Annotated in this window: 88 protein-coding genes (1 of these 88 running past the window's edge); 10 read left to right on the top strand and 78 right to left on the bottom strand. The window is 69.5% G+C overall.

Annotated features, from left to right (window positions below):
• Positions 1-344: 344 nt before the first annotated feature.
• The 53 genes from argF to WC326_11530 form a co-directional block, all read right to left on the bottom strand.
• Positions 345-1274, bottom strand: a complete 930-nt coding sequence (gene argF, locus WC326_11270) for an ornithine carbamoyltransferase (GenBank protein MFA7331639.1) — start codon at positions 1272-1274, stop codon at positions 345-347.
• A gap of 291 nt (positions 1275-1565) precedes the next feature.
• The gene (locus WC326_11275) at positions 1566-2390 is read right to left on the bottom strand and encodes a hypothetical protein (GenBank protein ID MFA7331640.1); all 825 of its coding nucleotides are present in this window, start codon (positions 2388-2390) and stop codon (positions 1566-1568) included.
• A 199-nt stretch (positions 2391-2589) separates the two neighbouring features.
• Positions 2590-7449, bottom strand: a complete 4860-nt coding sequence (locus tag WC326_11280) for a hypothetical protein (protein ID MFA7331641.1) — start codon at positions 7447-7449, stop codon at positions 2590-2592.
• A 412-nt stretch (positions 7450-7861) separates the two neighbouring features.
• Positions 7862-11167 (bottom strand): hypothetical protein, encoded by a 3306-nt coding sequence (locus WC326_11285; protein ID MFA7331642.1) that lies wholly within the window; start codon positions 11165-11167, stop codon positions 7862-7864.
• 518 nt (positions 11168-11685) lie between these two features.
• The gene (locus WC326_11290; protein MFA7331643.1) at positions 11686-14622 is read right to left on the bottom strand and encodes a hypothetical protein; all 2937 of its coding nucleotides are present in this window, start codon (positions 14620-14622) and stop codon (positions 11686-11688) included.
• A gap of 380 nt (positions 14623-15002) precedes the next feature.
• Positions 15003-16787 (bottom strand): hypothetical protein, encoded by a 1785-nt coding sequence (locus WC326_11295; protein MFA7331644.1) that lies wholly within the window; start codon positions 16785-16787, stop codon positions 15003-15005.
• Positions 16788-17022: 235 nt separating this feature from the next.
• Positions 17023-18654, bottom strand: a complete 1632-nt coding sequence (gene pruA, locus WC326_11300; protein ID MFA7331645.1) for an L-glutamate gamma-semialdehyde dehydrogenase — start codon at positions 18652-18654, stop codon at positions 17023-17025.
• Positions 18655-19870: 1216 nt separating this feature from the next.
• A complete protein-coding gene (rfaE2, locus tag WC326_11305) occupies positions 19871-20389 on the bottom strand; it encodes a D-glycero-beta-D-manno-heptose 1-phosphate adenylyltransferase (protein MFA7331646.1) in 519 nt (172 codons plus the stop codon).
• Positions 20373-21887, bottom strand: coding sequence for a DUF3108 domain-containing protein (locus WC326_11310; GenBank protein ID MFA7331647.1), 1515 nt, complete (start codon positions 21885-21887; stop codon positions 20373-20375). Before WC326_11310 ends, rfaE2 begins: the two co-directional genes overlap by 17 nt.
• Positions 21884-23140, bottom strand: coding sequence for a TRAP transporter large permease subunit (locus tag WC326_11315; GenBank protein MFA7331648.1), 1257 nt, complete (start codon positions 23138-23140; stop codon positions 21884-21886). The genes WC326_11310 and WC326_11315 overlap by 4 nt, the downstream gene beginning before the upstream one ends.
• Complete coding sequence (locus WC326_11320; protein MFA7331649.1) at positions 23137-23673, bottom strand: TRAP transporter small permease subunit; 537 nt, start codon at positions 23671-23673, stop codon at positions 23137-23139. The genes WC326_11315 and WC326_11320 overlap by 4 nt, the downstream gene beginning before the upstream one ends.
• Complete coding sequence (gene dctP, locus WC326_11325; protein ID MFA7331650.1) at positions 23670-24671, bottom strand: TRAP transporter substrate-binding protein DctP; 1002 nt, start codon at positions 24669-24671, stop codon at positions 23670-23672. The genes WC326_11320 and dctP overlap by 4 nt, the downstream gene beginning before the upstream one ends.
• Before the next feature lie 90 nt (positions 24672-24761).
• Positions 24762-25616 (bottom strand): TRAP transporter TatT component family protein, encoded by an 855-nt coding sequence (locus WC326_11330; GenBank protein MFA7331651.1) that lies wholly within the window; start codon positions 25614-25616, stop codon positions 24762-24764.
• Complete coding sequence (locus WC326_11335; GenBank protein ID MFA7331652.1) at positions 25613-26296, bottom strand: hypothetical protein; 684 nt, start codon at positions 26294-26296, stop codon at positions 25613-25615. Before WC326_11335 ends, WC326_11330 begins: the two co-directional genes overlap by 4 nt.
• 190 nt (positions 26297-26486) lie before the next feature.
• Positions 26487-27845 (bottom strand): hypothetical protein, encoded by a 1359-nt coding sequence (locus tag WC326_11340; GenBank protein ID MFA7331653.1) that lies wholly within the window; start codon positions 27843-27845, stop codon positions 26487-26489.
• A gap of 12 nt (positions 27846-27857) precedes the next feature.
• Positions 27858-28844 carry a PorV/PorQ family protein gene (locus tag WC326_11345; GenBank protein MFA7331654.1) on the bottom strand — a complete coding sequence of 329 codons (987 nt, stop codon included), beginning with the start codon at positions 28842-28844 and terminating at the stop codon, positions 27858-27860.
• Positions 28845-28879: 35 nt separating this feature from the next.
• Positions 28880-31678: a TonB-dependent receptor gene (locus tag WC326_11350; protein MFA7331655.1), complete on the bottom strand. Its 2799-nt coding sequence runs from the start codon at positions 31676-31678 to the stop codon at positions 28880-28882.
• 25 nt (positions 31679-31703) lie between these two features.
• Positions 31704-33167 (bottom strand): hypothetical protein, encoded by a 1464-nt coding sequence (locus WC326_11355; protein MFA7331656.1) that lies wholly within the window; start codon positions 33165-33167, stop codon positions 31704-31706.
• A gap of 66 nt (positions 33168-33233) precedes the next feature.
• Complete coding sequence (locus tag WC326_11360; GenBank protein ID MFA7331657.1) at positions 33234-35198, bottom strand: T9SS type A sorting domain-containing protein; 1965 nt, start codon at positions 35196-35198, stop codon at positions 33234-33236.
• A gap of 76 nt (positions 35199-35274) precedes the next feature.
• Positions 35275-37446: a hypothetical protein gene (locus WC326_11365; GenBank protein ID MFA7331658.1), complete on the bottom strand. Its 2172-nt coding sequence runs from the start codon at positions 37444-37446 to the stop codon at positions 35275-35277.
• Positions 37447-37659: 213 nt separating this feature from the next.
• The gene (locus WC326_11370) at positions 37660-38931 is read right to left on the bottom strand and encodes a chorismate-binding protein (protein ID MFA7331659.1); all 1272 of its coding nucleotides are present in this window, start codon (positions 38929-38931) and stop codon (positions 37660-37662) included.
• A 3-nt stretch (positions 38932-38934) separates the two neighbouring features.
• Positions 38935-39924, bottom strand: a complete 990-nt coding sequence (locus WC326_11375) for a D-alanine--D-alanine ligase (GenBank protein ID MFA7331660.1) — start codon at positions 39922-39924, stop codon at positions 38935-38937.
• Positions 39921-40814, bottom strand: coding sequence for a bifunctional methylenetetrahydrofolate dehydrogenase/methenyltetrahydrofolate cyclohydrolase FolD (gene folD / locus WC326_11380; GenBank protein MFA7331661.1), 894 nt, complete (start codon positions 40812-40814; stop codon positions 39921-39923). The genes WC326_11375 and folD overlap by 4 nt, the downstream gene beginning before the upstream one ends.
• Before the next feature lie 31 nt (positions 40815-40845).
• Positions 40846-41916 carry a glycosyltransferase gene (locus tag WC326_11385; GenBank protein ID MFA7331662.1) on the bottom strand — a complete coding sequence of 357 codons (1071 nt, stop codon included), beginning with the start codon at positions 41914-41916 and terminating at the stop codon, positions 40846-40848.
• A gap of 283 nt (positions 41917-42199) precedes the next feature.
• Positions 42200-43354 (bottom strand): glycosyltransferase, encoded by a 1155-nt coding sequence (locus WC326_11390; GenBank protein ID MFA7331663.1) that lies wholly within the window; start codon positions 43352-43354, stop codon positions 42200-42202.
• Positions 43342-44913, bottom strand: a complete 1572-nt coding sequence (locus WC326_11395) for a polysaccharide deacetylase family protein (GenBank protein ID MFA7331664.1) — start codon at positions 44911-44913, stop codon at positions 43342-43344. Before WC326_11395 ends, WC326_11390 begins: the two co-directional genes overlap by 13 nt.
• 92 nt (positions 44914-45005) lie before the next feature.
• Positions 45006-45734, bottom strand: a complete 729-nt coding sequence (locus WC326_11400) for an alpha/beta hydrolase (GenBank protein MFA7331665.1) — start codon at positions 45732-45734, stop codon at positions 45006-45008.
• 73 nt (positions 45735-45807) lie between these two features.
• A complete protein-coding gene (locus tag WC326_11405) occupies positions 45808-48240 on the bottom strand; it encodes a hypothetical protein (GenBank protein MFA7331666.1) in 2433 nt (810 codons plus the stop codon).
• Between the two features lie 84 nt (positions 48241-48324).
• Positions 48325-49017, bottom strand: a complete 693-nt coding sequence (locus tag WC326_11410) for a FecR family protein (protein ID MFA7331667.1) — start codon at positions 49015-49017, stop codon at positions 48325-48327.
• A gap of 10 nt (positions 49018-49027) precedes the next feature.
• Positions 49028-50047 (bottom strand): hypothetical protein, encoded by a 1020-nt coding sequence (locus WC326_11415; GenBank protein ID MFA7331668.1) that lies wholly within the window; start codon positions 50045-50047, stop codon positions 49028-49030.
• Positions 50048-50203: 156 nt separating this feature from the next.
• On the bottom strand, positions 50204-50719 hold the full coding sequence (locus tag WC326_11420) for a flagellar basal body-associated FliL family protein (protein ID MFA7331669.1): 516 nt from the start codon (positions 50717-50719) through the stop codon (positions 50204-50206).
• 260 nt (positions 50720-50979) lie between these two features.
• Complete coding sequence (locus tag WC326_11425; GenBank protein MFA7331670.1) at positions 50980-52419, bottom strand: TldD/PmbA family protein; 1440 nt, start codon at positions 52417-52419, stop codon at positions 50980-50982.
• 1 nt (position 52420) lies between these two features.
• Positions 52421-53770, bottom strand: a complete 1350-nt coding sequence (locus WC326_11430) for a TldD/PmbA family protein (GenBank protein ID MFA7331671.1) — start codon at positions 53768-53770, stop codon at positions 52421-52423.
• A gap of 755 nt (positions 53771-54525) precedes the next feature.
• Complete coding sequence (locus tag WC326_11435; protein MFA7331672.1) at positions 54526-55974, bottom strand: tetratricopeptide repeat protein; 1449 nt, start codon at positions 55972-55974, stop codon at positions 54526-54528.
• Complete coding sequence (rseP, locus tag WC326_11440; protein ID MFA7331673.1) at positions 55974-57095, bottom strand: RIP metalloprotease RseP; 1122 nt, start codon at positions 57093-57095, stop codon at positions 55974-55976. The genes WC326_11435 and rseP overlap by 1 nt, the downstream gene beginning before the upstream one ends.
• On the bottom strand, positions 57086-58270 hold the full coding sequence (gene dxr / locus WC326_11445) for a 1-deoxy-D-xylulose-5-phosphate reductoisomerase (protein ID MFA7331674.1): 1185 nt from the start codon (positions 58268-58270) through the stop codon (positions 57086-57088). Before dxr ends, rseP begins: the two co-directional genes overlap by 10 nt.
• Positions 58271-58672: 402 nt before the next feature.
• Positions 58673-59467, bottom strand: coding sequence for a DUF6588 family protein (locus tag WC326_11450; GenBank protein MFA7331675.1), 795 nt, complete (start codon positions 59465-59467; stop codon positions 58673-58675).
• Positions 59464-60423, bottom strand: coding sequence for a methionyl-tRNA formyltransferase (gene fmt, locus WC326_11455; GenBank protein ID MFA7331676.1), 960 nt, complete (start codon positions 60421-60423; stop codon positions 59464-59466). The genes WC326_11450 and fmt overlap by 4 nt, the downstream gene beginning before the upstream one ends.
• 4 nt (positions 60424-60427) lie before the next feature.
• On the bottom strand, positions 60428-60955 hold the full coding sequence (def, locus tag WC326_11460; GenBank protein ID MFA7331677.1) for a peptide deformylase: 528 nt from the start codon (positions 60953-60955) through the stop codon (positions 60428-60430).
• 23 nt (positions 60956-60978) lie between these two features.
• Positions 60979-61275, bottom strand: coding sequence for a preprotein translocase subunit YajC (gene yajC / locus WC326_11465; GenBank protein MFA7331678.1), 297 nt, complete (start codon positions 61273-61275; stop codon positions 60979-60981).
• A gap of 137 nt (positions 61276-61412) precedes the next feature.
• Positions 61413-61967, bottom strand: a complete 555-nt coding sequence (locus WC326_11470; GenBank protein ID MFA7331679.1) for a cysteine hydrolase family protein — start codon at positions 61965-61967, stop codon at positions 61413-61415.
• Positions 61968-61981: 14 nt separating this feature from the next.
• Positions 61982-62875 (bottom strand): alpha/beta hydrolase-fold protein, encoded by an 894-nt coding sequence (locus WC326_11475; protein MFA7331680.1) that lies wholly within the window; start codon positions 62873-62875, stop codon positions 61982-61984.
• 35 nt (positions 62876-62910) lie between these two features.
• Complete coding sequence (locus tag WC326_11480; GenBank protein ID MFA7331681.1) at positions 62911-63090, bottom strand: Trm112 family protein; 180 nt, start codon at positions 63088-63090, stop codon at positions 62911-62913.
• Positions 63087-63548, bottom strand: a complete 462-nt coding sequence (locus WC326_11485; GenBank protein MFA7331682.1) for a thioesterase family protein — start codon at positions 63546-63548, stop codon at positions 63087-63089. The genes WC326_11480 and WC326_11485 overlap by 4 nt, the downstream gene beginning before the upstream one ends.
• Positions 63541-64500 (bottom strand): acetyl-CoA carboxylase carboxyltransferase subunit alpha, encoded by a 960-nt coding sequence (locus tag WC326_11490; GenBank protein MFA7331683.1) that lies wholly within the window; start codon positions 64498-64500, stop codon positions 63541-63543. Before WC326_11490 ends, WC326_11485 begins: the two co-directional genes overlap by 8 nt.
• 7 nt (positions 64501-64507) lie before the next feature.
• Positions 64508-65230 (bottom strand): polyprenol monophosphomannose synthase, encoded by a 723-nt coding sequence (locus WC326_11495; protein ID MFA7331684.1) that lies wholly within the window; start codon positions 65228-65230, stop codon positions 64508-64510.
• Positions 65227-66210: an SDR family oxidoreductase gene (locus WC326_11500; GenBank protein MFA7331685.1), complete on the bottom strand. Its 984-nt coding sequence runs from the start codon at positions 66208-66210 to the stop codon at positions 65227-65229. The genes WC326_11495 and WC326_11500 overlap by 4 nt, the downstream gene beginning before the upstream one ends.
• Positions 66207-66671: a 5-(carboxyamino)imidazole ribonucleotide mutase gene (purE, locus tag WC326_11505; protein ID MFA7331686.1), complete on the bottom strand. Its 465-nt coding sequence runs from the start codon at positions 66669-66671 to the stop codon at positions 66207-66209. The genes WC326_11500 and purE overlap by 4 nt, the downstream gene beginning before the upstream one ends.
• The gene (locus WC326_11510) at positions 66671-67750 is read right to left on the bottom strand and encodes a DUF4837 family protein (protein ID MFA7331687.1); all 1080 of its coding nucleotides are present in this window, start codon (positions 67748-67750) and stop codon (positions 66671-66673) included. Before WC326_11510 ends, purE begins: the two co-directional genes overlap by 1 nt.
• 1 nt (position 67751) lies before the next feature.
• Positions 67752-70067, bottom strand: coding sequence for a phospholipid carrier-dependent glycosyltransferase (locus WC326_11515; protein MFA7331688.1), 2316 nt, complete (start codon positions 70065-70067; stop codon positions 67752-67754).
• A 278-nt stretch (positions 70068-70345) separates the two neighbouring features.
• Complete coding sequence (locus tag WC326_11520; protein MFA7331689.1) at positions 70346-71089, bottom strand: dolichyl-phosphate beta-glucosyltransferase; 744 nt, start codon at positions 71087-71089, stop codon at positions 70346-70348.
• Entirely contained in the window at positions 71082-72209 is a 1128-nt protein-coding gene (locus WC326_11525; protein ID MFA7331690.1) for a glycosyltransferase family 2 protein, read from the bottom strand. Before WC326_11525 ends, WC326_11520 begins: the two co-directional genes overlap by 8 nt.
• On the bottom strand, positions 72206-75061 hold the full coding sequence (locus tag WC326_11530) for a DUF2723 domain-containing protein (protein MFA7331691.1): 2856 nt from the start codon (positions 75059-75061) through the stop codon (positions 72206-72208). Before WC326_11530 ends, WC326_11525 begins: the two co-directional genes overlap by 4 nt.
• A 573-nt stretch (positions 75062-75634) precedes the next feature.
• Here WC326_11530 and WC326_11535 point away from each other — a divergent pair.
• From WC326_11535 to WC326_11555, 5 genes are read left to right on the top strand one after another with little or no spacing between them, the layout of a single operon-like run.
• Positions 75635-76789: a porin gene (locus tag WC326_11535; GenBank protein MFA7331692.1), complete on the top strand. Its 1155-nt coding sequence runs from the start codon at positions 75635-75637 to the stop codon at positions 76787-76789.
• Positions 76786-77772, top strand: coding sequence for a lamin tail domain-containing protein (locus WC326_11540; GenBank protein ID MFA7331693.1), 987 nt, complete (start codon positions 76786-76788; stop codon positions 77770-77772). Before WC326_11535 ends, WC326_11540 begins: the two co-directional genes overlap by 4 nt.
• Before the next feature lie 19 nt (positions 77773-77791).
• Positions 77792-78514 (top strand): SdiA-regulated domain-containing protein, encoded by a 723-nt coding sequence (locus WC326_11545; GenBank protein ID MFA7331694.1) that lies wholly within the window; start codon positions 77792-77794, stop codon positions 78512-78514.
• 46 nt (positions 78515-78560) lie between these two features.
• Positions 78561-79349: a lamin tail domain-containing protein gene (locus WC326_11550; GenBank protein MFA7331695.1), complete on the top strand. Its 789-nt coding sequence runs from the start codon at positions 78561-78563 to the stop codon at positions 79347-79349.
• A 21-nt stretch (positions 79350-79370) separates the two neighbouring features.
• Entirely contained in the window at positions 79371-81665 is a 2295-nt protein-coding gene (locus WC326_11555; protein MFA7331696.1) for a lamin tail domain-containing protein, read from the top strand.
• 83 nt (positions 81666-81748) lie between these two features.
• Here WC326_11555 and WC326_11560 read toward each other — a convergent pair whose 3' ends face one another.
• From WC326_11560 to WC326_11610, 11 genes are all read right to left on the bottom strand, one after another.
• Complete coding sequence (locus WC326_11560) at positions 81749-82519, bottom strand: tetratricopeptide repeat protein (GenBank protein MFA7331697.1); 771 nt, start codon at positions 82517-82519, stop codon at positions 81749-81751.
• 191 nt (positions 82520-82710) lie between these two features.
• Positions 82711-84063: a hypothetical protein gene (locus tag WC326_11565; protein MFA7331698.1), complete on the bottom strand. Its 1353-nt coding sequence runs from the start codon at positions 84061-84063 to the stop codon at positions 82711-82713.
• The gene (locus WC326_11570) at positions 84050-84808 is read right to left on the bottom strand and encodes a TonB C-terminal domain-containing protein (GenBank protein MFA7331699.1); all 759 of its coding nucleotides are present in this window, start codon (positions 84806-84808) and stop codon (positions 84050-84052) included. Before WC326_11570 ends, WC326_11565 begins: the two co-directional genes overlap by 14 nt.
• Complete coding sequence (locus WC326_11575; GenBank protein ID MFA7331700.1) at positions 84805-85245, bottom strand: biopolymer transporter ExbD; 441 nt, start codon at positions 85243-85245, stop codon at positions 84805-84807. The genes WC326_11570 and WC326_11575 overlap by 4 nt, the downstream gene beginning before the upstream one ends.
• Positions 85242-85907 (bottom strand): MotA/TolQ/ExbB proton channel family protein, encoded by a 666-nt coding sequence (locus WC326_11580; protein ID MFA7331701.1) that lies wholly within the window; start codon positions 85905-85907, stop codon positions 85242-85244. Before WC326_11580 ends, WC326_11575 begins: the two co-directional genes overlap by 4 nt.
• Positions 85904-86515 carry an OmpA family protein gene (locus WC326_11585; protein ID MFA7331702.1) on the bottom strand — a complete coding sequence of 204 codons (612 nt, stop codon included), beginning with the start codon at positions 86513-86515 and terminating at the stop codon, positions 85904-85906. The genes WC326_11580 and WC326_11585 overlap by 4 nt, the downstream gene beginning before the upstream one ends.
• Complete coding sequence (locus WC326_11590) at positions 86512-87912, bottom strand: FAD-linked oxidase C-terminal domain-containing protein (GenBank protein MFA7331703.1); 1401 nt, start codon at positions 87910-87912, stop codon at positions 86512-86514. Before WC326_11590 ends, WC326_11585 begins: the two co-directional genes overlap by 4 nt.
• 402 nt (positions 87913-88314) lie before the next feature.
• Positions 88315-89613, bottom strand: coding sequence for a putative sugar nucleotidyl transferase (locus tag WC326_11595; GenBank protein ID MFA7331704.1), 1299 nt, complete (start codon positions 89611-89613; stop codon positions 88315-88317).
• Positions 89610-90491, bottom strand: coding sequence for a ParB/RepB/Spo0J family partition protein (locus WC326_11600; GenBank protein ID MFA7331705.1), 882 nt, complete (start codon positions 90489-90491; stop codon positions 89610-89612). Before WC326_11600 ends, WC326_11595 begins: the two co-directional genes overlap by 4 nt.
• Complete coding sequence (locus WC326_11605) at positions 90466-91242, bottom strand: AAA family ATPase (GenBank protein ID MFA7331706.1); 777 nt, start codon at positions 91240-91242, stop codon at positions 90466-90468. Before WC326_11605 ends, WC326_11600 begins: the two co-directional genes overlap by 26 nt.
• A gap of 62 nt (positions 91243-91304) precedes the next feature.
• Positions 91305-92294, bottom strand: coding sequence for a hypothetical protein (locus tag WC326_11610; GenBank protein MFA7331707.1), 990 nt, complete (start codon positions 92292-92294; stop codon positions 91305-91307).
• A gap of 335 nt (positions 92295-92629) precedes the next feature.
• Here WC326_11610 and WC326_11615 point away from each other — a divergent pair, with 335 nt between their 5' ends.
• The 3 genes from WC326_11615 (at position 92630) to WC326_11625 (ending at position 97103) form a co-directional block, all read left to right on the top strand.
• Positions 92630-94087: a T9SS type A sorting domain-containing protein gene (locus WC326_11615; GenBank protein MFA7331708.1), complete on the top strand. Its 1458-nt coding sequence runs from the start codon at positions 92630-92632 to the stop codon at positions 94085-94087.
• Between the two features lie 291 nt (positions 94088-94378).
• The gene (locus tag WC326_11620) at positions 94379-95296 is read left to right on the top strand and encodes a T9SS type A sorting domain-containing protein (GenBank protein ID MFA7331709.1); all 918 of its coding nucleotides are present in this window, start codon (positions 94379-94381) and stop codon (positions 95294-95296) included.
• A gap of 313 nt (positions 95297-95609) precedes the next feature.
• The gene (locus WC326_11625; protein MFA7331710.1) at positions 95610-97103 is read left to right on the top strand and encodes a T9SS type A sorting domain-containing protein; all 1494 of its coding nucleotides are present in this window, start codon (positions 95610-95612) and stop codon (positions 97101-97103) included.
• A gap of 83 nt (positions 97104-97186) precedes the next feature.
• Here WC326_11625 and WC326_11630 read toward each other — a convergent pair whose 3' ends face one another.
• Both WC326_11630 and WC326_11635 read right to left on the bottom strand, forming a co-directional pair.
• Complete coding sequence (locus tag WC326_11630; GenBank protein MFA7331711.1) at positions 97187-98182, bottom strand: HD domain-containing phosphohydrolase; 996 nt, start codon at positions 98180-98182, stop codon at positions 97187-97189.
• Positions 98183-98273: 91 nt separating this feature from the next.
• Complete coding sequence (locus WC326_11635) at positions 98274-98786, bottom strand: hypothetical protein (protein MFA7331712.1); 513 nt, start codon at positions 98784-98786, stop codon at positions 98274-98276.
• 105 nt (positions 98787-98891) lie between these two features.
• Between WC326_11635 and dmeF the strand changes: the two genes are divergently transcribed.
• Positions 98892-99869, top strand: coding sequence for a CDF family Co(II)/Ni(II) efflux transporter DmeF (dmeF, locus tag WC326_11640; protein MFA7331713.1), 978 nt, complete (start codon positions 98892-98894; stop codon positions 99867-99869).
• Between the two features lie 367 nt (positions 99870-100236).
• Here dmeF and WC326_11645 read toward each other — a convergent pair whose 3' ends face one another.
• The 4 genes from WC326_11645 to WC326_11660 are packed head-to-tail and all read right to left on the bottom strand — an operon-like array spanning position 100237 to position 103847.
• Entirely contained in the window at positions 100237-101367 is a 1131-nt protein-coding gene (locus WC326_11645; protein MFA7331714.1) for a sodium ion-translocating decarboxylase subunit beta, read from the bottom strand.
• Between the two features lie 27 nt (positions 101368-101394).
• Positions 101395-101841, bottom strand: a complete 447-nt coding sequence (locus WC326_11650) for a biotin/lipoyl-containing protein (protein ID MFA7331715.1) — start codon at positions 101839-101841, stop codon at positions 101395-101397.
• A 9-nt stretch (positions 101842-101850) separates the two neighbouring features.
• Positions 101851-102294, bottom strand: a complete 444-nt coding sequence (locus WC326_11655; GenBank protein ID MFA7331716.1) for an OadG family protein — start codon at positions 102292-102294, stop codon at positions 101851-101853.
• 8 nt (positions 102295-102302) lie between these two features.
• Complete coding sequence (locus WC326_11660; protein ID MFA7331717.1) at positions 102303-103847, bottom strand: acyl-CoA carboxylase subunit beta; 1545 nt, start codon at positions 103845-103847, stop codon at positions 102303-102305.
• Between the two features lie 287 nt (positions 103848-104134).
• On the opposite strand from WC326_11660, the gene WC326_11665 reads away from it, so the two are divergent.
• A complete protein-coding gene (locus WC326_11665; GenBank protein MFA7331718.1) occupies positions 104135-104626 on the top strand; it encodes a hypothetical protein in 492 nt (163 codons plus the stop codon).
• A gap of 19 nt (positions 104627-104645) precedes the next feature.
• On the opposite strand, the gene WC326_11670 is transcribed toward WC326_11665, so the two are convergent.
• From WC326_11670 to trkA, 8 genes are all read right to left on the bottom strand, one after another.
• The gene (locus tag WC326_11670) at positions 104646-105134 is read right to left on the bottom strand and encodes a CYTH domain-containing protein (GenBank protein MFA7331719.1); all 489 of its coding nucleotides are present in this window, start codon (positions 105132-105134) and stop codon (positions 104646-104648) included.
• 276 nt (positions 105135-105410) lie between these two features.
• Positions 105411-107747, bottom strand: coding sequence for a transglutaminase-like domain-containing protein (locus WC326_11675; GenBank protein MFA7331720.1), 2337 nt, complete (start codon positions 107745-107747; stop codon positions 105411-105413).
• A 104-nt stretch (positions 107748-107851) separates the two neighbouring features.
• Positions 107852-109003 (bottom strand): chromate efflux transporter, encoded by a 1152-nt coding sequence (gene chrA / locus WC326_11680; GenBank protein MFA7331721.1) that lies wholly within the window; start codon positions 109001-109003, stop codon positions 107852-107854.
• A gap of 79 nt (positions 109004-109082) precedes the next feature.
• Positions 109083-111200, bottom strand: coding sequence for a hypothetical protein (locus tag WC326_11685; protein MFA7331722.1), 2118 nt, complete (start codon positions 111198-111200; stop codon positions 109083-109085).
• Positions 111197-112231 carry a tRNA (adenosine(37)-N6)-threonylcarbamoyltransferase complex transferase subunit TsaD gene (gene tsaD / locus WC326_11690; GenBank protein MFA7331723.1) on the bottom strand — a complete coding sequence of 345 codons (1035 nt, stop codon included), beginning with the start codon at positions 112229-112231 and terminating at the stop codon, positions 111197-111199. The genes WC326_11685 and tsaD overlap by 4 nt, the downstream gene beginning before the upstream one ends.
• Positions 112228-113229, bottom strand: coding sequence for a YbbR-like domain-containing protein (locus WC326_11695; GenBank protein ID MFA7331724.1), 1002 nt, complete (start codon positions 113227-113229; stop codon positions 112228-112230). Before WC326_11695 ends, tsaD begins: the two co-directional genes overlap by 4 nt.
• Before the next feature lie 51 nt (positions 113230-113280).
• Complete coding sequence (locus WC326_11700; protein MFA7331725.1) at positions 113281-114735, bottom strand: TrkH family potassium uptake protein; 1455 nt, start codon at positions 114733-114735, stop codon at positions 113281-113283.
• A gap of 51 nt (positions 114736-114786) precedes the next feature.
• On the bottom strand, positions 114787-115343 hold the end of the coding sequence (gene trkA, locus WC326_11705; protein MFA7331726.1) for a Trk system potassium transporter TrkA. Its footprint extends 790 nt past the window's final position; only the last 557 of its 1347 coding nucleotides appear in the window; its start codon lies beyond the right edge, outside the window; the stop codon is at positions 114787-114789.

The raw sequence follows: 115343 nt of genomic DNA on the forward strand, positions 1-115343 counted from the left end.
CCCCGGCTTGACCGGGGGATCCCATCACAGGGCTGCCATCCGGCCGCTAATGCGCAGATGTAAACCCCGCTTGACAGTGCTCTGGCACCGGCCTGGCACCGGTCTGGCACCGACCTGGCACCGACCTGGCACCGACCTGGCACCGACCTGGCACCGACCTGGCACCGACCTGGCACCGGTCTGGCACCGACCTGGCACCGGCCTGGCACCGGCCTGGCACCGGCCTGGCACCGGCCTGGCACCGGCCTGGCACCGGCCTGGCACCGGCCTGGCACCGGCCTGGCACCTTGCTGGAAACAGCAACGGCCCCTCGCGGGGCCGTTGTGGAATCCTGGGCGGAACGCTCAGGCCAACGGATTGCTCCATTCCAGCAGGCGCACCATCAGGGCCTTTTGGGCGTGCATGCGATTCTCGGCTTCGTCGAAGACCACGCTGCGCGGACCGTCCATCACTTCGTCGGTGATCTCCTTGCCGCGCTCGGCGGGCAGACAGTGCATCACCAAGCAGTCCTTCTTCGCCAGATTCACCAGTCCCTGGTTGATCTGGTAGGCCTTGAGCAGGCCGGCCTTGGCTTCCGCCTGATCCTTCTGTCCCATGCTGGCCCAGACGTCCGTGTAGAGGACGTCCGCCCCCTCGGCCGCGGCGCGTGGATCATCGGTCACCACGATCTTGGACAGCCCTTCCGCCTGGGCCGCCTTGAGGATGCCCGGATCCGGCAGACAGTCCGGGCTGGTGGCGATGCGCAATTCCATCGGAATGCGCCGGGCCAAGTTCAGCCAAGAGTTGGTCATGTTGTTGCCATCACCCAGGTAGGTCACCACCAGATCGTCCACCGTGCCCTTGTGTTCCCAGACCGTGAAGATGTCCGCCAGCACTTGGCAAGGATGGGTCAGGTCGGTCAACATGTTCACCACGGGCACGGGCGCATGCAGCGCCAATTCCTCGACGGAGCAGTGGCTGAAGGTGCGGATCAGGATGGCGTCCACGTAGCGGCCCAGGACCTTGGCCACGTCGTGGATGGACTCGCGCTTGCCGAGTTCGATCTCCTTCTCCGTGATGTAGAGCGTGCTGCCGCCCAGCTGGGCCAGGCCCACCTCGAAGGAAATCCGCGTGCGCAGCGAGGGCTTGTGGAAGATGCAGGCAAAGGACTTGTTGGCAAAGGGCTTCCGGTAATGGCCCCGCCGCACTTCCGCCTTCATCTCCGCGGCCAGGGCCAGCATGCCCCGCAGTTCCTCCGCCGTGAAGTCGATGAGCTGCAGACAATCGCGCTTCATGTATCCTCCAGAATTGCTCGGTTGATCCACCTGATTCCGTCTCGTGCCGCTTCGCGCGGGTCGCCGCCGCCCCTTCCCCCTGTTCCAGCCACAGCGCGCTGCGCGCGGCCAGGTGTCCCGTACTCCGCCGCCTTGGCCGCGCCGACTGGAGCGCGGCCGCGGAACCGTGCAGGCGCCGGACCTGGCCCGCCGTCGGGCCGCCGATGGGGATAGATGAAGGCAGGTCTCCCGCTGGCCGGGGCCAATATAGCACGGAAGGGGCTCCGTGCCCGAACCCCGCCGGCGCGGGAATCAGGGATTGAGGGCGGTGACCCGGTAGCGTGACACAAGCGGGCCGAGAGCTTCGGGCTCGTCCCAGCTGGTCGTCGTGACGGGCGGGCCCAGTGGCAGAAACTCCCCTTCGCCCTGCGCGCGCCAGACCTGATAGCGCTGGGCCTGGGAGACGGGCTTCCAACCCAGATGGATCTGCTCCCCCACCAGGCTGATGCTCAACTCGGGCTTGTCCAGCGCCAGCCAATCCACGCACAGGCCCAGATCATAGGCCGCCAGTTCCCAGCCCGTGCCGCGGTTCAGGGCGGAAACCCCGTCCCCGGCGGACGAACTCCCCCAAAGCAGCTGGCAGCCGTTGGTGGCGATGCCCAGCACGGAGACCCAGCCCGCCTGCAAATCCAGCGCCGGATCCAGCGGCAGGACCAGGGTCTTCAGTTCGGCCCCGTTGCCGTAGAACTGGCCGGTGGATTGGGGAATCACGGCCAGGCTCTGCTCGAACAGAAGCGCGCCGGGCCGTCCGTCGGCGTCCGCATGGATGCGCAGCCGCACCCGCACCCGGAGATCCAGGCAGGGAGCCCAGCCGCCATCGGCATAGCGCAGTTGCAGGCAGGGCACGCGCAGCCCGGTGGCCGGGCTGTCGCCCTGAAACCACTCGGCGCGCTCGAAGGCGCGGCTTTGATCACTGGTGCCGAACACCCAGCCCGCGTCGGGCGCCACCACCGGTTGACAGGTGGAGTCCGCCCGGACGGCACCGGCCAGAACCAGACCCAGGGCGGCCGAACCCAGGATCCCGTTCCAACCGGACAAAGCTGAGCGATCCAGGCGCAATCCGTCTAGCAGGGTCATGTGTGTGAGTCCTGACGGTTGGGCGAATCGTTCCTCGTCCGCTTCGAAACTAGCATGGTGACCGGGCCGGAAAAAGGACCACCCTCGTTCAGATTCCAGTCCTCGCGCGAGTGGAACGGGCATCCACCGGATTTGGCCCAAAAAAGCCCCCGTCCACGGGGACGGGGGCTTGGTCGGTCGGTTGGGACCGGGAGGGCTGCTACTCGCAGACCGCCACGATCTGGTAGAACTTGTGGCCAGCGGCCTGGGCACCGAGATCGGTGTAGGACGTGGTGGCCGAAGTGCCGATCTGGCTGAACGGACCGTAGCCGTAGGAGGCCGCGAAGACCTTGTAGCTCGCGGCGCCATCCACGGCGTCCCAGCTCAGGTTCGCGTTGCCGCTGGCGATGGTCACGTTCGCGTTGTACGGGATGCCGCAGGGAATGAGCGGCTTGATCCGCAGGGCCAGCAAGTCGCCGATCCGGCCACCCACATCGTCGAAGTTGACCTGCAGGCCCACGGAGGCGTCGGCGTTCTCAATGCCGACGGTGGCATCCGCGTCCTGGGTCTCGGCCACGACCTGATAGTAGATGTCGATGGTGCCGTCCACCTTCAGGACAGCCTGGAAGGTGAAGCGGTCGGCACTGCTGCTCAGCGGGTGCACGTTGTTCCACTGGAAGATCACGCGGTTGTTGGCCACGTCGTTGTACTGGTACACGGCGCCGGTCGGGGCCGCCGTGGGCACGTACATGTCATCCCAGAACACGGCCACGGTGGCATCGGGCAGGCCCGCGGTGGGCAGGGCCGTGTTGCTGTAGGCCGTGGCCGACGCGCCGAAGTTCAACCAGCCGTTGGTGCAGACGTTGGCCGTCGTGTAGTTCGTCCCGTAGAAGGGGAAGGCGAAGGGCAGGGTCACCGCCACGACATCGTCGTCCCCCTGGATGTCCAGGGAATCGCCGATGGCGCTAATGTCGGTCCAGCTGTAGGTCACGTTGCCACTGGGATCGTCGCTGTTCATCCACGTGTAGCCGGCGGCATCCGGGCCACCGCTGGTGGGACGGGAAACGAAGAAACCCGTTTCCGTGTTGGAAGCGGCGGACTCGCCCGCGTCGAACTGGGCCGTCACGTGGTAGGTGTAGACCTGGCTCTCAACCGGCGGGATGTCCGTGTAGTTGGTGACGGCGCTGGTGCCGATGAGGCCGCCGTCGCGGTACACGTTGTAGGTCAGGAAGCTGCGCTGCGCGCCCTGGGCCAGCCAGGCCGCGTGGGCCGTCTGGAAGGCGGCAACGGCTTCGCTCTTGCTACCGAACAGGGGCAGGAAATCCTCCACGCGCGGCTCGGGGCTGCTGAAGGCCACGGCCCAGGCCGGAGCCGTCCAGGTCAGGAGCACGTCGCCGTAGCCGCCGTCGGAGGCGGCCAGGCCGGTCGGGGCCAGCGTGTAGTCCACCACGGAGAAGCTCCAGGTGGGGCTGGTGGTGGTGTTGCTGTTCACCGAGTTGTCAACGGCCACGATGTAGTACATGACGTCGCTGCCGCCCGCCTGGGCCGGAATCTGGGCCGTGTAAAGCGGCGGGGTGCCGGCGCTCATGGCCACAGACTGGTACCCGCCGCCGTTGACCTGATAATACAGGGTGGCGGAGGCGACCTGGTTGTCGGCGTCCGTGATGTCGGCGTTCACCGTGTAGGGGTTGGTGGCGTCTTCGGTGTTGGTCAGCGGCGTGTGCGCGATGGCCGGGCCCACCCAGTCACCCAGCGGGGCGACGAAGAAGGTGGTCACGCCATCCGCCAGCCGGCTGCCGGCGCCGTTGTAGTTCGCCGCCAGACCCACCGTGCCCGTGCTGTTCTCGATGCCCAGCGTGGCTTCGGAGACGTCCGTCTCGATCAGGTTGGAGTAGTTGACCTTGATGTCGCCGTTCGCGTACAGCACCACCTGGTAGTCCAGGAAGGTGTAGGGGGACGCGGCGCCGTAGGGCGGCACGTGCCACTGCACGATGAAGCGGCCGTTGGCCACGTCGGACAGGTAGTGGATGGTCGAACCCACGTAGTGAGCCCCCATGTCATCCCAGAAGGGGGCGACGACGCTGTTGGGCGTGGCGGCGTCGGGCAGGTTCGTATTGGACAGCGAGCCGTTGCCCGTGCCGAAGGTCAGGAAGCCGTTGGAGGCCACGAACACGTCGGTCTGGTTCACCCCGTAGTAGGGCATGGTGAAGCCCAGCGCGTAGGGACCCGTGAAGCCGTCGTCCGTCAGGCCGGCGATGGGCGTGCCCGTGCCGCTGATGTCGATCCACTCGTAGTCGGGGCCGGCGTCGTCCACGCTGTTGATCCAGCTGTAGCCGGAAACGTCCGGGCCGCCCGAGGTGGGACGCAGGGTCTTGAAGCCCGTGTCCGTGTTGGAGGCGTTGGACTCGCCGCCGTTGAAGAGCGCCGTCACGTGGTAGGTGTAGACGTCTGCGGTGGGCGCATAGTCGATGTAGGTGGTGGTGGCGCTGGTGCCGATGAGGCCGCCGTCACGATAGATGTTGTAGTTCAGGAAGGAGCGCTCCGCGCCCTGGGCCAGCCAGGCGGCGTGGGCCGTCTGGAAGGCGGCGAAGGCCGCGTCCTTGCTCTGATGCAGGGGCAGGAAATCCTCGAAGCGCGGCTCGGGAGCCGGCTCGCCGAACATGGCCACGGCCCAGGCCGGCGCCGTCCAGGCCAGGTTCACCTGGTCCAGCAGGCCGTCGGACGCCGTCAGGCCGGTGGGGGCCAGGCTGATGTCCACCACGCTGAAGGCCCAGGTGGCGCTGGTGCCGGAGTTGGCCGGAACCGCCGTGTCCGTGGCCGTGATGTAGTACTGCACGTCGCTGCCCGCGGCCTGGGCCGGAATCTGGCCCGACCAGGCGGGCGGCATGCCGGCCGTCATGGGCACGGACAGGTAGCCGCCACCGTTGACCTGATAGTACAGGGTGGCGCTGGCGACGTTGCTCTCGGAATCGGTGATGTCAGCCGTGACGGTGTAGGGGTTGACCGTGTCTTCGGTGTTGCCCAGCGGGGTGTGCGCGATGCTCGGGGCCACCACATCGCCGGCGGGCCGATCGATGAAGACCGTCATGTTGTCCTGCAGGCTGCCGCCCAGGGTGTTGTAGCGGACCCGCAGACCCACCGCGCCCGTGCTGTTCTCGATCCCGATGGTCTGGTCGTTCATCGCGGCTGCCGTCTCGTCCACATTGAGATACTGCAGGAGGATGTCGCCGGACTCATACAAGATCGCCTGAACAGAGATGATCGGGGAATAGGCGCTGTACTTGCGCACGTTGGTCAACTGGAAGATGAACCTGTCGTTTGCCGGGTCCGCCAGATAATAGGCATGGCTGGTGCCGGCCGTGTACGCCAGGTCGTCCCAATACAACGCGATGAGGTTGTTGGGCACGGCCGCTGTCGGAATCTCCACGTTGAACGCATAGGACGTGGTCAACGCGTTGAAGGTGAGCACGCCGTTGGAGGTGGCGTACACCTGGGTCTGCACGGCGTCGTAGAAGGGGAAGTTGATCCCCAGGGGCAGGGCGGCCGTGTAGTTGTCATCAGTGAAGGTCGTGATCTCCGTCCCCGTGGTGGAGATGTCCACCCAGTTGATGGGCGTGCCGGAGGGGTCCAGGCTGTTGATCCAGGTATACCCGAAGGCGTCCGGACCACCCGTGGTGGGCCGCGGCTGGGCCACGCCCGAGTCGGTGGCCATGCTGGACTCGTTGGCCGTGAAGGCCGCCGTGACGCCGTAGGTGTAGGTGGTGCCCACCACGGCAGTCAGGTCCGTGTAGGTGAGCGACGTGGTGGTGGTGAGCAGGACCGCGTCCCGATAGATCTTGTAGTTGACGAAGGCGCGGTCGGAGCCCTGCAACTCGCCCTGCCACTGGGCCAGCGCCGCCTGCCAGGCCTGGTAGGCCTCGTCCTTGCTGCCGCTCAGGGGCAGGAAGTCCTCGAAGCGCGGCTCGTCAGAGGGCGCGCCCAGGGCCAGGGTGTGCACCCAGGCCGGAGCCGTCCAGGCCAGCACCACGCGCTCGGTCTGGTCGTCGGAGGCGGTAAAGGTCTGCGGAGGCTGGGTGTAGTCCTGCACCGCGAAGGTCCAGGTGCTGCTGGTGCTGGTATTGGGCACCGGGTCCGCCGCCGTCAGATAGTACTCAACCGTGGCGCCCAGGGGCTGGGCGGGGATGCTGGCGCTGAAGGCCGGCGGGGTGCCGGGGGTCATGGCCACGCTGGTCCAGGCGCCGCCGTTGGCGCGATAATAGAGATCGGCGCTCACCACTCCGGTGGCGTCGCTGATGTTCGCGTTGACCGTGAAGGGGCCGGCGTTCTCGCTGGTGGTCAGCGGCGTGTGGGTGAAGGTCGGGCCCAGTTCGTCGCCGGTCTGGATCCAGTACTTGATGGCCGTGTTGCTCTGCACCGGCCGTCCCGTGGCGTTGTAGGTCACCGCCAGGGCGGTGCCCGCCGTGCCGGCGCCTTCGATGCCCACGGTGGCACTGTTCAGCGTGCCGGCCATGGTGCCGTACTGCATGACCACGTAATCGTCGGTGGTGATGCCCAGATCGCCCGGGTAGAGGATGACTTCAAAGGTCTTGAAAAAGCCGTTGGGCGTGTCGGTCGTCTTGCCGATCTCGAACCACTCGATGATGAACCGGTTGTTGTCCACATCATGGTAGGTCCAGACCGAGCCGTGACCCGGAGTCGTGGCCGCCGTGCTCAGATCGTCCCAGAAGGGGTAAATGGCGAAGTTGGGCGCGCCGCTGGCCGGCAGGTTGGCGTTGCTGTACGCCGTGCTGGCCGCCGCGAAATTCAGATGGCCGTTGTTGCAGACATACATCGTCGTGCGGGGGGCGCCGTAGTAGTTGAAGCTCCACGGCAGGGTGATGGCCGGCGAGCCGGCGTCGTCAGACACCAGGCCCAGGTTGGTTCCCACCGTGGTGATGTCGACGAAGCTCACGGCGGGCCCGCCGGATTCGACGTTGTCCTTCCAGATGTAACCGCCGGAGTCCGGACCGCCCGAGGCGGCGCCGGCTGTGAGGGCCGCAGCAAGAACCACGCTGCCAGCCAAGGTCAACCATCGCTTCATAAATCCTCCGAAAAAGGGGTGTCGAGGTTCCGCAGGTGACAACTGGACCGGGACGCTTCCTGGTCATCTATTGAAAGGGGCTTCGGGCCGGCGGCGCGGTGCGCGCACATCGGACCCCGAATCTCCTGCAAACTTGGCTCCACATGGGGTTAAGGCCATTTGCCAACACAACTTGCGTCCGCCCTCGGACTTCCTTCGCGCTTTATTCCAAAAAGGAGGGCAGACCCGCTCCCAGCCAGTGTCCCAAGTGACGGAAGTTGGACAGCCGAACCCAGATTCAGCTTTGGATGGGGCCAAGGACTTGTAGTTGATCGGCCGAAAGGCCACTGAGATTCAGTTTGGCTGAAAAAAGGCCAGCCCCCGTTCCGAAGAACGAGGGCTGGCGAATGGGACAAGAATCGGGGCGGGGCGACTAGTCGCAGACGCTCACGATCTGATAGAACGTGCGGCCCGCGGCCTGGGCGCCGCTGTCCACGAAGGCCGAATCCACCACGGTGCCCAGCAGGGTGAAGGGACCGTAGCCATCCGTCGCGCCGTAGACCTTGTACCCGGAGGCGCCGCCCACGGCGTCCCAATCCAGGTTGGCGTCGCCGGCGGACATGGTGATCACCAGGCCCGTGGCCACGTCGCAGGGCTGAACCGGGCTGAAGCGCACGCTCAGCAGGTCACCCAGCCGGCCGCCGCTGCCATTGTAGTTCACCTGCAGGCCGATGGTGCCGTCGGCGTTCTCGATGCCGGTGGTGGCTTCCGCAACATCCGTCTCCACCAGGTTCAGGTAGTTGACGCGGATGCTGTTGTCGGCGTAGAGCACCACCTGGAAGTCCAGGAAGGTGTATGGCTCGATGCTGCCGTAGGCCGGCACGTGATACTGCACGATGAAGCGGCCGTTGGCCACGTCGGACAGGTAATGCACGGTGGAGCCCACGTAGTGCGGGGCCAGATCGTCCCAGAAGGCGGCGATCAGGTTGTTGGGCGTAAAGCCGTCCGGCAGGATCGTGTTGCTCAGGCTGCTGACGCCGGCGCCGAAGCTCACGGCGCCGTTGCTGCCGATGTAGAGGTCGGTCTGGGCCACACCGTAGAAGCTGAAGGGGATGCCCAGGGCGAAGGGTCCGACGGAATTGTCATCCGACAGGGTGACCGCCGTGCCTGTGGCGCTGATGTCCGTGAAGGAATAGCTCACCTGGCCGCTGGGGTCGTCGCTGTTCATCCAGCGATAGCCGAAGGCGTCCGGGCCACCCTGGGTGGGCGTAGGCAGCATCATGCCCGAGTCCACGTTGGAGGAAAGGGATTCGCCACTGGTCCAGAGGGCCGTCACGCGGTAGTCATAGGCCGTGTTGAAGGCCGGCGGGACATCGATGTAGGTCAGCGTGTAGAAGCTGGCCACCGTGCCCACCAGGACGTCGTCGCGGTACACGTTGTAGCCCGCGAACACGCGCTCGGCATCCACCCGGGCCAGCTCGGCCAGGGCCTCTTCCTTGCTCAGGCCGGAGGCCACCAGCGCCTCGAAAGCCGGCGGGGCCGCGGGATAGCCCCAGGTCAGGGTCACGTTGCCGAAGTTGGCATCCGTCGCCACCAAAGTCTGGGGAGCCAGGGTCCAGTCCACCACGTCGAAGTAGCACGTGCTGGTGGTGACGGTGTTCACGCCGTCCACAGCCTGGATGTAATAGCCAACCACCGTGCCGTTCACTTGGGCGGGGATGGCTGCCTCATACACGTCGCCGCCCATGTTGGTCATGGCCACGGTCATGTAGGTGCCGTAGTTCAGCGCGTAATACAGGGTGGCGCCGGTCACGCCGTTGTCATCCGTGATGGTGGCGTTGACGGTCCAGGGACCCTCGTTCTCCTGGTCGCCCAGGCAGGTGTGGGTGATGGCCGGGGGCAGGTCGCAGACCGCACCGCAGGTGAAGGAGGCGCGATAATTCTCTTCCGCGGGCACGCCCGTGAAGCCGCTGGTGGCGACGAAGGCATAGTAGGTGCCGGCGGGCAGGCAGGCCGTGGTGACGCTCAAGTTGCCGACGCCCGTGTCCGAACCGTAGGACGTGAAAGCGTCCACGCAGTCGTAGGTGAAAATGTCGATGTAGGTGTCGACGCAGCAGGAGACGTTGAAGGTGACCGGCTGGCTGTCCGTCAAGGTGAAGGAATACCAGTCCGTGTCCCGGCTGTCCAGGCCGCTGCTGTCACTGACGAAGGTGAAGATGGTGCCGCACCACTCGTCGCCGCAAGCCAGCGGGCTGGTGACGTTGGGCGTGGAATTGCAGCCGCCGTTGGTGACGTCGTTCCCCGTGTAATAGGCTTCGCCTTCCGTGGGCAGGCCCGTGCAGTCCACGGGCGTGCAGAGGCCCACCTGCTCGATGGTGAACAGGCCCGAGCCCGTCAGACCGGCGCTGTAATGCGTGATGATCAGATGGTAGCTGCCCGGAGTCAGCGCCCAGGTCATGTTGGCGTTCCAGCTGCTGCCGCCGCCCGAGCAGCTGCCGTCCACGTAGGCGATCTCCGTGGGCGTGCCCGTGCAGGGATTGGTGCTCAGCAGGTAGAAGTCGGAGTCGAAGGTGGTGGTGGGATAGCAGGTGGAGAAGAAATAGTCCCCGGCCTGGCTGACGGTGAAGTCGAAGCCGATGTCCGGCGACGTGTTGCCGTAGACGTTGCCGCTGCCCACCGTGCTGAAGGTCGAGTTGTAGGTGGTGCCAGAGATGTCGCCCAGGTTGGTCACGACATAGGCGTCACAGGGGCTCTCCTCCATGTTCAGGGAGACCTCGAAGGCGCCCGTGCTGGAGCCGGTGTTGGAGACCAGCAGCTGGTAGGTGCCCGCCTGCAGTTGCATGGCCGGAATCACCGCCGCATCCGTGCTGCCACCCGCTTCGCAGTAGAAGTAGGTGTTCGACGTCACCAGCGTGCCGCCGTCGCAGGGATTGCCGCTGTAGAGGTAAAGGTCCGCCGCGTAGGCCGTCCCCGGATTGCAGGAGCTGAAGGAGTACCAGCCCGCCGGAACCGTGAACTCGTAGCCGGCGTCGCCGCCCGCGCCGCCCACGACGCTGGACAGGCCCGTGTTGTTGCCCGTGACCGTTGTGGGCAGGCTGACCGTGGTGGGGGCATAGGTGTCGCAGGGGTTGCCACCCGAGGAGGTCACGCTCAGCGTGTAGGCGCCGCTGTAGGAGCTGTAGCCTTCCACGATGATGAAGTAGTTGCCCGGGCTCATGACCAGGCTGGCGATTTCGGACAGCACGCCGCACGCGTCATCGCTGCTCGCCACCTGGGTGCCCGGCGCGCCGGCCACGTTGGTGTAGATGCGCAGGTAGGAGTCCCAGGAGGGGTTGGTGGCGCACATGCTGGCGGTGATGGTGGACGTGGAGCCCAGACTCAGCCCATAAAACACGTCCGGGGCCGCATTGCCGATCTCACTGCCGTAGCCCACCGTCGTGCCTGAATCCGTGTACGGCAGGGCGGGAATCGCCAGGGCGTTGGAGGCAAAGTCGCCACCCTGGCGCGAGCCGTCGCCCGCTTGCGGCACGCCGTTGATCCGCAGGTCCAGCCAAGCTGGAATGTGCTGGCCGGCTTGCTTCAATTGCAGGTACAGCTCCTGATCCGACAGACCCGGAGCCACCTTGAGGGGCGCCGTCGCGGAAACAGAAGCACCCGCTTGTGCGGAAACCCCGCCGCCGGCCGCAAAGGCGACCACGACGGTGCTCAAACACAAGCCCAACAAGACAAGCTTCTTCATGCGAATCCTCCGTAAGTGTGGGTTGAAGAAAGCTGAGACAGGTCGTTCAAGTTCAAGTTGGGGCAGCTGTCAGACTCCGCCCGCAGGCCAGCGGGCAACAATTATGCCACTCAAAAGGCCCGCTAATCGCAGTTGATAATTTACTGACAAGGCGGATGTGGGCTGTCCATTCTCTTAACGGAAAGCTCACGTGTCGAGTCTTGGGCGGCGATTGTTCAAAATCCGACAGGCGCCCGCCAGCTTTGGAAACCATAACAGAGCCTGTTCTCCCACGTCGGTTGAGCTTGCCTTCCGCACCTGCCCGCCCTGAAAAAGCAGACACGCCCGCGGCCAGGCCGCGGGCGTGTCGAGGGGTTGTTGGCTGGCAGGCGCGCCCGAACCTCAGGGTTCAGCGGCCTGGTTCCGGTGTTGGCCCGGAGTCCGCGTCGTGTTCAGGATCCGCCGAGCGCGCTTCGTCGCGAGCCGCGCGGAAACCCGCTCCTCCCGTCAGCCGCACCAGACCCGTTGATGACGAGCACCTACTCGGCGCAGGTCGTGGTCACCTGGTAGAACCTGCGGCCCGCGGCCTGGGCGCCGCTGTCCACATAAGCCGACCCCACCACGGTGCCCAACAAGGTGAAGGGGCCGTAGCCATCGGTGGCGCCGTAGACCTTGTACCCGCTGGCGCCGCCCACGTCGTTCCAATTCAGAATGGCGTCGCCGGCCGACACGGAGATCTCCAGGCCCGTGGCCACGTCGCAGGGCGGAACCAGGCTGAAGCGCACGCTCAAGTTGTCACCGATGCGGCCGCCGGAACCGAGGTAGTTCACCTGCAGACCGACGCTGCCGTCGACATTTTCCAGGCCCACCGTGGCGCTGGCCACGCTGCCCTGCATGTCGAAGTAGTTCACGAAGAAGGAACCGTCAGCGTGCAGCACGACCTGGAACGTGTAGGGCGTGACGCTGTCGCTGATGTGGAAAATGCCCGTGTACTGCACGGTCAGCGTGCTGGCGCCGGCGTCCACCAGGGAGTGGATCGTGCCGCCCGTGGGGGGATAGAGGTCATCCCAGAACGCGCAGATCATGTTGTTGGGGGTCGCGGCGTCAGGGAGGGCCGTGTTGGTGTAGGTCGAGACGCCGGCGCCAACTCCCAACACGCCGTTGCTGCCCACGAAGATCTCGGTGTGGTTCACACCATAGAAGGGGAAAGCGAAGGGCAGGCTGACCTGGGCGAAGCTGTCGTCCGTCAAACTGTGCAGGACGGCACCCGGGGCCGCGCTGATGTCCGTGAAGGAGTAGCTCACGTCGCCACTGGGATCGTCGCTGTTCATCCAGCGGTAGCCGAAGGCATCCGGTCCGCCCTGGGTCGGCGGGGCCAGCATGAAGCCCGTGTCCGCGTTGGAGGAATTGGATTCGCCGCTGGTCCAGAGGGCCGTCACGCGGTAGCTGTAGACCGTGCCAAAGGCCGGCGGGACATCGGTGTAGGTCAGGGTGTAGAAGCTGGGCACCGTGCCGATGACGACGTCGTCGCGATACACGTTGTAGCCCGCGAACACGCGCTCGGCATCCACCCGGGCCAGCTCGGCCAGGGCTTCTTCCTTGCTCAGGCCGGATTCCACCAGCGCTTCGAGGGCCGGCGGGGCGGCGGGATAGTCCCAGGTCAGCACCACGCTGCCGAAGAGGCCGTCGCTGGCCGCCAGACTCTGCGGGGCCAGAGTCCAGTCCACCACGTCGAAATAGCAGGTGCCGAAACTGGTCAGGTTGCTGCCCGTGTCCAGGGCCTCGATGTAGTACTCCACGTAGGAGCCGCTGGCCTGGTTGGGGATGGCGGCTTCGTAGACGCCGCCGCCCATGTGGGTCATGGCCACAGTGGAGTAGGCGCCGGAGTTGACGGCGTAGTTCAGTCCGACACTGGTCAACCCGAAGTCGTCGGTCACGGTGGCGCTGACCGTCCACGGACCCGCGTTCTCCTGGTCCTCCAGACACGAGTGCGTGATGTTGGGCGCCAGGTCGCAGACCGTGCCGCAAGTCATGCTCACGTGATAGCCAGTCTCGATCGGCACGTTGGTGTAGCCGGAGGGCGCGATGACGAACAGGTAGTTGCCCACCGGCAGACAGGGCGTGGTCAGGCTAAGATCGCCCGCGGGGCCGGTGGCGAAGCCGTACTGGGTGGCCAGCAGGCAGTTGTCGTCGGCGAACACCCACATGTTGTAGCCATTGGCGCAGCTGTTGGCCGTGAAGGTGACCGGGGCGTTCTGGGTCATGGAGAACTGGAACCAGTCCATGTCCCGGCTGTCCTGCAAATCCACCGAACTATAAAAGGTGTGGAAGTTGCCGCACAGCTCGTCGCCGCAGCTCAGCGTGCCGTATTCCGGCGTGCCCATGTTGCAGCCGCCGTTGGTGACGTCCGTGTCCGTGTAATAAGCCTCGCCCTCCAGCGGCACGTCCGTGCAATCATAGGGCACGCAGGGGGCCTGCTGTTCAACGGTCAGCCGACCCGAGCCGCTGGTGCCGGCGTAGTAGCAGGTCACCACCAGGTGGTAGCTGCCCGGGGTCAGCGTCCAGATGGCGTTGGCGTTGTACGAATCGCCGCCACCCGTGCAGGAGCCATCCACGTATTGCAGCTGAGTGGGAACGGCCGCGCAGGGATTCGTGCTCAGCAGATAGAAATCCGAATCAAACAGCGTGTTGGTGTAGCAGGTGGAGAAGAAATAGTCCCCCGCCTCCGACACGGTGAAATCGTAGCCGATGTCCGGCGCGCTGTTGCCGTAGACGGTGGGGGCGCCCGCCGTGGTGAAGGTGTTGTCATAGTTCGCGGCGGAGATGTCGCCCAGGTTGACGACGGCATAGGTGTCGCAGGGGTTGCCGCCCGCCGAGCTCACGTCCAGCGTGTAGGCACCGGCGTTGGAACCGTAGCCCTCCACAATGATGAAGTAATCGCCCGGGGCCAGCACCTGCCCGGCGATTTCGGGCAGCAGCCCGCAGGCGTCGTCGCTGGAAGCCACCTGGGTGCCGGGCACGCCGGCCACGTTGGTGTAAATGCGCAGGTAGGCGTCCCAGGAAGGAGTGGTGGCGCACAAGCTGGCGGTGACCGTGGTCGTGGCGGCCACGTTCAGGCCGTAGAACACGTCCGGAGCCGTGTTGCCGATCTCGCTGCCGTAGCCCACCGTGGTGCCCGAGTCATTGTAGGGCAGGGAGGGAATCGCCAGGGCGTTGGAGGCGAAATCGCCCCCCTGCCGCGCGCCGTCGGCCGGCGCGGTCGGTCCGTTGACGTTCAGGCTCAGCCAGGCCGGAATGGGCCGACCCGTCCGCTTCAGCTGCAGATAGAGGGCCTCGTCCTCGGTCTGGCCCGGGGCCAGCTTGAGGGGCGCCGCGGCGGCAAGGGAAGCACCGGCCTGTGTCGTGACTCCGCCGTTGGCTGCAAAGGCAACCACGACGGTACTAATACACAAGCCAAGCAATAGAAGCTTCTTCATGCGATTCCTCCGTAAATGTGTGGTGAAGAAAGCTGTGACGAGTCGTTCCAGTTCACTGGCGCAGATTCAAGGATCCCGCCAAACACCGACCGGCAATTCCTATGCCACAGTAGCAGTATCTGAATCAGGAATTCTGCTTATTATAACCGCAATTTTATGACTCTTTATTCACAATAAAAAGTGACGATTGTCGGTTCTTGCGTGCTGGCTGTTCGAAATCCGGCGGGTGTCGCCCGCTGGTGGCGGCCACTTCCGGTCCCTGGGCGGCGGCTGGCCGCGCGGGGCCGAGGTCCCGGCCCAGACCAGAAAGCAGACACGCCCGCAGCCAGGCCGCGGGCGTGTCGAAAGAACGGCTCAGGGACCGGCGAGGGCCCGGTGAATCAGCGGCCGCGCACCGGGAGCTGCCGCTGGGTGCGCTCCGCGGGCAGGATGCGCAGCTCGCGGTCCGCCGAGTGCCGGGCGGGAAGCAGCTCCTCCAGCCGGCGCGAACGGATGCCGTCCGGATGCCCGTCCAGCCGGCGCAGGGCGCTGGCCGGGGCCTCGACCACGGGGACGCAATCGCGCACGGCGCGGTAGAACCACTGGCTGCCCGTGGCGGGCAGGGTCACGTCGCCCACGCTGGAGGACTCGCTGGCCACCACGCTGGCGCCGCTGAAGTCGTAGGCGTCGGCCGAGCGCAGGATGCGCACGGTCTCGCCGGCGAAGGGCTCCCAGCCCACGACCACGTTGCCACCCTGCTGCAGGATGCTGATCTGGATCGGCGTGCAGGAGCGAATCAGCTCCACGTCGTCGATGAACCAGTCGTCGGCATAGCTGCCGCCGTAGTAGAAGCTGACGGCCACCGAGTCGGGCAGGCTGTCCAGCTGGGCCGTCAGGTGGGCCCAGACGGGCGCGCCCTGGGTGTAGGTGCTGACGTCGAAGCCGTAGAGGTAGTTCAGGTTGCCGCCCTCCACGCCGTAGACCAGCAGGGCGTGCTGCACGGTGTCATCCGGATAGTTCTGGGTGTAGGCGTAGCGCAGGGTCAGGTCGTCGCCCAGCGGATTCTCCAGCAGGGTGTAGAGTTCTGACGACGCCGTGTCGCCCTCGGCCGTGTAGCGGTGGCCGGCCAGGGGGAAGCTGCGGTTCAGCCCGCCCGAGAACAGCTGCCAGTAGGCGCCGGCGTAGGACGTGTCGCCGTCGGCGCTGATGAACCAGTCCAGTTCCTCCGGGGCGCCCGACCAGTCGTTGGTCAGCGTGCCCTCGCTGCTGCCTGCGATGGCGAAGAACTGGCTGCTGTGGGCCACGGCGTTGCTCGTCCAGCTGATGTCCACCGAGGTGGTGTCGCGGAAGATCACGTTGGCGCCGGGCTGGAAGCTCAGGCTGAAGTCCACGCTCTGGCCGGGGGCCAGCACCACGGGCAGGCCGGCGATGGTCGCGCTGTAGAGCGCCGGATTGGTCACGCTGATCCCCGTCACCGTGGTGTTCATGCCGCCGGTGTTGGTGGCCGTGAAGGTCTCCGTCAGGGACTGGCCCACTTCCACGCGGCCCATGTCCACGTCCAGGTCCGCCAGCTCCAGGTTGCCGGGAGGCGTCACCGTGTAGCAGAGGCCCACCTGCTGGATCAGGTCGCCGCGACCCGTGAACCACCAACCCCAGGCCGGCGGGACGGCGCCCTGGTTGAACATCTGGTTGCCGAAGGCCGCGCCCGTGCCGGTCACGCCCACGACGGCCAGTTTGTGGCCCGCGGTGGAGGGGATGAATTCCCACACCACGTGGAAGGGCACGCCGCCGGTGAAGCTGTAGCCCAGGCCGGCCAGGTTGACCTGGTCCCAGGTCCCGTAGACGGCGGCGAAGGGGGCGGCGTTGAAGTCCACCGGTCCGGCCACGACGCTGCCGGGCTCGCCGGCGTTGTCGCCGTGGACCCAGACGCGCAGGGTGCCGTTGTGGCCCACGACGGGGGCCAGGTTGTTGTTGTAGAACTGCAGGCGCATGAAGGTCAGCGCGCCGGCGGCGGCCGGATCGATGTAGTAGGCCACCTTGGTGAAGTTGTTGGTGCCGGAAACCAGCGGGAAGGAGGACGTGAAGGTCGCCGCGTAGCCGTCGTGGTAGGCGATGGTGTCGCACTGCTGGGCGCGGGCGCCCAAGCTGGCCACGAGCAGCAGCAGGATCCAGAGGATTCTCTTCATGGAGGGGCTCCTGGTCTTGGGTTGATTTTGATGAACGTACCGTTCCACGCAAAGGCTGTGCCACGGACAGCCAGTGGCGATTCCTTCACGCCAGCGCCTCTTTCTTCGCGTCTGTTCCACCTAGCCCGAAGGAAATGCCGGGGATTGAACAATCCGCCACGAGGGCACTGGACCGCGGCGGACAAACAAAGGGCGCCCGCAGGCGCCCCTTGACGTAGTCGGATCGGCGAAGCGCTCAGGCGTCGGGCCCCAGGAAGGGATAGCCGAAGTGCCGCGGCGCGTCGTAGGTCTCCTTGACCGTGCGCACGCTGGCCCAGCGCAGCAGGTTGAACAAGCTGCCGGCCTTGTCGTTGGTGCCGGACTTGCGCGCCCCGCCAAAGGGCTGCTGGCCCACCACGGCGCCGGTGGGTTTGTCGTTGATGTAGAAGTTGCCCGCGGCGTTGCGCAGGATGTGGTTGGCCAGCTCCACGGCGTCGCGGTCCCGGGCGAACACCGCGCCGGTCAGGGCGTACTCGCTGGTCTGGTCCGCCAGCCGCAGGGTCTCTTCGTACTGGTCGTCCTCGTAGACCAGGAACGTGAAGACCGGCCCGAAGATCTCCTCCTCCAGGCTCTTGAAGTGCGGGTTGGTGGTCTGGATCAGCGTGGGCTCGATGAAGTAGCCTTTCGAATCGTCGCAGCCGCCGCCCCAGATGACCTCCGCGTCGGGCGCGGCCTGGGCGTGGACGATGTAGGCCTTGATGGACTTGTAGGCACCCTTGTCGATCACCGCGCCGACGAAGTTCGTGAAGTCCTCCACGTCGCCCATTTTCACCTGCTTCAGCTGGGCGAACAGCTCGTCCTTCAGGGCCGGCCAGATGCTGCGCGGGAAGTAGCCGCGGCTGGCCGCCGAGCACTTCTGGCCCTGGTACTCAAAAGCGCCGCGCACCACGGCCGTGGCCAGCTGCTTGACGTCCACGCTGGAGTGGGCGAAGATGAAGTCCTTGCCGCCGGTCTCGCCGACGATGCGCGGGTAGCTCTTGTAGGTGTCCATCCGCTCGCCGATCAGGCGCCAGAAGTCGTTGAACACGCCGGTGGAACCCGTGAAGTGAATGCCGGCCAAGTGCTTGCTGTTGAAAATCACGTCGCTGCAGGAACCGCCCGGGAAGGGCAGGAACTGGATCACGCCCGCGGGCAGGCCGGCCTCGCGCAATACCTTCATGATCACCCAGTTGCTGTAAATGGCCGTGGTGGCCGGTTTCCAGATGGCCGAGCAGCCCATCAGCGCCGGACTGGTGGGCAGGTTGCCGCCAATGGAGCTGAAGTTGAAGGGGCTGACGCAGAAGACGAACCCTTCCAGCCCGCGGTACTCGAGCCGGTTCCACATCCCGGGCGAGCTGATGGGCTGGATGTCCTGGATTTGCTGGGCGAAGTAGACGTTGAAGCGCCAGAAGTCCGCCAGCTCGCAGGCGGCGTCGATCTCGGCCTGGTAGACGGTCTTGGACTGGCCCAGCATGGTGGCCGCGTTGACCTCGTCGCGGTACTTGCCGCAGAGCAGGTCGGCGGCGCGCAGAAAGACCGCCGCCCGGGCGCGGAAGGGCAGCTCGGCCCAGGCCACCCGGGCCTGCTCCGCTCCGTCGATGGCCTTCTGCGCCAGCTCGGGATCGGCCAGGCTGCAATGGGCCAGCACGTGGCCGTGCTGGTGCGGCATCACGGCGTCGCGGCGCACGGCCGTGTGGATCTCCTCGCCGTTGATCAGCAAGGGGATGTCGATCACCTGGCTGCGCATTTCTTTCAGCTTGGCCTGGATGGCGGCGCGTTCGGGGCTGCCCGGCGCATAGGCGCGGACGGGTTCGTTATAGGGAATCGGAACGGGATACGAGGCGAGCATGATGGCTCCTATTGGCTGATTGGCCCAGGGCATCCGCCTTTCATCACACGCGCGGACGCAGCCCCAATTTCGGAGCCGCCCCTGCGTGTGTCAAGGGCAGCGCGCCTGCAGCGCCTTTCATCCCGCCATCTCCCGGCTTGACCGGGGGATCCCATGACAATTGCGAGGCGAAGCCACTTCCCTTCCCTCGCGCCCCGCGGGGGAAGGCGCGACCCGGCAACGCCGGGGCGCGATGGGATGGGGGCATGCCACGCCAATTGCACGCCATCGCGGCGGCAGCCGGGAACCGTGTTTTCCACCTTTCTGCTGGCGCCAGAAATGGACACGGCTCTGGCACCGACCTGGCACCGACCTGGCACCGGCCTGGCACCGGCCTGGCACCGGCCTGGCACCGGCCTGGCACTGGCCTGGCACCGGCCTGGCACCGGCCTGGCACCGGCCCGGCACCGGCCTGGCACCGGCCTGGCACCGACCTGGCACCGGCCTGGCACCGCTTGATCCCGGTTTGGCCGGGAACCCTTGTTTTCCACCTTTCTGCTGGCGCCAGAAAGGTGGAGCCAAAGAGGCGCTTTTTCTCAGCGGCCGTAACTAGGCAGCCTCACGGCTGCCGTCGGACAGACGGCCGAGGCAGACTCTTCCTGCCTCCAGGTAGTTGGTTCGCCTGACGGCTTCACCCAGGTTCTGGTTCAGCCCTACCGGGCTTCACCTCAATCTACCTTTGACCCCCAGGTCTCACGATCACACGGTGACTCTGTGACTCTGTGTCGAAGGGCCACGCCAACCGCCCCATCACCCGCTTCGTGCCTTCGAGCCTTAGTGCTCAAACAGACACTCGAACGCGTCACCCCCAACCCAGGCAGTTCAATCTCTGTGCCTCTGTGCCTCTGTGGTGGAGTATCAGCGCGGGGGGCAAAAAGAAAGCCGCCCAAGCAGGCGGCTTTTTGAATTAGCAACCAAGACCGACAACCTTCTCGCATTCAGACCCGTCTTTGGCATTGCACCTGAACGGCCAGCACACCTTTGCGTGGTGCACGGTTGGATGGGCTGGTTCTGAATCAGTTTGATCTTGCTGGCAAGCTGATGAGCGAAGATTGTGCCAGAAGTGAGAAGGTTGTCCATCAACGGTTTGACTAGTGGCCCTGCGTCCAGGGTGCCCGATCCTGCACAAAGCTGTTCAAGATCCGGACTCCGCCGGCCCAAGCTGGACCCGCCGGCCCTATTCCGTCCGTTGGCCGTCCGGGGAACGGCGCAGTTTCTCCAGCAGGGACGTGCTGCTGCGGCCTTCCAGGAACGGAATGCGCTCCACCCGGCCGCCCCGGGACAGCACCTCCGCCGCGCCCACGATCTCCGTCAGGGCGTAGTCCGCGCCCTTGGCCAGCACGTCGGGCTCCAGGGCCTGGATCAGGGTCAGCGGTGTATCCTCGTCGAACAGGACCACGGCGTCCACGGCGCGCAGGGCCAGCAGCAGCGCGGCCCGGTCCGCTTCCGGCATCAGCGGCCGCTCGGGTCCCTTGCCCAGCCGGCGGACGGAGGCGTCGCTGTTGAGCCCCACCAAGAGGGCGTCGCCCTGGGCCCGCGCCTGGGCCAGATAGCGGGCGTGCCCGGCGTGCAGCAGGTCGAAGACCCCGTTGGTGAACACCAGCCGGCCTCCCAGCAGGCGCAGGTCCGCGCGCCAGTCCCGGGCCTCCTCCAGGCTCAGCCAGCGGCCGGAGAACCACTCAACGGGCGACGCCATCGGCCACCTCGTCCAGTTCCATGCTGATCTTCCCCAGCTTGATCTGGAAGCGCGCCGAGAGCGGCAGCGCCTCGCGGTCATCGCTGAACTGCCCCCAGAATTCGCCCGTCAGGCCGGCGATGCCCTGGTAGTCCGCCTTGCCGTGCACATTGACCACCTTGCGCGCCTTGCCCTGGATGCGGGCCTGGCCGCGGCCGTCGTACTGGATGGTGGTGCGGTGGACTTCCTCGTCCACGATGGTCAGCACCGTGCCGTAGCGCCCCTCCCGCACCATGCGCCGCGCGGCGTAGAGCAGGCTGAGCCCGTCGAAGACCTGGCGGGCCAGCGGCAGCTCCTCGCGGAACACGTCGCCGTCGGCGTGGTAGCCCCGCGCCAGGAAGCGCATGTTCTCGTAGTCGAAGGAGTAGACCCGGTCGGAGCGCTGGTTGCCCTCCCGGGCGCGCAGCACGAACTCGGCGCTGTGCAGGCAGTGGGAGGGGATGAGCGCCTCGTACACGTCGTGCAGGTCGATGATCATCCGGTAGGCCGGGTTGCTGTCGATCTTGTAGTAGACGCGCCAGGCCTCCTGCTTGGCGCCGCCGCGCTGGATCTCGTCCCGCCGCCGCACACCCACTTTCAATTGCCCCAGCGGGATGATGCCGTAGCGCACCTTGTAGGTCCACTCGCGACCCACCGGGAAGAACTCGGGGAAGCGGTCGGCGTAGCGCTTGGAGTCCTGCTCCGGCGGCAGGCTGGCCCAGGTGGCCGCCAGACCCAGCGAGTCGCTCCAGGCCGCCAGGGATTTCCCGCTGGAGGCTGTTCCGTAGCGCGTGCGCAGCGTCTCCAGCCAGGCCCGCGCCAGATCCGTCCGGCCCTGCTTGTGGGCCAGGGCGATGGCGGACTCCAGCATGGGCCGCAGGGGAAAGACTTCGATGCCGCGATTCCAGCTCACCAGGGCGCGCTTGGGCATGCCCCCGCGCCGCTCGGCTTCGCCCAGGGCGTACCAGGCGAAGGGATTGTCCGGCCGCAGCTCCACCTGGTGCCCGGCCGTCTCGCGCAGACGGTTCAGATCCTTGCCATTGAGCAGGGCCTGCAGCAGGCGGTTGGCCGGCACCTGGCGCTTGGGCTGCTGGCGGTAGGCCTGCTCCAGCCACTTGAGGCCGCGGGCTGCGTCCCCGCCGGCCAGGGCGAAGCGTCCGGCGTGATACAAGGCGTTGCTCTTCTGCGGACCATTGGCCAGGGCCGCCAGCTCGCCCGCGACCTTGAGCAGCGAGCGCTGCCGGGCCTGGGCATCGCTGCCGCCCAGCGCCTGCTCGCCCTCCAGCACCAGCCGGTTGAGGCGGGCCAGCCCGCTGGCATCCGTGGCCTCCAGGCGTTTGAATTCCGCCAGGGCCTCCCCCGTGCGGCCCGCGGTCCAGAGGTCCAGACCGTGTTGCAGGGGGCCCTGATAGGCCCAGGCCAGCAGGGCCGTCCCCAGCAGCAGCAGGGTCAGCCAGACAGCGCGCCGCTGGATCTTCATGTTCCTCCCACGCCCCAAAGGGACAGCCAGGGAACCCAGGTCACCAGAGCGAGGGCCAGCAGCAGCAGCAGCAGGAACACCAGCGAGGCGCGATACAACTCCAGCACGGGGCGCTGGAAGCGGTAGCTGCCCAGGAAGAGGTTCAGGCCCACGGGGGGCGTCAGGTAGCCGATCTCGAGGTTCGTCATGAAGATCACGCCTAGATGCAGGGGACTCACCCCGAAGCTCTCCGCCACGGGCACGATGAGCGGCACCACCACGATGATGGCGCTGAAGATGTCCATCAGGCAGCCCACCACCAGCAGGAACAGGTTGAGCATGAGCAGGAAGGCCCCGCGCGAGCCCAGCCAGCTCTGCATCCACTCCAGCAGGCGCTGGGGGACTTCCGCGTCCACCAGGAAATTGGTCAGGCCCAGGGCCACGCCCAGAATGGCCAGCACGGCGCCCACCATGGCCATGCTCTCGCCGCCCAGCCGCAGCAGTTTGCGCCAGGGCAGCTCGCGCTGGATCAGGCCCTCCACCACCAGCACCACCACGGCCGTGACGGCCGCCGCCTCGGCGGGCGTGACGAAGCCGCCGTAGATCAAGACCAGCACCAGCGGCGGAATGGGCAGTTCCCAGGCGGCTTCGCGCAGGGCGCCCTTCAGCTCCGCGCCCGAGAAGGGCTGGCGCGGCAACTTGGCCCGCCCCGCCACCCAGACGGCGTAGGCGCCCAGAATCAGCAGGATCAGCAGCCCCGGCAGCAGCGCGGCACGGAACAGGTCGTCCACGCTGACCCCGGCCACCAAGCCGTAGAGGATCAGCGGCAGACTGGGCGGAAAGAGCAGGCCCAGGCTGCCCGAGGTGGTCATCAGGCCCAGCGAGAAGCGCTCGGGGTAGCCCTCCTTCACCAGGATGGGAAAGAGCAGGCCGCCCAAGGCGATGATGGTGACGCCGGAGGCGCCCGTGAAGGCCGTGAACAGCGCGCAGGCCAGCAGGCTCATCAGGGCCAGGCCGCCGGGCAGCCACGAGAGCGCCGCGTGGGAGAGGCGGATGATCCGCCGGGGCAGGCCCGACTCGGCCATGACGAAGCCGGCGAAGGTGAAGAGCGGGATGGCCACCAGCACGGGCTGGGAGGCCATCCGGTAGAGTTCGATGATGATCGCCGAGGCGTCGATCTCCGCGCCCTGGAAGGCGATCAGCGCGATCCAGGCGATCAGCACGAAGAGCGGCAGGCCCAGCAGGGCCACCAGGATCAGGCCCGCGCTGATCATGCGGCGTCCTCACCGATGGTCACAGGCAGGCCCGACTCCGGCGTGTAGGCCGGATCCAGCCGCAGGGGCAGGTTGAGCAGGAAGTGCAGGGCCATCAGCGCGAAGCCGATGGGAATCACCGCCTGGAGCGGCCAAGCGGGCCAGTCCAGCGGCTCGGCCAGGTCGCCGAACTCGCGCGTCATCAGGACGAAGTCCCGGGCGGCCAGGGCCAGGCGCAGGCAAATCCAGGCCGACAGGCCGTCCAGCAGCATGCCCGTCCAGCGGGCGGGCCAGCCCTTGAGCAGGCGGCCCAGTGCGTCGATGCGGATGTGCCGCGAGCGGCTGGCGGCCAGCACGGCGCCCAGCATGCCGATCCAGAGCACCAGGTGGCGGATCAGCACGTCGGCCCAGACCCAGCCGGACTGGGTCTGGCGCAGGATCACCTGCAGAAAGGACAGGCTCAGCAGCAGGGCCAGCAGCAGCAGCAGGGACCCCAGCTCGATGGCCTCCAGCACCCGGCGCAGGGCGGCCAGCGCCTTCAGGAGCGTTTTCATTTGCGCGCGCGCCGGGCTTTGATCAGCTGGCGAGCCTTCTCCAGCAGCTTGGCGTCATAAAGCGAGCCGGCCAGCTTGTCCTGGACGCGGATCCCCAGGGCCTCGAATTTCTGCGCCTCGGCCTCGCTCTGCGGCTTGACCCGCTGGATGCCGGCCTTGGCGAAGGCGGCCAGCGCCGTCTGGTTGTCCTTGCGGCTGGCCTGGGTGAGCTGGCGCAGCTTGCGGCGCGCGATTTCGCGGACCTTGCTCTGCTGGGCGGCGGGGATCTGGTCCCAGATCTTGCGGCTGACCAGCACGGCGCCGGCCGCGCAGGCCATGGGCGGGTCGCTGACGTAGCGCGCGCGGGACTGCCACTGCAGCACGCTGGCGGCGTAGGGCGAGGCGTAGGCCCCGTTGATCAGGCCGGTCTGGAAACTGGTCAGCACGTCGGGCAGGGCCAGCGGAATGGGCTTCAGGCCCAATTCCTGGAAGTAGGCGCCGGCCAGCGGGTCGCCCTCCCAGATCCACAGTTTCTGCTTGGAGAGGTCGGCCAGGCTGCGGACGGGCTCCCGGGTGAAGAAGTGCACGAAGCCCACCTCGGCCCAGCCCAGCAGGACGAAATCCTTCTCCTCGAACAGGGTGGAGAAGGTGCCGAACAGGCCTTCGAGGACCGTGTCCACTTCCGCGGGCGAGCGGAACAGGAAGGGCAGGTCCAGCACGCGGGACTGGGGCTGGATCAGGCCCAGGCCCACGCCCGTGAAGCCGCCGCCGTGGAGCTGGCCGATGCGGATCTTGCGGATGACATCCTTCTCGTCGCCCTGCACGCCCCCGGGATAGAACTTGAACTTGACGGCGCCGGCCGTGGCCTTCTGCACCTCGGCGTCCAGCTGCTCCATGATGTTCATCCAGGTGGAATTGCGCGGAGCCACGGTGGCGAACTTGATGACGGTCTGGGCCCAGCTCTCCGTGCCCAACAGGGTGAGCAGGCAGAGCAGCGCCAGCGCTGCGATACGCGACATGGAAGGTCCTCGACTTGATGGCCCAAGGTAGGAATGTGGCGGGCCTTCCGCGGGGCGGCGGCGGCGACGACAGCCTGTCGGGGACCGGGGTTAGAAGAGGTCTTCCCGGTGGGCGTCCAGCGAGTCCAGCTGGCGCAGGCACCAGGCGTTGAGCAGGGCCTGGGGATGCCGCAGCAGCTCGGCCCGGCGCTCCCGGGCGGCGGTCAGGATTTCGTCGAAACGCGCCTCATCCAGCGTGGCCGGGCAGTAGTGGCGGGCCTCGAAGAGCTTGGGCAACAGGAAATCCGGCCCCGTCAGCCGGGCGGCGGCCTGGAAGCGCTCCAGCCCGGCTTCGGGATCCCCGCCCACGAAGCGCGGCCGCGTGCAGGCCAGGGCCCCCAGGAACAGGTGCCCGGCCCCGAAGAAATAGCTCTCGTCCAGCTCCAGCCCGCGGGTCACCATGGCCTCCACCCGGGGCAGGGTGAAGAGGGCCTCCTGGGAATCCAGGTTGAGATTCATCCAGGCGCCGTAAGGAAAGGCGGTCCAGAACAGGGCGGGCAGATCGGCGGGCTTGCGCTGCGCCAGCCAGCTCTGAAACGTTTCCTCGTCCAGGGCGAACACGTCCTGGCCCAGCAGCTGCAGACCCACGTCCCGGGCCCGCAGGTAGAGCGCGCCGGCGCGTTCGTTGTCCTGCCCTTCCCAGAACACCAGCCCGTAGCCCGTCAGCGCCATGGCCTCCAGCTCGGCCAGCCGCGGCTTGTCGTGCGTGCGGCGCAGCCCCTGCAGCAGGTGCAGGTCGGTCTCGAAGGCGGTGCGGGCCAGGGCGGGATCGGGCTCGGCGTAGAGCGCGTCCACGAACTGGTCCAGCGCGGGGGTGACGCCGTTCACGGCCAGTCGCCGGACGGAGCAGCCGCTGCCGGCCACGCCCGCCAGCAGCAGGGCCAGGATCAACAGGGATCGCTTCATGGGGTGCGCCTCGTGTCCACTTCGCGGGCCAGATCGCGGGCGGCCTTCATCATCAAGCGGCCCGCCCGGTCCATCATGCCGGAGATCCAGGGCGTGTCCGGTTCGCGGCTGACCAGCAGGCGCCGGCCGCTGCCCTCCTCCAGTTCCAGGTCGTAGACCTCGTAGTCCAGCTCCACCCAGCCGAACTCGCGGTCGCTCTCGTCCATCAGGTTGAGCCCGAAGAGCAGGCGCTGGAACCAGTTGCGCGTGACGGCCTGCAGCCGCAGGGACTTCACCTCCAGCACGCGGCTGTCGTCGCCAGGCTCGACGCCGTACAGGCGCCGCCAGGCCGCGGCGTCCAACGGGCAGCGGAAGCTGCTGCGGGCAAGGCTGTCCGTGCGCAGCGGCAGAATGAGGACGAGGCCCCGGCGCTGGCACTCCTCGGCCAGGAAGCTCTGCCAGACGCGCAGATAGTCCTCCGCCTGGCCCCGACTCTTGTCCAGCTTGCGATCCATGCTGAAGTTGCCGCCCTGGCCGGCGGCCACGGGTGAGAGGAACAGGCTGTCCAGCGGATTGGTGAAGGGCAGGCCGCCCGCCGTGCCGGCGGGGAAATGGGACGCGCAGGAGAGCAGGCACAGGGCGCCCAGCAGACTGGCCACGTGGGTCCAGCGGCGCTGGATCAAAGCAAGCATGAGGTGCATGATGTTCCGTTTATTGAAACTGGGTCGTCCCTCCCACCACCCCCCACCCACCCGGGGCACTCGGAGAGTCTTAAAAGGATCCCGTACAAAGGCCGGAACTTGGGGGGTACAGACCCCAGCGTCCGCCCAGCTGGACGGCAGGCTCCCGGACACCCGCCCCGGCCGCACCACTGTCCAAGCGCCCATCCGCCTACTGGGCGGGCAGGGCGTCCGTGGAGACCGAGAGCATGAAGAGCTTGATCCGGTCTCCGTCCGCCACGAAGACGATCTCGTCCTCGTTGCCCGCGCGCTCGCTCCGGTTGCCGTAAACGGCCACGGCCCGCGGATCCTCGAACTGGTCGTAGACCCAGACCTTCTCCTCGGGCGTCACCTGCACTTTGCGCGCCCCCAGGGGCAGCAGGAAATCCCCGCTGCGCTTGAAGACCTGCACGCGGTGCGTGTCCGTGGTGTCCGCACCCGCTCCCGTGGCCGCGCGGCGGTCCAGCACGAACAGGCCCGTGGCCGTGTAGGCCATGTCGCGCGCCTCCTGGAACTGCCCGGGCGCCATCAGGCTGCGGCCCTGCAGGCTGAAGTCGAAGGACCAGTAGTCCAGCCCGGCGAACTCCTCCACGGTCAGGCGCTGGGCCTTCCAGTAGCCCTCACGCGGCGCGGCCTGGGTCAGGTAGAGGCTGCCCGCGGCGTCGGCGTCCAGCGAGAGCACCTGATCCACCGTCCCCACGCCCGTGCCGGAGTAGGCCACCACTTCCAGCGAGCCCGCCTGCACGTCGTAGAGGTAGACCACCGGCACGTCCGGGTTGGCCGTGAACAGCACGGCCGTAGGCTGCAGGCGCAGCCGGTTGATCCGGTTGCCGCCGGAGACGTTGTTGTTGGCCAGGAAGACCTCGCGCTTGCCCGCCCGACCCTTGGCCACGCCGTCCAGGCGCGTGGAGGCGGAGCCGGTCCAGATGACGCGCGGCTGCAACTGGGCCTGGAGCTCGGCGCTCTGCAGGTCGAGGCTGTCCACCCAGCTGAATTCCCAGTCCCGCAGACTGCGGTCGGCGATGGCGGCGGCCAGCTCGTCGGCCTCCAGCGTGTCCGCGGCGCCCGTGCGCTGGTTGACGCCGTAGGCCCGGCGCAGGCCCCACGTCAGGGTCTCGCGCCCGGCTTGCAGGTTCAGCGCCCAGAGGCTGGAGTCCCCGGCCACGGCGAAGAGCAGTTGTTCCGGCCCCACGGCCACGCTCTTCACGCCCGGCAGCTGGAAGCCCTCCAGCCCGGGAGTGTCCAGTTCCGTCAGGGCCTGGTCCCAGACGCTGATCCGTCCGCTGCCCGACTCCGCCACGTAGACGTGGCCGTCGTCGTCGATGAACAGGTCCGCGGGCTCCGCGCCGGCGGGTAGTTCGATCTGGCGGTTGAGGATCAGGTAGCTGGAGTCCCCGGCCCCGAAGCCCGTTTCCGCCACGCCCGCCACGCTGGGCAGGGGGTAGCGGTCCACGCTGCAACCCAGCAGGATCACAGCCAGAATCGTCAAGCCCGCCAAGCGGACGGGGCAACGCATGTGGTCAGCGCTCATGAAAGGCATCCTCTACCAATCGAACTGGGTGGAGAGCCGCCGGCTGTTGTTGAGCAAGCCGAACTCGCTGTAGCTGATGTCCAGGCGCACGCCCAGTCCCCAGTGCTCGAAGGACAGACCCGCGCCCGCGGTCCAACTCTCCTGGCCGCCGTTGAACTTCCAGCCGGCTCGCAGAAAGGTGGCGTGGCGCCAGTCGTACTCGAAGCCCAGGTCGTAGCTCTCGCTGTTGTCCACCGGGTGGTTGATCTGCAAAGCGCCCAGCAGGGAATGGTCCTCGATCTGCAGCAGGTGCATGGAGCTGCCCAGCCGGAAGATCGTGGGCGCCGAGAAGTCCTCGTAGCCCCGGGCGCGCGCATCGGCCTCCGCGGGCGTCCAGCTGCCCTCGGGCGTGAACTGCCCGCCGAAGTTGACCAGCGAGACGGCCACGGCCAGATCCTTCCAGCCCGTGCGGTAGTGCGTGCCCACGTCCAGCAGCAGGCCGTCCATGGTCACTTCGGCGATGTCCTCGCGCACGTAGCGCACGCTGACGCCGCAGCTGAACTGGTTGGTCAGCTGGAAGGCCCCGGTGGCCTGGAGGAACTGGTCGGTGAAGTAGAAACTGCGGCCGTCTCCGTCGGGGTGATCTTCCGTGGTGACGGCCATCTCGTCGGTGGCCAGCTGACCGTAGGCCAGGCCCACATGCAAGTTGGGGTTGAGTTCGCGCGTGTAGCCGAGCCAGGTGTAGTCGATATCCGCGGGCCACTCCAGGTGGTGCAGGGCCACGTGGTTGCCCTTGAGCGAACTGATGCCCGCCGGGTTCCAGTAGAGCGCGCTGGCGTCGTCCGCCACGCCCACGAAGGCCTGGGCCATCCCCTCGGCCCGCGCGCCCACGCCGATCTTGAGGAAGTTGAGCACGGTGGTGGCGGCCCGTTCCTCGCCGAAGTTGTGCACCAGCTCCTGGGCCCGCAGGGCGGGCGCCAGCAGGGGCAGCAGGCCCAGCATCACAAAGGCGACTTTCATGGGTGTCCCGTCTTGCTTGGGATTCCGGGCCTTCATCAGAACTGCACCGACACGCCGAACATCACCTGGCGCGGCTCCTTGTAGCGCGCCGGTGTGCCCGGCGGGCGCACGCGGTCGCGGGTCAGCTCGCTGGACCACGCGTAGTAGACGCGGTTGTTGGCCACGAAGGGATCCCCGTCTTCCCAGACCTCGCCGGTGAGCGGATTGATCCAGCTCGAGGAGGCCGGGCTCTTGAAGTTGAACAGGTTCTCCACCTCGCAGAACACGCGCAGGCTGCGGCCGCCCAGCTTGAAGTCCTTCCAGAGGCGGCCGTCCACCAGCGTGGTCATGGGGGTCAGCTCGGTGTTGGGTTTGGCCTCGCGGTCGCGGGGTTCGTCGTCCTGCGGGTTGTTCACGTCGCCCACGTCGATGTACTGCGGCGTGTAGCGCTGGCCGCTCTCGAGCTCGAGGCGCAGGTTGGCGCCCCAGCGATCGGGCAGTTGGAAATTGCCCAGCCGCGGGCCCTGGCCCTTGTCCACGTAGAGGCTTAGGTCGAAACTGGTGGCCAGCGGCTTGTCCCAGCGCAGGTAGCTCTCGCTCAGGTCCTCGTCGCGGCTGCCCGCCCGGGCCTCGTTCAGCAGGTTCTCCGCCGGCGAGCTGCTCTTGCCGGTCAGCACACTGTAGGAGAGGTTCCAGTTGAAGCTCCAGTACTCCTCGAAGCGGTGCCGCCAGGAGAGCTCCAGCCCGCGGCTGCGCGCGTAGTCGATGTTCCAGTACTGCGTGTAGCTGATGCTCCCGTAGCGCGGGTGGTTGCTGTTCACCGAGAAGGCCGTCACGTAGTTGAACATGTCCTTGTAGAACGCCGTCACCTGCAGCACGCTGTTGGAGTTGAACTTGTGCTTCAGCCCCACCTCGTAGGCCACCGTGGTGGTGGGGTTGAGGTTGGGGTTGCCGTAGAGCGAGGACTTGGACTTGTCCGTGGTCTTCAGCTTGGCGTAGACGTAGGCGTACTTGGGCCGCTGGCTGAAGTGCCCGTAGCTGAAGAACAGCATGTCGTTGTCGGTGACCGGGTGGCTGATGCCCAGGCGCGGGCTGAGCTGGGCCTTCCAGCGCCCGCCCAGGAAGCCGAAGGTCTCGTCGTGGAAGAGCTCGCGGCCGGCCTTGGTCATGACGGCGGTGGCCGAATCTTCCACGGCCCGCTCCACGTAGCTGCCCGGGCGCCAGAAGTCCAGCCGCAGGCCCAGGTTCGCGTTCATGCCCTTGTAGGTGATCTTGTCCTGGGCGTAGAGCGCGCCCGCCGTGGTCCAGGCGTGATACAAATCGAAGGCGCCGCCGGGGGCGTCCGCGGTGCCCAGCCAGGGATCCACCACGTGCAGCAGCTGCATCTCGCTGTTCTCGATCTCGAAACCCGACTTCAGCTCGTGGTCGCCCAGGTTGCTGGTGAGCGCGCCCTTGAGGGAGTGGGTCAGCACGCTATGGTCGTGCCAGTAGTCCGTGTCGCCCGAATCCCAGAAACCGTCGCCCTGGTAGATGGTGATCGAGCCGTCGGGGTTCTGCAGGTACCAGGTGGGATCGATGTCCAGCGGGCGCTCGTACTCGGTCCAGTGCTTGCCCGCGTCGGAGTGCTGGTTGATGAACACGAAGCCGTAGTAGAGGTCGAAGAAGGAGCGCTCGCTCAGGGTCTCCTTCCAGTTCAGCCCGCCCTGGCGCGACTCCTGGCTGAAGGTGTTGTAGCGGTCCAGGTTCTGCTGGTACTCGTAGGGATAGAAGCGCTTGTCCTCCACCAGCGTGGTGAAGTAGCCCTGGTTGAGCTGGAGGCTGCGCCCCAGCGAGCCCGTCAGTTTGCGCGTGGGCTTGGGCCGCCAGGTGAGCTTGCCCAGCGCCGAGACGTTGTTGTCCTCACGCAGGGCGAAGCGCTCCATCCAGTCCTGGTAGGGCTGCAGCTCGCGGGCGTGGGGCAGGTGCGTGTCGCCGAAGGAGCCGTAGCCGTTGAAGAACCAGGCCAGGCTGCCGGGCAGGCCCAAGGAGGGCAGCGGTCCGCCCATGCTGGCCTCAATGACGTCCTGGTTCTGGTTGTCCGTGGGCAGATCGAGGCCCAGGTTGTCGCGCTTCCAGGACATGGAGCCGAAGAACTCGTCGTCGCCCTCGCGCGTCTCCACGTTGATCACGCCACTCATGGCCTCGCCGTACTCGGCGTTGAAGCCGCCCGTGATCACTTCCACGTTCTTGACCGCCTCGGCGGAGAGGAAGACGCCCGTGCCCTGGCCGGAGACGGGGTCCTTCACCGACAGCCCGTCGATGATGTAGAGGTTCTCGTCGGCGCGCCCGCCGCGGATATGGACCTCGTTGTCGGACTTTGAGACGCCCGCCTGCTGGCTGACCACGTCCACGATGGTTTCCACCACCTGCGTCTGGATGGCCTCCAGGTCCACGTTGCTGGACGAGGAGGTGTTGTCCACCGCGTAGAGCGGCTTCTTGCCGATGATCACCACGTCCTCGCCCTTGAGGAAGCTCCTCTCCAGGGCGACGTTCTGCTCCTTGACCAGGCCGTCCACCACCATCACGCCGGTGGTCAGCACGGTCTTGTAGCCCACGCTGCTGAACTCCAGGTCCACCATCCCGGGCTTGATCCCCATGATGACGAACTGGCCCTCCAGGTCCGTGGCCGCGCCGCGGTAGGTGCCCTGCACGAGCACGTTGACGCCCGCCAGCGGCTCGCCCGTGTCCTTGTCCGACACCCGGCCGCGCACGCGGCCTTCCGCCCAGGCGGAGGCCGTGACACAGAGCAGCAGCAGGAGGCAGAGGAGCGGGGCCCCCCAGCCGGTCCGGCGTCGGGCGGTGCGATCGGGCTGCATGCGGTGCTCCAGGTTCATCGCGGGCCTACCAGTTGAATTCTTCATCGATCACCACCCGGAAGAGGCTGTCCAGGTTGTCCGCCTTGTGCAGCGGCACGCTGAAGTAGAGTTGCTTGGCCTTCTCCGGCCGGCCGTCGGCGGCTTGGCGGGCCGCCAGCGCGGCGCGCGGGCGCAGGGGCGGGCCGGCGGTCTCCGGCACGTAGTAGGATTCCACCGCCGAACTGTCGGGCCGGAAGCCGAAGCGCGGATATTCGCTTCCCGGGCTCATGAAGGAGACCGCCTCGCGCATGTGCAGCACCGGGTAGTGCTCGAAGCCCGGCGAGGGCAGCAGGGGGTGGCTGGGCAGGATGCGGTCGCGCTCGTCGGTCAAGCTGTCCACGGGCACGCAGATCCCGTCGAACAGGTAGGTGCCCCCCGAACTGGAGCGGCGCCCCAGGTCCGACGTGCTCATCAGCACGCGGCCGCCCCGGGCCATGAAGAGGTTCAGGTTGTCGCAGGCAGTCTCGTTCTGGGTGTTCTTCCAGCTGAACCAGAAGACCATCGAGAAGTCCTCGATGATCGACTGGAAGTCCTGCTCGTCGTAGGGCAGCCAGTCCGTGGCCAGCCAGAAGGTGTAGTCCTCGTGCTCCTGGAAGCCCATCCCCGCCAGCCCGGTCTTGATGTCCGGCACGCCGAGGGCTTCCTCGGCCGGGTCGTCGAAGACCACCAGCAGGCTGCCCACGGTGGGCTTGACGGCCCAGACCTGGGCGCGCCCGTCAGAAAGCGTGTCCTGGGGCCGCGGATAACTGAGGGTCTGGCTCCAGGCCTGGGCGATGTCCTGGGCCTTGACGAAGACCTTGTGCCCGCCGGGGGTGAGCTGCTCGGGGGTCAGCGGGATGCTGTTCAGGCCCAGGGGCAGCTCGGTCCAGCTGCTGGTGTCGTCCAGGGCCCAGAGGACGCGCGTGATGGTCTCGTTGCCGTCCAGGTCCCACACGTTGAAGTGGAAGGTGTTGTAGCCGAAGGTCCAGCAGGTGTCCAGGGCGGTGCCGGAGAGCAGCTCCTGGCTCATGGCCACCCAGTCCAGCCGCGGCTTCTGGTTGTAGGCCGGGAAGACGGTGACCGCCGGGGTGGGGTCCACGCTGCCCTCGTTGTCCACGGCCACGATCTCGAAGCGCACGGTCATCAGTTCCTGGGTGAGCAGGACGACGAAGGTGTCGCTCTCGGCCTCGGTGCTGTGCCAGACGGGGTTCCCCGCGCTGTCCACCTCCGTGGACCAGCGGTAGAGGTAGTGGTCGATCCAGCCGTCGGCGTCCTCGCCCCACCAGGACAGGCCCACGCGCGAGGTGCTGAGGCCCAGGGTATCCACCTGGGAGGAATCCGCGCGGAAGTAGCCCACGGAGAGGTGGGTCTGGGGCGGACGGTTGTCCAGTCGGCTGTCGTCCCCCTCGCGGGGCTCGCAGCCCAGCCAGACGACCAGGGGGATCAGGAGCAGCAGGGTCCAGCGGGCCATGGAATCCTCGTCAGCAATGAAGGGGGTAGGGACACGATGCATCGTGTCCCTACGCACCCGTTCGAATTACTTCACCAACAGGAGCTTGAGTTCGTCGGAGCGGCCCTCCGCCTCCAGCCGGGCGATGTAGAGTCCGCTGGCCAGGCCCGCGCCATCCAAGAGGGCCGTATGCCGGCCCGCCGCCTGCTGGCCGTCCACCAGCACGGCCACTTCCTGCCCGACCACGTTGTACACGCTCAGGCGCAGGTTGGTGGCCCGACCCAGGCTGTACTCGATGCTCGTGGCAGGGTTGAAGGGATTGGGCACGGCGGCCGTCAGCTGGAAGTCCAGCGGCTGCTCCACCGGCCCCACGCCGTCCAGGTTGACGAAGTCGGCGTTGTCGCGCGGGGCGATCTTCCATGCGCCGAAGTTGTAGGTGATCATGCCGCGCAGGGCGTCCATCTGCGATCCGGCGTGCAGGGCCACGTCCCAGATCCCCAGGTTGTCCAGGATGATCTGATTGCCCTGACCGTCCTGCACCAGCCACTCGCCGAAGCCCACGCTGTCCACCACGGCGATGTCCGCCAATTCCACCAGCACGCTCTCCCAGCCCTCGGGCGCCGCCAGGATGGTGGCCAGGCTGACCTGGGCGAGGGACTCGACGTTGCCCGACGACTCCAGCGTGTAGGCGCTGATGTTGGAGAGCTCCGTCAAGCCGTTGTACTCGGTGATGGTCCCCGTGAGGGTGATCCGGTCCCCGCGCTCCAGCTGGGCCATGAAGACCGGGTGGCTGTTGTTGTTGTAGAGGTACATGGCGTGGTTGACGCCCACATCCTCGGCCAGGATGTAGTTGCGGTAGGTGTCCTCGGGCGTGAAGCCGAAGTCCGTGTAGCCGAAGGTGATGGTACCCGTCAGCGTGGCCTCGTGGCACTGGAAGTGGCTGGCGCCATCGGGATAGGTCTCGCCCTGGACCTGGGCGCAGGTGGTGGGCGCGACGCCCGTCACGTAGATCTGCGGGAAGGCGGCGGCGTCGGGGCCTTCCGCCGGATGCCGGCTCACGTTGCCCTCGTCGTCCAGGGCGTGGTAGTAGACCTCCACCAGCGAGCCTTCGGGCTGGGCGGGCAGGTCGGACGTGAACAGCACGGGGTTGGAGAGGTCGCGCGTCAGCGGATACTCGGTCCAGGCGCCGCCGTTGACGCGGAAGTAGACGAAGGCCTCGTCGATGGCCGTGTCATCCGACAGGTTGGCCGTGATGTGCACCAGGTCGCTGGGCGTGACACCGCAGGGGCCGATGGTCGTGCCGCTGATGATGGGCGGGCCCACGGCCAGGACCAGGTCCGCGATGTCGCGGGGCATGACGTTGTACTGCCCGTAGACGTGGTAGATCACGCCCTTGATCAGCTCGAACGTGGAGCCCAGCGGCGGGCGCCCGTAGTCGCTGAGGCCCGCGGCGGCTGTGCGGATGATCGCCCGGTTGCCCTCGGGATCGGCCACGGTGAACTGGCGGTAGGAAGGCGGCGCGCTGATGTCCACCACCACGGCGTCGTGGATCTCCACCAGCATGCTCTCGTAGATCTCGCCTACGTGTTCGTTGTGCCGAACGCGGTCCAGGTACCACATGTCCACGAAGACCGGCTCCGGCAGCGCGTGCTCGTACCCCAGCACCTCCACGTAGACGGAGGGATCCAGCGGGATGAGTTCGGTCATGTTGGCCACGCCGTTGGCGTCGGTGGTGCGGTACTCGCTCACCACGCCCGTGATGCGCAGCAGGTCGCCCACGAAGACGTCGAACATGTCGGGGTCGGGGTGATAGACCAGCACGCCGCCGTACTCCACGCCCAGCGTGTCGATCAGGTAGAAGCTGGAGTGGCTGCCCGAATAGAAGTGTTCGGACGAGGAGAGCGCCACGCCCACCACCGTCACCGTGTCCCCGCAATGGCCCGAGCTGTCGGGGCCGAAGGCACCGGGCATCTGCAGCTGGCTGATGCTCAGCTCCTCGTAGGCGAACACCGAGCCCGCCAGCAACAGGAGCGCGAAAATCCAGGACTTCATCTGGTCCTCCTTGGGATAGGCCGCTTCGGGCGGCTCTTTTGTTTCAGGGCAGGCGTCGACCGACAGGGTCGTCGCGCTATTTGATCACGGCGAACTTGCCGATCTCAGTTTTTCCCGTGGCCTTGTCCTCCACCGAGAACAGGTAGAGGCCGGTGGCGATGGCCTGGTCGTGGCGGCTCACCAGGTCCCAGGCGTGCTCGCCGCCGCTGAACACGAAGGGCGCGTCCGCGCCGCTGGCGCCGTTCACCTGCTGGAGCACGTTGCGGATCAGCTCCACATCCTCACCCTGGTAGGTGGCGGCGTCATGTTCGAAGGAGTCCACGAAGTCCCCGGCCAGGGTGAAGATGCTCACCGTGCAGCGCGCCGGCAGGTGCGTGAACCAGAGCACGCGCTCGTAGGGACCACTGCCGTCCCAGCTGGCGCGGCCGCGGTAGGGATTGGGATAGACGCCGGGCTTCAGGTCCACGCCGTCGCCGGGCAGGTCCGCCAGGCCGCCCGGAAAGACGAAGGACCAGTTCTCCTTGACGTCCGATTCCAGGCTGGGCAGGTTGTTCTCCGGCAGGCCGTGGTCGTAGGAGGAGACCGCCACCCAGTTGCCCTCGGGCCGTCCGCTGGGCAGGTTCTCCAGCCGGAAGGCGTAGTGGTACCAGCGCCCCTCCACCTCGACGGAATCCGCGTCCACGCCCAGCGCGTGGCGCACGCCGATGTCCGCCAGCCCCGTGTTGGGCCAGATCTCGTTCTCGATGTCGAACTGGGCCACCAGCGTGCGCGTGCCGCCGGCTCCCGGGGTGCGCAGGCTGCTGTAGATGCGGTAGCCCTCGAAGTCCGCCACGCCCAGGATCGGGTCCACGAAGTGCTCGGGATCATTGCGCCAGTAGAGGGTCATCTCCCGCTCGCCGGCCACCACGGCCAGGGCCGGGCCGGGAGGCGGATTGGGCAGCAGGTAGCGGTCCAGCACGCCGTCGGCGTCCAGGTCCTCTTCCCCGTCCAGTTGGCCGTTGCGGTTCTTGTCCTCGCCGTCCCAGGCGATGCGCGCCCAGGTGGTGTTGGCCACCAGCGGCTGGGCCATGGTCTGCAGGTTCTTCAGGCCGCTCAGCGGATCGTCGGGGCTCACCGGGCTGGCCAGGAAGTCCCGGCTGCCGCAGGCGATGGCGAACACGGCGTTGCAGCTCTCCCCCGGCAACAGGTGGCCGAAGCTCCCGGCGCCGGCGAGCATCATCCAGCTGCCTGTGTTCTCCGTGCCGTAGGGAAAGCTGGCGTCGGCCAGATTCGCCCGCTCCTGCAGGGCCTGGAAGCGTTCGGCGTCGTTGGCCGGCGTGTTGAGCGGCCAGTCGGGGTTGCCCGAAGTGTTCCACTCCCAGCTGGTGGCCGCGGGCCGGATGGTGCGGGGGTCCGCCACGTGGGGGCCGGAGCCGCCCAGGAAGCGGCAGCCCAGGATGCTCTCGCTGTAGCCGTTGTCGCCGTCGGCGTCGTAGCCCACGGCCATCCAGATGCTGTCGCCCTGGGCCGGACTGGGCTCGTCGGTCAGCACCACGCCCGCCAGGTTGTCGTACCAGGACCAGCCGCCCCGGCCGGGCGCGTAGTAGTTGGTCAGGTTGAAGTTGCCTACCGCCTCGTCGATCCAGTAGCCCACGCGCAGGCTGTCGATGGTCCAGCCCGTCCCGGCGGGGTCCATCTCCCCGCTGATGTTGGTGATGGTCAGGTCGAGGATGACGAAGGCGTCGGCGTAGCTGTAGTTCCAGGCGTGGGTGTTCAGGTCCACGCGCAGGCCCAGCGGGTTGTGGTTGGTGATCTCCTCGCCCGTGGACGGCACCACACGGCTGGTGTCCGTGAAGCTGATCAGGAAGTCCTGGTGGCTGATGGCCTGACCGCTGAAGTACTCGCTGTCGGTGAAGGTCGAACGGATCCGCACCGTGTCGCCCGTGGCCGTCGTGTTGTTCCACTCCCAGCCTTCGCCGCCGAAGGTGCCGTCCATCACCGAGGTGGAGACGCGGGCCTCCCCGTCCACTTTGCCGCCCACCCAAAGGCCGCCGTAGGAGAAGTGCTCCACCTGTTCGAAATCCAAGCTGGAGTACTGTTTGTAGAGGCAGGAGGGCTGGCCCTCGATGTTGTAGCCGTGGCCGATCACGCCGAAGTTGGTGATGGTCAGGCCCAACTCGCCCACGGACGTGTACTTGGTGTAGTCGTCCGCGCCGTGAATGACCAGGGCGCAACCCAGGATGCCCAGTAGAGCGAGGCTTCTCTTCATGTGCGGCGTCAGTCCCCAAAGGGTGGAGCAGCGGCCCGGGCGACCCTCGTCCGGGGGGCGTGGCCTTCCACTTGTTAAAACAGGGTGCGAAAGGGTCATGAATGTAGCATGAGGAGTCCCGCGGAGCGAGGCGCCGGGTGGCGCCATTGGGGCTCCCAGCCGCGGAATCCGCCGCGCCGAACCCGACCGCTCCGCGCAGATCGGCGGTTCGGCTCAGCCCGGACCGGCCAACACCTGGCGGAAGCGTTCGGCCTTGAGCCGGCTCTCCGCCTCCTCGGCGGCTGGCCGGGAATCGCACGTGATCCCGCCGCCGGCCAGCAGGCGCAGCTGCCCGCCCTCCAGCAGAGCCGTCCGGATGGCCACGTTGAACAGGAAATCCCCGGTCGGCTCCACGCGCCCCAACGCCCCCAGGCAGGGTCCGCGGGGCGCAGATTCCAATTGGGTGATGCGCTCCATGGCCCGCAGGCGCGGGCAGCCCGTGATGCTGCCGCTGGGAAAGGCGGCGCGGAAGATCTGCGCCAGCCCCTGGCCGGGCCGCAGCCGGCCGCGGATCCGCGCGCAGGTGTGGAGCAGGCTGGGCAGGGCCAGGATCGCGGGCCAGGGGCCCACCTGCACGCTGCCCGGCCGGCAGACCCGGCTCAGGTCGTTGCGCAGCAGGTCCACGATCATCGCCAGTTCGGCCCGATCCTTCTCCGAGGCCAGCAGCCAGGCGGCCGCCCGGCGCCGGGCCTCGCGCAGCGGACCCGCGGGCAGGGCGACGGTGCCCTTGATGGGCTGGGCCCGCAGGTGCTCGCCCTGACGTTCCAGAAACAGTTCGGGGGAATCGCAGACCAGGGCCCGCCCACGCTCCTCGAACAAGGCCTGGTAGCCCGCAACCCCGGCGTCGCCAGCCCGCAGCCGGGCGAAGAGCCAGGGCGCGTCCCGCGTGGCCAGCGGCGCGTGGAAGGCCTGCACGAGGTTGACCTGGTAACAGTCGCCGGCCTCGATCCAGCGCCGGATGCGCGCCACGCCCCGCCGGAACTCCGCCGGCGGGCGCTCGGCCTCCAGCCCGCGGCTCCGCGTCCGGGCCGGCGCGACGGGCGCCCTCCACTCCGCCGGCGGCAGGCCTGCCAGGGGCAGGTCCTCCTGCTCCTGGAAAAAGGTGAAGGCCAGCAGGGGCCAGCGGGACGGCGCCCCCGCGACGGCGGGGAAGTCCTCCAGCAAGTGGGCGTATTCGTAGGCCACCCAGCCCAGGCCCGGCAGGCCCAGGGCGCGGGCCCGTTCCTCCACCAGGTCCAGGGGATCCGCCGTCCTAAGCTTCCAACGGCCCTGGGCCCAGTGTCGCAGGCGGGGCGCCCCAGGCGGGCCGTCCAGCAGCACGCGCTCCAGGGGCCGGCAGGCGCGCCGGGCGAATCCGCCGAAGGGTCCCAGCCAGGCGCGCGGCAGGGGCGAAGCCAGGTGCCGGGCCCAGAGGGCGCCGAGCAGATCGGGCCGTGCGCGGGTCATGGGCTAGCGCAGAGCCGCGGCGACCATGCGCGTCAGCAATTCGGGAAAGTCCCAGCCCCGTGCGGCGGCGGCCTTGGGTACCAGGCTCTTGTCCGTCATGCCCGGCGTGATGTTGATCTCCAGGCAGAAGGCCTCGCCCGCCGGATCGAGGCGCCAGTCCGTGCGCGTGGCGCCCCGGCAGCCCAGGCTGGCGTTGAGGCGCCGGGTCCAGTCCGCCAGCCGGGTGACCAGCCGGGGATCCAGCTCCGCCGGGCAGAGGTAGTCCGTGCCGCCCGAATACTTGCGCCGGTAGTCGTACCAGCCGCCGTCCCGGGGCCGGATCTCCACCGGGGGCAGGGCTTCGCCGTCCAGCCAGGCGACGGTGAGTTCCCGGCCGGGGATGTAGGCTTCCACCAACGCGTCGTCGCCCAGCTCGAACACCTGCTCCAGCGCCCGCTTCAGCTCCGCGCGCTCTTCGACGATGCTGACGCCCACGCTGGAACCCATCCGGTTGGGTTTCACCACCAGGACGCCTGCGGGCAGATCCGCCGGGTTTGCGCCCCGCGGCACCAGCCGGCCCGCCGCCACGGGAATCCCCAGGGCCGACAGCCAGAAGCGCGTGCGCTCCTTGTCCATGGCCAGGGCCGAGGCCAGGCTGGGGCTGGATGTCAGGGGAATCTCCAGCAGCTCGCAGAGCCCGGCCAGCCGGCCGTCCTCGCCGAAGCCGCCGTGCAGGCAGTTGAAGACCAGCTCCGGGGCCTCGGCGCGCAGGCTGGCCACCAGCGCGGCCACGCGCGCGGCACCCAGCGAATTCAGATCCGGGCTCTCCTCCCCCGGACCCGCGCCGAAGGGGAAGTCCTCCAGCGCGTGCACGGCCCCAGGGAAGAGGGGATCCAGCAAGCGCAGGGGATGGCCCAATTCCGCCAGGGCCCGGGCACAGGCCCGGCCGCTGGCCAGAGAGACGTCGCGCTCGCCGGACTCGCCGCCCAGCAGCAGCAGGAGGCGCGGCTTCATCGCGGGCCCTCCAGCCGGCGCCGGGCGCTTTCCACGGTGTTCTTCAAGAGCATGGCGATGGTCATGGGACCCACGCCGCCCGGCACGGGCGTGATGGCCCGGCAGCGCGGCGCCACGGCGTCGAAATCCACGTCCCCCACCAGCCGGCTGCCCTTGGGCGCGGCGGGATCCTCGATGCGGTTGATGCCCACGTCCACCACCACGGCCCCCTCTTTCACCATGTCCGCGCTGACGAAGCGCGCGCGGCCGATGGCCGCCACCAGGATGTCCGCGCGCCGGCAGTGCTCGGCCAGGTCCCGGCTGCGGCTGTGGCAGACCGTGACCGTGGCGTCGGCGCCCTCGCCCTTCTGCATCATCAGGCTGGCCAGCGGCTTGCCCACGATGTTGGAGCGCCCCAGCACCACCACGTGCGCGCCCGCCGTGGAAATGCCCGAGCGTCGCAGCAGCTCCACGATGCCCGCGGGCGTGGCCGGGGCGAAGGCTCCGGGCAGCCCGGCCAGCACGCGGCCGACGTTGATGGGATGGAAGCCGTCCACGTCCTTGTCCGGGCGGATGCGCTCCAACACCTCCTGCTCGTTCAAGTGGCTGGGCAGCGGCAGCTGCACGAGGATGCCGTCAAAGGCCGGATCGGCGTTGAGCAGGTCCACCAGCGCCAACAGGCGCTCGCGCGGGCAATCGCCGGGCAGGCGGAAGACCTCGCTGTGCAGGCCGGCCACTTGGCAGGCCTTGTGCTTGCTGCGCACGTAGACCTGGCTGGCCGCGTCCTCGCCCACCAGCACGGCGGCCAGTCCCGGGGCCCGGCCGTGACGCTGCGACAGGGCGGCGGCCTCCAGGCCGACCTCGCCGCGCAACTCCTCCGCCAGGGCCTTGCCGTCGATCAGGGTGATCATGGTTCTCTCCCGCTGCTTGTTGCCCGCAAGATCATGAAGTCGACAGTGGAAGCCGAGTCCGCCCCAGCGCGCGCTCCCGGTACCCGCCCGCGTAGTGCAGGAAGACCGTCAGGTCGTAAAGGCGCTCGGGAAAGGGCAGGCCCAGCGCCTCCAGCCACACCAGCAGGCGCTGCAGGCCCAGGGCCCGGGCGAGGATCAGCGCGGGCAGCGGCCGCCCGCCCAGCCGCGCGGGCAGCAGTCGATCCAGCTGCAGCAGTCCCAGCAAGGCGGGATGGCGCTCCACCAGCAGGGCCAGCCCCTCCCGGCCCAGGCTCTCCAGATTTTGGCAGTGGCGGGCGAAGGAGCGCTCCTGGGCGTGCAAGGCGCGGGCCCGGCGGCAGTAGACCAGCCGGCCGCCGGCGGCCTCCAGCTTCAGGCCCATGTCGATGTCCTCGCCGCCCCAGCCGCGCAGGCGCTCGTCGAAGGGACCCGCGGCTTCCAGCAGGCTCCGGTGGACACAGGAGTTGCAGGTGTAGAAGTAGCGCGCCGGCATGGCCGCCTGCTCGCGGTACTTCCAGGGACCGCGGGTCTCCAGGTAGCGCTGGTAGCGTCGCAGGGCGGCCCGCCGCTCGGCCTCCGCGCCGGGCTCGCCCGCCAGCAGGGCCGCGCCGGGCTCCTCGTCGGGCCGGGCCTCGTAGACCATCTCGCCCACCGCCACCACCTCCGGATCCCTGGCGCAGTCGGCCAGAGCGCGCAGCCAGTCCGGGGCCACGCGCAGGTCGGCGTCCAGGAAGCAGAGCCAGCGGCCGGTGGCCACGGCCAGCGCCGCGTTGCGCGCTGCGCTGCGCCCGCGGTTCTCCGGCAGATCCACCACGCGCAGGGGCAGGGCGCTCCAGGCGCCGGCGGCCACGAGGGAGTCCAGCCCGCCCGCCAGGCCGGTGGCGCCGCCCGCGTCGCAGCGTCGGCCGCGCTCCAGCAGTTCGCGGCTGCCGTCGGTGGAGCCGTCCAGGGCCACCACCACCTCCCAGGATCCGGCGGGCGCCGTCAGGCGGCACAGGGAATCCAGACAGCGCGCCAGGCGCGGCCCGTCGTTGTAGGAGGGGATGATGACGCTGTAGTCCACGGGCAGCGGTTCCTGAAGCGGGCGCTCGTCGGCAGGCCGGGCCCGGCGCGGATCGCCAGTTTCCCGGGCGGCGCAGGCGCGGACGGCGCAGTTGTTCTGATTGCTGAAAATGGACAGTGGGCCCTCCCACCGCCCCCCACCCGCCCGGGGAACCTCGCCCCCGCCGGATTGATCCCCGTATCCCCCCGCCAACTGCCGGTCCCCCGCGCGACCGTCCACCCCGTCTGGCTTCTCGCCGGCTCGCCGGCGCCGCGGGCCCACCCTGTCCAGCCCTTGGGGCGCCTCAGCCGCGCGTCACGCCGCTCCGGACCTCCCGGCCTTCCACCAGTGCCAGGAAGCGCGCCTCCTCCCGTTCCCAGCAGAGTTCCGCCGCCGCCGCGCCCAGCGCCACCTGCCAGCCCACCGCGCGCTCCGGATCCAGCAGCTCCGCCAGGCGCGTGGCGATGGCCTGCGGATCCGCGGGATCGGCGCAGCGCCCCACGCCGCGCCCCAGCACCACCGCGGCCAGCTCGGGCAAGGGCGAGGCCAGCACCGGCAGGCCGGCCTGGATGTACTCGAACAATTTGTTGGGCAGCAGGTAGCGGTAGGAGAGCCCCAGATCCGGCACCAGCACCACGCCCGCGTCCGCTCCGCGCAACAGGGCGTCCAGCCGCTCCGGCGCGACCTTGCCGGGAAAGTGCAGGCGGCCGCCCCAGGCCAGCCCGGCCGCGTGCCGCCGGTGCGTCTCCAGCTCCGGGCCCTCGCCCAGCAGGACCAGTTGCACCCCGGGCAGGCGGCCCAGCGCCTCCTGCAGGGGACGGAAGTCATAGCCGGGCCAGAAGCCCCCGGCGTAAACCACCACGGGCCCTGCGTCCAAGCCGGGCAGCAGCGCGCGCAGGGCGTCCCGCCGCTCGGGGGCGCGCGGCTGGAAACTGCGAACGGGCAGGTTGCGCACCACGCCCACGCCCGCCACGCGGTGGTCGTGTTCCAGGGCCCGGGCGATGCTCCCGCAGACGGCCCACGAGGCGTCGGCGCGCCGCATGCCCCAGCCCTCGGCGGCGTTCCAGAAGGCGCGCACGGCCGGACGCTCGCGGATGGTGGGCAGCTCGCAGTAGTACTCGCGGGCGTCGTAGAGCAGGCGGAACTCGCGCCGCAGCCGGGCCAGGCGCGCGGGCAGCAGGGCGGGCGGATCCACCGCCAGCACGCAGTCCGGGCGCTCGCGCAGGATCAGCCCGTGGAACCAGTGCATGAAGCGCAGGAAGTAGGCCTTGCGCCGGCCGGCGCGTGGATTCTCCAGCCGGTGCAGGGTCCGGTCCCGCCAGAAGGCCGAGCGCGGCGAACTGCCGTTGTCCACCCAGGTGACGGCGACCTGGTGGCCGGCCCGCTCCAGCGCGTCCACCATGCGCTCCTGACGCCGCTCGTGGCTGAGTTCGGAGAGCAGGCCGATCAGCACACGCACGGCTGGCTCTCCCGTCCGGCCGGCCGCTCCCGGGGCGCGTCGGCTCTTCCCGCCAGGCCCCGGGCCGCCAGCCGGGCCTCGCGCTCCAGCCAGTAGGCGGACACATCGCCCAGCGAGGCCGTCCAGCAGTCCCGGCGCGCCAGCACGCCCAGCAGCTCCTCGAAGAGCTCGCGCCGCCCGGGGAAATCCGCCCGGCAAAGGGTGTGCGGATGCCAGTTGAGGGTGAGCAGACCGCGCACCCGGCGCACCTGCTCGAGCGCGTCCTGGGCCAGGCGCGCGGCGGCGGGAAGCTCCAGTCCCTGCTCGTCGAAGAGCTGGCTGTCCATCAGGACCAGCGGCAGCTCCAGGAGGCGCCGCGGGGCGCCGTCGGCCGCCGTGGGATGGAAGGGCAGGCTGGTGCCCGCGCGGAAGCCCGGCCGGTCGTTGAAGCCCAGGCTGCTGTCCACGAGGAAGCCGGCGCGCTCCTGGGCCTCCCAGGTCCGCTCCACGTCGAAACGCAACCAGTGCTGGCGTGTGACAGGCGAACTCTGGCCGCTCAGGCTTTCCAGACGCTGGCGCTGGACGCGCAGGCGCTCAGCGGAGCGGTGGCTGCTCCAGCCGCCGTGCAGGGCAGTCTCGAATCCGCGTTGGCGCAGGCGCAGCAGCAGTCCGCGCACCTGGGCACGGTCCAGATGGTAGCGGAAGGTCTGGTGGTCGCGGGGTTCGGCCAGGAAGAGCAGGGTGGAGTGCAGGCCGCGGCGCTCCTCCAGGTCCAGCAGTTCGTCCACCAGGAACCAGGGGTCGCGCCCCCCGCGCAGGCGCTGCAGCAGCTCGCGCCAGCGCCGGGCCAGGCCTGGCAGGTCGCCGCCCAACGCCCGGGGCGGCGTCTCCAGCAACAGGCGCAGGACGCTGCGGAAGCGCCACTTGAAGAGCATGTCCACGTCGTGGCTGAGGGCCACGGCCCAGCGCGCGCCGCCCGGCCAGCGCTCCTCGGCGACGGGGCCGCCGGCGCGCTCCTCCAGGTCCAGCAGCCGGGCCAGCAGCAGCACCAGCCGGTCCACCCAGGGCGTCAGCGCCAGGGCCTTCTCCTCGGAGGGCAACTCGTCCACCCGCGCGTTGCGCCAGGCCGCGGCGGCCGGGCCGCGCTCCGCGGCGCGGGCCAGGCTCCAGCCGAGCGGACCCAGCACGTCGAAACCCAGCCGGAACAGGGTCTGGCGGCCCCGGCTGGCCCAGCTGACGGGCGTGCCGCCGCCCAGGTAGTGCCAGGGCAGGTCGTCGCTGTCCGGATAGCGTTCCAGTTCGCCAAAGACAGGGAGCGGCCCGGGCTCGATCCACTCCCGACGCGGTTGCGGGAGGGCGGCGGGCCGGGGCGCGTGCAGCACCAGCCGGACCTCGGTCAGGTCCAGGCCGCAGGGAACAGGCCCCAGCACCAGCAGACGCTCGGACAGCGGCTCGTCCGGCGCCAGGATCCGCACGGGCACGCCCAGGGCGGATTCCAGGAAGGTGAGCCCGGCGCGGAGCTCCGGCGGCAGGGGACCGCTGGTCAGGACTCCGACACTGGCTGGACGTGGTTCGAGCATGGCGAAAAGTAGGATTCGGCAGGCGCCGATGGCGCCGCTGCCGGGTCGCGCCCTGGGGGCCGGGCAGAACCGGCGGCGCAGCGGGCGGACCGTCAGTCCGCCAGGAAGGTCTCGATCTCGCGCAGGGCGGCCTGGGGGGCCTCCAGGGTGGAGAGGTGGCCCACGTTGCCCGGGATCACGCCCCACTGTCCGCGCGGGGCCAGGGCCGCCATCCGGCGTTGGAGATCCGGCGGGGTCAGGCTGTCCTGGGCGCCCGTGAGACAGAGCAGGGGCCCCTGGAAGGCGGCCAGCGTCCCGCTCTGATCGCGGCGCGTGAGCAGGGTGCGCAGTTGCCGGGCGTAGAGGGCCGGGCCCAGCCGGCGGAACATGTGGCGCACGCGTTCGCCGTGGTCGCGCCGGCTCTGTTCGCTGAGCAGGCTGGGCAGGAAGCTCTCCAGCACCTGCTCCATCCGGCCCTCCTCCAGTTGGCGGATCGTCTCCAGGCGCGCGGCGCGTCCGTCCTCGTCGTCGGCCGTGTGCCGCGTGCCCAGCAGCAGCAGGCGCCGGACCGCGCTGGGGCAGCGGCTCGCCGCCTCCAGGGCGACGGCACCGCCCATGGACAGGCCGCCCAGGTCCACGCTGCGCAGGCCCAGCGCGCCCACCATGGACAGCAGCTCCACGGCGGCGTCGCGCAGGCTCTCTTCGCCCTCGGACTGGAAGATCATCACCCGGCGGCGGCGCGAGAGCCGGTCCGCCTGGCCGGCGAACAGCTCCTCGTCGCACATCAGGGCGCAGACCAGCACCAGCGGCGTCCCGCTCCCGCGATCACTCAACAGCTTCATGCCGCCGTCCTTTCCACGGAAGCGCCGCCCGGGGGGACGGCGCATTCCCGCTCCAGCTTGACGTTGGTCCGGTCTAGAAGTCCTGGCTCAGCCGCAGCACGACCTTGAGGAAGCTGTCCTCCCGGTCGCCCGCCCAGCTCTGCCAGTCCACGCGGCCGGCCAGCCCCAGGCCCTGGCGCAGGGTCCAGTCCAGCTCGCCGCCCAGGTCCAGGCGCGTGAAGGCGCCGCTCACTCCGCCCGTCTCGCTGCTGACGTCCTGGAACTGGGCGCGCAGTGCGCTCTTCAGCCGGCCCGCCAGCCAGTCGCGACCCAGGGCGCCGCGCAGGTTCCAGTAGCTGTAGTCCGTCATGCCGCGGTCATCGTAGTCGCTGCCGTAGATGGAGAAGCCGGCGTCCAGGCGCCAGCGCGGATCCAGGTTCACCTGCCAGCCCAGGCCCAGCTGGTTCGACGAGTAGCTGCGATCCAGCCGCAGCACGGCGTTCAGCGTGTCCCGCACTTGGCCCACGTCGTCGCCGTAGCCCTGGTTCAGCAGGCTCAGCGACCACTGGTGGCGCCGGTTCAGCCAGTCCAGCGAGCCCGACAGCCCCAGGCGAATCTGCTGCAGGCCGCCCTCGATGTGCTGGCTGGCGGCGTTGAGCTCGCTGGCCGGATCCGCGTCGTCCGCCAGGATCTCCAGCGCCTCGTTGGCCTCCTGCTGCTGCTCGAATCCCAGCCGCAGCTGGAGGTCGCGGCCCCGGGGATACCAGCCCAGACCCAGGTTGAACAGGCTGCGGGCCGTGGTGCCCACGGTCTCGTCGTACTGGCCGTCCAGGTTGTCCGAGGTCAGGCCGCCGCCCAGGTCCACGTAGAGCTGGTTCTGCAGCAGGCGCACGCGCTCGGTGACCCGCAGCTCCTGCTGGTCGGGGGTGAGGAAGCTGTTGCCCAGGCTGCGGTAAGCGCCGCCGATGCGCCGGAAGTCCAGCAGCAGGTCGTTGGGACCCGCGTTCCACTGCCAGTTGGAGGTCAGCGCCGTGGCCGTCAGCACGTCGCCGTCCGCCAGGTCCAGCGGCGAGAAGTACTGGTTGATGACGATGAGGTCCTCAAAGGAGCTGGGATCCGGCAGGTCGCCGGCGCCCAGGGTCTCCAGATCGTCCTTCGTCCAGGAGCCGCTGGAGATGTCCGTGTTGTGCAGGGCGAAGGCCACCTGGTTGCGGCCCGAGAAATGGCCGCGGAAGGCGTTGAAGTCCAGGCGCGCGCCCAGGCCCAGGTTGTCCTCGGGGCTCACCCGGGCCAGGCTGTCGCTGCCCCAGCTGCTGGGGGGCGTGGCGCGGATGCTGGCCTCGTCGTCCTTGACCTTGAGCAGGGTCAGGCCGCCTTCCAGCAGGCCGCCCCGGCGGCCCATCCGCAGGTCCAGGCTGTAGAGGTTGCGGGCGAAGGAGCCGGCGAATTCCACCGTGCCCGGCGCGCCGAAGAGCGGATCCCGGGCCTCCCGGGCGCGGCCGCCCACCACCCGCAGCCCGAACTGGCGGAACTCCAGCCCCAGCTCGCCGCCGCGCACGCGCGTGCCGGAGAGCAGCAGCGGGCTGTACTCGGGCTGGCGGTCGCCCACTCCCAGCAGCAGGCCCTTGTGGGTCAGGTCCAGGTTGAGGCGCGACTGGGGCTGCAGCTCGTCGGACTCCAGGTCCTGGCCGGAGAGCAGCACGCGGCCCTTCAGGTTCCAAGCCTCCTCGCCCCGCCCGCGCCAGGCGCGGAAGCGCAGCTGGCCGGCGTGGTAGCGCTGCCACTGCCCAGCCCCGCGCGAATCCAGGAAGTCCATGTTGAACTCTTCCCAAGCCGAGGCCTCGTAGCCCATCGCCACGGACTCGGCGCCCAGCACGGTCAGGTTCAGGCGCTGGGGCTGCAGTTCGCGGCCCTGCCGATCCTTCAGGCGCAGCTCCACGGCGTGGGGCCCGGCGGGAAGCTGGCCGCGCCAGGTGACCAGCCAGGGGTCGGCCTCCAGGTCGCCCGGGGCGGGCTGGCCGTCGATCCAGAGCGTGGAGGCGGCCAGGTCGACGGACTCGTCGGCGGCGGAAAAGGCCAGCAGGGTCTCCTCCCCCGGCGGCACGTCCAGGTCGCTCAGCAGGTTCACCAGCGCCAGTTCGGACTCTGGCGCCAGGGTCACGCGCCACTGGCCGCTGCCCGGCAGCTGGGTGTTCTCCTCGCCCGAGCGGATCTCGGCCCGGTAGGTCAGTTCCTGGCCTTCCAGCAAGTTGGCCGGCACCTCGAAGACCACGCGCCCGGCCCCCAGTTCGCTGGCGGCCAGCGTGCCCACGGAGCGCCCGTCCAGCTCCAGGTAGAGCAGGGCCGAGCCCGGCGTCACCAGGCCCTCGGGGTCGAGGAACTCCAGCCGCAGGGAGCGCGTCATGGGCGCCTGCACCGGTGCGAAGTGCGACCAGCGGGCCAGGGCCGGCTGGGCCGCGCCCAGCCACAGCAGGCCCAGGGTCAGGACCAGGCCGGCGGGACGGGAAAGGTTGGAGCGGAGACTCATGGTTCCCCTTTCACGTGTGAACCCGCAGCGCCTTGCGACGCCGCGGGTGATGGTGCGATGGTGTGCTGCGGCCGTCCGGGACGGCTACTCGTAGTACTCGATGATCAGCTCGCGCGTCTGGTCGCCGTCGGTGATGGGCATGACGATGCGCCTGAGCTCGCCGCGCTCCAGGCCCTGCTGGTCGTCGGGCGTGGTCTCGCGCACGTTGGAGTGGTCGCCGTCGGAAGAACCCGTGCGGCCCATCACGACGTCCACGCTCTCCCCCGTGCGCCGGGAGAGCAGCGCGACGATCCCCTCCTCGGTGATGATCTCTGTCAGCGCCGGATTGGTGCGCGTCCACCAGGCCGTGCCCTTGACCGAGGCCACGGAGGTGGGCGTGGCGATGCGGAACTCGCCCTGCTGGCGCGTCACCTTGCTCCAGAGGGTGCCCGTGCTCAACTCCACTTCCTTGTCCGTCCGGTTGCCCGCCCGCTTGGCGTGCAGGACCAGGTCGGTCTGGGGCGTGAGCTTGAGCTGGCTCTTGTCGTCGGTGAAGACCAGCACGGCCCGGCCGTCGGCCCCGGTGCGCACCCGGTCGCCGTCGTTCAGGCGGTCGCCCGTCTTCAGCGCCTTCTCGGTTTTGCCGCCGCCGGCGGCCAGGAAGACCTCGCCCGTGGCCTTCACCGTCACGGCCACGCTCTTGGCGGCCTCCGCGGCCCACGCGCCCGGACCCGCGCCCAGCAGCAGGGCCAGGGCCAGCACCCACGCGGCCAGCCGGCCGCCCTTGGTCGTCCTCATGCCGCGCCTCCTACTCGATGCGGATGGATGAAATGTTCAGCTCGCCGGAGGCGATGCGCTGCAGGATGCCCTCGAACTCCGCCAGGCTCACCGGCCGCCCGTCCACCAGGATGGTCCCGTTCAGCCGGTAATTCTCCAGCAGGTTGGCCAGGCCGGCCAGCTGGCTCGGGCTGAGGCCGCCCAGCAGGTTGTTCAGGCCCTGCTCCGGCGCGTCCCCGCCCTGGCTGAAGGTGAAGGTGCGGATGGCGCTGGCGAACTGCCGGCGACCCGAGGTCGTGTTCAGCACGGCCTCCACGTTCCAGACGTACTGCCGGCCGGTCTGCAGCGGCCGCGCAGAACCCAGCTCGCCGTAGATCACGCTGGTCTGGCCCGGCACCGTCGCCTGCCACATGGCCTCGCCCTCCAGGGCCTCCTGGGGGCTGCCGTGGCGCTCGCGGTCGAATTCGCAGACCTTGATCAAGTAGGTGGAGGCCCGGCCGCTCCAGCTGAAGACCGGCTCCGCCATGGACTGCACCGCGCCGTCCCAGGGCGATTGCAGGTCCACGCGGCGCGGGTCGTTGATGATGAAGGAGGACGAGGTGCTGACCGGGGGCAGCGCCGGCAGGACGGAGGTCACCGTCGCCGCCACCGTGTAGACGCCCGAGGGCAGCGCGTTGCCCGAGATCTGCTCCAGGAAGGCGTCGTTGAAGTCGCCCGAGCCGTTGAAGCCGGGCACCTGGTCGGCGCGGATCTGCGCCAGACTCCAGGGTCCCAGCTGGGACTCGCTCACCAGGATGTTGTTCACGTGGCCCTGGGCCAGCCAGGTGCCGCCGTAGCTCAGTTCGACGTCCAGGTTGTAGGTGCCCAGGGCCAGGTTGCTCACCTGCACGGTGATCTCCTGCCCCACGCCGCTCAAGTCGCCGCGGGGATCCAGGTCGCCCACGAAGTAGAGGTCGTAGGCCACGGGCAGGTTGATCTGGATCAGGGGTTGGGCCTGGGCCAGGCCGGCGGCTGCCAGCAGCAGTCCCAGCCAGAGCGCACGGGTGTTCATGTGTGGAATCTCCCGATTTGGACCGGCCGGGCGGGGCCTCCGCCACCGGAACACGGCCGACAGGATAACGAACTGCCGGCGGGCCCATGTGACGGCGCGCATCCGGCGCACGTGAGACAGCGGGCCGCCCGGCAGACGTCGGCAACCGGATCGGGGCTACTGGCGGATGAAGTCCTGGAAGAGGACCCGGTCCACCCCGCCGTCGCTCAGGAAGCGGTTCAAGGCGATGCTCAAGCTGTCCCGAATGGTCTCACGATAGGAAATGTCCGAGAGAGAATCTTCGTTCATGGAGCCCAGGTAACTGATCAGGTAATCGCGCATGAAGGGCGTGCGCTCCTCCAGTTCCTTGGCCAGTTCGGGGTTGTTGGGGTCGTACTCCAGCGACAGGCTGATCTTGAAGACGCGCCGGCCGGCGGAGCCCTTGGGGTTGATGATCAGGTCGGGAATGGCGTGCACGGCGCCGAACTCGTAGTTCTTCTCCTTCTTCTCGCCGTCCTCGCCCTTGCCGGACTCCTTCCCGTGGCCGGCCTTCTCGTCCTTGCCGTGCCCCTCCTCCACCTGCTCCGTGCCCGGGGCGGGAGTCGGGCTGGAGCCCAGCCACTGGATCAGGAAATAGACCAGGGCCCCCTGGATCACCAGCATGCCCAGGACCAGACCCACCTTCTTGACCATGATACACCTCTGCAAAGGACTGCGACCCGTCCCTCATCGGCAGCTTTGCCGGGAACTTGACCCGGGCTGGACTCTCGGTCGGCGCTCTCAACACGGAGGCACAGGGACACAGAGACACGGACAGGCTTTTAGCATTGTCTTGTCGAACGAAGTCGTGCAATCGGACCGCCAGCTCACTACCCGGCGCAAATCCAATTCCACTTCTCTCTCTGGGTCTCTGTGTCTCTGTGCCTCTGTGGTCAACTGGTCCCAAGGGCCTGTCACACCCCGAGCTGGATCCCCCGGAAGCGCGCCGGGCTGGAGCCGTGGCTCATCTCGGCGGTCTGGCCGGGCTGGCCCTTGCCGCAGTTGGCCACGCCCACCAGTTTCCATTCATCCGGCCCGCAGATGGCGTCGCAGGCGCCCCAGAAGACGGGCGTCATGCTCTGGTAGGTGGGGTTCTTCACCAGCCCCGTCACCTTGCCCTGCTTGACACGCCAGCCGATCTCGCAGCCGAACTGGAAGTTGAGACGCTGCTGGTCGATGCTCCAGCACTTGTTGGCGTCCATGATCACGCCGTCCTCCACCTCGCCCACCAGCTGCTCCCAGCTGTGGGTGCCGGGCATCAGCGAGAGGTTGTTGATGCGCGTGATCGGCAGGTGGAACCAGCCCTCGGCGCGGTTGCAGCCGCGGCTGCGCTCCTCGCCGATGCGCTGGGCCAGCTCGCGGTTGGTCATGTAGCCCTTGAGGATGCCCTCCTGGACGATGGGCCAGCGCTGCTGGCGCACGCCGTCGTCGTCGTAACCCTGGGTGGCCAGTCCGCCGGGCACGGTGCCGTCGGCGATCAGGTTGACGATGGGCGAGCCGTAGCGGAAGGTGCCCAGCTTGTCCGTGGTGGCGAAGCTGGTGCCCGCGTAGTTGGCCTCGTAGCCCAGCACGCGGTCCAGTTCGCTGGCGTGGCCCACGCTCTCGTGGATCTGCAGCACCAACTGCTGGGGCTTGAGGATCAGATCGAATACGCCGCTCGGGCACTGGGGCGCGGACAGGAGGGCGATGGCCTCCTCGCGCACGCGCTCGGCGTTGCCCACCAGGTCCAGGGCCAGGATCAGCTCCCAGCCCAGGCCCATGTACTGGCCGCCGTGGCTCATGGGATAGCTGCGCTCCTGGGCCTCGCCGTTCTCCACGGCCGTGGCCGTGTAGCCCGCGCCGCTGCGGATCAGGATCTGCTCGATGCGCGCGCCCTCCGAGGACGCGTAGTACTGGTGCTCGCGCAGGAAACTCATGGAGGCCGCGGCCTCCTTGATCCGCGGATCGGCGCGCAGCACGCGGTCGCAGGCCAGCAGCAGGCCCAGCTTGTCCTGCAGGCTGACGGTGAAGGGGTCGATCTGGATCGGCGTCTGCCAGAAGTCCTGCCAGGCCGGCTCCGGCGCCAGCTGGACGGATTCCCGGTTGAGCGTGGCGCTGGCCCGGGCGATGCGCACGGCCTCCACGGCCTTGCTGCGCAGCTCGGCGGGCTCCAGGCGGTTGGAGGAGGCGAAGCCCCAGGCGCCGCCGGCCAGCACGCGCACGCCGAAGCCCAGATCCTCGCTGTCCGTCAGGCCGGCCAGTTCGCCGTTGCGGGTCTGCACGACCTGACGGCGGGTGTTGACGATGCGGATGTCCGCGAAATCCGCGCCGGCGCCCTTGGCGGCGTCCAGCGCCAGGTTCAGCATGTCCTTCATATCAGAATCCGCTTTCGCTGGTGAAGTGGAAGTCCCGGATCTTCATGCCGGGAAGCACGAAACCGCCGCCGAAGAAGCCGCCGTGCAGGGCCTGGTCGCGGGTCACCGCCTCCACGTTGGAGAAGGCGTGGAACAGGCTCTCGGTGAAGCGCATGTTGCGCACCGGGTGGCTGATCTTCCCGTTCTCGATCAGGAACAGGCCGTCGCGCGTCATCCCGGTCAGCAGCATCTCGTTGCGGTCCTGGACGTTGGTGTAGTGCAGGTGCGTGACGAACAGGCCGCGCTCCGTGCCCGCCACCAGTTCGTCCAGGCTGGACTCGCCGGGCGCCACGATCAGGTTGCCCGGGAAGGGGCCGTGGGGATTGGGCCGCGGCAGGGCGTGGCCCGTGCTCACTTTGCCGGCCTGCTTGGCGGTCACGCGGTCGTGGACCGTGCCCTGGAACACGCCCTGCTCCACCAGCGGCACGCGCTGCCGCTCCAGGCCGTCGTAGTCGAAGGGCAGGCCGTCGGCCAGCGGGTGGCCGGCGTCGTCGGTCACGCTGAACAGGGGCGAGAACAGGCGCTGCCCGGCCTTGCCCGCCAGCGGGCTGGTGCCGGCCAGATCGTCCTGGGCGCCGAAGCCCAGCCAGTTGAGGAACATCACCAGGTCCGCCACCGCGGCGGGGGGCAGGATCACGGTCCAGGGGCCGGGCTGGGCGGGCTGCGGCGCCTGGGCGGCCCGGGCGATGCGGCAGGCCTCGCGGCTCAGGGCCTCGATGTCCAGCCCGCGGAAGGAGCGGGCCTGGCCCTCCGTCCAGCCCGAGGCGTCGGCGCCGTGGAAGGTGGTGGAGAAGCGCGCGCGGCTGCTCTGGTAGTGGCAGCGCAGCCCCTCGCTGTTGGCGATGGCCAGCTGGGTCCAGGCGTTGGTGAGGATGCCGCTGGCCTCGAAGCCCTCGGCGCGGGCCAGCTCGAAGGTGGCGGCCAGGCCCTGGGCCTTCTCCTCGGGACCCCAGGCGGCGGTCTCCGCATCCAGCACGTCACGCTCGGGCGTGGGGCAGGAGCCCACCAGGGGCAGCAGGTCCTTGGCGGGATCCTGCAGCGCGGCCACGCGCCGGGCGCTCTCCACCACGGCGCCCACTCCGGCGGCGTCCAGGCGGTTGGTCTGGGCCAGCCCCAGTCGGCCGCGCTCCACGAGGGTGACGTGCAGCAGGGCGTCCTGCTGGCTCAAGTTCTGTTGGATGCCGTTGTTGGCGAAGCGGGATAGTGCTTCGCCGCTGATCTCCAGGCGCAATTCGGCGCGATCCAGTCCCCGGCACTCGTCCAGGGTCCGCTCCAGGATCTCGTCGAGCTGCCGCTTTGTGTAGACACTCATGCGGTCCTCACAGGCTGTCACGTGAAGCGTCGGTCGGCTCCCCAGAGCCGGCGGCGGCGCGGAATATCCGTTGACCCGTTCTCGTCCGCCAGCGCGACCCCTTCCCTTGCGATAGGGAACTGCACGGGTTGCGCGTGACACGCTCGTCATCCCTCGGCTTGAGCGAGGCGAAGCCGATTCCCTTCCCTCGCGCCCCGCGGGGGAAGGCGCGACCCGGCAACGCCGGGGCGCGATGGGATGGGGGCGTGCCCATCACTCACTCCGGAGATCTCCGGGCTGGCATGTTTTCCACCTTTCTGCTTGCGCCAGAAAGGTGGAGCCAAAGAGGCGCTTTTTCTCAGCGGCCAGAGTCAGGCCACCTCACGGTGGCCTTCCGCTGGCCGGCGTTTGGGCTTCCTGTCTCCGTGCAGTTGGTTCCGCCTGACGGCGTCACCACCTGGTTTTGGTTCAGGCCTAAAGGCCTTCACCTCACACATCCGTGTCACATCACACATCCGTGTCACATCCGTCCGTGCGACCCCTTCCCCCGCGAAGTGGGGGAAGGACGGGATGGGGGGGAGAGCCTGAGGTTCGGCCATTCGTCACAATCCATCATCAAGGCGCCGAGTTGGTGATGCCCATCTCTTGTCACACGCCACTTCGAGCCTTGGCGTCTTCGTGCTGCACGTGCGCGCGGCCTCGCGTTGGAGTCCACCGCGGCAACACAATCGCCCTCTGTGCCTCTGTGCCTCTGTGGTGAAAGAGCCTATCCGTCGCTAAGGCCTAGCCACGGGTCCCGGGGCGGCCTCGGGCGCGGGCGCCCCCAGTTCCAGCGCCTTCTGCCAGAGCGCGTCGGCCTCCGCCTGGCGGCCCTGGCGCTGCCGCAGGTGCCCCAGGTGCTCCAGGATCTCCGGATCCAGCTGGCCGCGGCACAAGTCGTAGGCCCGCTGCAACTCCTCCTCCGCCGCCGCGTACTGACCGGCCTGGAACAGCAGCCAGCCCAGCGTGTCCCGGAAGGCCGGATTGCCCGGCTCCTCCGCCACCGCCTGGCGGGCCAGGTCCTGGGCCAGCCCGGGCTCGCGCCCTTCCAGCGCCAGCAGATAGGCGTAATTGTTCTTCAGCAGAGCGCCGGCCCCTTCGTCGCCCAGGGTTTCCAGGGCGCGGGCGTAGACGGCCAGGGATTCGTCGCGCCGCTCCTGGTTCTCCAGCAGAGCGGCCAGCCGCATCCAGACGGCGGGGTCCTCGGGCGTCACCTTCACCAGCAGGCGCAGGGTGGATTCGGCCTCGTCCAGCCGGCCGTTCTCCTCCAGGGCCACCTCCAGCAGGCTAAGCACGCCGGGATCCTCGGGGTCCAGCCGCCGGGCCTCGCGCAGCTGTCTGAGGGCCTCCTCGGGCAGTCCGTCCGCCAGGGCCAGGCGGCCCTCCATCAGCGGATAGAAGGCCTCCAGCGAATCCAGCGCCCGGCCGCGGCCGAGGGCGCGCCGCAGGCTCACCAGATCCTCCTGAAAGGCGGCCAGGCGGCAGCGGGCCAGCCAGGCGGCGGGCTCGCGCTCGGCCAGGCGCGAACTGTCGATCCAGGCCGCCACTGTGGAGGCGCGGCCAAAGCGGAAGGCGAAGGCCAGGGTCTGCTCCCAGAACAGGCGCGGGCGGATCTCGCGCCGCTCCCAGGCCGCGGCGTCCAGGGTCAGCAGCTGGCGGAAGCGCCGCTCCAGCTCCTGCTCGCGTTCCTGGGCCGCGCTGGCGGGCAGGTCCCGGCTGGAGTCCAGCAGCAGCTGGATGCGCAGGGCGGGCCGGATGCTGTCGGGGAGCTGGGCCAGGGCCTGGCGCAATTCGGGCAGACGCTCGGCGGCGTAGAGGCGGTCCAGCCAGAGCCCGCCCTCGGGTGTCGCCGGGGCGTGCTCCAGCAGCCAGTTGCCCGCCTCTTCCAGGGCCGTGCCGTCGGCGGTGAGCAGGGCCAGGCGGAACAGGGAGAGCCCCGCCACGCGCGGGGCCGCGGGCTGTTGCAGGGCGCGCCGGTAGACGGCCACGGCCTGGGGCAGATCCCCGCGCATCTCGGCCAGGCTGCCCTGCAGCACCAGCCGGTCCTGGAGGTTCTCGCCATCCGGCAGGGCCGGCAAGGCGGCGCCCGGCGTCGGGGGCCCGGGCTCGGCGTGCAGACCGGCGCGCAGGCTCGGCGCGCAGGCCTGAAACAGGAGGACCAGGAGCGGCAGGGTGAGCCAGCGCATCAGCGGCCGTCCCCCGTGGAGTCCGGCGCGGCCTGGCTGGCGACGGGCTTGTCCGGCTGGATCAGCCGCAGCACGTCGTTCTTCATCACCAGCACCATCACCAGCAGGAGCAGGATCATTCCCGCCTGCTGGATCCAGAGCTTGAGCTTGACCGGCAGCGGCCGGCGGATCACCGCCTCGATGGCGATGTAGACCAGGTGGCCGCCGTCCAGCACGGGAATGGGCAGGATGTTGAGGAAGCCGATGTTCACCGAGATGAAGGCCAGGAAGCTCAAGAAGACCGCCAAGCCGCCCCGGGCGCTCTGGCCGGACATCTGGGCGATGAGGATTGGTCCGCCCAGGTCCTTGAGGCCCGCCTGGCCCGTGACCAGCGCGGCGATGGTCTGGTAGGCCGTGACACACTCGGCGCCGGTGCGGGCCAGACCCGCCGCCAGGGCGCCCAGCGGACCCACGCGCTCCACCACCACGTCGGGTTCGATGCCGATCAGCCCCACCTTGCCCTTGCCCGGCTGGAGCGACTCCTGCGGCTTGACGAAGATCTGCAGGGTGTCCGGCGTGGAGGCGCGCAGCACGCGCAGCTCCACGCTCCGCCCGGGCCGCGCGTGGATGGCCCCGGCCAGGGACTCCCAGTCGGCCACCGGAGTCCCGTCCACGCTCAGCACGCGATCCCCCCCCTGCAGGCCGGCGGCCAGCGCGGGCATGTCGGGCCGCAGCCCGCCCAGCACGGCCTCCGGCGAGGGCCGGCCCACGCCCCAGAAGGCCGCGATGCAGGTGTAGAGCACGACGGCCAGGATGCCGTTCATCATCACGCCGGCGGAGATCACGAAGGCCTTCTGCCAGGTGCGTTTGGACATGAACTCGTCCGGCGCGCCCGTGATGGCGTCCTCGTCGTCCAGGCTCTCGTCCACCATGCCGGCCATCTTCACGTAGCCGCCCAGCGGGAACCAGGCCAGGCGGTACTCCGTGTCGCCCCGCCGGTGCTTCCAGAGGGCCGGCCCGAAGCCGATGGAAAAGGTGTCCACCCGGATGCCCGTCAGGCGCGCCGCGATGAAGTGGCCCCACTCGTGAACCAGGATGATGACTCCAATCACCACCACGAAGGACAGGGTCGTCAGCAGCACGTCGTATTCCTTGCTTGGGCCAGCGTCCGCGCCAGGGTGCGCGTGCGGCGGCGCGTCTCCGCATCCAGGTCGATCAGTTCATCCAGCCCGCTGTGGCCGCCGGAGTAGGCCGCCAGGGACTCCTCCACCAGGTCCACGATCTGCCCGAAGGCCAGACCGTCCTCGAGAAACAGCTCCACGGCCACCTCGTTGGCGGCGTTGAGCACGCAGGGCCAGCCCTCGCCCAGGCGCAGGGCCTCGCGGGCCAGGCCCAGCGAACGGAAGGTCGCCAGGTCCGGTTCCTCGAACTCCAGCCGGCCCAGCCGCGTCCAGTCGGGGCTCGCCATCTCCAGCCGCTCGTGCCGCGGCCAGCAGAGCGCGTAGAGGATCGGGATGCGCATGTCCGGCAGCCCCAGCTGGGCCTTCACGCTGTGGTCCCGGAACTCCACCATCGAGTGGATGATGGACTGCGGGTGGATCAGCACGCCGATGCGCTCCTCCGGCAGGTCGTAGAGCCAGGCCGCCTCGATGATCTCCAGCGCCTTGTTCATCATGGTGGCGCTGTCGATGGTGATCTTGGCCCCCATGGTCCAGGTGGGGTGGCGCAGGGCCTCCTCCCGGGTGGCGGCCCGGAAGCGCTCGCGGCTCCAGCCCCGGAAGGGCCCGCCGGAGGCGGTGAGCCAGATCCGCTCCAGGTCCTCCGGCTGCTCGCCCTGCAGGCACTGCAGGATGGCGCTGTGCTCGCTGTCCACGGGCAGGAAAACGGCCCCCAGGGCGCGGACTTCGCGCATCACGGCCTGGCCGGCGGTGACCAGCGGTTCCTTGTTGGCGAAGCAGATGCGCCGGCCGGCGCGCAGTCCGCGCATCAGCGGTTCCAGGCCCGCAGTGCCCAACAGGGCTGAGAACAGCGTATCCACGCCCGGCCGCTCGGGCAGTTCCACCAGGGCGGCGCGCCCGCTCAGCACCTCAATCCCCGTCTCCGCCAGCGCCTGGCGCAACAGCCCGGCGTGGGCCTCGTCCACGTGGACGAAGTCGGGCCGGAAGTCGCGGGCCTGCTCGGCCAGCCGCTCCCAGCGCTGTCCGGCGCTCAGGCCCACCACGCGGAAGCGCTCCGGATGCTGCCGGATCACGTCCAGGGTGGATTCACCGATGGAGCCCGTGGACCCCAGCAGCAGGATGCCATCGCGATTGGGCATCGAGCCTTTCTTTCTGGTTCCTGTTCGTTTCGCTCGTCATCCCCCGGCTCGACCGGGGGATCCCGTCATCTCGCCAGTCATCCACCGTCAATGGCCGGGCGCCTTGTTTTCCACCTTTCTGCTGGCGCCAGAAAGGTGGAGCCAAAGAGGCGCTTTTTCTCACCCGCCAGAGTCAGCCCGCCTCCCGGCGGGCTTCCGCTGGCGGCAGTTTGGCCTTCCTGCAACCGCGTAGTTGGTTCCGCTTGAAAGCGTCACCACCTGGTTCTGGTTCAGCCCGTTGGGCTTCACCTCACTCTACCTTGACCCGCAGTGTCTCACGTATTCACTGTGCTCTGTGACTCTGTGACTCTGTGTTACAGTCTTGAGAGGCTCCAAAGAACAGGCCGCCATTCTCTCCCCGGCCTAGAACAGGCTCAGCAGCACGCCCACCGTCATGGTGTTGTAGTCGCCCAGGGCGTACTCGGCGTTGACGCGCAGCAGCGGGAAGGGCGTGATGTTCACGCCGACCGCCAGGCGCGTGGCGTCGGAGTCCAGGCTGGTGCTGATCTTCTGCGGCGGGGCGGGGCTGGCCGGCGTGTAGGTGTACTCCAGGTCCGTGCTGCCCTTGAGCAGGCTGATGCCCGCGTAGGGCTCGAGGAAGATGAAGGACTTGGAGACGATCAGGTCCACGCCCGTGGTCGTGTTGGTCACGGACTCGCCGATCTTCAGTTGATTCCAGTCGCCCTGCACGCCGATGCGCGGCATCAGCAGCGGCACGTGGAAGAGCTCGTTCAATTCGAAGCGCAGGGAGGCCCCCAGCAGGCTGAGCTGGCCCACATCCTTATTGAACTCCAGGCTCATGTAGCGCGCGCCGACCTGCAGGCCCTTGATCAGGCCCTTGTTGGCCACCAGCATGGGCAGGCCTACGGCGCTCACGTCCGTCTGGTCCAGGATGGTGCCGGCGGCCGGATCCCCGCTGCTCACCGGAACCAGCAGCAGCTTGACGCCCAGGTCGAAGCCCGCCACGCCCTTGGAGCGCGCGCCGTGATAGGCGCCGCCGCCCGCCAGCAGCGTGGCCGCGTCGCCCAACGGCTGGGCGTAGTCCTGCACGCCCACGCCCACCGATTCCAGCAGGTCGTCGAAGCTCGTCGCGGCCCGGGCCGGGGCCAGGACCAGAGCGGACAGCAGTCCCGCCACCACGAATCGTGCCATCTTCATGTGTCCTCTCCCGTGCTTGGGGCCGGCGCGGCCACCAGCTTGTCCGTGTCGCCCAGCCGCGCTCCCGCCAGCCAGGCCTGGGCCGCCAGCCGCTTCCGGCCGGCGGGCATCAGTTCCAGAATCTCCAGTTCGCCGTCGCCGCAGGCCAGGTAGAGCCGCTTGGCCCGCACCTGCAGGCGTCCGGGTTCACCGGGCTCGGCCTGCGGCACCCGGCTCGTCCGCAGCACCTGCAGCGGCTGGCCGCGGAACAGGGCCAGGGCGCCGGGCTCGGGCGACAGGGCCCGCACGCGGTTGTGCAGGTGCGCCGCCGGCAGCGTGAAGTTAAGCAGCCGGTCCGCCGGACCCAGTTTGGGCGCCAGGGGAAACTCGCCCTCCGGCTGCCGACGGGGCAGGGCCCGCCGCTCCAGCACGGCGGCGACGCTGGCCGCCAGCAGCGGCGCCCCGGCGCGGCTCATGCGCTCGCGCAGTTCGCCCGCCGTTTCGTCCGGACCGATGCAGAGCTCCGTGGCGCCCAGGATCTCCCCCGTGTCCACGCCCTGTTCCAGCAGGAAGGTGGTCAGGCCCGTGGTGGCCTCGCCGTTCCAGAGCGCGCGTTCCACCGGGGCGGCGCCGCGGTAGGCGGGCAACAGGCTGCCGTGCAGGTTGATGGACCCCAGCCGGGGCACGGCGAGCAGAGAGGGGGGCAGGATGCGGTAGGCCACCACCACGAACAGGTCGGGGCGCAGCTCGGACAAGCGGTCGCGCAGGACCGGATCGCGCAGGCGGGCGGGGGTCTCCAGGGGCAGGCCCCGTGCCCGGGCGAAGGCGCTCACCGCCGTGGGCGTGAGCGTGCGCCCGCGACCGGCGGGCTGGTCCGGCCGCGAGAGCACCAGGACCACCTCGTGCCCCGCGTCCAGCAGGAGCTGCAGGGAGGGCAGCGCAAACTCCGGGCTGCCCATGAAGACCAGTCGTCCCATGTCGTTAGAGCCGGCCGCGTTGCTGGATCAGGGCCAGCCGGCGCTTGAGCGTGGCCTTGCGCGCCGGGCTGATCCGGTCCACGAAGAGCACGCCCTCCAAGTGGTCCAGCTCGTGCTGGATCACCCGCGCCTCGATGTCCTCGAACCACGCGTCCTGGGGGGTGCCGGCGAGATCCTGCCACTGCAGGCGGATGCGCTCCGGGCGCTCCACCTCCTCGCGGATCTCGGGGATGCTCAGGCAGCCTTCCTCCATCAGGCAGACGCCCTCGCTCTCCACGATGCGCGGATTGGCGAAGGCCATCAACTTGAGGGCCTCGCTGTCCTCATCCGGGATGCCCACCACCAGGAAGCGCAGCGAGAGCCCGATCTGCGGCGCCGCCAGGCCGATGCCCACGGCGTCCACCATCGTCTCGTACATCTGGTCGGCCAGCTCTTCGAGAGCCGGGCCGAACTGGGTCACGTCCGCCGCGCGCTTGCGCAACACAGGGTCGCCGATGATGCGGATCTCCAGCTCAGGGGACTCCGGCGTCATGCGGGCTCCTTTCTCCGGGATGGCTATTCGTCCCCGCCCCGGCGGCTGGCCACGGCCCCGCGGCTCAGCTCCACCACGGTGTTCTCCGCGATCTTGACCAGCACCACGTCCTCGCGGACTTCCTTCACCACGCCGTGCAGCCCGCCGCTGCTGATGACGCGGTCACCCTTCTTCAGGGCGTCCAGCATTTTCTGATGGTCCTTCTGACGCTTCTGCTGGGGGCGGATGATCAGGAAGTACATCACGGCGAACATGAGGCCGAAGGTCAGCAACATGCCGCCCATGGATCCACCCGCGGGCGCCTGGGCAAGAATCGGCATGGAAATCTCCGTTTGATTGGGGGTTTGTCCGCTCGGAAGGTAGCATGGGGCGGGCGCTGAGGGGAGCGCGCCCGGCAGTTTCGGCGCGGCCGGCCGGCCGGGGCCCGGACGGGCCGCACCCGCGCCGCCGCCGGAATTCAGGCGCGCAGCAGGTCCAGCAGGGTGGATGTCTCCTCCACCCGGGCAAACAACCCGTGCAGGGCGGCCAGGAAGGCGGCCTGCACCTGGGCCGCGGGCACGCCGCCCACCGGATCGCCCAGCGCCCGCGTGGCGCAGGCCTGTCCGGCCAGCCGCACGGCGAAACCCAGCTCCCAGGCGGCGCGCACGCTGGAATCCACGCACATGTGGGTCATCATGCCCGCCACCAGCAAAGGCGCGTCCGCCCGGGGCCGCAGCAGGGCCTCCAGTCCCGTGTCCCGGAAGCTGTTGGGCTGGTGCTTGACCACCACGGCCTCCCCGGGCCGCGGGGCCAGCGCCGGGTGGATTTCCGCGCCGGGCGTGCCGGGCAGGAAGAAGCCGGCGCCGGGCCTCAGGGAGAGATGCTGCACGTGGACCACGGGCCAACCGGCTTCCCGGGCCGCCGCCAGCAGGCGCCCGGCGTGCCCGAGGGCCGCCTCCGCCCCCTCCAGCTCACAGGCGCCGCCGGGGAAGTAGTCGTTCTGTAGATCGATGAGCAGCAGGGTGCCGGGCATGGAGCCTCCCGTCTTCAGTTCTCAGGGGCTGCGGCGGCGGGTGGCCCCAGCAGCCACTCCAGGGCCGGACCCACCCGCTGGCGCCAGGCGCGTTCGTGGTGTTCGTGGCCGGGGAAGAACAGGCTGAGCCGGCGCTCGGGCACGCTCCAGCCGCGGGCCGCCAGCAGGGAGTCCGCCCGGGCCTGGCCGGGGCCGTAGCCCGCGTCCAGGGTCTGGTCGCCGCGGTCGAAGTAGATCCGCTGCCCGCCGACCGGCGGCAGGAGCGCGGCCAGCCAGTTTTCCAGGTGGCTGCCGGCCAGGGTCCAGTGGGTGGACAGGCAGGCCGCGCCGCCGAAAGCCTCGGGATGGCGGCCCAGGGCTTCCAGGGAGAACAGCGCGCCCCGGCTGGAACCCAGCAGGAAGGTCTGCTCCGGCCCGCCCAGGGTGCGATAGCGCCGGTTCACGCGGGGGATCAGCTCGCCCACCAGCCCCTCCAGGTAGAGGTCGGAGACGGACGGGCCACCCTCCTGGGCGCAGAACTCCGCCTGCTCCGCCGGCGTGGCCAGATCGTAGAGGCTGCGGGGAGTGTACTCGCGGCGGCGCTGGGCCGTGTTGCCCACGGCGACCACGATCACGGGCCGCAGGCGCCCGGACTGGATCCCCGCCGCCAGCGCCTCGTCCAGGCCCCAGTCCACGCCGCTGAAGCTGCGGGCGGGGTCAAACAGGTTCTGCCCGTCCTGGGCGTAAAGCACGGGATAGCGCTCGCTGCTGGCGTCATAACCCGGCGGCAGCCAGACCTCCACCGGCCGGGGCAACAGGCCGGGCAGCCGCAGGCTGTCCAGGGACTCCAGCCGCCCCGAGTCGGCGGCGGGACTCGCCGTCGGCCGGCCGACCAGCAGCAGCAGCAGGATGAGAACGCGGGTGCGCATGGATCTCCCGGCTGGGAAGTGGCGGGGTTCCGGGCCTACTCGGGCGCGGAGTCCCCGTCCACCACGAAATCGGGGATGCCTTCGCGGATGGGGTAGACGCGGCCGCAGGCCGGGCAGCGGATCTCGTCGTCCCGGCTCCAGTCCAACTCTCCCTCGCAGGCCGGGCACTGGAAGAGGCCGCGCAGGTCCTCGGGGACGGGGTGGGGCTCGCTCATGGGCACTCCTCGGAACTTGGCCCGGCGGGACTCAACAGGGGGCGCAGGGCGGCGGGGATCCGCCGCGCACGCCGCCGGCCGTCCGCCGCCTCTTCCATGAAACAGTGGCGCGTCCAGCCCGAGTAGCAGAGCTCGGCGCCCCGCCGGATCTCGTAGACAATCTCGAATTGGATGGGCGAGAGCCGGCCGGCCACCGGGTGAGCGCGGAAGCCCGCCGCCAGCTCCAGCCAGTCGTCGTAGAGCGCGGCCCGGTGGTAGTCCACGTGCAGGGCCAGCACGGGCAGCCAGAGGCCGCCCGCCTCCAGCTCGCGGTAGCACTGGCCGCTCTGGCGCAGCAGCTCGGTGCGGGCCTCGTCGAACCAGACCGCGGCGTGGGCGTGGTAGGCGAAGCGCATCTGGTCCGTCTCGCCGTAGCGCACGCGGACCCGTCCCACCGGCGTCAGGGCCGGTTCAGGCATCGAAGACCCCCATGGCCTCGTACTTGGCCACCCGCTGGTCCACCAGCACGGCGGGGTCCAGGGCCTCCAGCACGTCCAGATGCCGCACGATGGCCTCCTTCAGGCTCATGGCCGCGTTGTCCGGATCGCGGTGCGCTCCGCCCAGGGGCTCGGGGACGATCTCGTCGATCACCTTCAGCTGCAGCAGATTGGGGGCCGTCAACTTCATGGCCTCCGCCGCGTCCTGGGCCCGCCCCGCGTCGCGGAACAGGATGGACGCGCAGCCCTCGGGGCTGATCACCGAGTAGATGGCGTGCTCGAGCATCAGGATCCGGTCGCCCACCGCCAGGGCCAGCGCGCCGCCGGAGCCGCCCTCGCCGATGATCACGGTGAGGATGGGCACGCGCAGGCGGGCCATCTCGAAGAGGTTGCGCGCGATGGCCTCGGCCTGGCCGCGGGCCTCGGCGCCCAGGCCCGGGTAGGCGCCCGGCGTGTCCACGAGCGTCACCACCGGACGCCCGAAGCGCTCGGCGGTCTGCATCACGCGCAGGGCCTTGCGGTAGCCCTCAGGTTGCGGCATGCCGAAGTTGCGATAGATGTTGCCCTTGGTGTCGCGGCCCTTCTGGTGGCCGATGATCGCCACGCTGCGCCCGCCCAGCCGGCCGAAACCCGCCACGATGGCGTGGTCGTCGCCGAAGGCCCGGTCGCCGTGCAGCTCCTCGAAGTCGCCGACGATGCGCTCCAGGTAGTCCAGCGTGAAGGGGCGCTGGGGATGCCGGGCCAGCTGGACGGTCTGCCAGCAGCTCAAGTGGCCGTAGACCTCGCCCTTCAGGCGCGCCAGCTTCTCCTCCATCCCGGCGATCTCGCTGCGCATGTCCATGCCCGTGGAGTGGGACAGGCTGCGCATCTCGTCCAGTTGCCGCTCCAGGGCGGCGATGGGCTTCTCGAATTCCAGCGGGATCGGTTGTGCCATGTCGACCTCAAATGCGGCCCAGCAGGGCCCTCAGTTTCAGTTTCCAGACCATCCAGATGGCCTCGCGCACGATGGCCCGGTTCATCTTGCTGGTGCCCTGATGCCGGTCCACGAAGACGATGGGGACCTCCAGCATGGCCAGGCCCTTGCGCCAGACCATGAACTTGACCTCCACCTGGAAGCTGTAGCCGTTGCTGTGAATCCGCTCCAGATCCAGCTGCTGCAGCGTGGAGCGGCGGAAGCACGTGAAGCCCGCGGTGGGGTCGCGCACCGGCATGCCCGTGATCCAGCGCGTGTAGAGGCTGGCGCCATAGCTGAGCAGCAGGCGCGAGAGCGGCCAGTTGACCACGTTGACGCCGGTCTTGTAGCGGCTGCCGATCACCAGGTCGTGGTCCTCGATGGCCGTCAGGAAGACCGGCAGCACGCCGGGATCGTGGGAGAAGTCGGCGTCCATCTCGCAGATGGCGTCGTAGCCGCGCTCGATGGCCCAGCGGAACCCCGTCACGTAGGCCGAACCCAGCCCCAGCTTGCCCGGCCGGTGCAGCACGTGGACGCGCGGCTCCCGGGCCGCCAGGCCGTCGGCCAGCCCGCCGGTGCCGTCGGGACTGCCGTCGTCCACCACCAGGACTTCCAGCCGCGGGTCCTGGACCAGCACCTGGGCCACCAGGGCTTCCAGGTTCTCGGCCTCGTTGTAGGTGGGCACGATGACCAGGGCGCGCTCGGGTCTCATCGGGATTCCTCGTTGGTCCGGCCGGAGCCGGCGCTGCCTGTCGTTCCGCGGACCGTGGGGCTGCCGCCCTGGCGCCACCAGCTCTCCAGCGCCGTCCCGATATCGGGAAAGCGCAGGCCCAGCGCGGCCTCCGTCTCGTCCACCCGTAGGCCGCCGCGCAGGGGCCGCGGCGCGGCCTGGCCCAGCTCGGCGCTTAGGATGGGCCGCACCAGCTGCGCGTCCGCCCCCAGCAGACCGGCCAGCCGCAGGGCCATGGCGTGGCGCGACTCCTGCCCGCGGGCCGCCGCGTGATACAGACCCGTGGCCCGCAGATCCAGCGCCCGGCGCAGGGCCAGGGCCAGGTCGCCGGCCCAGCAGCAGTTGCCCAGCTGGTCGGTGACCACGCGGATCGGCCGCCCAGCCAGCAGTTCGCCCGCGGCCCACTCGAAGAAGTCGGGCTTGAGCCGCTCGCCCCGCCCGAACAGCACGATGGTCCGCACGACGGCGGCGGGCAGGCCCGAGCCGCGCACCAGATTCTCCGCCGCCAGCTTGCTGCGGGCGTAGACGCCCCGGGCGTGGGGCGCGTCCGTCGGCGCGTAGGGTCCGCGCGTGCCGTCGAACACGTAATCCGTCGAGACCTGACCCAGCCAGGCGCCGTGGGCGCGGCAGACGGCCAGCAGGCCGCGCACCAGATCCACGTTGGCCCGCCAGCAGGCCTCGCGCTCGCGCTCCGCCTGATCCACCTGGGTGTAGGCGGCGGCGTTGAGCACGGCCGTGGGGCGAAATCCGGCGGCCAGTTCCAGCCAGGCCGCCGCGCCGCGTCCGGTCAGCCGAACATAGCGCAGGCCCGGCGCCGCGGGCGGGCCCTGCTCTTCCACGCCCACGCCCAGCACGTCGCAGTCCGGCACGAGGAGCGGCAGCAAGTGCTGGCCCAGCCGGCCGTTGCAGCCCGTCAACAGAACGCGCGGCCGGCCACGGCCGGGTGCGGCGGACAGGGTCACGAAAGCCGGGCGCCGGCGGCCATGAACTCGTCCAGGCGGCCGGCCAGGGCGGGATCGCCCAGCGAAAGGATGCGCGCCGCCAGCACGGCGGCGTTGATCGCCCCGGCCTTGCCCACCGCCAGCGTGGCCACGGGAATCCCCGCCGGCATCTGCACGGTGGACAGCAGCGCGTCCAGCCCGCCCAGCGGCGAGGCGTCCAGCGGCACGCCGATCACAGGCAGGCTGCTGCGCGAGGCCACCACGCCCGCCAGGTGGGCGGCCATCCCGGCCCCGCAGACAATGACGGCCACGCCCCGCGCCCGGGCGCCGGCGGCCAGCTGGCCCGTGCGCTCGGGGTTGCGGTGGGCGCTGGAAACTAGGATCTCCACTTCCAGCCCGAAGTGCGCGTAATAGGGCAGGGAGGCCTCGAAGACCGCGCGGTCGCTTTCGGAACCCATCAGGATCAGGACCTGGGCACTCATCATTCTTCCAGTTCTTCGGGTTGCAGGGGTCCGATGGCCTTGCCCTCGGCGTCGGTGCCGGCGAAGGTGGCCACCAGTTGGCTGAGCTGGTGCAGGAAGGGCGACTTGGGACCGCCCGGATTCAGCACCGCCGCGTCAATATAGAATGTCCTCCCTTGGGGCAGACCGGCCGCGCCGGGCACGTGGACGGCGTAGAGCAGGAAGGGACCGCCCCCCACGTAGGCGTCGGTGCCCCAGATGCCCTCCAGCAGCGTGGCCTCCAGCCCGTTGATCCGCACCGTGCTGAACCGGCTGTGGCCGGCCTCGGGGAAGTCCTTGTCCCAGAACAGGCGGCCCAGCCGGGTGCGCACCGTGCGCAGGCCTTCCTCCGTCAGCCGCAGGCTGTCCGGCCCCTCGCTCCAGTGCACGGTGATCCAGCGGTCGGGGTTCAGGCGCCGCAGCCGGATGAAGGGCGGCTGTTCCACGCCCTGGACCACGAACCAGTCCGGCGGGATGCTCAGGCGGAAGCCGCAGGCCAGGGCCAGGCTGTCCTCCAGGGCCTTCTGCAGCCGCGCGCTGCGGTAGCCCTCGCGCTCCGCCGCCTGCTCGTGCTCCAGGAACTGGGCCCGCACTTCGGCGGTGCGCTCCAGGGCCTGGCGCTGGAAGCTCTCCGGCGTGGGCGCCGCCAGGATCAGCAGCAGCTGGTCGCGCGCGAAGGCCTCGGGCTTGCGGAACAGGAAGGCCTCCTCCTTGCGGATGCGGTCCTGCACGCCGGCGCCCAGCAGGTTCTCCAGGAAGCGTCCCACCGGACCCTCCGCCGGCCCGTCCACCGCGATGAGCAGGTTGCGCCGGGACAGGTAGAGGTCCAGTTGGGCCGGATCCGCCCAGCGCCAGGCCAGCCGGGACTCGGGCAGCAGGGTCATCCACTGGTCGGCGAACAGACTGTCCAGGACCGGGGCCAGGGCCGCGTGGCGTGTGCTGTCCGCCAGCACCATGATCTCGTAGCGCTCGCCCTCAGAGCGCGGCCGCGTGCAGGCTGCCGCCAACAGGAGCAGAAGCGCGAGCAGCAGGCCCGGCGTCCGCCTTGCGAATCGGTTCATCTCACTCTCCCTCTTGGGGCAGGCGCGCTTCGGCGGGAGCCGTCGCCGCCTGCAGGCCCAGTTCGCCGGCCAGGGCCCGCAGCCGCGGGCCGTCCAGCCCGGAGCCCAGGGCCTGGCCCAGCAACTCCGCCGCCCCGGCAGGTCCGAAGACCCGGGCCCGGAACTCCACCCAGTCCGCCATCCGGCCGTCCAGCCCCAGCGGCGCGTTGGGCACCTGCAGGGACTGGGAGTGCAGGCGGTCCGCCTCCTGCATCAACTGCCGGGCCTGCTCGGCCTGCCCGCCCTCCAGGCTGGCCTGGCCCGTGAGTTCGAAGATCCGCGCCAGCAGGCCGATGGCCGCGGCCTGGCCGAAAGCGCGGTTCTCGCCCTGCTTGAGGGCGGCGTCGGCCTCCTCCAGCAGGGCCACCGCGGCGTCCCGCGCCCCCTGGGGATTGCCCTCTTCCAGCAGCGCGGCCGCCCGGGCCAGGCGCGCGTCCGCCGTGGCCGGGTTCGCCGCCAGCTCGCTCTTCAGGCGGGCCAGCCCGGCCTCCAGGGCCGCGGGGTCCGTCTTGCGCAGGATGTGGATTTCCTCGTGGTCGTAGTAGCGCAGGCTGAATTCCGCCGGCTCGTCGTCGATGGGCACGCCCAGCACGCGGGGCCGGCTCTGGAAGACCGTGTCGGTGACGAAGCCCAGCCGGCCGGCGAACAGCTCTTCGTAGAAGCGGCGCTCGGCGGGATAACGCGTGCTGCGCTCGTAGCCCAGCTTGCGGTTGGACTCGAGGATCGCCGCCCAGTCCACCTGGCGCAGCCGGTCCACCAGGAAGTCCAGCTTCTCGGCCTCCGTACAGCCCGTGGCCCGGTAGACCGTGGGGATTTCCAGGCAGACGTTGCGGTAGCGCGGCATGTGGATCACGGGCTTGATGGAGTTGGCGCTGCGCTCGTGCAGCAGGCGCGCCCCGTCCGGCAAGTGGGCGGCCAGCCAGCGGCCGGCGGAGATCCGGCTGTCCTCCCGCCCGTGGACGGAGGCCAGCGCCGCGGTCCAGGCCAGCGCGGGCAGCGCCACGGCCAGGATCAGCAGCAGGGCGGCGGCGCGCGTCAGCCGGCCGCGGGCCAGGCGCAGCAGGTCCACGCAGAGCACGGCGGCGCCCAGGGCCAGCAGGGGCAGGAAGGGCAGGGCGTAGCGCATGAACAGCACCTTGGCCCCGGCGGTGAGCAGCAGGCCCGGCACGAACCAGGCCAGCAGCAGCCAATCCGCCGGGCGACGCCGCCAGATGGCCCAGAGGATTCCAGCCAGCCCGCCCAGCAGCAGGGTCGGCCCCGCCGCCCACCAGAGCACGTTGCCCAGCAGGAAGGAGAAGGGCCGGATGTCCTCGAACTGGATCTGGAAGGGGTAGAAGAAGTCGCCGCGCACGTTGTGCAGGATGTGCACGAGCCCGAAGGCGTTGTCGGCGAACAGGAAGCTCCGCCAGTCCAGCAGGGCGTAGGGGTTGAGCAGGAAGAACACGCCCAGAGTGAGCGCCCCGGCGGCCAGCAGGTGCGGGCCGAACAGGCGCCGGCCCAGGCTGGCCATGCGCGCGCCGGCGCCGCTGGGCCAGGGCTCGCGGACCAGCTCGGCGGCGATGAGCGGCAGCACCACCAGCACGGCGTTGATCTTGGTGGAGACCGCCAGGCCCGCTGCCACGGCGGCCAGCAGCAGGTCGCTCCAGCGGAAGGTCCGGGCCAGGCGCGCGCTGTGGGCGAAGCTCCAGAGCGTGAAGAAGAGCATGGGCATGTCCACGGTGCCGAAGCGCCCGCTCTGGGCGTGAAAGGCCGCGCCCGCCAGCAGCAGGGCCGCCAGCCGGGCCACGGCGCGCCCGTGCAGGCTCAAGGCCGCCCAGTAGAGCAGACCAATGCAGCCCAGCCCCAAGAGCGCGGTCAGCCAGCGCACGGCCAGCCAGGTGGCCTTAAAGGAGACGGGATCCTCCTCGTCGAAGGCCCTCACGCCGCCGCCCAGGGCGCGCGCCTTCACCACGAGCGTGTGCAGGTAGATGGTGGTGGCGCCGTAGAGGCTGTAGTCCACCTTCTCGCCGTAGAGTTCGCCCGTGGGGCGCCAGGAGTCGCTCTGGGTGAAGTTCTTGGCCGCGCGGATGTTGGAGTTCTCGTCCGGGTGGAAGGCGAAGAAGTGGCCGGGACCGCCACTCTCCGCAGGGGCGGGGTTGAAGTCCGTCCAGCCCCAGTCCAGGCCGTTCAGGCGCCAGAGGGCCGCCAGCAGCAGCACCAGCACCAGCACCAGATCCAGCCGCAGTGTCCGACGGCCCAGTCGCAGCGTCGCCAGGCCCTGCTTCCACTCATCGCGCATCGCTTGCCCCATCCGTTACAGGCCGTCACAATCTCACGCTCACCACGAAGAACACGAAGCCGGGAGAAGCGCGGGAAGAGGAGGTCGAGTCTGGATTCAGCGCACATCGACTGGTCCAGTTGTCGCCCACGTCGGAGAAGAATCAGTGTCTACTCCTGGAAGCTCGCCGCCCGAAGTCGTCCGTCACCGCCGCTCAGCTCAGATATTCTTCTATCCAAACCCTTCGTGCCCTTCTCCGCTCTTCGTGCCCTTCGTGGTACGTCTTCTGTGGAGAGCCTTCAGCGAGCAACACCCGGCCCGTAGGCACCGGTCGCGCGCCGGCCGGCGATGTGCAGCAGGCCCTTGAGGCTGCCCAGGGTGTCCCGCACCAGGCGCACGCGCGTGTCCGCGTCGTTGGTCCAGGTCACCGGAATCTCCGTGATCCCGTAACCCAGGTGGCGCGCCAGGAAGAGGATCTCCGCGTCGAAGCTCCAGTTGGAAAGGGTCTGGCGGGCGAACACCGCCTGGGCCGCGTCCCGGCGGAAGATCTTGAAGCCGCAGGTGAAGTCCGTCACCGCCACGCCGGCCAGGGTCTGGGCCAGCAGCGTGAAGCCCTTGCCCATGGTCTCGCGCAGCCAGGGCTGGTGGCGGGCGATCACGGCCTCGCGGTTCTTGCGCGTGCCGATCACCACGGCCTCCCGCCGGGCCAGCGCGGGCAGGAAGAGCTCCAGGGTCTCCATGGGCGTGGATTCGTCGGCGTCGCAGAACAGGATGTGGTCGCCCCGCGCCTCCAGCATGCCCCGGCGCACGGCTCCGCCCTTGCCCAAGTTGCGCTCGTTGCGCAGCCCGCGGAACTCGTGGGCCGCCCGGGCCGCGGCCTGGGCCACGTCCAGCGTGCGGTCCGCCGAGCCGTCGTCCACCACGACGATCTCGTGGCGCGGGGCCAGCCGCTGCAGGGTGGCCACGGAGCGCTGCAGACTGGGCGCGATGCGCCGCTCTTCGTTCCAGGCCGGAATGACCACGCTGAGCAGGCCCTCATACACCGGCGGACTCCTCCTTGACTTGCAGAACGGGCGGACACCAGCCCAGCGCCTGGACCGTGGTGCGGCCGCGCAGCCGGGCGGCCAGGGCCACGCTGCCCGGATAGTGCCCGCGTTGCAGCTCGGCCTCCGGCACCCGGCGCAGGGCCTGGATGCCCCGCCGGGCCTGCAGATCCCGCGGCAGCTGCGCCAGCCAGCCGGCCACACCCTTCAGCCCGGCCCAGGCGTGGGCCGGACGGCCCCCGGCCAGGTAACTGAGCAGCGCGGCGCCGTCCAGCAGCAGGCGAATGGGCAGACGGCGCAGCAGCGTGGCGCCGCCGGCGTTGCGCGTCAACATGCGCAGGCTGTTGCGATGGTTGAGATAGACCTTGAGCGGACTCTCCGCCCCGAGGCTGTAGCCGCTGTGGTGGCGCACCCGGCTCAGGGGCGCCGAGGCCAGTTCCCAGCCCGCCAGCCGCAGGCGCCAGTCCAGGTCGATCTCCTCCATGTGCATGAAGAAGCTCTCCTCCAGCAGGCCCACCTCGCGCAGGGCCTCCAGCTTAAGCGCGCAGGCCGTGCCCGAGGCCCAGGCCAGCCGGCGCGGCTCCAGCCAGTTGTCGCCGTCGGCCTCCAGCTCGCCCAGCACGCGGCCCAGGGCGAAGGGAAAGCCGTAGACGTCCAGCAGGCCGCCCGCGGCGCCGCTGTAGTCCAGCCGGCCGGGAAAGGGAATGGAGAGCAGGCGCGGCTGGACGGCGGCCAGCCTGGGATGCGCGGCCAGCAGGGCCAGCGGCTGCTCCAGCCAGTCCGGCGCGGGCTCCGTGTCGTTGTTGAGCAGCACGGCCACGCGGCAGGCGGGATCCGCCAGCGCGGCGCGCAGGCCGGCGTTGCAGCCGCCGGCGAAGCCCAGATTGCGCTCCTGGGCCAGCACCTCAACCCAGGGAAAGGCCCGGCGCACGCGCTCCACGCTGTCGTCCGGGCTGGCGTTGTCCACCAGCAGGACGCGGCAGGGCACCACGCCCCGGGCCAGGTGCGTCAGGCAACTTTCCAGGATCCCCCAGCCGCCGGCGTGGGGAATCACCACGCAGACCGCGCGGGCCTCCGCCCCGCGCTCGGAGGCGCGGTCCGCTTCCGGGAAGGGACTCACCGGCTCCCAGCGGCCTGCGCGGAGTCCAGCTTGGCCTGATAGCGCAGCAGCCGACTCTGGGCGCCCGGGTCGTTGGGGTTCTTCTTCAACCACTCCTGCACCAGCTTGACGGCCTCGGCCCAGTTGCCCTGGGCCTCCAGCAGCCGGATCAGTCCGGCGGTGGCCTCGGTCAGGCCGGGGTTCTGCAGCAGCACGCGCCGGTAGCGCTCCGCCGCCAGCTCGCGCTCCCCCGCCTCCTCCAGCAGATAGGCCGTCTCCATCCGGATCTTCTGGGTGGGATCCTTCTCCGCCAGGCTGTCCAGGATCCCCAGGCCGCGCTGGATCTCCTTCAGAGGCTGGATCCAGTAGCTGCCCAGGTAGAACAGCTCCTCCTGGTTGAGCCGCGCCGGATCAAGGATCTCCAGCCGCGTGCGCAGGCCGTCCGGATTGCCCAGCCGCTGGAAGAGCAGGCCCAGCTGCATGGAGAGTTGCGGGCTGTAAGAGGGCACCACGGCCTCGGGCATCAGCTCGTCCATCCGGTTCAGGATGGCCAGCGCCTCGGGCTTGCGCTGCAGGCCGTCCAGCTCCAGGGCCTGCTGGATGAAGGCGCTGCGGTAATTCTGCACCAGCTTCTGGATGTTGTCGTCGTAGTAGATGCCCGGGTCGTTCAGGCCGCGCAGGTTCTGCTCGAAGATCGCCAGGCTGCCGCCCAGGATGGCGGGATCCAGCGCCATCTCGCGCTGGGGCTTGTCCATCACGCGGTAGGCCAGGCCGTCCATCCGCAGGTTGGGATCCAGCCCGGCGAAGTTGTCCCGGGCCACGGTGACGGCGAAGTAGATCGGGCGCTGCCAGAGGTTGGCCTTGACGATCTCGAGGATCATCCGGTCCTGGACACGCAGGAAATTGCGCTCCTGGGTGCCGTCGCCCATGGGGATGAACAGCGTGGGCGGGCAGGTGACGGCGTAGGTCTGGCCGTCGGCGCTGCGCAGCGGCACCTTGTACCAGGCCTCCTTGGGCAGGGGGTTGCCCACCGCGTCCCGCCAGACCTCCTGGCCCCAGTAGCGCCAGGCGAAGGCCTCGTCCCCGCGCCCGTCGATGGCCAGGTCGATGTTCTCATCCGAGAAGAAGGAGGAGAGCGGCAGGGTCGGGGCCTCGTCGCGCAGCTGCTTCACATACCAGCCCGTGTTCAGCAGGCTCAAGTTCACCACCCGCACGTCGGGGCGGAATTTCTCGACAATCTGCAGGTACCAGAGCGGGAAGGTGTCGTTGTCCCCGTTGGTGAACAGGATGGCGTCCGGCGCCAGGGTGGCCAGCGCGTTGCGCGCGTAATCCTGGGCCACGTAGTTGCGGCTGCGGTCGTGGGTGAAGTAATTCGCCACCACCATGTTGGCCGGCAGCATGGCCAGCATCACCAGCAGCAGGGCCCACTGCGCCGGGGCCTTCAGGTTCTTCAGCCAACGCCCCAGGTCCTCCAGCAGGCTCCAGGCGCCCAACCCGATCCAGATGGCGAAGGCGAAGTAGGAGCCCACGTAGGCGTAGTCGCGCTCCCGGGGCTGGGGATTCTCCTGGTTCAGGTAGACCACGATGGCCACGCCCGTCAGCACGAACAGGTTGGCGATGGTGAAGGCGCGCTTCCAGTCCTTCTGGAAGTGCGTCACCACGCCCCACAGCCCCACCAGCAGCGGCAGGCCGAAGAACTGGAAGCCCGTCCGCCCGGTCTCCATCACGCGGCCGATGAAGTTCCAGTTGAAGTAGCGGATGTACATCTCGCGGATCTGCCAGTCCCAGAAGGGCGCCTTGCGCTCCAGCAGCTGGGTGACGATGGACTCGCTGCCGTATTGCTCGCGGCTCAGGTAGGCGATCAGGCCGGCCAGGGTCTCGGGGTTGTTCTCGTCCAGGGGCGGGTTCAGGCCGCTGCGCAGCAGGATCACCACGTAGCTCAGGTAGCCCAGGATGATCAGCAACAGTCCGGCGGAGCCCAGCGCCAGCGGCCGGTTGCCCTTGACGCGGCCCAGGTTGAACAGGAAGCCCAGCCCCACCAGCAGCGCCAGCAGCCCGCCGGCGGCCAGCGCCTCGCCGCCCAGGTCGTGCAGCAGGTTGATGAACTTGGGCAGCCAGAGCACGACGCCGGGGAAGACCGGCAGGATGGCCAGCGTGCAGAGGCCCCAGAACAGCAGGAAGTGCCCGGTCTCCTGGGGCTTGCCCTCCCGCCAGTGGAAGTAGATCACCAGGAAGACCATGGGCAGCGCCAGCACGTTGAGCAGGTGCACGCCGATGGCCAGGCCGATGAGGTAGAAGACCAGCAGCAGGATGCGGTCCCCGTCGTGCCGGCCGCGCAGCTCCAGGTCGTGCCAGACCAGCGCCAGCCAGACCACCAGCGCCGTGAACAGCATGCTGATGGCGTAGACCTCGGCCTCCACGGCGTTGAACCAGAAGGTGTCCGTGGCCATGAAGGTCAGGGCGCCCAGCGCCGCGCCGCCCAACTCGGCCAGGCCCATCCGCTCCAGGGGTTTCCAGTAGCGCAGCAGCTGCACGATGGTCAGGTAGAGCAGCAGCACGGTCAGCGCGCTGGTGAGCACGCTGATGAAGTTCACCCGCGCCCCCACGTCGCCGAACAGGGGCAGCATGGAGAACAGCCGGCCCAGCAGCAGGAAGAAGGGCGCGCCGGGCGGATGGGGCACCGACAGGCTGTGGGAGCTGGCGATGAACTCGCCGCAGTCCCAGAAACTGGTGGTGGGCGCCATGGTGAGGAAGTAGAGCACCAGGGAGGCCAGGAAGACGCCCAGGGCCGTCAGCCGGTGCCAAAGTCGCAGGTTGCCCGTGAAGGCCGCGGAATCGTCCGTGGTCGTGGTGGCGGTGTCCGGGGATTTCATCCCACTCCCAAGTCTGTTGATGGTACCGGTGAATCGGGCCGAATTCGGGCTTGGAAGCCCCAGCTTCCGCACGACGGCGGCCCTTCCAGCGGGTCCGCTGCGTCCGCTTGTCTGCTGGAGAAAAGCGCCGACCGGGCCTTTCGTTCGCCCGGGGCGCAGGAAAGGCGGCCCAAGGTAGGAAAAAGGGCCGGCGCGGAGATCCTTTGGCCCCCCCCGGGATCCGTTCGGAACCTGCCGCGCCGGCTGATCCGGCTGGAGGACCCTGCGTGAGGATCCCCCAGACCGGGATTCGAACTACCTACACCGGGACGCCTGCGTGGTTGGGGACAGCATTCAGGCTTGCTGGTCCGCTTCCCGCCGGGGAAGGGACACCGCTGCGCCCTCCCCTCCCGGTTCCGGACCCAGGATACCAGCCCGCTGTTAACGGCAGTGTTAATGGGGCGCGCGGCAGGCGGCTTTTCGCCGGAAACCGCCCACGCCACCGGAAATCCCCTCCAAACTCCATCCTAACCCGGTCCTGACCGCAGCCTGACACCCGCCCCCCACCTTCAGCCCGCTGAATCCGAGGAGGCCATGTTCCCTTCCCCCGTCCTGAATTGGCTGCTGGCCGGCCTGGCCCTGCTGGCGCCCCTGGCCCAGGCCCAGTACAGCCTGACCCACCCCCGCGGACGCGTGGAGCTGGAAGCCCGTCTGCGCACGGCCTGGCACCACCGCTGGCTGTTCCCCGGCGACGAGGACCACAACAAGGACCGCTTCTATGTGGAGTCCGCCCGGCTCAAGTTCTCCGGCCAGCAGTACCGCTTCCGGCTGGCCTGGGAACTCCAGCTGGAGCTGCGCGGCCACAACGGCCTGGAGCGCGAGACGGGCCAGGAGCAGGACCACCAGGGTCTTGAGGCCCGCGATCTGCACCTGTCCTGGCTGCCCTCCGACCAGCTCACCCTGCGGATGGGCCAGCAGAAGGTGCCCTACGGGCGCAAGCAGCTGATTCCCGAGCACGCCCAGTCCATCGTGCGGCGGCCGGAGGTGGTCAACGACTTCCTGCCCGGCCGGGACCGCGGGCTGCTGCTGCGGGCCCGCACGCCCGTCCGTGACTGGACCGGCTGGCTGGGCGTCTTCACGGGCAACGGCGAGAACCACAAGTACGACGACCCCGCGGGCCGGCCCCTCTACGCCGCCCGGCTGGAGTGGGCGCCGCTGGGCGAACTGGGCGGCGAGGAGGGCGACTTCTCCCACTCGAAACGGCTCCGCGTGCTGGCGGGCGTCAATCTGGCCCAGAGCCGGGACAAGGCCCCGGCCCTGGAGGATCCCCGCGACTACCTGCGCACCATCGACGGGGAGAAGCTCCTCTACGGCGGCGATTTCAGCGCCAAGTGGCGGGGCTGGCAGGGCACGCTGGAGTTCGATCACGCCCGCCTGAGGCCGGACAGCGGCGACGGATACCGGGCCGGCGGCTACATGGCCCAGCTGCAGTACGCCTGGCGTCTGCCCTGGAACGCGCTGGCCGGCTGGGTGCTGGAGCCCGTGGTGGCCTACGACGAATTCAATCCCAACCACCGCCGGGCGGACGACACCATGCGCGGCCTGACCACGGGAATCAACCTGCTGCCCGACGGGCACGACTTCAAAATCATGCTGGACTGGCTGCACCGCTTCAAGTTGAGGGAAGGGGACGCGAACCCATGGAAAGAGGACGAGTTGCGGCTGCTGGTGCAGCTGAGGGTCCTGTGAGGCGCGCGCCACACGCTTGCCGCGCCGGGCTCCTGTTGCTGGCCTGCCTGGCGACGGGCTGTCTGAAGGACGACCTGGACGACGGGGGTCCGGCCGCCGGCGGGCTGGTCCTGAACGAGTTCTGCGCTTCCAACGGCGGCGGTTCCGTCGACGAGCTGGGCGAGGCCGACGATTGGGTGGAACTCCACAACCCCGGCCCGACGGCCCTGCCCCTGGACGGCCTTGCCCTCAGCGACGATCCGGGCGACCCGGACAAATTCGTCATCCAGGGCACGGACAGCCTGCTGGCCCCGGGCGGCTTCGTGGTGATCTGGTGCGACGACGAGACGCCCCCCGGGCCCTTCCACGCCCCTTTCAAGCTCAGCGCCGACGGCGAGACCCTGCAGCTGCGCGACGCGGCGGGCCGGCTGCTGGACGAGCGCGTCTTCGGGCCCCAGTTGCAGGACCAGAGCGAAGGCCGCGTGCCCGACGGAGCGGGAGACTGGCAGACCCTGAACCCGCCCACGGCGGGCCAGCCCAACGAGCCGGACGGCGAGCCCGGGCCGGGCCGGCTGGTGGTCAACGAGCTGCTGGCCTCCAACGACGCCTGCTGCGTGGACGAGCACGGCGAGTACGACGACTGGTTCGAACTCCACAACGCCGGCGGCACGGCCGTGCAGCTGGCCGGACTGTGGCTCAGCGACGATGCGGCCACGCCGCGGAAGTTCCAGCTGCTGCCCGGCGGCGACAGCCTGCTGGCCCCCGGGGCCTTCGCCGTGGTCTGGTGCGACAGCCAGCCCGGCCAGGGGCCCTTCCACGCCGCTTTCGCCCTGTCGGGCTCCGGCGAGGACGTGCTGGTCACGGCCGCCGACGGCGAGACGCGGCTGGAAACCGTCAGCTATCCGGCCCAGCAGACAGACCGCTCGCTGGGCCGCCGGCCCGACGGCGGCGAGACCTGGCAAGCGTTCGACGTCCCCACGCCGGGGCACCCCAACCAGCCCTGAGCCTGCGGAGGACCGACCGATGCGCCGAGTATTCCTGTTGACCGCCTGGGGCCTGCTGGCCTTCTCCTGCTACGGGCAGGCGGAACCCGCGCCGACCTGGACGCTGCTGAGCGAGGTGCGCGTGCAGGTCCAGGAGCCTTCGGGCCTCTGTCTGGACCCGCTCAGCGGCCAGTTCTGGACCGTCTCCGACGAGACCGGCCTGGTGTATCGCTTCGATCCCACGGGCCGGGTCACCCGCACCCTGGCTTGGAGCGGCGACGACCTGGAGGGCATCTGCACGGATCCGCGCGACGGCAGCCTGTGGATCGTCGGCGAGCGCGACGGCCAGGCCGTGCACCTCTCCATCCACGGCACCGAGCTGGGGCGCTTCACCCTGGAGCCGGCCGCCGGGCGCGGCAACAGCGGCCTGGAGGGCATCGAGTGCGACGCCCGGGGTCATCTCTGGCTGCTGCAGGAGAAGGATCCCGGCCGCCTCTACCTCTGGGAGCCCGAGGGCGGGGCGCTGGAGATCCGGGAGCTGGACTTCGCCCGGGACTACTCGGGCCTGGCGCTGGATCCCGAGCGCGGCGGTTGCTGGGTGGTCAGCGACGAGTCGGAAAGCCTCACCTTCCTGGGGGACGACGGCCGGGTGTTGGAATACGCCCTGGGACTGGAGCGCTTGGAGGGCGTCGCTGTCGCCGGCGACAGCATCTGGGTCTTGTCCGATTCCAATGCGACTCTATTTGAAATCCAATTGCCGTAACACATGCGGCCGGCAGCTTGCCGGCCGGCAACCCGGAGACCACGCCATGCTGCGACTCCCCCTGGCCCTGCTGGCCACCTGTGCGTTCCTGACGGGACCGGCCGGGGCCCAGACCCTGCTGATCAACGAATTCCTGGCCTCCAACAACGCCGTCAACACCGACGAATTCGGCGACCACGACGACTGGGCCGAGCTCTGGAACCACGGCGCCGAGCCGGTGGACCTGGGCGGCCTGTGGCTGAGCGACGGCGGCACGCCCTGGCAGATCCCCACGGGTTCGCCGGAGATCACCACGGTGTCCGCCGGCGGCTTCGTCATCCTTTGGTTCGACGAAGAGCCCGACCAGGGGCCTCTGCACGTGGACGACAAGCTGGGCGCTTCGGGCGAGTCCGTCGTGCTCTACGCCGCCGATGGAAGCACGGAGCTGGATCGGCGGGACTTCGACGCCCAGACTTCGAACATCTCCGAGGGTCGCCAGTTCGACGGCTCCCAGGTCTGGGTGCCCTTCTCCACGCCCACCCCCGGCGCGAGCAACGGCCAAAGCGCCGTGGCCGTCCGGGAGCGGCCGGCGGGCCTGCGCCTGCTGGGCGCCGCGCCCAATCCCTTCAATCCCAGCACGACGGTGGAGTTCGAGCTGGCCCGTGCCGCCACGGTCAGCGCGCGCATCCACGATCTGGCGGGCCGGGAGGTCTGGAGCGCGGTGGAGCAGCAGCGCCCGGCCGGGCGGCACCACCTGGTCTGGCAGCCGGAGGCCGGCCAGGCCAGCGGCGTCTACTTCCTGACGCTGAGGGCGGGCTCCATCACGCAGACCCAGAAACTGTTGTTCGTCCAATAACCCGCAATGAAGGAGCACGGCATGAAGTGGGGACTGACCACCGCGTTGGTGCTGCTGGGCACGCGCCTGGGCATGGCCGACGTGGTCATCAACGAATTGCACTACAACCCGCCCACCAGCCAGGGCGACGACAACTTCTATGAGTTCCTGGAGCTGGTGAACACCGGCGCCGCGGAGGTGGATCTGGGCGGCTGGGTTCTCAGCGGCGTGGCCCACACCTTCGCCCCGGGCACGCTGATCCCGGCGGGCGGCTATCTGGTGCTGGCCAAGGACGCCGCCACCATCCAGACGGCCTACGGCCTGACGGGCGTGGTGCAGTGGGGCAGCGGCAACTTGGACAACGGCGGCGAGCTGGTCCGCCTCCAGGACGCCGCCTTCGCCGTGGTGGACGAGGTGCTCTACGACGACACGGCGGAGTGGGATGGCCCGCTGGCCGACGGCGGCGGCAGCTCGCTGGAACTGAAGAACCCGGCGCTGAACAACAACACGGTCAGTTCATGGGGCGCCAGCAGCACGGCGCTGGGCACGCCCGGCGCGCAGAACTCCATCTACGAGAGCGACGCCTTCCCCAGCGTGAGCGGCCTGGCCCACCTGCCCCTCCAGCCGAACTCGACGGATGCCGTCACACTGAGCGCCCAGGTGCAGGACGACCAGGGTCTGCTGGCCGTCACCCTGTCCTGGGACACGGGCGGCACTCCGGTGGACGTGCCCATGACGGCCAACGGCAACACCTGGTCCGCGCTGATCGGCCCCTTCGCCGACGGCACCGTCGTGAACGTCACTGTGGAGGCCGAGGACACGGCCAACCAAGTGACCACCAGCAACCTTTATTCCTTCTTCGTCACCGACGACGCCGTCACCGACGCCGACATCATGTTCACGGAGGTCCAGTACACGGACGCCTGTTTCGGCGGCGACGACTGGGTGGAGCTCCACAACGCCTCCGGCGCGGACCTCGACCTGGGCGGCTGGATCTTCAAGGACAACGACGACACGCACGTCTTCACCCTCCCCGCGGGCACTCTGATCCCCGCCGGCGGCTATCTGGTGCTGGCCCAGAACGCCGCGCAGCTGACGGCCAACTACGGGATCAGCAACGTGGTGGGCGATTTCGGTTTCGGGCTGAGCAGCACGGGCGACGCCGTGCGCCTGTTCACGCCCTGGGGCGTGGTGGTGGACCAAGTGAGCTACGACATCGTGGCGCCCTGGCCCGGCCCGCCCGTGGGCAGCGGTCCCTCACTTAGCCTGCTCAGTCCTGCGTTGGACAACAGCCTGGGATCCAGCTGGGCGCCCTCCGGCGCTCCCTGCGGCACGCCGGGCCTGGCCAACGCCAGCGACATCTGGCCGCCCGTGGTGACCCTGGCCGGTTTCCACAGCGCCGACCGCGTGCGCGTCTTCTTCAATGAGAACGTGGACGCCGCCAGCGCCGGCACCCCGTCCCACTACAGCCTGGACGGCCTGCCCTGCCTGGGCGCGAGCCTGGTGGACAGCGTCACCGTGGCGCTGGACTTCGGCGTGCTCTCCGTCCAGGGCCAGACCTATCAACTGTCGGTGGCCGGCGTCCAGGACCTGGCGGGCAACGCCTCCCTGGCCGTGACCCTGCCGCTGGTCTACTGGCCGGCGGGCAGCGTGGTGGTGAATGAAATCCTGCAGAATCCGCTGGCCGTCTCCGACGACTTCGGCGAGTGGTTCGAGGTGTACAACCCCAACGCCTTCGCGGTCAATCTGCGCAACTGGTGGTTGGAGGATGAGGGGACGGATTCGCATCTGATCTCGCCGGACGCCGATCTCGTCTGCGCCCCCGGCGGCTATCTGGTGCTGGCCATGAACGGCAACCCGGCGGAGAACGGCGGCGTCACGCCCGACTACGTCTACAGCGGGGTCACGCTGACCAACGGGGCCGACGAACTGATCCTGCGGGCCGGCTTGACAGTGGTGGACCGCGTGGCCTACGACGGCGGCCCCACCTTCCCCGATCCCAACGGCGCGTCGATGGAACTCAAATCCACCGCGTTGGACAACGCGCTGGCCGCGTCTTGGCTGCCCGCCTACACGTCCTTCGGCGCCGGCGACCTGGGCACCCCGGGCGCGCTTAACAGCGTTTCCAGCCTGGCGGCCCCGCAGCTGGGCATCCAAGTGGCCGGCGGTCTGGCAACCCTGAGTTGGACAGCCGTTCCCGGCGCGCTGGAGTACGAGCTGTCCAGCGCTCCGGCGCCGGACGGGCCCTGGATGGTGGAGGCCGTCACGGCCGCCACGACCCTCAGCCTGCCCCAGTCCACAGCCCTGCGCTTCTACGAGGTGCGGGCCCGCAACTGACCTTCCGACCTCCGTGTGACAAGCCAGGGGCGGTCCTCCACGTGGGAGAACCGCCCCTGCGCGGTCTCACGGGTCCGGCTGGATTACTTGCCCAGTTCCTCCAGCCGCTCCTTGGCCAGTTCGGCCTCCGGACGGTTGGGCCAGCGCTTGCGCACGGTGTCCAGCAGGCTGCGGGCCTGCTCGGTCTTGCCCTTGCCCGCGAGGATCAGCGAGCGGCGCAGCATGGAGGCCGGCACCTGGGCGTGATCCGGGTGGCTCTTCTCGAAGCGCTCGTACTGGGTCAGCGCCGAGTCCGGCTGCTGCTCCGAGAGCCAGGTGTCGCCGATCCAGTAGCGGCAGAGCGCCACCATCTCGCCCTTGGGGAAACGGGTGAGGTATTCGCGGAAGCCCGAGCGCGCCAGTTCCGGCAGGCCGCGCACGCGGTCCAGGGTGGCCTGGTTGTAGAGCCAGGAGGGATCCGCCAGCGCCAGGCTGTCCCGCTGCTGGCGCAGGCCCTGGCGGGCCAGGATCAGGTTCAGCTCGTCCACTTTCTGGGCCAGGCGCCGGTTGTAGGTGCCCGCGTCGTCCAGGGTGGAGCGCACCTCGGTCAGCAGGTTGCGCAGATCCTCCGTCCCCTGGAGCTGGTCGGCCTTGAGCAGGCGCAGCACGGCCTCCGTGTCCCGGAAGCGCTCCTTCAGGAACTCAACCCGCCCGATGAGCAGGCTGTCCTGCTCGGTCTGCCGGCTCTCCACCCGGTCCACCTTGCCCTTGATGTGCGCCAGATCCTCCTGGAAGGCGACGATCTCGCTGCGCGAGGCGCAGCCCGACAACAGGGCGGCGGCCGCCAGGGCCAGAATCAGCAGCTGCTGTCTCACGGCGTACTCCTTGTCTTTCCAGGCAACCCGGTCGATCGGCGCACGAGGCGAAGCCAATCTCTTCCCCCACCCCCGGTGGGGGAAGCCGCGCCGCAGGCGCGAATGGGGGCATTGAAAAGTCCTGAGTGCCCCCATCCCCCGCCGCTGCGCGGCGCCTTCCCCCGCCGGGGGCGGGGGAAGGAAATCGGCGGTCAGTCCAGTTTCACCGGTTCCCAGGAGGGACTCTCGCCCCCGCCCTTGCTGAGCTGCCGCCGGCCCGTGCCGTCGGCCAGCATCACCCAGACCTCGTTCTTCCAGCTATAGGCCAGGTGCTGGCCGTCCGGCGACCAGCGCGGATCGAAGTGGTTGCCCGTCTCGTCGGTCAGGCGCACCCAGTCGCTGCCGTCCGGGCGCATCTGGAAGATCTGCCAGCCGTTGCGCTCCCGGGAAATGAAAGCGATCCAGTCCCCGTCCGGCGACCAGGAGGGGCAGTCGGAGCCCGTCCCGATGAAACTGATCCGCTGCTCGTCCACGCCGTCCGAAGTGATGGTGTAGAGCTGCAGGCTGCCGCTGCGGTCGCTGGCGAAGACGAGGTGGCGGCCGTCGGGCGCCCACGAGGGATTGGTCTCGATGGCCGGGTGGTGCGTCAACCGGCGCGGCTCGCCCGTGCGCCGTCCGGTGGCCGGATCCATCGGGATCAAGTAGATGTCCGTGTTGGCCTTGACCGTGGCCGCGCAGGCCAGCCAGCGGCCGTCGGGACTCCAGGCCGGTGCGGCCTCGGACTCGGGACCGCCGAGTACCAGCTCGGCCTCTCCGCCGGCGACGGCGCCCACCCAGATGTCGGCGCCGCGCTCCGGATGCACCTGGGTCCAGGCGTAGAAGCGGCCGCTGGGCGCCCAGGCCGGCATCACGCGCGTCTTGCCGCTGCGGCTCAGGGCCTGGCGCTCTTCCCCGAAGAAATCCGCCAGCACCAGCTGCGTGCCGCCGCGCTCCGCCTGCACGTAGAGCACGCGCGAGCCGAAGGGGGCGCGAAAGCCGGTCAACAGCAGCAGGATTTCCTGGGCCAGGCTCTCGGCCTGGCGCGCGGCCTGCTCGTCCAGCTTGATGATCCAGGTGGCGAGCGGCGCGCCGCCGCTGTAGTTCAGCAGGCTGACTTCCACGGTCTCCGGCTTGCCGCCCGTCTTGATGCGCTCGTCCAGCCGCACCAGGCTGGCCAGTTCGGCCTCGCTCAGGCTCTTGGGGTCCGGCGAGCCGTACCAGAGCTTGAGCGTGCCCGCCAGCGTGAGGGCCTGCCGCAGCCGGTTCTCGAAGGTCAACAGCTGGACAGAGCCCGCCAGTGGGGCTTCCAGCACCAGGCCGGGCCGGAAGTAGCTCAGGGTGCGGGCTTCCAGCGCCACCTCGGGGACCGTCCCAGGTGGGAAGAAGCCGCCGACGGGCATGTCGTCGTCCGCCGCCCGCGCCGGCCGGGCCGCGCTCAGCAGCAGGACGAGCAGCAGGGGGAGGATCCGCGTCAGGAAGTGCGGGCGCCGGCACAGAGCCAGCTGGGGAGGCTTATTCGTCCACAAAAGTGAAAGTCACTCCGATCTGGTCGTAGGGAAACACCGGCGGCAACGGGGGCAGAACGGCCCGGGTGATGGAGCTGCGGCCCGCCAGATCCAACCCGGGCAGGCCCGATTCGCCCACCTGCTCCAACTGGCTCACCCGGCCCTGGCGGTCCACCAGGAAGTGGAAGACCGCCTTGCGCCCGCTGGAGCGGGCCGGGTACTTGAAGGTGCGCTGGATGGAATTCTCCAGCCGCACCAGATACTGACTCATGCCTTCCAGCCCGGGCTGGTCCGCCGTCGCGCCCGTGCGGCTGCTGCCGGCGCCCCGGGGTCCGGCTCCCGCGTCGCTGCCCGCGCGGCGGGTCCGCTCCCCCGGCGCCGCCGGGCGCGTGGCCTGGTCGGACTCGCGCCGGGGACGTTCAGGTTCCCGGGCGGGCTGGGCGGGGGTCGTCGGACGGGGATTGGGCGTGCGGGCCATGGTGGGGGCGGAGTTGCGGGCCGCGGGGGCGGCGGGTTCCGGGGCGGGCGCCGCGCTCTCCTCCGGCTGGGCGGCGGGCGTCTCTGCAGGAGGCGCGTCGCTGACCCAGCCCGGCCGGTTCATCCCGCCGCCGGCCTGGCGCACCAAGCGCACATGGACGGCCTCGGGTCGCTTCAGGCTGGGGCCGCCCCACCAGAGGAGCAATAGAATCCCCGCGTGCAGGGCCAGCGAGGCCAGCACCGGGCGCCCCAGGGGCGATCCGCCCGTCCGGCGCCGGTGGGTGCTCATGGGAGTTGGGAATCCCGGGGGGGCGGGTCGGTCATCAGGCCCACGTCCTCGAAGCCGGCTTCGCGGATGCGGTCCAGCAGGCCCACCACCTCGCCGTAGGCCACGCGCTCGTCGGCGGCCAGGAAGACGGGCAGGGAGCGGGCGGCGGCGCTGTCGCCCTCCGTCAGCAGCAGGGCCTCGTCCAGCAGGCGCGCGCCCAACTCCTGGGCCCGGACGCTCTCCCGGCCCAGCATCAGCTGGCCGTCCCGGCGCAGTTCCACGGTGACCCCGCGGTCGCCGCGCCGCTGACCGCTCTCGGACTGGGGCAGGCCCACTTCGAGGGCGGTCTTCAGCACGGGTGCCGTGATCATGAAAATGACCAATAGCACCAGGAAGACGTCCACCAGGGGAGTGACGTTGATCTCGGAGAGCGGACCCCGGTCGGGCGCGGCTTTCATGCCGGTCCCACCTCCCGCACCAGGCCGGAGATCAGGTCGCGGAGGGCTTCGCAGCGGTCCCGCGCGCGGCGCGCGGAGGCCAGGAAGTAGTTGTAGGCGATGGTGGCCGGAATGGCCGTGGCCAGACCCACCACCGTGGCGATCAGGGCCTCGGCGATGCCCGGCCCCACGACTTCCAGCATGGCCTGGCCCTGCTGGCCGCCGATGCGCAGGAAGGCCACCATCACGCCCCAGACCGTGCCCATCAGGCCGATGAACGGGCTGGCGCTGGAGACCGTGGCCAACAGGCTTAAATGGCGGTCCACGTCCGCCAGCGCGCGGCGTTCGGCGGCGCCCAGGGCGCCCTCCCAGGCCGCCGGAGCGGGAAGAGGCCGGTGTGCGCCGGCCCCGGAAGCGGAAGGCGGCAGCAGGCGGCGCACCGCCTGCTGCAGCATGAGGGCGCTGGGCGCCCCCTGATGATGCTCAGCCAAACGAACCAGGTCCGCGAGTCCGCGGCCCTGGTCGATGCCTTCCTCGAAGGTGGATTCAGCTGCCGCCGCGCGCCGGAAGTAGCGGATGCGCTCCAGGATGGCGGCCCAACTCAGCACGGAGAGGACCACCAGGATCAGCAGGACCGCCTTGGAAAACAGCGAGGCGTGGGCGACGAAACTCCACAGGGTCACGGATTCAGCGCCTGGAACTCACAGCGCCGGTTCACGGACCATGCGGCCTCGTCGTGGCCGAGCTCCACCGGGCGGGACTTGCCGTAGGAGATGGTCTCGAAGCGGCCGGCGTCCAGGCCCAGCCGGACCAGGTAGTCCTTGACGGCGTTGGCGCGCTTGTCGCCCAGGGCCAGGTTGTAGGCCACGGAGCCGTTCTCGTCGCAATGGCCTTCCAGCCGCACGCGCAGGTCGCTGACCGTGCGCAGCACGTCGCCGTGGTGGGCCAGGCTGCCGCGGGTGTCTTCGCGCAGTTCGAACTTGTCGAAGTCGAAGTAGACGGCGGACAGCGAGTTGATGGCCGTGCCGCGGGCTTCGCGAACCAGACGCTCCGCCTCGGCCTTGGCGGCGTTGGCGGCGGCCAGGCGCTCGGCTTCGGCCTTGGCGGCGGCTTCGGCGGCCAGCCGGTCGGCTTCGGCCTGGGCGGCGGCCGCGGCGGCGGCGGCGGCATCATCCGTCTGCTGGGTGATGTTCTTCTCGGCGGCCGGATCGACCTTCTTCTTGCAAGCCACGCTGCCCAGTCCGACAGCGACGACCAGCGAGAGCAGCAGGGCGGTGCGCAGAGTGCTCATATGGCGGTCTCCTTGGTTGTGGGCCAATCAAAGATTTTGCCCGGGTTCAAAATATTGTGTGGATCAAAAAGCCGTTTGACGTCCATCTGCAGCCGCTGGGACAGCGGACTGAGTTCCCATCCAATATAAGGCTGCTTCCAGCAACCTACACCATGTTCGGCGGAAATCGTCCCGCCCAGGCGCAGCGCCAGCCGGTAGACGTCCTCCACCAGGGCCCACATCCGGGCCCGCACCTCCGCGCCACTCTCAGTGCTGAGCACGTTGACATGCAGATTGCCGTCCCCCAGGTGCCCGTAGGCCAACAGGTTGAGGCCGGCCGCGGCCCCCAGCCGGTGGCACTCCGCCAGACACTCCGCCAGCCGGTCCAGCGGCACGGCGATGTCCTCGGAGAGTTTCTGGGCGAACAACTCCCGCGTGGTGGTGGAGAGGCGCCGCCGCACGTCCCAGAGGCGCTCGCGTTTTTCGCCGCCCTCGGCGCTCAGCACGTCCAGCGCGCCCTCCGCCAGGCAGAGTTCGCCCAGCCGCTGGGCCTCGCGTTCGGCGGGCTCGGGTTCGCCGTCACTCTCCAGCAGCAGCACGGTCCGGCACTCCGCCGGCAGGCGCAGGGGCAACCGCTCGCGGACCAGTTCCAGGGCGCGTTCGTCCATGAACTCCAGCGCGCTGGGGGTCAGCCCGGCCAGCTGGATGCGCCCGGCCAGTCGGGCGGCCGTGGCCGTGTCGGGCAGCAGGGCCAGCAGCGTGTGCGTGCAGCGCGGCCGGGGCACAAGGCGCAGGACCAGCTTGGTCAGCACGGCCAGCGTGCCCTCGCTGCCGATGAGCAGGTCGCGCAGGCTGTAGCCCACCACGCCCTTGCGCGTGCGCGTGCCGCAGGAGATCCACTCCCCCGAGGGCAGGACGGCCTCCAGCTGCAGCACGTAATTGCGTGTCACGCCGTACTTGACGCAGCGCGGGCCGCCGGCGTCCTCGGCCACGTTGCCGCCCAGGCTGCAGGATTCCCAGGAGGCGGGATCCGGCGGGTAGAAGAGCCCGTGTTGACCAGCGGCCTCCTGCAGGGCCAGGTTGAGCACGCCGGGCTCCACCACGGCGAAGCGGTTGAGCGGGTCGAGCTCGAGGATCCGATTGAAGCGGCTCATGGAGAGGATGACGCCGCCCCGGGTGGCCAGCGCGCCGCCCGACAGGCCGGTGCCGGCCCCGCGTGGTGTGACGGGAATGAGGTGGCGATTGGCCCAGCGCAGCAGCTCCTGGATCTGCTCCACACGCTCGGGCTCCACCACCACGTCGGGCAGGTGGGGGACTTTCAGTTCGTCGGCGGCGTAGGCCTCCCGGCGCCCGTCCAGGATGAGCGAGGCCGCTCCCACGGCGGCCTCCAATTCCCGCAGCTGTTCCGGTGTCAGCATCCGGTCTCCACTCTCCACTCTCCACTTGGACACGAAGCTCACGAAGTTCGAAGAAGAGCACGAAGAAACGAGAGAAGCAGGATCAATCCTCGTAACCCGGGTTGAGCGCCGACGAGCGCACAGACGGGCTCTTCCTACAGACCTTAGAAACGAGATCCCTCCTGCGGCACTCTTCGTGCGCTTCGGATCCCTTCCCGTGCTACGTGTCTGCCCCGGTTCCTCTCGGACACGAAGCTCACGAAGACCGAAGAAGAGCACGATGCGAGACAGGGGGGAGCCACTCAGGCGGCCCCAAAACGGATCTCTCCCCAAGGCGAAGGATTCAAAATCCCTTCCTCGATCCTCTTCTTGCTCTTCGGATCTCTTCCCGTGCGTCGAATTGAGATCTGCCCGGCAAGCGGGCTATTTCTTCGGCTCCGCCTTCACGGTCTTCGTCTTCCTTCCCGCGCTTCGTGGTGCAACGGGTTCCCCGAACGCAGGAGCGAACTCGTCCTGGTACTGCCGGTGGAGGTGGCGGATCAGATCCTCCTCGCAGCGGCCCAGGTTGCGCTCCCGCCGCCCCTTGACGATGTGGGCCGTGGCGATGGCCTTCTCCAGCTCGTAGGGCGTGATCCCGTCCTGGGGACCGCCCCAGCTGAAGGGCGGCACTTCCTTGGGGGGAAAGCCGCCGCCCCAGATGTTGGCGAACACGCCCACCACGGTGCCCGTGTTGAACATCGTGTTGATGCCGCACTTGGAGTGGTCGCCCATCAGCAGGCCCACGTAGCGCTCGCCCGTCTCCACCTGGCGGCCCAGCATCTGCACGCTGACCTGGCCGTAGTTGTTCTTCAGGTCGCTGTTGTTGGTGTCCGCGCCCAAGTTGGTCCACTCGCCCAGGTAGGCGTGGCCCAAGAAGCCGTCGTGCTGCTTGTTGGCGTAGCCCTGCAGGATGGACTCCGCCACTTCGCCGGCCACGCGGCTGACCGGGCCCAAGTGCGTGCCGCCCAGCAGGCGCGTGCCGGGCTTCAGGCGCGAATTCTCGCCGATGAAGGCCGGGCCTTCCACCACGCAGAAGGGGGCCAGGCTGACGCCGCTCTCGATGACGATGGGACCCTTGCTCGCGTCCAGCACGCAGTAAGGCGCGATGGTCGCCCCGGCCTCGATGTGGATGCGCTCGCTGCCGATCAGGCGCACGCTCAGGTCCACGCTCTCCGGCGGGGCCGTGCGGCCCTCGGCCTGCAGGCGGGCTTCCAGGTAGGGGAAATCCGCCGCTGCCGCCGCCGGCAGTTCATGGATCAGCTCCCAGAGGTGCTCGGCCAGCCGCATGCCCGCCGGGGCCTCCACCACGTCCAGCTCCGGTCCGCCACCGTCCAGGTCCGCCAGCTCCGCGGCATCCAGCCGGGCGGCCAGCAGCACGTCGTCCAGCAGCATGCCCGTGCCGGGTTCCAGCCCGAGCACGGCCTCGGCATTCAGCTCCAGCAGCCGGCCGTTGACCATCAGGATGTCCTCGCCCTCCTCCAGCTCGGGCTGGGGCAGCCCCAGCCGCGCAGCCACCTTCTGCAGCGGTCCGCGGCACAGGCCGCCCTCGGCCTTGAGACCCAGGCGCCACTCGATGCGCTGGCGCAGCGTGCCCAGCCCCGTGCGCAACTCCCAGACGGGACGCATCTCCGTCAACGGATAAAAGGCCCGCGCCTGCGGGTCTTCGAAGAGGATCAGTCTCATGCCTCGTCCGATTTTTGCAGCAGCTCGACCAGTCGGTCCAGCTCCTCACGGGTGGAATAGTCGATGCGGATCTGGCCGCGGTTGCGGTTGGGGCTGATCTGCACCCGGGCCCCCAGGTTGCCGCTCAGGCTCTCCTCCGCCTGGAGGATGTCGAAGGGCTTGACCACCGCCGGCTTGGGCGCGGATTCGCGGTGCTGGCGAATGGCCTCCTCCAGTTGGCGCACGGACAAATCGCGCTTCACGGCCAGCTGCCAGAAGCGCACCTTCTCGTCGTCGGCGGCCAGGCCCAGCAGCACCTTGGCGTGGCCGAAGGAGATCTTGCCCTCCTTCAGGCTGACCTTGATCACCGTGGGCAGCTTGTGCAGACGCAGCAGGTTGGTCACCGCCGGCCGGCTCATGCCCAGGGTCTGGCCCAGCTCCTCCTGGGTCATCCCGTGCTCCTCGATGAGCATGCGGAAGCCCGCCGCCAGATCCAGCGGATGCAGGTCCTCGCGCTGGATGTTCTCCAGCAGCGCCAGGCGCATCAGTTCCGCCTCGTCCGGCCGGGGCCGCACGATGGCCGGCAGGCTGCGCAGGCCCGCCAGCTGGCAGGCCCGCCAGCGCCGTTCGCCGGCGATCAGCGTGTAGAGGCCGCCGTCCTCGTAGACCAGCACGGGCTGCAGCACGCCGTTGACCCGGATGGACTGGGCCAGGTCCTCCAGGTCGGCGGGTTCGAAGTCCCGGCGCGGCTGGTGGCGGTTGCGGTTGATCAGCTCCAGCGGCAGCTGGTGGACGCGGACCCCCTCGTCGGCGCCCGCCGGAGCGGCGGCGGGGGGCGGGGCGTCCGGCTTGTGGATCAGGGCCGAGAGCCCCTTACCCAGCGGTTTGGACCGATTCATCGAGGATCTCCTGGGCCAGGGCGATGTAGTTCTGGCTGCCCGGGCTGCCGGCGTCGTACAGCAGGATGGGCTTCCCGTGGCTGGGCGCCTCGCCCAGCTTGACGTTGCGCCGGATGATGCTCTTGTACATGCGGTCGCCGAAGTGGTTCTCCACCTCCTGGCGCACCATGTTGCAGAGGTTGAGCCGGCTGTCGTACATGGTCAGCAGCACGCCGCGCACGATGAGCCTGGGGTTGAGGCTCTCCCGCACCAGCTCGATGGTGTTGAGCAGCTGGGAGAGGCCCTCCAGGGCGTAGTACTCGGCCTGGATGGGGATGATCACCCCGTCCGCCGCGCACAGTGTGTTGACGGTCAACAGACTCAAGGAGGGCGGGCAGTCGATCAGGATGTACTCGTAGTCCGCGGCCAGCAGGGCCAGGGCCTTCTTGAGGCGGTACTCGCGGCCCATGGCCGCCACCAGCTCCACCTCCGCGCCCACCAGCCGCATGTGGCTGGGCAGGACGTCCAGGCCCTCGATCTGGGTGGGGGAGATGGCCTCGCGCACGGCACCCGGGTCCAGCAGGACCTCGTAGATGCTGGGCCGGGACTCGTCCCGCTCCAGGCCGATGCCACTGGTGGCGTTGGCCTGCGGATCCATGTCCACCAGCAGCACGCGCCGCTCGGAGACGGCCAGGCAAGCGGAGAGGTTCACGGCGGTGGTGGTCTTGCCCACCCCGCCCTTTTGATTGGCGAAAGCGATGATGTCAGCCATGCGGGAATATAGGAAAGGGGGCGGCCCCGGGACCGGCCCGCCCGGGATTCCGCGCGGACAATTCACTCGCGAGGCGTCGGCGGGAGGCGCAGCCAGTCCAGAATTGCCGGCGGCCCGCAGAGCCGCTCCAGCCGCTCGCCCCCGGCGGCCGGCAACAGGCCTTCGTGGCGCAGGCTAACCACGCCCGTCAGGTCGTGGAAGTCCCGCCGGGCCCCGAACAGCTCGTCGAACAGCAGGGGCCAGTTGTAGCTCTCCGGCAGCAGGAACCGCTGGGAAGCCCGGGTCCGGCGCGCGATGGTGGCTCCCAGCGCGGCCTGGTGCAGGAACAGCGCCTGACGGGCCTCCTGCCGGCAGAGGGCGCGCAGCTCGTCGTCCGCCGCCGCGCAGCGGAAGTCCTCCGCCCAGGCCTGGAGCAGCCCGGCCTCCGGCCGGACGACCAGGCAGCCGGCGTTGACGTAGGTGCGCACGCGGTCGCCGTCGGCCACGGTGACACAGGGAAAGTGGGCTGCCGCGGGCACGTCCAACAGCTGCCAGAGCCGGCTCCAGAACGGACCGGGCGCCGCGCCGGCCAGGGGCGCGATGTTGCGGTGCATCACGGGCCGCCAGCCCAGGTCCACGCCGGCGGGCAGCGTGAAGGCCGCCGGCTCCGCCAGGATCACCGTGTCGTCGTCCAGCCAGGCCAGGCCCGTCCGGCCCGCCGCCAGCGCCACGCGCTCCGCCGCCGCGGCCGCGCCCGGCTTGCCCGCGAAGGGCAGGCCCGCCGCCTCGGCCGGCGCCGCCGGGGCGAGCACCAGCCGGCAACCCGGCGGGCAGGCCAGGGCCGCCGGATCGCCCAGCCCGGGATCCAGATAGACCCAGAGTGTCTCGGCAGCCAGCGCGCCGCCGAACTCCCGCAGGCTGGCGGCCAGCAGGGCGGCGTGGGTCAGGGCCCGCGAACCGGCCACCCAGGTGGCCAGCCGCGGGGGCTCCGGCTGGGTGCGGGCCATGACGCAATCCTCCCGGAACAGACAGATGGGCAGGACCAACAGGGTCATCCACCACCAGGGGCGCATGGGATCCTCCTTCCGGCGCGCACAAGGTGAGCCCGCCGGGCCGGCGGGGCAAGCCCAATCTCCCGTTCCTGAAACTGTTGGTTTTTGAACAGCTTCAACAGTTCCAGTCGGCCGTCAGGGGGAACCGGGGCCCGGCTCCCCGTCCTCTTCGCGCCGGCCATCGGGGGCTTCGCCTTGTCAGCAAACAAGATCCCCTCACGGCCAAGCGGACGGTCCACCGCTTGGCCTGCTCTTTGCTCATCCCCGGATTCTACTGCCAATGGGGGAGTCGCGGGCCCAATGCCGTGGCTTCGGCAGGTGTCGAGACCACACATCTAATCAGACGGGGGGCAAGCATGAACAAGGCCTTGTTGATCTCTGTCCTGCTGGGCGGCGCCGCGCTCGCCCAGGCGGACTACACCAACGAATGGAAAGCCGCGAACTTCCCCGCGGACGCCAGCCGCTCCTACCTCAGCGTCTCCAACGGCGCCGTGGTGGTGCACGTCAATGAGAACCCGGACGAGAATGGCGGGCGCTTCACCATCGGCACCGCCGCCGGCCAGTATCTGCTTTACGGCCACGAGTACGATCCCGGCACCTCCTGGGTCAAGCTGAACGTGGACGGCGTGGAGTCGGCCTTGGGCATTCCGGAGGCCCCGTACGTGAGCGGCGACGGCATCGTCACGCGCTGGACCCTGGGCGACATCCGGCTGGTCCAGACCCTGACCCCGGTCCTCGTGGGCGGCCAGGGCACGGTGCGCATCGAGTTCGACGTGGAAAACCTGGGCGGCGTGGCCCACGACGTGGGTGTCCTGCTGCAGATGGACACCATGGTCAATTGGAACGACGCGGCCCCCATCTCCACCAGCGCCGGCTACGCGGCCATCGAGACCTGCTTCACGGGCCTCGACGTGCCCAACAGCTGGCAGGCCTTCGAGGAAGGCCCGAACCAGGATCCCTCCCTGCTGGTGGGCTGCGGCATCTTGAACGGCTTCGGCGCCACGCTGCCGGACCGTTTCGCCGTGGGCCGCTGGGGCAATTTCTACGGCGCGGGCTTCGGCTATGAGTGCGAGCCCGTCGGCTACGGCGACAGCGCCGTGCTGCTCTGGTGGTCCACGCCCAATCTGGCGCCCGCCGCCCTGGACCACTTCCAGACCTACTACGGCACCTGCGTCGAGTACACCCAGCCCGGCGACCTCAGCCTGAGCCTGACCGGCAGCCAGGGCCTGTCCTGCGACGACGGCGAACTCAGCCCGAACCCCTTCGACGTGAACCTGCTGGTCACCAACACGGGCGACCTGCCTTGCACGGGCGTGATGGCCAACGTGACGGCCGCCGGCGGCCTGACGGGCGGCGGTCTGATCTCCATCGGCGACCTCGCCCCCGACCAGACCGTCCAGGTGGGCTTCTTCCTGACGGCCCTGGACGAGTATTGCGGCGGCTACGGCTATTTCAACATCGAGGTCTTCTCCCAGACCTGCCCGACCAACAGCATCTCCCGCGAGCTCTACATCCCCTGCTGCGAGCAGGTGGGCGCGCTGGACCAGCCCGTGGCCTTCGGCCTGGGCGCCAACTACCCGAACCCCTTCAACCCAGTCACCACGCTCTCCTTCAGCATGGCGGAGACGGGCCAGGCCACGCTGACCGTGCACAACCTGGCCGGCGAGACTGTCGCCACCCTGTGGAACGGACCCGCCCAGCGCGGCACGCATGAAGTGGTCTTCGACGGCGCGGCGCTGCCCAGCGGCCTGTACCTCTACACGCTGACCAGCGCGCAGGGCGTCCAGACCCGCAAAATGGTCCTGTCCAAGTAAGCCCCGGCGCGGGCTTCAGCAGCTCGACCCTGAGCGCCCCGGCCTGACCGCCGGGGCGCTTTTTCATGCCCTCCGCCCGCCCCTTTCCACCCCCGAGCGGGCTGGGAAGCGGCCGCGGCCTGTTCTCATACCTTCACAAAGGAGTTTGAAATTGAACAGTCCATTCTATTGGATGTCCCGGCGGCAGACCCGTCCTTCCTCCAGTCGGTGCAACGCCGACCTCCAGTGCCTGGAACCTGATTTGAACCACCACACACAGCGCGGGCCCGCCCCGCAGAAGGAGTCCTTCGGATGAACCGCTTGAACTTGCATCTCGTCCTGGCCGGCGGCCTGCTGGCCGTCAGCGCCCCGTCCTCGTGGGCCGTGGAAGTCTTCACCCTGCGCAGCGGCAACGGCCCCGCCGGCGGCTACGATACCCAGCTCACCTATCTGGCTGGACCGGCGGAGGCCGAGTTCGGCGTGCCCCTGGTGCCGGCCCAGTTCACCGCGGCCCAGGGCGGTCCCCCGGCCGGCATCCTGCCCGCCGTCATCAGCGTCTGGATTCCCTCCCTCCCGGCCGATCCGCTGGCCCAGTGGGTCAACGACACCCTGGATCCCTACAGCGGCAGCACCTGCCTCTACGCCATCAACTTCGAAGTCCATGCCTCCTGTGTCCGCTCGGCCAGCCTCGACTTCCACTTCGCCTCGGACAACTGGATCGGCGAGTCCTGGGCCCTGGTCAACGAGGGCCTCTACCTCAATGGCACGGCGCTCCCCGGCACCATCGGCGGCAACTACGGCGCCCAGACCGACCTGCTGGGCTTGAATGTCAGCGGGCTGGTGCTGCCCGGCGTGAACACGCTCTATATCCTGTCCAGCGACGTGGGCGGCCCGAGCGGGCTGATCTTCAGCGGGACGGTCACGGTGGAGGGCTGCGACGGCACGGTGGGCGCCCAGGAGCAGACGGCGTCCTTCGAACTGGGCGCGGCCTATCCCAATCCCTTCAACCCCGTCACCACCCTGCCCTTCGTCATGGCCGAGACGGGCCAGGCGGAGCTGGTCGTCCACAATCTGACGGGTCAGCGCGTGGCCATCCTGTTCCAGGGCCTGGCCGAGCGCGGCACCCACGAGGTGTCCTTCGACGGCGCGGCCCTGCCCAGCGGACTCTACCTCTACACGCTGACCACGGAGCAGGGCAGCCAGACGCGCAAGCTGGTGCTCAGCAAGTAACGCCCCCTCGCAGCCAGTTACCCTCCAAGCCCCGCACTCCGCGGGGCTTGGTTTTTCTACCACCAACCTGTCGGAATTTGGACGACGCCTGACCATTCCTGCACAAGCTCCCGGCGCTCCGCCCGCGGCCGGTCCCGCCTGGCAACCAAATGGTTCTGTTTTTGCCCCCTTTAGCCCAGCTTGCCGCCCGTTGAATCGGACCGCCGCAGTTCGAATCTTGGCCCGCCCCTTGCGGGTTTCCCCGGCAACCGGGTCTTCGTGCCCTGAAGCCCGGTCCACCACACACAGCCCCCAAACGAAAGAAGGACACCACATGAAACTCGCACTCAACCTGTACCTGCTGCTGGGTTGCACCCTGGCGGCACTGGCCACCGACGAAGCCGCGCGCAAGCAAGAGCTGCTGCCCGAGTCCACCTCGCGCGCCTATCTCTCCTCCAGCAACGGCATCGTGACCGTCAACGTCAGCGATGCGGGCAGCAGTTACGAGGGCCGCTTCACCATCGGCACCGCGGCCGGCGAACGCCTGCTCTACGGCCACAACGACGCCGACCCGGTCACCAGTTACACGCGCCTGAAGGTGGACGGCGTGGTCTACGGCCAGGGCCCCTCCATGAGTGGCACCTACGATGCGCCGCTGACGCTGCTGGCGGGACCCGCGGCCGTGGGAGCGGCCATCGTCACCCAGTACGGCGCGGGCGGAGTCACCCTGATCCAGACCGTCACCCCCACGGTGGTGGCCGGCTCGGGTACCGTGCGCATCGAGTACGACATCCTGGGCGACGCCACGTATCACGAAGTGAGCCTGCTGCTGGAGATGGACACCATGGTGGACGCCAACGACGCGGCGCCCCTGTCCACCAGCTACGGCTACACGGCGGTGGAGACCTGCTTCGAGACCGGCACGGTGCCCAACATCTGGCAGGCCTTCGAAGTGGGCCCGACCCAGGGACCCGATGACCTGGTGGGCTGCGGCATCCTGAGCGGTTTCGGCGCCACCCTGCCGGACCGCGCGGCCTTCGGCCAGTGGGGTTCCTTCTACAACGCCGCCTTCAACTACGTCTGCAGCGGCCTGCCCTACGGCGACAGCGGCTGCCTGCTCTGGTGGGAGGCGGGCGTCCTGCAGCCCTTCCAGACCCGCCACTACCAGACCTACTACGGCACCTGCGACGTGCAGGTGGTGCCGGGCGAGCTCTCCCTCAACCTGGGCGGCAACACGGCCCTCTCCTGCGACAACGGCGAGCTGACGCCCAATCCCTTCGACGTGAACCTGCTGGTCACCAACACGGGCGGCGACGTGTGTCACGACGTGCATGCCGTGCTCACCGCGGGTGCGGGCCTGATCGGCGGCGGCCCCGTGTTCATCGGCGACCTGGCCCCGGGCCAGACGGGCGCCGCATCCTTCTCGCTGACGGCCTTGGGCAATCCCTGCGACCGCAGCATTCCCTTCCTGATCGAGGTGATGTCCGCCGACTGCCCGCCCAACTCCGTCACGGGCGAAGTCTACGTGCCCTGCTGCGAGGTGGTGGGCGCCGAGGAGCAGGCGCTGGCCTTCGGCCTGGGCGCGGCCTACCCCAATCCCTTCAACCCGGTCACCACGCTCTCCTTCACGCTGGAGACCACCGGACAGGTGGAGCTGGTCGTGCACAACTTGGCCGGCGAGCAGGTGGCCACCCTCTGGAACGGTCCGGCGGAGCGCGGCCTGCACGAGGTGCAGTTCGACGCCTCGGCCCTGCCCAGCGGCTTGTACCTCTACACGCTGAGCACCGAGCAGGGTCGCCAGACGCGCCGGATGCTGCTCACCAAGTAAGTCGTCACTCCAACACGCAAGGCGCCCCGGCGGTCACCGTCGGGGCGCTTCTGTTGTGCGGAATGCGCCGGGCGTGTTGCGGGCTACTCGTAGAGCAGGCGCACCAGCCCTTCGAAGAGCGGGAAGTTCAGGTCTGTCACCATCTCACGCCGGATGACCCGCAGGGCTTCGAAGGCGCCCAGGCTGGTCTTGTAGGAGCGCACGCTGGTGAGGGCGTCGTAGACGTCCGCAAGGGCGCAGATCTGGGCATAGGGATGGATCTCGCCGCCCTCCAGGCCGTGCGGATAGCCGCCGCCCCCCACGCGCTCGTGGTGCTGGCCCACGATGGAGGCCACGGCCGGGTCCAGGCTGCCGCTCTCCTGCACCAGCTGCAGGCCCAGAGCGGGATGGGCGCGCATCTCCAGGCGCTCGGCCTCCGTGAAACGCCCGCGCTTGTTGAGCAGGGCGGGATTGACGAAAACCTTGCCGATGTCGTGGAGGAAGAAGCCCGCGGCCAGCTCGTGCAGGTCGTGGGCGTCGGAGTGGCGATAGTGGTTGCGGGCCAGCAGCAACGAAAGCAGGCCCACGTTGACCGAGTGGCCCCAGGTGTAGACGTCGTGGGCCGTGAGACGCAGCAGTCCGCTGGCCAGGGCGTCGTTGCTCAGCACCTGGTCCACCAGCTCCGTCAACCCCTGCTTGAACTCCTGCACGCGCTCCAGCGAGGGCTGACGCATGAGCCGGCCCAGCATGTCCGCGGTGGCCGCGTGCAGAAGCCGGGCCTTGGCCGGCGCACTCAGGTACGGATCGTGGATCAACTCCCGCAGGGCGGGCGTCACCAGCTCCTCCTGGTTCCAGCGGGCGGGGGGCGGCGGCTCCACGCGCCGGGCCGCCGGGGCGGCGGGCGGAACGGGCGCCACGCGGCTGCGCCCTTCGTCCACGGTGACGCGCAGAATGCCGGCCCGGGCCAGTTCCTCCACGTCGTGCAGGTCCTCCAGGCGGAAGCGGCTGCGCAGGAAGGGGTGCTTGTGCCAGGGCGGGGGCAGGATGATGTACTGCCCCACCTGAAGCTCCGTCACGGACAGCTGGCGCAGCTGGGACATGTGCCTTCCCCAAGCGAGAGACCCGGCCTGCCGGGACGATGACGCGCTCCCGGGACAGGCTCCCTCCTATCGGCGGCGCCGGGGTCCAGCTTCAGCGGCCCCAGCGCAGTAGCGGCAGAATGGGCAGCCGCGAGTCGGAGGCGTCATGGTTGAGCAGCCCGATCTGCAGGCCGTGCAGGCCCGAACAGCGATTGTAGAGTCCCAGTTGGAGGCCCTGGACGGACCCTGCCCAATTCACCACGCCCAACTCGATGCCGGTCAGGGAGCCGCAGCGGGTCAGGCAGGCCGACTGGATGCCCGTCAGCGAGCCCTCGGTGGCCGAATAGAGCCAGGCCTCCTGCAGACCCGTGAAGGAGCCGGCCACGTGGTTGGCCGCGCCGTACTGGATGCCCGTGCCGGAGCCGTCCAGCCGGTTGACCAGCCCGGCGTCCAGGCCCAGCAGATCGTGATTGCGCCCGTAGAACAGGCTCAGCCGCAGGCCCTCGATGTCCGCCGCGGCGGGCCGCAGCTGCACGGGATCCCAGACGGCCAGTTGGAAGGGTTCCGCCAATGCCAGGCGGGCCGCGCCCACCACACAGACCGCCGCTACAAACACCCGGTTCATCACCTGTCCTCCCAATCCGTGAGACAATTTCCGACTGGACAAAACTGGCATATTGGCGGCTGGACGCCCCGCCCGGGTCGTCCGCAACTGGAATCGGGAGAGCCCATGCACGGACCGTCCCTGCAGCACCTGCGTCACGAGCATCGCTACCACGTGGACCAGAGCCGGGCCCGGCGCCGGACCTTCCAGGTCATCCTGCTCTCGGCCGCCATGATGGTGGGCGAGATCCTGGTGGGCAGCTGGACGGGCAGCATGGCCCTGCTGGCGGACGGCTGGCACATGGCCACACACGTGGCGGCCTTCGGGATCGCGCTGGCCGCCTACCGCTTCGCCGAGCGGCACGCCGACGATCCGCGCTTCACCTTCGGCACGGGCAAGGTGGGCGTGCTGGGCGGCTTCGCCAGCGCCGTGGCCCTGGCCGCGGCGGCGCTGATGATGGCGCTGGAGTCCATCCTGCGGCTGGCCGATCCCCGGCAGATCCACTACAGCGAAGCCCTCTGGGTGGCCGCGCTGGGGCTGGCCGTGAACCTGCTCAGCGGCTGGATGCTGCACACGGCGGAGGACGCCGCGCCCGACCACTCCCACGATCACCATCACGATCACGGGCACGCCCATTCCCACGCCCACGGGAAGGACCACAACCTGCGGGCGGCGACCCTGCACGTGGCCGCCGACGCCCTCACCTCGCTCTTGGCCATCGGCGCCCTGTTGCTGGCCCGCGGCCGGGGTTGGGTCTGGCTGGATCCGCTGATGGGCCTGGCCGGGGCGGGCTTGATCCTGCGCTGGTCCATCGGCCTGCTGCGCGAGACCGGGGAGATCCTGCTGGACGGCGGCGTCTCGCCCGATCTGCGCGAAGCCGTGCGGGCCCGCATCGAGGCGGACGGCGACACGCGCCTGGCGGATCTGCATCTCTGGCGGGTGGGACCCGAGCAGCTCTCCGCCGTGCTTTCGGTGGTGGCCGACCAGCCCCGCAGCCCGGCGGAGTACAAGGCACGCCTGGATGGCTTGAGCCGTCTGGCCCACGTGGTGGTGGAGGTCAATCCCTGCCCGCAAGGGGATTGCCATCTGGATGACCGGGAGTAGGTGCCTGGCACCGGCCTGGCACCGGCCTGGCACCGACCTGGCACCGACCTGGCACCGGCCTGGCACCGGCCTGGCACCGACCTGGCACCGGCCTGGCACCGGCCTGGCACCGACCTGGCACCGACCTGGCACCGACCTGGCACCGACCTGGCACCGACCTGGCACCGACTTGGCACCGACCTGGCACCGACCTGGCACCGACCTGGCACCGGTCTGGCACCGGCCTGGCACCACACCGGCTGTTCTGTCAAGAAACAGGGCCGGATGCTGCGCGCCCGGCCCTGAGTTCGGTCCAACTGTCCAGCCAAATCAACCAAACATGGCCAGCATCACACCTGCCGCGATGGCGGAGCCGGCGCCTCCGCCATCAACCAAACATGGCCAGCATCACACCTGCCGCAATGGCGGAGCCGATCACGCCCGCCACGTTGGGCCCCATGGCATGCATCAGCAGGTAGTTCGTGGGATCGGCGTCCTGCCCCACCTTGTGCGCCACGTGGGCGGCGATGGGTACCGCGCTCACGCCGGCGGCGCCGATCAGCGGGTTCACCCGATCCTCCTTGCTGAGGAACAGGTTCATGAGCTTCGCAAAGCCCACGCCGCCCGCCGTGGCCACCACGAAGCTGGCGGCCCCCAGGAAAAAGATCCCGATGGATTTGGGCGTCAGAAAGGTCTGAGCCTGGGTGGAGGCGCCCACGCACATGCCCAGCAGGATGGTCACGATGTCGATCAGCGAGGTGCGGGCCGTGGTGGCCAGGCGCGCCGTGACGCCGCTCTCTTTCAGCAGGTTGCCAAAGAAGAGCATGCCCAGCAGCACCAGCGCCGCCGGCGCCAGGAAACAGGTGACGATGAAGCCGAAAATCGGGAAGAGCACTTTTTCGCGCTTGCTCACCGCCCGGCTGGGCTTCATGTGGATGCAGCGCTCGGCCTTGCTGGTGAGCAGGCGCATCACCGGTGGTTGGATCACCGGCACCAGCGCCATGTAGCTGTAGGCCGCGATGGCGATGGCCCCCAGCAGATGCGGGGCCATCCGACTGGCGGAGAAAATGGCCGTGGGACCGTCGGCGCCGCCGATGATCCCGATGGCGGCGGCCTCCTTGAAATCGAAGCCGAAGTGCAGCGCGGCGAAGAAGGTGGCGAAGATGCCCAGCTGCGCGGCCGCGCCCAGCAGCACGAGCTTGGGATTCGAGATCAGCGCGCTGAAGTCGGTCATGGCGCCGATGCCCAGGAAGATCAGCGGCGGATAAATGCCCTTGCTGACGCCCTGGTACAACATGTTCAGCACGCTGCCGCTCTCGTAGATGCCGATGCCGTCCCCGGGCAGGAAGGGGATGTTGCCGATGACGATGCCGAAGCCGATGGGCACCAGCAGCAGCGGTTCAAAGTCCTTGTAGACGGCCAGCCAGATGTAGAGCAGGCCCACGGCGATCATCAGGTAGTTGCCCAGGATGCCGTTGGCGAAGCCCGTGAAGCTCCAGAACTCCAGTATCGTTTCCATGTACGCTCCCGTAGGGGCTGGCGCAGGCTAGGCCTGTTGAATCACCGCCAGCACGTCGCTCTCCAGCACCGAGTCGCCTTCCTTCACCCGCAGCTCCTGGACAGTGCCGCTGATGGCGCAGCGAATCTCGTTCTCCATTTTCATGGCCTCCATGACCATGATGGACTGGCCCGCCTGGACCTTGTCCCCCACCCGCACGTGCAGCTTGAGGACGATGCCCGGCAGGGGCGACTTCACCAGGCCCACGCCGATGGCGGCGCCGGGCTTTTCCGTGACCTGGGGCTTGGCCAGGGTCTCCGGGATCACCCGCGTGCGCTCCAGGCGCGGCGTCTTGCTGGCCTGGCCTTCTTCCCGCAGGATCTCCACGCTGTATTCGGAGCCGTTGACCAGCAGTCGGGCGCTCTCGTCGTCGTGGCGCAGGATCTTCACGTCGTAGGAATTGCCCTGCAGACGGAGTTTGTAGGTGCGTGCCATAACTCTCTCCTAGCTCCGGTTGGATCGGTCGCGGACGATGGTGCCCGTGGCGGCCGTGGCCCGCCAGCGGATCCTGCGCGTGTGCAGGCTGGTCTTGCCGTCCATCACCCACGGGCTGAAGGGCTTGAACATGGCGGTCCAGGTGAGGCGCTGGGCCTCCAGCTCTTCCAGGGCGTGGCTGTCCAGGTGGATGGCCAGGGCGATGGCGACCAGCAATTCACCCGAGACAGGATTGCCGTCGGCGTCCAGCACCTGCAGGCCCGGCTCGCTGGCCGGCTGGATCAGGGTGCCCAGCTCCACCGCCGGAGTGACGGAGGCGGCCGCAACGGGCACCTTGCGGTTGTTGGCCCAGGCGCTGAAGTACATGGCCATCTGCAACAGGGCCAGGCCCACGAAGACCGTTCCCATGCCCATGACCAACGCGCTCACCGCGGTGGATGTTTGGGTGTCCATGTGGCCTCCTAGAGCGGAATGTTGCCGTGCTTCTTGGGCGGATTGCCGTCCTTCTTGGACGCGCACATCTCCAGGGCCCGGATCAGCCGGAAGCGGGTCCGCGACGGGATGATGATGTCGTCCAGATAGCCGCGCGAGGCCGCCACGTAGGGATTGGCGAAGGTCTCGGTGTACTCCTTCTCCTTCTCCGCCAGGAAGGCCTTGGGGTCCTCCGCGGCGGCGGCTTCCCGGGCGTAGAGGATCTGCACGGCGCCCTTGCCGCCCATCACGGCGATCTCCGCCGTGGGCCAGGCGTAGTTGATGTCGCCGCGGATGTGCTTGGAGGCCATCACGTCGTAGGCGCCGCCGTAGGCCTTGCGCGTGATCAGCGTGATCTTCGGCACCGTGGCCTCGCAGTAGGCGTAGAGCAGCTTGGCGCCGTGGCGGATGATGCCGCCGTACTCCTGGGCGCTGCCCGGCAGGAAGCCCGGCACGTCCACCAGGGTGACGATGGGCACGTTGAAGGCGTCGCAGAGGCGCACGAAGCGCGCGGCCTTGTTGGACGAGTTGATGTCCAGCACGCCCGCCAGGTAGCTGGGCTGATTGGCCACGATGCCCACGCTGCGGCCGTTCAGGCGGCCGAAACCCGTGATGATGTTGGGGGCGAAGTAGCGCTGCTGCTCGAGGAATTCGTTGTCATCCAGGATCTCCAGGATGACCTCTTTCATGTCATAGGCCTTGCTCGAGCTCTCCGGGATGATCGTGTCCAGCAGCGGGCACTCGCGGTCGTAGGGATCGCGGCAGGGCAGGCTGGGCGGTTCTTCCATGTTGTTCTGGGGCAGGTAGGAGAGCAGCTTGCGCAGCAGGACCAGGCACTCCTCCTCGTCCTCCGCGGCATAGTGCACGACGCCGCTTTTGCCCACGTGGACCATCGCGCCGCCCAACTCCTCGTCGCTCAGCTCCTCGCCGGTCACCGACTTGACCACCTTGGGGCCGGTGACGTACATGGTGGAGGTGTTCTTCACCATGATGATCACGTCCGTCAGCGCCGGGCTGTAGACCGCGCCGCCGGCGCAGGGGCCCATGATGGCGGAGAGCTGCGGAATCACGCCCGAGGCCATCACGTTGCGCTGGAAGATCTCGGCGTAGGCCGCCAGGCTCTCGATGCCCTCGTGGATGCGCGCGCCGCCGGAATCGTTGAGCCCGATGATCGGCGCGCCCATCTTCATGGCCATGTCCATCACCTTGCAGATCTTCTCTGCGTAGGTCTCGGACAGGCTGCCGCCCAGCACCGTGAAGTCCTGGCTGAACACGAAGACCAGCCGGCCGTCGATGGTGCCCGAACCGGTGACCACGCCATCGCCCAGGAACTGCTGCTTTTCGAGGCCGAAGTTCGTGCAGCGATGCTGCTTGAACATGTCGTACTCCTCGAAGCTCCCGTCGTCCAGCAGCCGCAGCACGCGTTCGCGGGCCGTCAACTTGCCCTTGGCATGCTGGGCCTCGATTCGCTTCTCGCCACCCCCGAGCTGGGCCTGACGGCGCAGGGCCCTCAGCTTTTCCACGCCGGAACTCATGCGGCGTACCTCCAAAAAATGGATGGACTTCCCAAACCTGGGAGCGTCCAGTGGGCGCTTGTCAAACCAGGGAAGACTACGGGAGAAAGTGTTTGACCTTCAACCCTTTGACCTATCCCCATGGCAATCGGGAGAGCAGCTTTGCAGGAAGCGTGCCAAGACTGGCCCGACCGATCCAGATTTCCCGGGCCGGTTGCCGTGGGTTTACCAGTTTGCCGCAGACGAAATCGCACCACCGATCCGCACCCAAGCGGGGCGCGGGCCGGTCGCGGCACTGCTGAGGAATCATGAACGGCTCTCCACGAAGTCGCCGCGGGGCCCGACTGTTGTTGGTCCTGGGACTGGCCTGTGCCGGCCCGGCCCAACCGGCCCAGGATCCGGTCCCACCGCCGGCGGGACAGCCGACCTGGTCCCGCTACATGTGCCTGGGATTGAAGGACGGCAGCGTGCTGGTCTACACCTGGTGGGAGGTGACCCGCCCTGCCCAGCCCGGATCTCGTGGCAAGGCCGCCGCCCGGCTGAGCGGAAACGCGTGGTGCTTCACGCCCAAGCACGCCCTGATCGGGCAACAGCCGCGCAGCGTGCCGCTGGATTCGGTGCGCTACGCCATGACGGACACGCCCGAGCGCCTGCCCGGCGTGCCCACCCTGCGGCCCAAAAACCAAACGGCCCTCGCCACGGGGCTGACGGTCCTGGGTGGAACGTGGCTGATCCTGATGATCGTGGTGACCTTGACCTTCATCAGTCTGATCGTTGGGATTGCCGGCGTGGGGTACTGAAGGGACGGTCGGCGGCGAGCTACCAGCGGTTCCAGGGTGTGTCCGACAGGCAGGCGTTGCTGTAGCGGGGGTCCGCGCTGATCTCCTCCCCCAGCCAGGGTGGCGTGGCAAAGGACTCGTCCGGACCCTCCAGCTCGATTTCGGCCAGCACCAGACCGGCGTTGGCCCCTTGGAAGACGTCCACTTCCCAGACATGCCCGGCGTGCTCCACGCGCAGACGGGTTTTCTCCAGCAGGCTCGGCAGGCAGAGCGCCAGGCCCGCGCGGACTTCGGCGGGCGGCAACTCCACTTCCCACTCCGTCCGCACGCAGGCGCCGGCCTCCAGCCGGGTGGGCCCCTTCACCGTCAGCCAGCCGCGCTCGCATCCCTGCTCATCGGTAGACAAGCGAAGTCGCACCGTGCGCCCGGGGTCGCGGCTCAGATAGCCCTGCACCAGCCGCTGAGCGGGCCAATCGCCCAGGGCGGCGGGGTCCGCGACGAGGAAGCGGCGCTCGATCTCTTGCTTCATGGGTTCCGGTCCAATCATGGTCTGACGTCGACTCCCCCCTTCGCGTCCAACCCGGCTGACAGCGCTTGGCGAAATCTGGGGGCAGGGAACCAAACTGTGGACAAGGTGCCAGGCACCGGCCTGGCACCGGCCTGGCACCGACCTGGCTCCGGCCTGGCACCGGCCTGGCACCGACCTGGCACCCGCCTGGCACCGACTTGGCACCGGTCTGGCACTGGCCTGGCTCCGGCCTGGCACCGACCTGGCTCCGACCTGGCACCGGTCTGGCGCCTTGCCTCAGGGATCCAGTCGCAGCTCCGCCTCCAGCGTTGTGCCCGGCTTGATCTCCAACCACTGCATGTGGACGGGGGCCGAGCCGTCCTCCCGGCGGCGACCCGTGCAGAGCACGTAGCGGCCGGCCGGCAGCTCCAGCGGAAACTCGAGGTGGGAGAGGGGCTGCTGCCAGCCCAGGTCCAGGGCTTCCAAGTGGTCCACGTCCCAGCGCAGCAGGCACCAGTCCTTCAGGCAGCGGGCCTGCATGGAGAGGCTGTCGGCCGCCGCCAGACTCAAGTGGCCGCTGGCCGAGGCCCGGGTCGGACCCGCCGGGCGGAACAGGCGCACAGAGTGCCAGGCGCCCGCCTCCCAGCGCTCCAGCCGGCCGGAGAGCGGATTCGTCCGGGCGACCCGGCCGCGCACGCGGCAGCAACCCAGGTAAAAGCGCTCCAGATCCTCGGCCGTGCCGCCGCCCAATTCCAGCACCTGGGCCGGCGTCAGGGGCGCGCCCAGCCGGTCGCGATCCGGTTCCCGCCGCAGCTCGCGCCGGATCCAGCGCAGCAGAGCCTTGTCCCCACGCGAGTCCCGCAGCCGCGGGTGGCGCTCCAGGAACTCTGTCAGATCAGCGCGCCAGGGACGACAGGCCTCCCCGTCCACCCGCGGCGCCACAACATGTTCCAGCCAGCGCGCCCGGCCCAGACTGTCGCCGGCAGCGGGGGTGTCCAGTCGGGCCAGCGCGGATTCCAGCTCGCACAGGGTCGCCCCGCCGATCTCCACCCGATCCTTGTCGGAACAGGCCTCCAGCACGTCCAAGCGCCGCCGGAGTGCCGCAGGCTCCAGCCGGCTCCAGACGCTGTCCGGCACCCCGCCACTGGCCGGGCCGGCGCTCCGCAACCGGCCGGCCAGGAAGTCCAGCCAGACCCCGGCGTTGCCCCGCGCGCTGAGTAGCTGCGTCCAGACCGCGCCGGGTTCCGCGCCCAGCGTCGCCGAGCTCTCCAGCAGTGGCCGCAGCCCCAGGCTGTCCGGCGCCGCCACTCCGGCGGCATCCAGGGGCGTGCAGGGGCCGCGTGACCAGACCCGCGCCTCGCGCAGCGAGTCCTCCTGCTGCAGGCGTTGTTGGAAGACCTGATCGGCCCGTCGCACGGCGGCCGTGTCCACCAGCCCGCGGGCCACCCCCTCGGCGAAGACCAGGCCCGCGGCGGGCTCGGGTTCCGGCGCGGGCGGCGGCGGCGCATAGTCCACGCGGGCGGGTCCCGTCCAATCAGTCCGCGCGCCCAGCACCAGCCGGGCCTCGGTCTGGGCGGGTTCCACGTGCAGGAGACCCGCCAGTCCCTTGGACCCGGCGCTCACCAGCCAGCTGCCGCGCCCGCAGACCAGTTCCAGCCGTCCTTGCTCGTCTGTGGTTTGCACCAGCGCGGGCATCCAACCGCCGTAGTTGTAGAGGTGGAAGATCACGCGCTGCCCGGGCTGCGGCCGGCCCTTGGCGTCGGTCACCTGCAGGCGCAGGGTCTTCACCGGTCCATAGACCGCCGTGGAGTTGACGCTGGTGGAACGGCCCTCCCGGCGTAGAATGGGTTCGCCGGTCCTTTCCATGGCGCCGTAGGCCTGGCTGACCACCAGCATGGCCCGCCGGGCGGGACCCGTGAACCAGGCCTGGCCCAGCTCCGGCGCGGGCTCGCAGGCCCCGAAGAAGGACCAGGCGCCGTCCGTCCAGACCTCCACCCAGGCGTGGTTGTCGTCCGAGTGGGCCCAGTAGGGCGTGTAGCACTGCCGGGCGGGAATGCCCACGCTGCGCAGCGCGGCGATGGCCAGGATCATCTCCTCCTCGCAGCGCCCGAAGCCCGCGCGGCAGGTGGTCAGCGGATCCTGGTCGCGCCCGTCCGTGGGCCGGTAGGTGGCCTGCTCGTGGCACCAGTGGTTGACCTCCAGGGCGGCAGCGCCCATGTCCAGCCCCTCCAGCCGCGGCGCCAGCTCCGCCAGGAAGCGGGCCCGCCAGCGCGTGAAGGGTTCCTGTGACACACGGGCCGGCAGCACGTAATGGCGCCAGAGCTCTGCCGGCACCCGGGCGCCCCAGGGAAAGCGCTCCCGGGCCTGGTGCGCCAACCGCACATTCTCGCGCAGGTCCTCCGCCTCCAGCTCGGCCAGGTCCGAGAGGGGCAGGTGGGCCAGGAGAAAACGATAGTCGTCACGCGCCGTGCCCCCCAGGCTGGAACTGGGCTCAAGCGGCGCGAACAGCTCCGCCGCCCGGCCGCCGGCGCGCCCGCGCTGCACGGCCAGCAAGGAATCCAGCCCGTCGGCACGTGCCTGTGTCACGCCGATTAGCAGCAGGATCAGCGCCATCCCGCCCGCGCGCTTGATCATCCGACCTCCCTCGGCGGGCGCGTGCCCAGCCACTGCAAATGAAGACTGCGGAGCCGGGCGCCCAACCGCCCCGTCGTCCCGCCCTGTCACACGAACCCCGCCGCTCAGGCCGCCAGCCAGAGGGACAGCAGGCCGCCGCCCAGCACCACCCAATGCACGTCCACCTTGCGCAGTAGGAGCCCAAGCGCCGCCAGCGCCAGCAGTCGGCCCGGCCAGGTCCAGGGGGTCTCCAGCGCGAACCGCAAGGTCACCGCCGCCAGCAGACCCGCAAACGACAACAGCAGGCTGCGGGTGACCTGGCGGAAGTCCGGCCGTCGATTCAGGCGCTGGAACCAGGGTTCGGCCAGGGTCAGCATGAACAGGGACGGCAGGAAGATGCCCGCCGTGGTGGTCAGCGCCCCGGCCCAGCCGGCCACCTGATGGCCGATGAACGTGGCCGTGATCACGATGGGACCCGGCGTCACCTGACCCAGTGTGATGCCGTCCAGGAAGGTGCGCGCCGGCAGCCAGCCCTGCAGCTCCACCACTTCGCGGTAGAGCAGGGGCAGGGCCGCGTAGCCGCCGCCGAAGGCCACCAGGTCCACCTTGACCATGCTGACGAACAGCTGCGCCAGGAGGGGCCGGGTCCAGGTCAGCAGGCCGATCAGGAGCAAGCCCGTTGCGCCCAGGAGCAGGGGCGAACGCCAGGGCGCGCGGCGGGCCGGGCCGGGGGGGACGGGTGCGGTCGGGTCGTCGTAGCGGGAGCGCAGCCAACCCGCCAGCACGGCGAGCAGCAGGATCAGCAGCGGGTGCAGGTTGAAGAAGAACAGCAGGGCCGCGCCGGCGGCCAGCAAGGCATCGGGCACCGACTTCAGGTGACTGCGGCCCAGCATCCAGGCGGCGTGGGCCACCAGCGCCACCACCACCCAGCGCAGCCCCGCCAACAGGGCCAGGCCCGCCGGCAAGGCCAGGGCCTGCCCGTAGCCCAGCGAGAGCACCAGCATCAGCAGGAAGGCTGGCAGCACAAACCCTGCGAAGGCGCAGAGGGCTCCCGTCAGCCCGCGCGTGCGCAGTCCGGTGAAGGCCGCGCACTGCATGGCCGTGGCCCCGGGAATGGCTTGGCACAGCGCCACGCCCTCGCGAAACTCGGCTTCGCTGAGCCAGCCCCGCCGCTCCACGGCCAGGCGGCGGATGTGCACGACCATGGCCGGTCCGCCGAAGGCCACGGCGCCCAGGCGCAGGAATTCCACGAACAGCTGCCAGCGGCGGGGCGACATGAAATCCTCACTTGTCCTGCGGGATTGTCCCGTGTGAACGTGCGCCCGGCCGGCGTCAGAGCAGGCCGCTCAGCCGGCGTCAGAGCAAGCCGCTCAGACGCCGCCAGATCCACTCGCCGGCGATCAGCAGCAGGAGCCCGGCCAGCACCCAGCCTCGACCCGCCAGTTCCCACTGGCGGCCCACCCGCTCCAGCAGTGGGCGCCGCTCCAGGCTGTCCAGCGCCGAACCGTCCGCCAGACGCGCCCGGTCCGCGGGCGCGTCCAGATCCAGCGCCGCCCCGCCCCCGGCCTGGGCCAGCTCGGTGAGCAGGCGCTGGTTGCGCGCTGCGTCCAGGGTCTCGGGGGAGCGCTCTTCCACCAGCACGCGGCCGGAGTCCGCCAGCTGCGGCCGGTCCCCCTGCCGGGCCGTGGCCCGCCAGCTCCAGGCGCCGGCCGGCAGCGCGGGCAGGCCGCCCGCATAGGTTCCCTGGCCCCGGGGCTCCAGCACCAGCCGGCGCGCCAGGCTGTCCGGCCCCTGCAGATCCAGTTCCAGCGTGGCCCCGTCGCGCGGCTCGCCCGTCTCCTCGCGCAGCCGCGCCTGGAAGTTCAGCGGGGCGCCCGCCGGCAGGCTCTCGCGGTCGGGGCGCACCTGCAGCAGGCCCTGGCCCGGCGCGGCCAGCAGCCAGTCCACCAGCCGGCCCGCCAGATCCCGCGCCCGGTGGTTCTCGCCCAGCGAGAGCTGGCTGCCCACGCCCCAGCGCCAGAGGCCCGTGAGCGGCAGCCAGACCCGGCGCAGGCCGGCCTGCTCCTCCACCAGTAGCAGGGGCCGACCCGTCTCGCGGCCCTCAAGCAGCACGCGGGCTCCCGTCTGTCCGCCGCCACGGCGCGTGGCCTGCAGGGGCGGCAGTTCGCCCAGCAGCGCCTGCAACTCGTCCAACCGCTCCTCCGGCCCCAGCAGGGGGTGGACCTGCAGCGCGCGCACGCCCTCCTCCGGTCCCGGATCCGGCGGACCGAGCGCCCGCGCCAGGCCGGGCTGCAGGGCCTCCGGACTGCTGCCCGGGCCGTCCAGCCAGAGCACGGGCACCTGGCGGGCCCGGGCCGCCAGCGCGCGGCCCAGCTCGTCGGCGCCGCCCGCGGGCGGCCAGTGGACCAGCACCAGCAGGCGCGTCTGGGCCAGGGCGCGCAGCAGGGCGGCCCGGTCGGAGCCCGGTCGGGCGGGCATGGCGAAACTGAGCTCGATGTCCGCGCGGGCCTCCAGGGCCGTGCGCAGGAAGGCCAGATCCTGGGAGGGCCGGCCGGCCAGCAGCAGCACGGGCAGCCGGGCCTCTTCCACCCGCACCTGGAGGGCGCGGCGGTTGTTCTGGTCGCTGGCCTCGCCGCCGCCAAGCAGCAGGGCCTCCACCTGCAGCAGGCGGTTGCCCGCCTGGCGGGGCGTCCAGCCCAGTTCCACGCGCAGGGGCGCGCCCTCCGCCGGCAGCGTCACGCGCCGGCGCAGCTGCTCGCGGCCTTCCTCGCGCAACACCAGCTCGGCTGCGCGGCCGGCCAGACCCGCCGCGTCCAGCTCCACCTCCAGCGGCTGCTCGCGGCCCAGCCGCGCGTGGGCGTTGGCCTCCACGTGGCGCAGCACCAGATCCGCCCGAGGCGTGCGGCGGCCGGTCCCCGCGGTCCAGACCCGCGTCTCCAGCCGGCGGACCCGCTCCAGCGGCCAGGCGCCGCGCGTGGGGTTGCCGTCGCCCACCAACAGCAGTCCGGTCCAATGCCGGCCTTGCAGCGCGCGCTCCACGCCCTGCAGCGCGCCGTCCAGGTCCGTCTCCACCCCGTCGCCGGGCAGGACGGGTTCCTGGTCCCCGGCCAATTCACGCAGGCCGTCGTCGTAGGCGAAGACGCGCACGGCCATACCGTCCAGCGCGCCGCCCAGCCCGGGCAGCCAATCCCGATGGTCTAGCCGGCCCTGCAGGAAAGTCAGGCTGGCCGAGTTGTCCAGCAGCACGGCCAGCTCCGCCGGCCGGCGCTCCACCTGACTCCAGCGCAGGCGCGGACCGCAGAGCAGGACGAGCAGGGCCGTCCAGAGCGCCACGCGCAAGCCCGCCAGCCAGCGGGCCAGCCGGGGCGCGGGCTCGGGGCGCGTGCTGCGCAGGCTCCAGATGGTGAACCAGACGGCGGCCGGCCAGAGCAGCAGGGGCCACCAGCGGGCCAGATCCAGGGCGGGGTCGGTCATGCGGGGTCGCTTTCTTCCGCGCCGCGGGAGGCCTGCTCCAGATCGAAGCGCGGGGTGGCATCCAGGTCCAGGGGGCTGCGCTCGCCGCGCAGCAGGCGGCCGTGGGCGGCCCGGGCGATCATTACGGCGTTGTCCGTGCACCAGGCCAGCGGCGGCAGGGCCAGCGCCAGGCCCGCGTCGGCACAGGCGGCCTCCAGCTGGGCGCGCAGCCGCCGGTTGGCCGCCACGCCGCCGGCCAGCACCAGCTGCCGCGAGCCCAGTTCCCGGGCGGCGCGCAGGGTGCGGTGGACCAGCTGGTCGCAGACGGCCTGCTCGAAGGAGGCGCAGATGTCCGCCAGGTGCGCCTGCCGCCACTCCCCGCTCTGGGCCCGCAGGGAATGCAGCACGGCGGTCTTGAGGCCGGAAAAGCTGAAGTCCAGACCCGCCCGGCCCGCCAGGGCCCGCGGGTAGTCCAGGAAGGCCGGATCCCCGCTCTCCGCCGCGCGGCCGATGGCCGGTCCGCCCGGCCAGCCCAGGCCCAACAGCTTGGCGACCTTGTCGAAGGCCTCGCCCGCCGCGTCGTCCAGGGTTTGGCCCACGATGCGGAAGCGGCGCGGGCCGGACATCTCCACCAATTGGGTGTGACCGCCGGAGATCACCAGCACCAGCGCGGGCAGGGCCGGCTCCTCCTCCCCCACGAAGTTGGCGTAGATGTGCCCTTCCATGTGATTCACGCCCAGGAAGGGCAGGTGGCGGGCATAGGCCAGGGCCTTGGCGAAGTGGAAGCCCACCAGCAGGCTGCCCGGCAAGCCCGGACCGCGGGTGGCGGCCACGCCTTCCAACTCCCCGACCTCCAGACCCGCCTCAGCCAGGGCCCGGCGCACCACGGCGGGCACCACGCGCAGGTGCTCGCGGCTGGCCAGCTCCGGCACGACGCCGCCCCACTGGGTGTGGATCAATTGGGTGGAGACCACGCTGGAGCGGACCTGCTGGCCGTCGATCACCGCGGCCGCGCTCTCGTCGCAGCTGCTCTCGATGCCCAGCAGGATCATGGCGCGGGCGGCGGCGCGGCGCCTTCCAGGCTGTCGCGGCGCTGGGTTGCGGGGGCCTTCTGGGCGCGGCGGCCCACGATGCGGAAGAGCGGCGGTTCCGGGTTGGTCCAGCTGAAGCCCGGCGGCAGGATGATCCGGCAGGGCATCTGGGTCTGGCCGGGCCGCAGGCGCGCGCCCTCCAGCAGGGCCACGATGCGCTCCTTCTCCAGGCCGGCCAGCGCTTCTTCGCCGCCCACGATGGTCAGGTCCAGACTGCGCGGCCGCACGGAGAGCGGCGCGGGCAGGTCCACCACGCGCAGCGGGATGCCCGAGTAGCGCCGTTCCGCCCGGCGCTGCAGCGTGGCGCTCAGCCGCACGTGGCCCACATCCAGCTGCACCGAGGGCGCGGGGGCCACCAGGGCCAGCTCCTCGGCCACGTCGCGCTTGCGGCCCTTGAGGTCCACGGGCTCGGTCTCGATGAAGCTCAGGGTGTCCAACACGCTGCGCGGACCGGTCAACTTGACCACGTCCGGCTCCAGGACAGGGTCGCCGGTCAGCACGAAGCCCTCCGCCGGCTCCAGGCTGCCGGCCAGCCGCACAGGCAGGCGCCGGGTCTCCAGCCGGTCCACGTCCAGCCGCAGCAGGGCGGGGAAAACCGAGACCACGCTCAAGTCCACCGCGCCTTCCAGTTCCAGATGCTTGCCGGAGAGCGGAACGTTGTCGCCGCCGCGGCCGCCCTCCACCACGCAGCGCCCTGTGCCGAACAGGGCGAAGACCAGCAGGTTGCGCCCGCGGCCCTTGAGCAGCACCTGCACGTGGCTGGGCGGATTCTCCGCCAGGGTGCGGCCGGAGGGCAGCTCCAGCTGCACGTCCAGCGGCAGGGAGAACTCGATCTCCATCTCCTGGCTGGTGTGGACGAAAAACCAGCACACGCCCGCCAGCAGGAGCAGCACGAGCTTCACCTGCAGGTGGCTGGTCAGTCCGGCGAGGAGTTTGTTGAGTCGGCCCATCAGCTTCATCAGGCGCTTCCCGTTCGTGTGGCATGAAGTAAACAAACCGCGCCGGCCGGATCAGCGGCGCCAGAAGTGGCGGCTGAACAGCACCAGGATGGTGAGGAACTCGAGCCGGCCCAGCAGCATGTCGGCGGTGAGCAGCAGGGTGCCCGCGTCGCTCAGGCAGCTGAAGTTGCCCGCCGGCCCCACGCGCCCCAGGCCCGGTCCGGCGTTGGAAAGGCAGGCCACCACGCCGGCCGCCGCCTCGTCGAAGGGGCTGCCCATCCAGCCCAGCAGCAGGCTGCTCACGCCCCACGTGGCGAAGTAGAAGGTCACGCAGGCCAGCACGTCCAGCATCAGGTCCGGGCTCACCGCCCGCCGATTGAAGCGGATGGGCGTGACCGCGCGGGGCTGGAAGGTCCGGCGCAGGGACTGGCGCAGCATGGCCAGGATCATCCCGAAGCGCACGGTCTTGATGCCCCCCGCGGTGGAGCCGGCCATCCCGCCCACCACCATCAGGCCCACCAGGGACATCCGCGCGAAGCTGGGCCAGAGGTCGAAATTCTCCGTGGCGAAGCCCGTGCAGGTCATCAGCGAGCCCACCTGGAACGCCGATCCCAGCAGGGCGTGGCCCACGCTCCAACCCTGCTGCAGGACCAGCACCAGCGCGATGGCCAGGCTGAAGCCGAAGAACAGGGTCAGGTAGAGGCGCAGATCCGAGTCCCCCAGCACGCCGCGCCAGTCCCGGCGCCGCACCAGCAGGTGGTAGAGGGCGAAGTTGATCCCCGAGAGCACCATGAAGGCCGTGATCGTGATGTGGATGGCCGGGCTGGCGTACCAGGCGATGGACGTGTCCTTGGTGGAGAAGCCGCCGGTCGCGATGGTGCCGAAACTGTGGGCCCAGCTGTCGTAGAAGTCCATCCCGAAGGCCCAGAGCAGCAGGGCGCAGGCCACGGTGAGCAGGATGTAGATCAGGTAGAGGATGCGCGCCGTGTCCTTGAGGCGCGGCGTCAGCTTCTCCGCGATGGGCCCCGTGGCCTCGGCGCGGAACAGCGACAGCCCGCCGGCCCCCAGCATGGGCAGCAGGATCAGCGTGAACAGCACGATCCCCAGCCCGCCGATCCAGTGTGTGAAGCAGCGCCACATGCCCACGCCGTGGGTCAGGCCCTCCGGGTGGCCCAGGATGCTGGCCCCGGTGGTGGTGAAGCCGCTCATGGACTCGAACAGCGCGTCCACGAAATGGGGAATCTGGCCGGAGAGCAGGAAGGGCAGGGTGCCGAACAGCGCCATCAGCAGCCAGCTGAAGGCCACCACCACGAAGCTCTCGCGGCTGCTGAGCTCGCCGTGGCCCCGCCGCAGCGCCACCAGCACGGCCAGTCCCCCCGTCGCCGCCGTGAGCAGCGCGCTGCCCAGCAGGGCCGGACGGTCGCCCTCGCCGGGATAGGCCAGGCTGACCAGCAGGGGGAAGAGCATCAGGCCGCCCAGGCTGATCAGCACCCAGCCCAGCACGCGGCTGATCCGGAAGGGGTTCATGCGCGGGGACTCCCGTCCTCTCGGCCGGCCGGGGATCCGCCGGCGGCGGGCTTAACCGAAGAAGGCTTCCAGCACATTCAACCGCTCCTCCAGGGTGACCACGATCACCTGATCGCCGCCCTCCAGCACGTCCTTGCCCTGGGGGACGAAGGCCGCGCCGCGGCGCTGCACGCCCGCCAGCAGGCAGTGCTCGGGGAAGCGCAGCTGGGCGACGGCCCGGCCCGCCAGGGGGCCGGCCGGATCGACGCGGAAGGTGGCCACCAGGGCGCCCGTGCCCGGCAGCGTCTGGCGCTGCTGCAGCTGGCCCACCCGGATGTAGCGCAGGATCTCCTGGGCGGCGATCAGCCGCTCGTTGATGCCCACGTCCAGGCCGATGGTCTTGACAATGGGCATGTAGTCCGCGCGCCGCACCAGCGTGATGGTCCGCTTCACGCCCAGGTGCTTGGCCACCAGGCAGGTGATGATGTTGTTCTCCTCGTCGCCCGTCAGGCTGAGCATCACGTCCATGTCGCCCAGGGCGTGCTGGGCCATGGTGTCGATCTCCTTGCCGTCGGCGGCGAAGATGTCGATGCGCGGCAGGCGCTCGGCCAGGTCGTAGTCGGAGATCC

It is taken from the genome of Candidatus Delongbacteria bacterium (genome assembly GCA_041675285.1).
Classification (GTDB): domain Bacteria; phylum CAIWAD01; class CAIWAD01; order CAIWAD01; family CAIWAD01; genus CAIWAD01.

Excerpts from the sequence above, each read along its gene's own strand:
- WC326_11585 (MFA7331702.1), bottom strand. The coding sequence starts at position 86,515 with ATGAGCACTCTGCGCACCGCCCTGCTGCTCTCGCTGGTCGTCGCTGTC.
- WC326_11570 (MFA7331699.1), bottom strand. The coding sequence starts at position 84,808 with ATGAGCACCCACCGGCGCCGGACGGGCGGATCGCCCCTGGGGCGCCCG.
- dxr (MFA7331674.1), bottom strand. The coding sequence starts at position 58,270 with ATGCCCAATCGCGATGGCATCCTGCTGCTGGGGTCCACGGGCTCCATC.
- WC326_11660 (MFA7331717.1), bottom strand. The coding sequence starts at position 103,847 with ATGAGTTCCGGCGTGGAAAAGCTGAGGGCCCTGCGCCGTCAGGCCCAG.
- WC326_11495 (MFA7331684.1), bottom strand. The coding sequence starts at position 65,230 with ATGAGACCCGAGCGCGCCCTGGTCATCGTGCCCACCTACAACGAGGCC.
- WC326_11615 (MFA7331708.1), top strand. The coding sequence starts at position 92,630 with ATGAACAAGGCCTTGTTGATCTCTGTCCTGCTGGGCGGCGCCGCGCTC.
- WC326_11655 (MFA7331716.1), bottom strand. The coding sequence starts at position 102,294 with ATGGACACCCAAACATCCACCGCGGTGAGCGCGTTGGTCATGGGCATG.
- WC326_11335 (MFA7331652.1), bottom strand. The coding sequence starts at position 26,296 with ATGCACCTCATGCTTGCTTTGATCCAGCGCCGCTGGACCCACGTGGCC.
- WC326_11645 (MFA7331714.1), bottom strand. The coding sequence starts at position 101,367 with ATGGAAACGATACTGGAGTTCTGGAGCTTCACGGGCTTCGCCAACGGC.
- WC326_11480 (MFA7331681.1), bottom strand. The coding sequence starts at position 63,090 with ATGAGCGAGCCCCACCCCGTCCCCGAGGACCTGCGCGGCCTCTTCCAG.
- WC326_11410 (MFA7331667.1), bottom strand. The coding sequence starts at position 49,017 with ATGAGGACGACCAAGGGCGGCCGGCTGGCCGCGTGGGTGCTGGCCCTG.
- WC326_11400 (MFA7331665.1), bottom strand. The coding sequence starts at position 45,734 with ATGAAGCTGTTGAGTGATCGCGGGAGCGGGACGCCGCTGGTGCTGGTC.
- WC326_11470 (MFA7331679.1), bottom strand. The coding sequence starts at position 61,967 with ATGCCCGGCACCCTGCTGCTCATCGATCTACAGAACGACTACTTCCCC.
- WC326_11315 (MFA7331648.1), bottom strand. The coding sequence starts at position 23,140 with ATGATCAGCGCGGGCCTGATCCTGGTGGCCCTGCTGGGCCTGCCGCTC.
- rfaE2 (MFA7331646.1), bottom strand. The coding sequence starts at position 20,389 with ATGGCGTCGCCCGTTGAGTGGTTCTCCGGCCGCTGGCTGAGCCTGGAG.
- fmt (MFA7331676.1), bottom strand. The coding sequence starts at position 60,423 with ATGGGACGACTGGTCTTCATGGGCAGCCCGGAGTTTGCGCTGCCCTCC.
- WC326_11370 (MFA7331659.1), bottom strand. The coding sequence starts at position 38,931 with ATGACCCGCGCACGGCCCGATCTGCTCGGCGCCCTCTGGGCCCGGCAC.
- WC326_11595 (MFA7331704.1), bottom strand. The coding sequence starts at position 89,613 with ATGAGACTGATCCTCTTCGAAGACCCGCAGGCGCGGGCCTTTTATCCG.
- WC326_11625 (MFA7331710.1), top strand. The coding sequence starts at position 95,610 with ATGAAACTCGCACTCAACCTGTACCTGCTGCTGGGTTGCACCCTGGCG.
- WC326_11415 (MFA7331668.1), bottom strand. The coding sequence starts at position 50,047 with ATGAACACCCGTGCGCTCTGGCTGGGACTGCTGCTGGCAGCCGCCGGC.
- WC326_11450 (MFA7331675.1), bottom strand. The coding sequence starts at position 59,467 with ATGAAGATGGCACGATTCGTGGTGGCGGGACTGCTGTCCGCTCTGGTC.
- WC326_11360 (MFA7331657.1), bottom strand. The coding sequence starts at position 35,198 with ATGAAGTCCTGGATTTTCGCGCTCCTGTTGCTGGCGGGCTCGGTGTTC.
- WC326_11515 (MFA7331688.1), bottom strand. The coding sequence starts at position 70,067 with ATGCGCGATGAGTGGAAGCAGGGCCTGGCGACGCTGCGACTGGGCCGT.
- WC326_11435 (MFA7331672.1), bottom strand. The coding sequence starts at position 55,974 with ATGCGCTGGCTCACCCTGCCGCTCCTGGTCCTCCTGTTTCAGGCCTGC.
- WC326_11555 (MFA7331696.1), top strand. The coding sequence starts at position 79,371 with ATGAAGTGGGGACTGACCACCGCGTTGGTGCTGCTGGGCACGCGCCTG.
- WC326_11610 (MFA7331707.1), bottom strand. The coding sequence starts at position 92,294 with ATGCGCCCCTGGTGGTGGATGACCCTGTTGGTCCTGCCCATCTGTCTG.
- WC326_11600 (MFA7331705.1), bottom strand. The coding sequence starts at position 90,491 with ATGAATCGGTCCAAACCGCTGGGTAAGGGGCTCTCGGCCCTGATCCAC.
- WC326_11485 (MFA7331682.1), bottom strand. The coding sequence starts at position 63,548 with ATGCCTGAACCGGCCCTGACGCCGGTGGGACGGGTCCGCGTGCGCTAC.
- WC326_11620 (MFA7331709.1), top strand. The coding sequence starts at position 94,379 with ATGAACCGCTTGAACTTGCATCTCGTCCTGGCCGGCGGCCTGCTGGCC.
- WC326_11665 (MFA7331718.1), top strand. The coding sequence starts at position 104,135 with ATGAACGGCTCTCCACGAAGTCGCCGCGGGGCCCGACTGTTGTTGGTC.
- WC326_11675 (MFA7331720.1), bottom strand. The coding sequence starts at position 107,747 with ATGATCAAGCGCGCGGGCGGGATGGCGCTGATCCTGCTGCTAATCGGC.
- WC326_11530 (MFA7331691.1), bottom strand. The coding sequence starts at position 75,061 with ATGAAATCCCCGGACACCGCCACCACGACCACGGACGATTCCGCGGCC.
- WC326_11575 (MFA7331700.1), bottom strand. The coding sequence starts at position 85,245 with ATGAAAGCCGCGCCCGACCGGGGTCCGCTCTCCGAGATCAACGTCACT.
- WC326_11310 (MFA7331647.1), bottom strand. The coding sequence starts at position 21,887 with ATGAAGATCCAGCGGCGCGCTGTCTGGCTGACCCTGCTGCTGCTGGGG.
- WC326_11290 (MFA7331643.1), bottom strand. The coding sequence starts at position 14,622 with ATGAAGAAGCTTCTATTGCTTGGCTTGTGTATTAGTACCGTCGTGGTT.
- tsaD (MFA7331723.1), bottom strand. The coding sequence starts at position 112,231 with ATGATCCTGCTGGGCATCGAGAGCAGCTGCGACGAGAGCGCGGCCGCG.
- WC326_11650 (MFA7331715.1), bottom strand. The coding sequence starts at position 101,841 with ATGGCACGCACCTACAAACTCCGTCTGCAGGGCAATTCCTACGACGTG.
- WC326_11490 (MFA7331683.1), bottom strand. The coding sequence starts at position 64,500 with ATGGCACAACCGATCCCGCTGGAATTCGAGAAGCCCATCGCCGCCCTG.
- WC326_11430 (MFA7331671.1), bottom strand. The coding sequence starts at position 53,770 with ATGAGTGTCTACACAAAGCGGCAGCTCGACGAGATCCTGGAGCGGACC.
- WC326_11375 (MFA7331660.1), bottom strand. The coding sequence starts at position 39,924 with ATGAAGCCGCGCCTCCTGCTGCTGCTGGGCGGCGAGTCCGGCGAGCGC.
- yajC (MFA7331678.1), bottom strand. The coding sequence starts at position 61,275 with ATGCCGATTCTTGCCCAGGCGCCCGCGGGTGGATCCATGGGCGGCATG.
- WC326_11590 (MFA7331703.1), bottom strand. The coding sequence starts at position 87,912 with ATGCTGACACCGGAACAGCTGCGGGAATTGGAGGCCGCCGTGGGAGCG.
- argF (MFA7331639.1), bottom strand. The coding sequence starts at position 1,274 with ATGAAGCGCGATTGTCTGCAGCTCATCGACTTCACGGCGGAGGAACTG.
- WC326_11350 (MFA7331655.1), bottom strand. The coding sequence starts at position 31,678 with ATGCAGCCCGATCGCACCGCCCGACGCCGGACCGGCTGGGGGGCCCCG.
- folD (MFA7331661.1), bottom strand. The coding sequence starts at position 40,814 with ATGATCACCCTGATCGACGGCAAGGCCCTGGCGGAGGAGTTGCGCGGC.
- WC326_11695 (MFA7331724.1), bottom strand. The coding sequence starts at position 113,229 with ATGAAGCTGATGGGCCGACTCAACAAACTCCTCGCCGGACTGACCAGC.
- WC326_11320 (MFA7331649.1), bottom strand. The coding sequence starts at position 23,673 with ATGAAAACGCTCCTGAAGGCGCTGGCCGCCCTGCGCCGGGTGCTGGAG.
- WC326_11340 (MFA7331653.1), bottom strand. The coding sequence starts at position 27,845 with ATGAGCGCTGACCACATGCGTTGCCCCGTCCGCTTGGCGGGCTTGACG.
- purE (MFA7331686.1), bottom strand. The coding sequence starts at position 66,671 with ATGAGTGCCCAGGTCCTGATCCTGATGGGTTCCGAAAGCGACCGCGCG.
- WC326_11630 (MFA7331711.1), bottom strand. The coding sequence starts at position 98,182 with ATGTCCCAGCTGCGCCAGCTGTCCGTGACGGAGCTTCAGGTGGGGCAG.
- WC326_11685 (MFA7331722.1), bottom strand. The coding sequence starts at position 111,200 with ATGACCGACCCCGCCCTGGATCTGGCCCGCTGGTGGCCCCTGCTGCTC.
- WC326_11280 (MFA7331641.1), bottom strand. The coding sequence starts at position 7,449 with ATGAAGCGATGGTTGACCTTGGCTGGCAGCGTGGTTCTTGCTGCGGCC.
- chrA (MFA7331721.1), bottom strand. The coding sequence starts at position 109,003 with ATGTCGCCCCGCCGCTGGCAGCTGTTCGTGGAATTCCTGCGCCTGGGC.
- WC326_11635 (MFA7331712.1), bottom strand. The coding sequence starts at position 98,786 with ATGAACCGGGTGTTTGTAGCGGCGGTCTGTGTGGTGGGCGCGGCCCGC.
- def (MFA7331677.1), bottom strand. The coding sequence starts at position 60,955 with ATGACGCCGGAGTCCCCTGAGCTGGAGATCCGCATCATCGGCGACCCT.
- WC326_11330 (MFA7331651.1), bottom strand. The coding sequence starts at position 25,616 with ATGAAGCGATCCCTGTTGATCCTGGCCCTGCTGCTGGCGGGCGTGGCC.
- WC326_11395 (MFA7331664.1), bottom strand. The coding sequence starts at position 44,913 with ATGCTCGAACCACGTCCAGCCAGTGTCGGAGTCCTGACCAGCGGTCCC.
- WC326_11700 (MFA7331725.1), bottom strand. The coding sequence starts at position 114,735 with ATGAACCCCTTCCGGATCAGCCGCGTGCTGGGCTGGGTGCTGATCAGC.
- WC326_11405 (MFA7331666.1), bottom strand. The coding sequence starts at position 48,240 with ATGAGTCTCCGCTCCAACCTTTCCCGTCCCGCCGGCCTGGTCCTGACC.
- WC326_11550 (MFA7331695.1), top strand. The coding sequence starts at position 78,561 with ATGCTGCGACTCCCCCTGGCCCTGCTGGCCACCTGTGCGTTCCTGACG.
- WC326_11545 (MFA7331694.1), top strand. The coding sequence starts at position 77,792 with ATGCGCCGAGTATTCCTGTTGACCGCCTGGGGCCTGCTGGCCTTCTCC.
- WC326_11420 (MFA7331669.1), bottom strand. The coding sequence starts at position 50,719 with ATGGTCAAGAAGGTGGGTCTGGTCCTGGGCATGCTGGTGATCCAGGGG.
- dctP (MFA7331650.1), bottom strand. The coding sequence starts at position 24,671 with ATGTCGCGTATCGCAGCGCTGGCGCTGCTCTGCCTGCTCACCCTGTTG.
- WC326_11365 (MFA7331658.1), bottom strand. The coding sequence starts at position 37,446 with ATGAAGAGAAGCCTCGCTCTACTGGGCATCCTGGGTTGCGCCCTGGTC.
- WC326_11355 (MFA7331656.1), bottom strand. The coding sequence starts at position 33,167 with ATGGCCCGCTGGACCCTGCTGCTCCTGATCCCCCTGGTCGTCTGGCTG.
- WC326_11510 (MFA7331687.1), bottom strand. The coding sequence starts at position 67,750 with ATGAACCGATTCGCAAGGCGGACGCCGGGCCTGCTGCTCGCGCTTCTG.
- WC326_11670 (MFA7331719.1), bottom strand. The coding sequence starts at position 105,134 with ATGAAGCAAGAGATCGAGCGCCGCTTCCTCGTCGCGGACCCCGCCGCC.
- WC326_11535 (MFA7331692.1), top strand. The coding sequence starts at position 75,635 with ATGTTCCCTTCCCCCGTCCTGAATTGGCTGCTGGCCGGCCTGGCCCTG.
- WC326_11605 (MFA7331706.1), bottom strand. The coding sequence starts at position 91,242 with ATGGCTGACATCATCGCTTTCGCCAATCAAAAGGGCGGGGTGGGCAAG.
- WC326_11275 (MFA7331640.1), bottom strand. The coding sequence starts at position 2,390 with ATGACCCTGCTAGACGGATTGCGCCTGGATCGCTCAGCTTTGTCCGGT.
- WC326_11345 (MFA7331654.1), bottom strand. The coding sequence starts at position 28,844 with ATGAAAGTCGCCTTTGTGATGCTGGGCCTGCTGCCCCTGCTGGCGCCC.
- dmeF (MFA7331713.1), top strand. The coding sequence starts at position 98,892 with ATGCACGGACCGTCCCTGCAGCACCTGCGTCACGAGCATCGCTACCAC.
- pruA (MFA7331645.1), bottom strand. The coding sequence starts at position 18,654 with ATGCTCGCCTCGTATCCCGTTCCGATTCCCTATAACGAACCCGTCCGC.
- WC326_11295 (MFA7331644.1), bottom strand. The coding sequence starts at position 16,787 with ATGAAGAGAATCCTCTGGATCCTGCTGCTGCTCGTGGCCAGCTTGGGC.
- WC326_11425 (MFA7331670.1), bottom strand. The coding sequence starts at position 52,419 with ATGAAGGACATGCTGAACCTGGCGCTGGACGCCGCCAAGGGCGCCGGC.
- WC326_11285 (MFA7331642.1), bottom strand. The coding sequence starts at position 11,167 with ATGAAGAAGCTTGTCTTGTTGGGCTTGTGTTTGAGCACCGTCGTGGTC.
- WC326_11475 (MFA7331680.1), bottom strand. The coding sequence starts at position 62,875 with ATGCGCACCCGCGTTCTCATCCTGCTGCTGCTGCTGGTCGGCCGGCCG.